Source organism: Corynebacterium sp. LaCa78 (assembly GCF_046717505.1).
In the GTDB taxonomy this organism is placed as follows: domain Bacteria; phylum Actinomycetota; class Actinomycetes; order Mycobacteriales; family Mycobacteriaceae; genus Corynebacterium.
Genome location: NZ_CP177112.1, coordinates 1,198,049 through 1,313,391, shown reverse-complemented (window position 1 = coordinate 1,313,391; position 115,343 = coordinate 1,198,049). Strand labels below are relative to the sequence as shown.

Sequence of the window (115,343 nt, the reverse complement as noted above, 5' to 3'; positions counted from 1 at the left end):
TGCGCAAGCCTGGCGGACCGTCCGCGATGCCAATCAGCTGGCAGGAATCAAGGTGACGTGGCGGAATACCATTTCCCGGGTGGTCATCCCAGTAATTTCGCGCCTCCTGATCCAAGGCACCGAGCGCGGCCACGCCCTTGCCGCCGTGGGCTTTGATGAAGAGGGAACTAGGACCCTTTTGCGGCCGGTACCGGATTCAGCAGTGTCCCGCGTGCTACGCTACATCGTTCCCATTGGAACCATAGGAGTCATGGTCTTTGTATGGATATAGACGATATTCAGCCGAGTAAGGGACGCATCATCCAAGTACTTGTTCCTTCGGATGCCATCGCCGAAAACGTGGCGCAAGAGCTGGGCGAAAAATTCTCATCATCCGCCATCATTGGTACTGACTCCTCCGCGCAGATCAGCTACCTGCGCGATACCTGCATCGAAGAAGTGGTCCTAGGATTAGAAAACCAGGGTGAGGACCCAGCCCGCATGCAGATACGCGGAGAGGAAATGCTCGCGGCGGTGGGCCTAAGCGATTACGCGGAGAAAAACCCCACCCAGCTTTCTGGCGGTCAGACGCGGAGGCTCGCTGCTGCGTGCGTTGCGATCCGCGAGCCCGAGGTGCTCATTATGTGCGAGCCGAGCGCGGGGCTTGACCCCACATCGTTGGCGATGATGGTGCAGCTATTGCATTCGCTGCGAAATACCTGCGTTCTTGCCGTGTCATCCATGCACTGGCCCGAATTGGGCGGGGAGGTCGTAGGAGAGATCCCACAACCTGCCCCAGTAAGCTTAGACGCGATTTCTTCTTATGGGTCCCGGGGATCTCTCGGTCCGCTTACTGCGCGCCGCGGACAAGAAAAGAAGCGGTGGTGGCAATCGGCGAAGCCTTCCGGCAATACCTTTAGCGTCGGACCGGTAACCATCCCCATTCGCGGCGGGGGCGTGACCTGGTTGCGCGGGGCAAACGGTACTGGAAAAACGTCGCTCCTGCGCGCCGCAGCCGGCCTCGACGGGGCACAGCGCCCAGCTGAGCCCCGGGGATTGGTCCTCCAATCTCCTTATGACCAGGTAATATATTCCACTTTGGGGGATTTTGTTCCCGATACCGCGTTACGGCAGCTGCTGGAACTTGATGCCGATGAGCACCCATTGGATCTGTCCGCTTCCCGGCTCAGGCTGGCTCAAACGGCACATGTGGTGGGGATGGGCCACGCAATCCTACTCATGGATGAGCCGGATAGCTTGCTGTCACTAACGGATCGAGCGCTGATGCATCAACTGATTCATAAGGCGCTGGACTCAGGAACGGCAATCGTCCTTACGTGCCATGATCCAGGGTTCGTTGCAGAGATCGCGCAGTATGTCAGCGTCCAGGAAGTAGAACTTTCCAATACCGGCGGCTTGGCAGAAGGTACCAACTAACCGAGTCTGCGTTCAGCTGGCGCCTTCGCCTCCGGCTCCGGCTAAAGATAAGAGAGACGAAGGCTGGTGCGTGGTTAGCGCTGTGGAGACCTAGAACTCCGAATGGATTGCTCCACCAGATCGAGGACACGCTCCAGGCCATCCGTATCCCCTAAGGCGAGCCTATTAATAAACCCATCCATGAAGGTTTCCAAATAGCTCACCAGGGTATCTATATCGACATCGTCTCGCAGGCGGCCTTGTTCCGCGTTGGAAGCGAGGCGGGCGCGGATAGCCTCGTCACGAATGGACTGGTGTTCTTTCCACCGAGCAGCAAACGATGGGTCCGTGCGCAAGAGGGAAGTGATCTCCAGACGCGTGGCAAGCCAATCGTGGCGTTCTGGGTGACGCAACATCTCCCGCATAACCTCGACGAGGCCGTTATTGGCCACCACTTCTGCCTGGCGTGCGGCATCTTCGCGGGCTAAAGAGAGGAATAAGGACTCCTTGTCCCCAAAGTGGTGGAATATGGCGCCGCGTGATTTCCCGGTGGCTTGTTCTAAGAGGCGGACAGTCGCGCCCTCATAGCCATGTTCGGCAAAGCACCGGCGAGCCCCGACGAGAATTTCGTGCCTGCGCCGATTTAACTCAGATTCACTCACGATTGGCATGGTGAGGTCGTCTCCTTTTAGGAATGATTAATGCTTCAAGTTAAGTATGTTCTGAAACGAACATAGAACGACAATGAAAAAACGCGGGGCCGCAGAGCCCTCTACGGGAGAGAGCGGTGCGACCCCGCGTCATCAAGCTCAGCGACGAGCACTAAGCCCAAAAAGCTTAGTACTTTTCCGTCGCATTAAGTGGCTTAGTTCTTCACCATCTGGCGCAGCACGTACTGCAGGATACCGCCGTGGCGGAAGTACTCTGCCTCACCCGGGGTGTCGATACGTACGTTAGCGTCGAACTCGACAGCGTCGTCGGAGTCCTGCTTGGTAGCGGTGACGTGAACGGTCTTCGGGATGGAGCCGTCGTTGAATCCGGTGATGCCTTCGATGTCGAAGGTCTCCGTGCCATCCAGGCCCAGGGACTCGTGGGACTCGCCCTCAGGGAACTGCAGCGGGATAACGCCCATACCGATGAGGTTCGAGCGGTGGATGCGCTCGAAGGACTCGGTGATGACTGCCTTAACACCCAGGAGGTTGGTGCCCTTTGCAGCCCAGTCACGGGAAGAACCGGTGCCGTATTCCTTACCAGCGATAACGACCAGTGGAATGCCGGCTTCCTTGTAGTTCTCGCATGCATCGTAGATGTATGCCTGCGGTGCGCCCTCTTGGGTGAAGTCGCGGGTGTAACCACCGGTCTCATCCACCAGCTGGTTAGCCAGGCGAATGTTGGCGAAGGTACCGCGCATCATGACCTCGTGGTTACCGCGGCGGGAACCCAAGGAGTTGTAATCAGAGCGGGACACGCCGTTCTCATCCAGGTACTGCGCGGCCGGGGTGCCCGGCTTGATGGCAGAAGCAGGGGAGATGTGGTCGGTGGTGACGGAATCGCCCAGCTTCGCAAGAACGCGAGCGCCCTTGATGTCCTCAACCAGGTCTGGTTCGGTCGGCATGCCCTCGAAGTACGGAGCCTTGCGGATGTAGGTGGAGTCCTCATCCCACTCGAAGGTCTCGCCCTCTGGAACATCCAGGTTGCGCCATGCATCGTCGCCCTTGAAGACGTCGGCGTAGTCGGCCTCGTACATCTCGCGGGAGATGGCGGACTGGATGGTGTCCTCGATCTCCTGCGGGGTAGGCCAGATGTCCTTCAGGAAGACATCGTTGCCGTCTTCGTCCTGACCCAGCGGCTGGTTGTCGAAGTCGAAGTCCATGGTGCCGGCAATAGCGTAGGCGATAACCATGATTGGGGATGCCAAGTAGTTCATCTTGACGTCCGGGGAGATACGACCCTCGAAGTTGCGGTTACCGGACAGAACTGCGGTAGCTGCCAAGTCGTTCTCGTTGATGGCTGCAGAAACTTCCTCTGGCAGCGGGCCGGAGTTACCAATGCAGGTGGTGCAGCCGAAGCCGGACAGGTAGAAGCCCATAGCCTCGAGGTCCTTCCAGAGGTCTGCACGCTGGAAGTAGCCATCGACAACCTGGGAACCAGGCGCACAAATGGTCTTGACCCATGGCTTGGAGCGCAGGCCCTTTTCGGCGGCCTTACGTGCAATCAGACCAGCACCCACCATCACGGATGGGTTAGAGGTGTTGGTGCACGAGGTGATGGAGGCAATGGCCACCATGCCGTGGTCAAGGGTGTACTCGCCGCCGTTGTCAGGTTCAACGGTGATCGGGTTGGAGTGACGTCCCTTAGCGCCAACCGCGGCGGATTCGCCGTGGCCCTCGCGAGACTTGTTCAAGCCACCGGTGACATCATCGTCGCCAGGCGCGCCGCCCTCACCGGACATGCGCTTAGCCTCAACGGAGGAGTCGTCGACGCATACTTCGTCGGTGGTGTAGTTGGACAGGTCCTTACGGAACTGCTCCTTGGCCTCCGAAAGAAGGATGCGGTCCTGCGGGCGCTTCGGGCCGGCGATGGACGGCTCAACGGTGGACAGGTCGAGTTCGATGTACTCGGAGTACTCCGGCTCCGGAGTGTCCTCTGCTAGCCACATGCCCTGGGCCTTGGCGTACTGCTCGACGCGGTCGATCTGCTCTTGCGGGCGACCGGTGAGCTCGAGGTACTTGGTGGTCTCTTCGTCGATGGGGAAGATGGCCGCGGTGGAACCGAACTCTGGCGACATGTTGCCGATGGTGGCGCGGTTAGCCAGCGGGACGGACTTGACGCCGTTGCCGTAGAACTCTACAAACTTCTGGACAACGCCGTGCTCACGCAGCATCTCCGTAATGGTCAAGACGACGTCGGTTGCGGTAACGCCGGTCGGGATTTCGCCGGTGAGCTTGAAGCCGACGACCTTCGGGATGAGCATCGATACCGGCTGGCCAAGCATGGCAGCCTCTGCCTCGATGCCGCCAACACCCCAGCCCAGGATGCCCAGGCCGTTTTCCATGGTGGTGTGGGAGTCGGTACCGATACAGGTATCCGGGTATGCCAAGCCCTCGTTGTCAAAGACAACGCGGGACAGGTACTCAATGTTGACCTGGTGGACAATACCGGTTCCCGGAGGAACAACGCGGAAGTTGGAGAAGTTCTCAGCACCCCAACGCAGGAACTGGTAGCGCTCTTCGTTGCGCTGGTACTCGATTTCAACGTTCTTCTCAAGAGCGTCGGTGGAGCCAAAGGCCTCAACGATGACGGAGTGGTCAATAACCATCTCGGCCGGGTTTAGCGGGTTAACCTGGTCTGGCGTACCGCCAAGAGCGGAAACGGCCTCACGCATGGTTGCGAGGTCGACGACACAGGGAACACCGGTGAAGTCCTGCATGAGGACGCGGGCTGGGGTGAACTGGATTTCAGTATCCGGTTCGGACTTTGGGTCCCAATTGGCGAGGGCCTTGATGTGGTCCTCGTTTACATTCTTGCCGTCCTCATTGCGCAGCAGGTTTTCTGCCAGCACCTTGAGGGAGTACGGCAACTTCTCCATGCCAGGAACCGTGTTGATGTCAAAGTAGTCGTAAGACTTACCGTTGACATCAAGGGTCTTCTTGGCGTCGAAGGAGTTCAAGCTTTCAGTCACAGGGAGCTCCATTCCTTGTTGATAAACAGTCTGTTCTGTTTTGTACTCGCCGCCTACTGGAGTTGCGGGATAAGCAAAAGGTGCGCGACCACATAGTGGTCGAGACGAAGCCATGGGGCCCGCAGTGCCAAAGACGGCAAAGAACGCGATGGTTCACCTATTTATTGTAGAGGCAAAAACCTTCCGTTGCGTCAATTGTAACGGGACAAGCGTTCTGTTTAAAGCTTTTAGTCGCACTCGGCGCGTTTACTGTGTAGGCGGCGGCGGTAACCATTATCTTTAATGAAGAACGACTGAGGAATATGCGCAGTGCATAACCCCCGATCTCGGGTGCACGAGTCTCCGTGATAGGGAAATAGAGGGAAGAGGATTGAATGGTTCCGGGTGATGTGGACGTCCCGCGGCTGGCTCAGCAGCTCAAGCAGGATGGCGTGGCTTATTCCGCACCCTCCCTGGAATCGGATACTCAGCTGAACGCACACGTCGCAGAGCAACTGCGTGAGGGTGACGGGGTTGCCGTGGTCGATGTCTTTGTCTCCAAGGCCGCCGACGCGCGCGACATTGCACAAGAGCTCTATGATGCTACCGATCTGCACACTGTCATCGTGCAGACCCCGCGCCATGTCTCCTCGGTTAGCGAGAACTATAGCCGTGCGGATATTGAATCTTCCCAGGCGCAATTAAAACCGGGACTTAACCAAGTCGATCTTGTGCAGCAGTACTATGCAGGGCTTGAGCAAAGTAGCTTTCCAATGGTCGCCGTCGTCGCAGTCGTCGCCATACTCGCCCTACTTTTCGGCGGTTTAAGTTATTGGCGCGCCTCCCTTCACCGCGAACTTCGGGGATAAGTAGCTGCCATTCAGGAGGGCGCGGGTCCGGGGAGAGTGGACGTATCAAGGCGTCCAAACGTATCCAACTTCTAGCTATGTTTGTTCGAAAAAGTAGAAGAAAAATTCCATTTTTTCAGCGCTCGGCGCGCCCCAGAACCATCCGCCGAATCGAGCTAAATTTTGCGGCCGCATGAGCGTCGTGGCGTACCACACCGAAGGGACTCGCGGTGCCCGCCCTGAGATTTATAGAAAATGATGTTCAGGAATTGGCGTGATTCATCGGCCTCCTTACGGGCACCCCTCGGGTGACTCCGGGTCGCTGCGGATGAAGAAAACTGTGGTTGCCTAAAAGGTCAGGGGAGCGGGGGAGGGGTCAAAGTAAAGGTTTAGTGGTTGACTTGAGTTGGGGGAGTGGTTCTAGAGCTGCGAAATGGCTCCGAATTGGTTACAGCTCGGGGCGCAAGACCCTCGAAATACGAAAACCAAAGTGATGAACATCACAATAACGGGATGGTAACAAAATTATTGCAGGTTAGGTACGACTGTTGCGTCATGTGGTTTAACTTGACTCCACGTAATTAAGTGGAATGTGTGCGAAAAGGGCGTGTCGTGACGTATGGTTCGAGTGTCGACCCAAGGGACATGAATATCTTCTTGAGTTCATGGGCTTAGCCTTGACGGTCAATTGAAGATTCGCACGGGTATGTGGGGAAGCACGCCTCGCGGGAATCGAGGAATTGGCGGTTCTTGGAAGTCAATGAACCACGGAGCGAACTCTCGAACGGGAGAGTAGAAAATCTTTCACTTGAGCGATGACAATGTTCGAAAAATAAACATCAACCCACCTTCCTTAAAAGTGGTGAGACGAGTTCGCTAGAGTTCCGTTGTGTGGGTATGCGGGTGTTGTTCTTTGTCGAGCCCTTCGATATTGGATTCCCGGAGAAGCGGAATCCAGGCACGAGGTTCGCGAGGAGCGCAGTCGGGTACGTGCAGAATGAGAGAATGAGGGAACCGGAATCACACTAGGGCCAGCATCGTGTGGCCTGTTCATGGTTTGTGGCCGCTTGCCCTCGCACGGAAGAGTACGCGAATAAAGCTGTACATCCACTGCGCCGCGGCGAGTTGCGCCAAGGATCATAGGGCAGTTCTCACTGTGCCAAGCGCAGCGTGCGAAGGGGCTTGGACTCTTCCAGCAACCCAAATTCACCGCACGCCACAACTGGAGCTCTATGAAGATGCGCCAATCCTAGATTGGAACTGCAATGGGTGAGTAGTAGATGCTCCCTGCAGTGCTAAAGCGCTCACGCTCACAGTAAACCGCGTAGGACACGTGGAGAAAGTGCACCATACATGTCGCTGGTATGGGGAAATAGTAGCGATTGTTGGGCATTGAGTCGTGAGGCTACTGAGCTCAAGCATCAGTGCATAGAGCTTTAATAGACGTGCGCAATCCCTAGGTGAAGTCTCTACTTTTCGGGCTCATGTGCCGCTTACCTCCTGGAGCTAAGGGCTGGCAGGGCGATAACGCATACCCATAAGCCTTTGGGTGTGCGGCTATCGGATTCGGAATATCGCAACGAAGACTCTGAGCTTGCTGCTGTGCGAAAATGCGCAAGCTTCAGTGTCTCGGGCATTCCTATGCCCAAGTGCGGTTCATGGTGTCCCAATCTTTAACAGGAAGGTGGTCCAAACAAGGAGAATTCCAGTGGCCACCATTCGTCTACCGCGCATCCGACATGTTCGCGCAACTATAGCTGCAGTCGCAGGTGCCGCAGCGCTATCGCCCCTGATGTCCATCGCTCCCGCGGGAGCAGATGAGCACCCCGATCCCGCCCAAGCCGGCGCGGTTGAAAAAATTCCAAGCGCCGGTGCAGATGACTCCATTGCCCGCGCTGTATCAAACGTTGATGCTCAGCAGCGGGACGTAGAACAGCTGCGGCGGCTCCTCGCCCAGGCGGAGGAGCAAGCGGCGGCCGCGACGGAGCGCATCGCCCAGCTTTCGGACGATCCTGAGCTTGCGGACGATGCGGCAGAGCTTGACCAAGCTTATGCCGATAAGCGCGCAGCCGAATCGGCAATGGTAGAGCACCGCCGTAACTTGGCCCAGCGGGAAGCTCAAATGAATGCCACCCGTAACTTCGCCGAGGCGTCTTTTGCTCACCAGCAGCAGGCGGTGGAGGTATCCCAACAAGGCGACCTTTCAAAGGTGCAAAATCAAGATAATAACCTTGATTTTAAGGTAGATGGGGATGTGTTTGCCGATGCTCCCGTCAAGTCAAAAGACTTGAATAAAGACAAGGCTCAAAACTTTACCGACGAAATCGTTTCCGACGAGACTCCGCTACCTGAGGCGACTAATAACGACGTCGGTTCGGACGAGCAGGCGGATCCGGCGACCCCGAAGGCGGAGTTCGGCACTGCGCTTAACCAGGGGGCAACCCCGTCCTTTAACACGGTGGACTATGGCACCGGATCCTCGGCATCGGACGTTATGGACGTCGCCGGGGAGCTCGCCGCATCCGTCGACCAAGACGATGTGCGAGCACTGATGGAGGGATCTGCAGACTTGTTGGGGATTGGCAGCCCGAATACGGCGCCATCGGCAAGCACTGATCCTTCCGCCACCGGTCAAGGGTCCGGAACGCCATCCAACCCTGCTTCGGGCAATAGCAGCCAGATTGAGGCAGTGATCGCTCGCGCAGAATCCGTCATCGGCACCCCATACGTGTGGGGCGGTGGCGACAACAATGGCCCAACTGGTGGCCTCCGGGACGGCGGCATCGCCGATAGCTTTGGCGACTACGGCCGGAGCGGGTTTGATTGCTCTGGATTGACTAAGTACGCGTTCGCCGCAGCGGGCCTGGACCTTCCGCACTACACCGGCGCGCAGTACCAGATGGGCAATAAGGTTTCGCGCGACAATTTGCAGCGCGGCGATCTCATCTTCTACGGCGCCGGCGGCAGCCAGCACGTTGCGATCTACTTGGGCAATGACCAAATGATTGAGGCCCCGCAGTCTGGGCAGAACGTACAGGTCTCCCCTGTGCGCTGGGCTGGTGCGACCCCGGATGTTGTGCGCCTTCTCTAATTCTTAGCCTTGTGGTTGCTACTATTTAGGGCATGATTGACGCACAGCATCCTGCCCAAAAATTCGACGCCCTCCTCGTTCTTTCTTTCGGTGGCCCGGAAGGAAACGAGGAGGTCGTTCCGTTTTTAGAGAACGTTACGCGGGGCCGCGGAATTCCGCGCGAGCGCTTAGAAGTAGTGGGCAAGCACTATTACCACTTTGATGGGGTAAGCCCGATCAACGGGTTGAATCGGGAAATTATCCATAACGTCGAAAGCGAGCTGAAAAAACGCGGACATAATCTACCGGTTTATTTTGGCAATCGAAACTGGCACCCCTTTGGTACGGCTACCGCAGAGAAAATGGCGGAAGAGGGGATCCGCTCGGTGGCCGTCTTCGCCACCTCCGCTTGGGGCGGCTACTCGGCGTGCAGGCAATACGATGAAGACATTGCTGCGATGCGGCAACACCTTGCAGATAAGGGTCTACCAGAAATCGAGTTCACCAAGATTCGACAATTTTATGATCACCCCAAGTTCATCGCGGAGATGGTCGATGCCGTCGCCGAGGCCTGGCGGCGTATCCCCGCAGAGAAAATGGACAGCGCGCGTATGCTGTTTACAGCCCACTCCGTGCCGAATGCACACGATAATGTCGGTGGCGCCGATGGGGACAAGAACCTCTACTCCCGGCAAGTAGCCGAAGCCTCCCGATTGGTTGCCGAGCGCGCCGGAATCTCGGATTATGACCTGGTCTGGCAATCGCGCTCCGGCAACCCGAAGACGCCGTGGCTGGAACCAGACATCGTGGACCACACCACCGCAATCCATGACCACGACGGCGTAGACGCCGTGGTGGTGTGCCCCATCGGTTTTATCTCCGATCACATGGAGGTCATCTGGGACTTGGATTCTGAGCTGCAAGCCGCTGCCGATGAGATGGGCGTACAGGTCGAACGCGCCCGTACCGCTGGCCCCTCCCAGCGGTTTGCGGGCATGGTCGTGGATCTGGTGGAAGAACTCGAACAGGGGAAACCGTGGGAGACCAGCGGGAATGTCACCGTTCAGGGGTGTACCACCAACGGCGCGCCTTGCGCTGCGGGCTGCTGCGATATCCGCGCTCACTAAGGGGCCGGCGAGCCTGCTCTAGCGGGCGAATTCCGCTGCCGAATAAGCCACTCCCGTCATCCGCGCCTGCCGGATATGGCGCCACAGCCGGAGAAGCTCCGGATCGAGGCTGTGATCGTTGATCCTATCCGTGACGGTTTCGATGATCGCGGCAACGCGGTCCGCGCGCGCAAAGAGCTTTGCAGCCCGTGGCGGGGTGGCCGGTGGCAGGCCGGGCGTGTCATAGAAATCGCTCAAGGTGCCCACCGTGAGCCGGGGATTAGAAAGGGCGGTGGACTGGTAGCCGGTGGCCGTAATGAGATCGGCGGATTCATCCGTTGCCTTAGTCAACAATGCGTCCGCCTCGCCGGGGCTTAGCCAGGCAGGCGAGGGCAGCGGCTGATCCTCGCAGATCACCTGCCATGCCGTGTGGGCTCGACGGGGATGGGGGATGAGAACGAGCGAGACTTCCGGATTATTGGTGCGCACCACAATGGAGCCCGCTGAACTTTGCGCGGCCGCACGGGCAGACTCTGAGCCCGCAGGAAGCGCCGGCGCTTCACCCGGCCCGGATAAAATGAGCCGGAGGAGAGGCTCCCCGCCCGCGCCTGGCTGAGAGGTGAGCTCTTGCGTTTCGGCGCGCAGCAGGGCGAGCAAATCGATGAAGGGGGATTCATCGAAGCATTCGGGGCGCCCGCCCAGTTCCGTCAATGCATCGAGCAGCTCATCTGTTGTCTCATGTCCCCACAACCACGCAGCGAGCCAGATGGCGGAGTTTTGGAGAGGGGACCACACTTCGGCGCGCATATCCATGGCGAGCAAGTGTAGTAGATAGACTATCGGGCCATGAGTTTAGATCCTTATGGCGGAGATATTTTTGCTGGGCACCGGCGCAGCAAGCCCACCCAGTATCCAGAAGTGCCGGCAGAGCCGGGCATGGTGGTAGAAGTGCGTGGTGATGATTTCGTGGGCGCCGTTTTAGGCGTGGACAAGACCGTCTTTGGCGAGGTCGTGCGGCTAGAGGACCGCCACGGTATCGAGCGAGTATTTAACCTCATTAAGGGCGGATTCTTAGTAGAAGGCCAGCCGGTGACGCTCACTCGGTATGTGCCCAAGCAAGCACCCCGCAAATCGAATTCGGGCTCTAGGCGGGTAGAAAACGTGGAGGCCAAGGTAGCAGCGCCATCGCGCATTTGGGTCGAGGGCGTCCACGATGCCGCCATTGTGGAAAAGGTGTGGGGTCATGACTTGCGTGTAGAAGGCGTGGTCGTGGAATACCTAGAAGGCTTGGACAACCTCGAAGAAAGGCTGGCCGAGTTTCAGCCTGGCCCCGGTCGCCGGGTCGGCGTGCTCGCGGACCACCTAGTCAAGGGGTCGAAAGAAACGCGAATGACTGAGTCAGTGGGAGAGCACGTTCTAGTCACCGGCCATCCCTTTGTGGATATTTGGGCGGCAGTAAAACCGCAACGGGTAGGCCTGCAAGCATGGCCGGAGGTACCGCGCGGTGAAGACTGGAAGACCGGAATCTGCCGCCGCGTGGGGTGGTCCGATCCCTCCGATGGGTGGCGCCACGTTTATAACGCGGTCCATTCTTTCTGGGATTTGGACTCGAGCCTTATCGGGGCGGTCGAGCGGCTGGTGGATTTTGTGACCACGCCGGAGCTGCGCAAATCAGACCTTGTCTAAGCCGCCGCGGGCCGAGCTTTCTGGCCCTAGGCTAGATTGGCCCGTTCAATGAGGTTGACCGCCAGTTGCCACCCGGCCATCTCGGCGCTCCAGCCCGCAGCCTGCAGCCTTTGGGACATCGCCTGTTTGGAAATGCCCAATTCTTCCGCGGCCTCATTTTGATTGAGCCCCGCCCGTACGAGCGAGGTCGCCTCGCGGCCCTCGATAGTGCGCTTATTCAGCACGTATCCAATGAGCGCGAAGGCGGCGGCGATATCGCTTGCCTCCGCGGAACGGCCGCGCTTATTGAGCTTGGTGTAGACCTGCCCCATGCGCGCGGAATTTTTCAGCGCCGCGGTGGCCACGTGGCGCGCGCTGTCCTCGTCTGCCTGGTTGCCGGGGCTGATGCCGATGCCGATGGCCCAGTCGCCATCGGCAAGCAATGCCATGACGACCTCACACACCGCGGTGGCGGAATCGACAACGGCGCAAATATCCTCCACGCCAAGGACGTGAAACTCGCCGACGCCCTCGAGGGTGGATAGCGCGGCGGCCGAGCGCTGCACGAGCTCAGCGCGGCGCACGGAACGTCCACGGTAGCGGGCATGGACAGCGAGCACGAGGATCCTCCTTTATCGCGAGCAGTTCGTTACAGTCTACCGCTTAACCTTGACTGGACGGGAGTCGGCAGGCGCGAATCGAGTACAAGCCCGCCGATGCCGGCGAGGGCAAAGACCATAAAGGCAGCGATGATCCCAGGGCTGGCTGTACCGGTAAGCGCATCGCCGAAAAAGACGCCGATGGCCGTGGTAGGAATTGAACCTACCAACGTAGCGACCGTAAAGTGCGAAACGCTGATGGGGGTAAGCGCGGCGACGTAGTTGAGGAGGCTAAAGGGTACCCCCGCCACCATGCGCAGGGAAGCGATGGCCAGCCAACCGCGCCGCTCCAGGTGGGCATTGATGGTATAAACCGCGGGGTGGGCAAGGTGTGGCCTGATCCATTCTCCGAGCAGGCTGCGCACAATCAGCAGCGATAATACGGCCGATATTGTGAGCGCGAATAGCGAGATGGCAAGACCCTGCCAGGGGCCGAAAAGGATGCCAGCCGCAACCGTCCAGATGGTCCGGGGCAGGGGAAATTGCGTAAATATGACATAACCTAGCGTGAAAGCGACCGGAAACCACGCACCAAGGTGTGCCGCGGCCGTCCGCATCTGGGAGAGATCGGGAATGTCGAGCCAGATAAAAAGCGCAACTCCAGCAAACGCGAGCGCGATGATGAGCGCCCAGCGTCGCGGTGACCACGCGCGGATTGAGCCCCACGCAGAGTGGGCGAGTTGAACGCAGAAGCTACCAAAGCTGCGTATCCAATCCCGGAAAGTGGTCATGCGTTCGTATCGTAGTCGGCGGGGCAGGGCTGATAGAAAAGAACTGTACTTATAGAAAAATCTCGAGGCACCGTAGGAACGATGTCTCGAGACTTCACAGAGTGCCCGGAGGGGGACTTGAACCCCCACGTCCGTTAATAGGACACTAGCACCTCAAGCTAGCGCGTCTGCCATTCCGCCACCCGGGCAGGGTGTTTGCAACCTCTCGGTTGGGCACCTCGAAACTTTATCGTGTTCGTCCATTGGAATACAAATCGCCAGGTATACGCTCATAAATCGGACGATTGCATGGTGGAGAAATACACTCTTGTAACTTGGGCGGCCGCAGCGCCTAGGTAGGAGCACGGTAAGAAGGCGTCCGCAGAGTGGTGGGGTGAGTGGGAGGGGCATCGACAAGCGCGTGTGATCTGCGGTACAAAGGTGTATATGACTTCTTATGCAGATGACACTCGATTCCCCGGACCTGACCCCTACGCCCCGCTGCGCGATCTCCCCAGCTTCGGGCTGTCTTCTACCGACTTGGTAGAAGGCGATGAGATCCCAGAAAGCACCGCGCGCCGGAAAGCGTATCCCCGCAGCTGGCATGGTCTGGGCTGCCGGAGGGAACCAAGTCTTTGGCGGTAACCTGCTTTGACCCGGATGCACCGACCGCCTCCGGTTTCTGGCACTGGGCCGCCTTTAATATCCCCACCGATGTCTCTGAGCTGCCCACCAACGCCGGCGCGGCAGAGGACCTTGGCATCGACGGTGTTATCAGCCTACGCAATGACTCCGGCAACCGCACCCACTTTGGTGCTAACCCGCCGGCCGGCCACGCGCCGCACCGCTACCTCTACGCAGTCCACGCGGTAGACGTAGAAACCCTCGATATCGATCCGGATTCTTCCCCCACCGTCCTTGGGTTCAACTTGCACTTCCATGCACTAGGCCGGGCAATCCTGTGGGGTTGGTACGAGGCCAAGTAATGGCGAGTTCTGCTCCTAAAAATCCAGTGACCCCACCCGCAGCGCTGCGGGTGGGCGGCGCGTTTTTGGTCGTCGCTTTCGTGCTGGTCCTCTTCGCCCTGGTCTCCGTCTTTAGCGATGGATGGGGCGCACCTTTTGTCTGGACATACAGTAACCTCGCGATCATTATCGCGGCGGTGATGGTGGGTGCCTTCAGCACGATGAGTAAAGAGCATGCCGGAAGCCGCGCGCAGATCATCGCCCTAGCGGTGGCGGTGGCCTTGATTATCGCTAGCCGCTTTCTGCCGCAGCACGATCTCCTGATTCAGCAGCAGTATTGGCTGCTCTTTTATGCTGGTATGTCCGCCATCTGCGCGTTGATCTTGCGGCGCAGCGTCATGGCGACCTCCTAAGCGGGCCTATAAATAAGCAATGCCACGTGTAGAACCACGTGGCATTTTGTTTATCTAATGAGCTGCTAGTTTATTTCCTTCCATGGCAGGTTAGAGCCTACGGCCTCAGAGATATTGCTTAGGCCATGGGCGCGAATCTGCTTGGCGATGCCCCTGTGAATGTCCCTAATCCAGTCCGGCCCGCCGTAAATGAGCCCGGTATAGCCCTGGAGGAGGCTGGCACCGGCGGCAATCCGCTCCCACGCTTGCTCCGGGGTGGTAATGCCGCCGACGGAAATGAGGACAAGCTGCGAGCCCACGCGTGCGTTCAGGCGGCGGAGTACCTCTAAGGAGCGCTCGGCCACGGGTGGGCCGGAAATTCCACCGGCGCCAAGGGCTTCTACCTCCGCGCGGGGAGTGTTAAGCCCCTCCCGGGAGATGGTGGTATTGGTTGCGACGATGCCGGCGAGGCCTAATTCTACGGCGAGATCGGCGACGGCGTCGACATCGGCATCCGAAAGGTCCGGCGCGATTTTGACCATGACGGGGACATCGGTGGATTCTTGCACGGCGCGCAGGATGGGGCGAAGCGATTCGACCGCCTGTAGGTCCCGCAACCCAGGGGTATTGGGGGAAGAGACATTGACCACTAGGTAGTCCGCCAGGCCGCCTAAGACGGAAGCGGAACGGCGGTAATCATCCACGGCGCGTTCGGCCGGGGTGACCTTGGTTTTGCCGATATTAATCCCGATGACGTCGTTGTACCGGCGCTTGCGCAGGTTCTCTGCCACGGCGGCCGCGCCCTCATTATTAAAACCCATCCGGTTTAAGATGGCGGCATCTTCTTTGAGGCGGAAGAGGCGGGGAGTCGGGTTGCCCGGCTGAGCCTGCGCCGTGACGGTGCCCAGTTCGGCATAGCCGAAACCAAGCGGAGACCAGGCATCGGCAGCCGCGGCATTTTTATCAAAACCGGCCGCAAGGCCGAGCGGGCGCGGGAACGTGATCCCGCACACGTCTTGTTTCAAGACCGGATCGTTGACCGGCAGGACGCGGCCGAGCGCGCGATTGGCGGGCCCTGCCAAGTGCAGGCCGTGCAGCCCAGAATTGATAATGCCGTGGATGCGCTCGGGGCTGAGGCGAAACATTCCGCGCAGCGCCAGCTGATAGGCGCCTTTGCGCAGCGAATCTAAGGTCGAAACCATGGATTAAGACTCCTTTGCCTTTGTCAGGTGTGGATCCGCCACGAACTGCAGCCCCTGGCCGGATGCGGAGGCAACCACGATGGTGCCATTGGAAAGGGCGGTCATATTTTGGGCATCGGCAAGCGTGGCAAAGTCGCCGCGGGATTCGGGAACGCCCTTGTCAATGGAATAGGCGTGCGCGATGTTGTTATCGGTGGTGGTAACCCACGCGAGCTCGCGCGAATCATCCCAGGCCACCGCCCAGGGGGTGCCATCGACCACGCCGTATTGGTGCAGGCGGACGACGTCATCGGAGGTGTAGACCGCAATCCGGCCGCCCTCGGTATCGGAGGCGAGCACGACGCCGTTATTACCCACCGCAATTTGGCCGACACCCTGGCCGGCGCGCAACCGGCCGCCGGCGCGGTCATTGGGCCAATCGATATTTTGGATGGTGGAATCCGAACGCTGAATGCGCACAATCCCGTCATCGCCGTCCGCATTGGGAACGGCGAGCATCTGGTCCGAGCCGGCCTCGACGGAGATTTCGCCGTCCCGCGTGCCATCCTTGTACCGGCCGACCACAGCGGAGTCGTCAGCGGTGACAAAGACCTCGCCGGTCGAAATCTGGGTAGCGGCGGTGACCTGGAAGTCCTCCTCCATCTTGATTTCTTCCGGTGATTCCGGCACAGAAGGATCGATGAGCAGGACCTCGTCCGGGCAGGCCAGGACGAATCCAGACTCAGAAGAGCTTAAATCGCCGCAGGTGGAATCGATATCGATGCTCTTGGCCTTCTTGGTGGCAAAGTCATCCTGGCCACCAATGCGCACTTGGTTCGCGGTGCGAACGGCAACCGTATCTTTCACCGCGGCCAGATCCGTGATGTCTTCATCGAAGTCGATGACCGTGCCGGCTGGATCGGTGTCGCTCGGAGAAGCGGCCGGGGTGGCATTGCCCTTCACTGCGGTTTCGGGATCACCGCCTACGCCCACGGTGGAATCGCAGGCGGCCAGCGCAGCAGTGGAGAGTGCTAGCAAGCTGGATAGTACGAGTGTGGAGCGGGATCGTGATTTCACGGATACTTATCCTAACAGCGCGCGTTGCGATTTCCCGAAGCCGTGCGCGGCGGTAGTGTATGGCGGGTGATTTCTGATACCGCGACCGAAGCAGTTTCTTGGGCACAAGTTATCGTCTTATCCATTGTGCAGGGGCTTACGGAGTTTCTCCCGGTAAGCTCCTCGGGGCACCTGCGGATTGTTTCCGAGCTCTTTTGGGGCAACGATGCCGGTGCTTCCTTTACGGCTGTCATCCAGCTCGGCACCGAGCTTGCCGTGCTGGTCTATTTCGCCCCAATGATTTGGCAAATTCTCTCCGGATGGCTCCGCGGGTGGACCAATCCCGCCTCGCGCGGGCAGGACTGGCGCATGGGCTGGATGGTCATCGCCGGTTCCATTCCCATCGGCGTTATTGGGTTGGTTTTTGAAGATGCCATCCGCGGGGCGCTGCGCAACCTGTGGATCACCGCTGCGATGCTGATCCTCTTCTCCTTCGTCTTCATCGCCGCAGAGCGCGTGGGTTCCAAAAAGCGCGGTTTTGAGGAGCTGACGATGAAAGATGCCATCATCATGGGCCTGTGCCAATGCTTGGCGCTGATCCCTGGCGTTTCGCGTTCGGGCGGCACCATTTCCGGTGGTCTTTTCTTGGGCCTCGACCGAGAGGTGGCCACGCGCTTTAGCTTCCTCTTGGCCATTCCGGCGGTGCTGGCGTCCGGGCTTTTTTCGCTTCCCGATGCCTTCGCGCCCGAGGCCGGCCAAGCCGCGTCCGGCATGCAGTTGCTCGTCGGCACCGGAATTGCCTTCGCCTTGGGCTACGCCTCGATTGCGTGGTTGTTGAACTTCGTGGGCAACCACTCCTTTGCATGGTTCGCGGCCTACCGCATCCCAGTGGGCATCCTCGTGATGATTCTGCTGGCCTTGGGAGTCCTACAGCCCATTTAAATCACCCCATAAGTTCGCGTTAGGATAGGTGCCATGCATTCTTGGCCAACACCTTCTTATAGTCGCGTCCCAGGTGATGCGGCGCAGCTCTATCTCTACGACTCCGCGAATCAAACCAAGGCCCCCGTGCAGGTAAATGGGGATACCGCCACCATGTACGTGTGCGGCATTACCCCGTATGATTCGACCCACTTGGGCCACGCAGCCACCTACCTCACCTTCGACCTGATTTACCGGCAGTTCCTGGACGCTGGCAAGAAGGTCCATTACGCGCAAAATATCACCGACGTCGATGACCCACTCTTTGAGCGCGCGGAGCGCGACGGCGTTGATTGGCGCGAACTCGGAACCTCCCAGATCGACCTTTTCCGCTCCGATATGGAGCTTTTATCGGTCATCCCGCCGCAGCACTTCATCGGCGCCATGGAAGCAGTCGATGAGATCGTGGACATGGTGCAAAAACTATTGGATAACGGCGCCGCTTACGTGGTCGATGACCCTGAGTACCCCGATGTGTATGCCTCCATCGATGCCACCGAGGAATTTGGCTACGAATCCAATTACTCGATGGAACAGATGCAGGAATTTTTTGCCGAGCGCGGCGGCGACCCCGACCGCCCGGGCAAGAAGCACCCCATGGATGCCCTGATTTGGCGCGCCCACCGCGAAGGCGAACCGGCGTGGGAGTCTCTCTTCGGTCCAGGCCGCCCCGGCTGGCACATCGAGTGCTCTGCCATCGCCACCAACTACTTGGGCAGCACCTTTGATATCCAAGGCGGCGGCAGCGATCTGAAGTTCCCGCACCACGAATTTTCCGCCGCGCATGCAGAGGCCGCCTTGGGCGTAGACCGCATGGCGCAGTTCTACGTCCACACCGGAATGATCGGCCTCGACGGCGTGAAAATGTCCAAGTCCCTGGGCAACCTGGTCTTCGTACACAAGCTCGTGGAACAGGGCGAAGATCCCTCCGCCATCCGCCTTGGCGTATTCTCCGGTCATTACCGCGCTGAGCGGGACTGGTCCGATGAGGTGCTCGACCAAGCCAAGACCCGCCTGGCCACGTGGCGCTCTGCCCTGGAAAGCCCTGGGTCCCTGTCGGCTGCAGAAGGTGCAGTAGCGGGGCTTCGCCAAGCGCTTGCCGATGACCTCGATACCCCCGCCGCGCTGCGCGCCATCGACGATTGGGCAGGCAGTAACCGGGGTGAAGACGAGGAAGGTGCTGCGGAGTTAGTGCGTACAGCACTTAATTCGCTGCTCGGCGTGCAGGCCTAGCCAACTTAGGGCAATATCGACAGCATGAGCATTCGCGCAGATTTCCAACCCACCGTTGATGAGTTCATTGCTGATCTGAAGTCCTTTGCCACCGGCGATTACCTCAAGGATGAGGAAAAAGAGTTCTGGGAGGCGCCGTTTAACGCCGCGGTTCTCCCAGAGCTCAAGGGCCACCTCGAGCAGATGCTGGACGGGCTAGACGGGCTGCCGGATGATCCTGATGGCGGCCAGCTCGCCGCGGTGCTGAATAAGACAGTTAAAAAACTCGCGACCTTCAATCGCAAGCAACACGATGCCGTGGTGGAGCCGGAGGAAAAGGAAGAAATCGCCGAGTTGATGTACAACGCCTCCGCGGCTGCCGGCGCCGATGATGAGGCGCTGTCACAGATCCCGGAGTTGGACTTCTAAGCCTCTTTACGGCGCCAGCCCACTGTGGGTAGATTCCTAAGGTGAAGTTGATCGATCACCGCGCAGCGCGAATTTCTCCCTCGCTGAGCTTTAGTTCTATGCCGGAAAAGCCGGTGGAGTGTGTATGACCACAGTGAGTAATTTCCAGCTTTTGTCCCGTCCAGCGGCGATTTTCTGGGACATGGACGGCACCTTAACCAACTCGGAGCCCCTGTGGGGCGAGGCAACGTACTATCTTTCAGAAGTGCTGGGAAAACGCCTTACCCCCAGCCAACGTCTGGAGACGGTGGGGGCTACTTTTACGACGACGTTGCGCATTTGCGCCGACAACGCTGGGGTTGTCTTGGGCCAAGGCGATGTCGAGGCCTACCGGCACAAGATGTTTGATTATATGAAGACTCTTTTTGCCGGCCGCCTCGAAATTTTTCCCGGCATCCCTGAGCTTTTAACCTCGCTGCATCAGGATGGGATGCCGATGATGGTTACGACGAATACGGACCGCGACGTTGCGGACGCCGCCATTGCGGTCATCGGCAGCGAGTATTTTGTAGACACTATTTGCGGCGATGAAGTTCCCACCGGCAAGCCTGCCCCAGACATGTACTTGGAAGCGGCTCGGCGCCTGCAGCTTGATCCAGCTCAGTGCCTTGTATTTGAGGATTCCCCAGCTGGTATGCGCGCTGCCGTGGCTGCGGGATGCACCGTTATCGGTTTGCCCGAGGATGAAGGCGTGGAAGTACCGGAAGGTGTAGTGGAGATTTCCCGGTTGCGCGATTCTCGCCACCTCGCAGGCGCACGCCATGTAGATGTCTACGAGTGGTTCCGAGCTATCCAGGAAATGAAATAAAACCCTTCGCATTGACTGCTTACCTGTGGAACAATGGGTAGCTGTGAAGGATTTTGAGACACTTTTTGCTGAGCTACTAAACAAAGCAGACCGGAAGCCAGAGGGCTCTGGGACCGTCCAGGCGCTGGAAGAAGGCGCCCATCATATTGGCAAAAAGATCATCGAAGAGGCGGGCGAAGTATGGATCGCCGCCGAATACCAGTCCGATGAGGAACTGGCGGAAGAAATGTCGCAGCTTATCTATTGGATGCAGGTCATGATGATCAAGCGCGGCCTGCGCCCTGAAGATATTTATAAATACCTATAACTTGTTGCCACCTTTGGTGGAGCAAAATTCCTGGAGGACAGCATGATCAAAATTGCAGTACCAAATAAAGGTTCCTTATCAGAAGCGGCTTTAGAAATACTTGGTGAGGCCGGTTATAAGGGCCGTGGCCACTCCAAAACCTTGAACGTGGTGGATCTGGATAACGGGGTGGAGTTCTTCTTCCTCCGCCCGAAGGACATCGCGATCTATGTTGCCCGCGGCGTGCTCGACCTAGGGATTACAGGGCGCGATTTAGCGCTCGATTCCAACGCGCAATTTAAAGAGGTCCTCTCACTTGGCTTCGGTGACTCAACATTTCGCTACGCCGCACCCCAAGGAAAGGGGTGGGATATCTCTCACCTGGAAGGCAAGCGTGTGGCAACGTCGTACCCGAATTTGGTCCGCCAGGACTTGGCGGAGAAGGGGATTTCCGCCGATGTGATCCGCCTAGACGGGGCGGTGGAAATATCCATCCACTTAGGCGTAGCCGATGTCATTGCTGATGTCGTGTCAACTGGTACTACGTTGCGACAGCAGGGCTTGGCACCCTTTGGCGAGCCCATCGTAACCTCGGAGGCCGTGGTTATTAAGCGCCACGATGCAGAGGTGACGCCGGAAGAGCAGGTTGTCTTGGGTCGCATTCAAGGAATTTTGCACGCACGCACCTACCTCATGATCGACTACAACATCGCGGAAGAAAATCTGGACAAAGCGGCTGGTGTTACTCCAGGCCTGACTGGACCAACGGTCTCACCGTTGGCGCGGCAAGACTGGGTGGCGGTGCGTGCGATGGTTCCGCAAAAAGAAGCCAACCAGATTATGGATCGACTTTCCCAACTCGGTGCGGAGGCCATTTTGGCTTCCGATCTCCGCATTGCCCGCTTTTAGGGGGAGTATTAAATTCTTGGTCGTCCCAACTGGGGCGAAACGTGGCTACCATTGGCGCTTGAGAACATTTACTCGGACATCATTCTCGACAGGCAAAGGAGCCGCGCCATCATGGCAAAGTCGTCTAAGAAAGAAGAAAAAGACACTAAGTCTGCTGCAAAGGAAGGGCAGGAAAAGCAGGAGGATAAGACCACTCATTCTGCACAGAAAAAGGTAGCTGAGCAGAAGCAGCCAAAGACGTCGAGCAAGAGCACTCGTACGGAGACCGACCTGATCGGTGACTTGGAAATTCCTGCTGATGCCTACTTTGGTGTCCACACCGTCCGCGCGATGGATAACTTCCAGATTTCCTACGTGACCATTAACACCATTCCGCACTTCATCCGCGGCATGGTGCAGGTCAAGAAGGCCGCTGCGATGGCCAACCGTCGCCTGCACGTGCTTCCAAAGAAGAAGGCAGAGGCCATCATCTGGGCTTGTGACCAGATTTTGGACGAGGGCCGCTGCATGGACCAGTTCCCGCTCGATGTATTCCAAGGCGGCGCCGGCACCTCGTTGAACATGAACACCAATGAGGTCGTTGCCAACCTCGCCCTTGAGCACTTGGGGGAGGAGAAGGGCTCCTACGACATCATCAACCCCAACGACGATGTCAACATGTCCCAGTCCACTAACGATGCTTACCCAACTGGCTTCCGTTTGGGCCTTTACGCTGCCATCGATGACCTCGTCGTGCGTATCGACAGCCTACGTTCCGCATTCCAGAACAAAGGCAATGAGTTCCAAGACATCCTGAAGATGGGCCGCACCCAGCTTCAGGATGCCGTCCCCATGACCTTGGGCGATGAATTCAAGGGCTTTGCCAATAACCTTAATGAGGAGCAGGCCGTTCTGCGCGATGCACAGAGCCGCTTGCTGCAGATCAACCTCGGCGCCACCGCCATCGGCACCGGCGTTAACACCCCAGCCGGCTACCGTCACCAGGTAACCGCCGCTTTGTCTGAAGTCACCGGCTTGGAGATGAAGACTGCAAGCGACCTAATCGAGGCCACCTCTGACTGCGGTGCCTACGTATTCTTGCACTCCGCCATCAAGCGCACCGCCATGAAGCTGTCCAAGATCTGTAACGACTTGCGCCTGCTGTCCTCTGGCCCACGCGCCGGCCTTGGCGAGATCAACCTGCCGGCCCGCCAGGCAGGTTCCTCCATCATGCCGGGTAAGGTCAACCCGGTTATCCCAGAGGTTGTCAACCAGACTTGCTTCAAGGTCTTCGGCAATGACCACGTCGTGACCATGGCCGCAGAGGCTGGCCAGCTGCAGCTCAACGTGATGGAGCCGGTCATCGGTGAGGCGCTGTTCCAGTCCATCCGCATCATGGGCAACGCGGTCGATGCGCTGCGCGAAAAGTGCGTCACCGGCATTACCGCTAACGCCGATGTATGCCGTCGGTACGTGGAGAACTCCATCGGTATCGTCACCTACCTGAACCCATTCATTGGCCACCACAACGGTGACGAGATTGCCAAGGAATCCCTCAAGACCGGCAAGGGCGTCAAGGAACTCGTCTTGGAGAAGGGCCTTCTGGATGAGGCAACGCTGAACAAGGTGCTGTCGGTAGAAAACCTCATGCACCCAGAATTCCGCGGCCAGCTTTTCTTGGACGAAAACTAAGTAAAGCTCGCGAGTCATAACGCAATATTCCGCACACACCGTGCTCACTCTTCCCGTGGAAAGCGGGAGGGGAGTCCTTCACGGTGTGTGCGGTCTCTTTCATCTATGCCCGAATTGGTGTTTCCCGTTTCCATAGCGCAGTGGCATGGAAATATACCGAACGGTTTATAACGCGAGATAGAACACATGTGGGAACCGACACAAACGGGCATATTGTGTCAATAAAACAACACATTCAGGGCAAAATAGAAGTGTAAGGGTGGTCCACGACCGGCAGGCTAAGGCGGGTCCACCACGTGTAGTTGAGAACGTGTGGAGTGTATCCATGGTTATTGTTCATATTGTCATCGTTCTCGCGGCCATTATCTTGGGTGCGAGAATTGGGTCCATAGGCATCGGCATGGCCGGTGGCCTGGGCGTTCTCCTTTTGGGTGTTGCGGGAGTTCCCGTAACTAGGGAAGACATTCCGTTCGACGTCATCGCCATCATCATGACGGTGATCGCGGCCATCGCCGCCATGCAAAAAGCTGGTGGCATGGACTATTTGGTTCACGTGGCCGAGAAATTCCTGCGCAAAAACCCTAAGAAAATTACGTACTACGCACCCATCGTGACCTGGCTGATGACGGTCTTGGCCGGTACCGGACACACCTCCTTTTCCACGCTGCCGGTGATCGTTGAGGTGGCCAAGGAGGGCAAGGTCCGCCCGTCGCGCCCGCTATCTATCGCGGTCGTCGCCGCGCAGCTGGGTATCTGTGCCTCGCCAATTTCGGCCGCGGTTGTCATCCTGGCTGGCCTGCTTGAGCCCATGGGCGTGGGGTACCTCCAGGTCCTCGGCGTGCTCATTCCAGCTACCTTCCTGTCCATCTTCCCCGCAGCGTGGCTGGCCAATAGGTTTGGCAAGGAACTGGAAGATGATCCAATCTACCAAGAGCGCAAGGCGCAGGGCCTGGTCAAAGAGCCGATTGGTGCTAGCAAATATGAGCCAAAGGAAGGCGCTAAGTCTTCCGTCGTTATCTTCCTTATCGCCATCGTTATCGTCATGGCGTGGGCGACCATTTCTTCAGAGCAGGTTGGCCTTATTACGGATCCCACGTTGCCGCGCAATGAGGCGATTATGACCGTGATGCTTTCGGCCGCGACGATCATCGTTCTGAAGACCAAGGTTCCGGCCGCTGACGTCCTGAATACCCCGGTATTTAAATCGGGTATGTCCGCCTGCATCTGTGTGCTGGGTGTCGCGTGGTTGGGAACCACCCTCATTAACCACTACTTGGACGATATTCAAGCCTTGGCTGGCGACGTCATTGAAGCTTCGCCATGGTTGCTGGCAGTGGTGCTCTTCTTCGCCGCAGCCCTGCTGTACTCGCAGGCCGCCACCACCAAGGCACTCATGCCCGCCGCCTTGGCGCTGGGAGTAAGCCCGGTTACCGCCGTGGCCGCATTCCCTGCAGTATCTGCCCTGTTTATCCTGCCTACGTACCCAACGTTGCTGGCGGCGGTGGAAATGGATGATACGGGCACGACCAAGATCGGCAAGGCAGTATTCAACCACCCATTCCTTATCCCTGGCGTGGTCAGCATTGTCGGTTCTGTGCTCCTGGGCTACGCACTCGGCGCGGTAATCATCTAGCGAGCCCTTCAATTCGCATTCCCAGTGGCGTCTTCTCCGCGGAGAGGGCGCCACTTTTATGTGACCGCCTCACCAGAAAAATGTTGTGTCTCACACTTGATACCCCATGCGACTTGGCTTATGCCAGAAATCGGTAGGGTAGGTGCTATGACTACGCAGCCATCCGATGTTGAAATCGCACAAGCCCATACCCTGCAGCCAATTGCGGAGATCGCAGCCAAAGCAGGTATCCCTGAAGATGCAGTAATTCCCTTTGGTTCCACGAAAGCCAAGGTGGATATCACCAAGGTAGACTACGCCAAAGACAAGCGCGGCAAGCTCGTGCTGGTGACAGGAGTCTCACCAACACCTGCCGGCGAAGGTAAATCCACGGTGCTTATCGGCTTGACCGATGCGCTGGACCAGATTGGGAAGAAGGCCATCGTAGCTCTGCGCGAGCCATCCCAGGGCCCAGTAATGGGCATCAAGGGCGGTGCCGCGGGCGGCGGCTACGCCCAGATTGTGCCGATGGAAGATATCAACCTGCACTTCACCGGTGACTTCCACGCCATTGCCGCGGCAACGAATACGCTCGCGGCCATCATCGACAATCACATTCACCAGGGCAATCAGCTGGGCATCGATCCGCGCCGCGTGACGTGGCAGCGCTGCGTCGACGTGAACGACCGCGCACTGCGCAATGTGGTCACCGGGCTCGGCGGCCCTGCGCACGGCGTGCCGGCAGAAACCGGCTTTACCATTACGGCCGCCTCTGAAATCATGGCCATTTTGTGCTTGGCGACGAGCCTCGATGACCTCAAGCAGCGCTTGGGCAATATCACCGTCGGCTTTACCTATGACCAGCGTCCAGTGACCGCGCGCGAGCTCGATGCGGAAGGCGCGCTGACCGCGCTGATGCGCGATGCCTTGAACCCGAACCTCGTGCAAACTCTCGGCGGGGTTCCCGCACTCGTCCACGGTGGCCCCTTCGCCAATATCGCGCACGGCTGCAATTCCTTGCTGGCGACCCAGACCGCGCTGCAGTTCGGCGATATCGTGCTGTCCGAAGCCGGCTTCGGTGCGGATCTTGGCGGCGAGAAGTTTATGGATATCAAGTCCCGCTTTGGTGACCTGGACGTGGCCGGCGCGGTGGTCGTGGCGACGATTCGCTCGCAGAAGTACAACGGGGGCGTTGCCAAGGACAAGCTCACCGAGGAAAACCTTGAGGCGCTCCAGAAGGGCATCGTCAACCTTGAGCGCCACGTAGAAAACCTGCGCAAGTTTGGAATTAAGCCCGTCGTCGCGCTGAACCTCTTCTGGTCTGATACGGAGGCAGAGCGCCAGCTCATGCGCGATTGGGCTAAGGACTTCGGCGTGGCCCTGGAAGAGGCCAACGTCTGGGCCGAAGGCGGCGCGGGAGCGACGAAGCTGGCCGAGACCCTGTTGGAGAACCTCGAGGGCGGCGCGCAGCAGCTCTACGATCCAGAAGAAGGCATCGAGGCCTCCATCGAGACCATCGCCCGCGAGATCTACCGCGCAGACCGCGTGGAATACGGCTCCAAGGCTGTGAAGGACTTGCAGTACATCAAGGACAATGGCTGGGATAAACTGCCCGTAGTCATTTCCAAGACGCAGTATTCCTTCTCCGATGAAGCAACGGCATTGGGTGCCCCGGAAGGACACACACTGCACGTGCGCGAGCTGCTGCCGCGCACCGGTTCCGGGTTCATCGTGGTGCTGACCGGCAACGTGATGACCATGCCGGGTCTGCCTAAGAAGCCGGCGGCCAATAATATCGACGTCGCCGCCGATGGCACGGTATCCGGACTGTTCTAAAAGGATTTAATCCGCCGCGGAGCCCGGCCACCCCGGGTACTCCGGTGGCGTGCCGCCAAATTCGGGGCAGATCGCCTGATGCGCGCACCAATCACAGAGCTTGGAGCGCTTCGGGCGAAAATCCCCGGCGCGCCCATCGGCCTCAATCTTGGCCCACAGCTGGCCTAGATCGCGCTCGAAGTATTCGAGTTCTTCCTGGGTGGGGGCTAAAAACATCGAGTCCAGCACCTTTAAATACATCAGCCGCAGCTGGTGGGGGATGGTGCCCAGCAGGCGCCAGTACACCAAGGCGTAAAAGCGCATCTGGAATTGGGCGCTCTGGGAAAACCGCGGTGCTGGCTTCTTTCCCGTCTTATAATCCACGACGCGCACCTCGCCGGTGGGGGCGCGGTCCACGCGGTCAATAAACCCGCGCACGGGCACGCCGTTGGGCAGGACCGTATTGACATACATCTCGGTTTCTTGGCAGTCGAAGCCCTGCGGGTTCTCCATCTGGAAATAGCCCTTGAGCAGCTCACGGGCGGCGACGAAGAAGTCATACGTTTCTTCTTCGGGCACGAGCTCGAGCAGTTCAGCGTCCTTTTCTGTCATCGCGGCCCAGCTTGGTTTAATCATCTTTACCGCTGCCGGGTAGGTGCGCTCTTCGCGCGGAAGCTTATGCGTTTCTTCTAAAACCGCGTGGACCAGGGTTCCCTTAACTTGGGCGATGGTCTTGGGCTCGGGAATCTTGTCGATGGCCCGGAAACGGTAGAGCAGCGGGCACTGCTGGTAGTCGGAGGCGCGCGAAGGCGACAGGGCAAGGGGACGGGGGCGGGAGTGAGGAGTAGATGGAGTAGCCATGGTGTATCTAGCCTATCGCCGATAGTTTCGTGGCAAGCTAGAAGGTATGAGTTATACCGATAAGTTCCTTGATTTCTTGGCGGCCTCGCCGTCGTCGTACCACGCCGCGCATGAGGTAGCGCGCCAGCTGCAAGAATCTGACTTCCAGGTTCAGGATGAGCGCGAGGACTGGTCGGCCGCACCGGGCGGGCACGTCATGGTGCGCGGCGGCGCGGTTGCCGCGTGGTACGTGCCGGAAGGTGCCGATAAGAACTCCGGTTTCCGCATCGTTGGCTCACATACTGATTCGCCGGGGCTGGCGCTCAAACCCACGCCCGATTTTTCCGCTGCGGGCTGGCAGCAGGTAGCGGTGGAAATCTACGGCGGCGCCTTGCTGCACACGTGGTTCGATCGCGAACTGACCGTCGCCGGCCAAGTGGTGACCACGGATGGGCGCCAGCACCTCGTGAATACGGGCCCGGTCCTGCGACTTCCTTCGCTGGCCATTCACTTGTACCGCAAGGATGAGTTTAAGCCGGACCGCCAAAAGCACATGCAGCCGGTGTTGACGGTTGGCGATGAAGAGGCGTCGATCCTGCAGGTGGTGGGGGAGCAGGCGGGCATCGCCAAGCAGGATATTGCTTCCTTCAACCTGATTACCGCCGATGCCGCCCGGGGTGCCGTCTTTGGTGCGGGCGAAAAGTTTATCGCGGCTGGCCGCATGGATAACCTATCTTCGGTGCACGCCTCGCTGGAGGCCATGCAGCGTGCGGCGCAGGACTATGACGGCTCCGATATTTTGGTCATGATGGCCTTTGACCATGAGGAAGTGGGCTCGAGCTCCCGCTATGGTGCCGCCGGGCCGATCCTGCAGGATGTGCTGACCCGCACCGCCCGCGCTCTGGGGGCCAATGAGGAAGAGCGTTTCCAGATGTTCGCGCGTTCTAGCTGCGTGTCTGCCGATGCCGCGCACTCGGTGCACCCCAATTACGCGGATAAGCACGATCCCACCCACCAGCCGATCATTGGGCAGGGCCCAGTGACCAAGATCAACGGTAACCAGCGCTACGCCTCCGATGCACAGACGATTGCGCTGTGGGAGACCGCGTGTGCCAAGGCTGGGGTTCCGGTGCAGCGTTTCGTGGGCAATAACGATGTGCCGTGCGGCTCGACCATCGGCCCGATTACCGCAACGCGGTTGGGCATCGACACCGTCGACGTGGGCGTGCCGATGCTTTCCATGCACTCCGCGCGCGAGATGGTGGGCGAGCAGGACCAAATATGGCTCTCGCGGGCTCTTGAGGCATACTTGAAGGGTTAGTACCCACAACCTCGAGGAGTTTTGCGGCATGGCTTATTCTGGCCCCTTTTCCTATGGCGACCGCGTGCAGCTGACGGACGCCAAGCGGCGCCACTACACGGTCATTTTGAAAGAAGGAGGCCAGTTCCATTCCCATAAAGGCATAATCAACCACGATGACATCGTGGGGATGGATGAAGGTTCCGTCATCGAGTCCACCTTGGGCTCGTCCTTCCTGCTCTTCCGCCACCTCATGGTGGATCACGTCCTCTCGATGCCGCGGGGCGCCGCCGTTATTTATCCCAAGGACGCCGCGCAAATCTTGGTCGAGGGCGATATTTTCATGGGCGCCCGCGTGCTGGAGGCTGGTGCGGGCTCCGGCGCCTTGTCGATGTCCCTCCTGCGCGCCGTGGGCCCCGAAGGCCACGTCTATTCCTACGAGATCCGCGACGATCACTTGGAGTACGCGGTCGATAACGTCGAGGAATACTTTGGCGCCCGCCCCGAGTGGTGGTCGCCGCGCCTGGGGGATCTTGGCGATGTCACCGCAGAGGACCTCGGCGGCCCTGTAGACCGCATCATCTTGGACATGCTGGAGCCATGGGAGAACCTGGAAACTGTGCGCGATCTGTTGATCCCCGGCGGGGTGTTTATGACCTATGTGGCTACCGTCCCGCAGTTGATGAAGGTCATGGAGGGAATCCGCGAGCTACAGTGCTTTACCGAGCCGAAGGCGTGGGAATCCCTGGTGCGCGAGTGGAAGGTAGAAGGCCTAGCCACCCGCCCGGAGCACCGCATGAATGCGCACACTGCCTTCCTCATTTGGACTAGGCGGCTTGCCGATGGCGTGACCCCGCCGCGCCCCCAGCGCCGGGCCCGTAAATAGCGCGGGCTGACTGCGCGCGCACCGCGGGTACGGCGTTTTTAAGTACACGGGTGTAATTAATTGCTAAAGTGGCCTCGCTCATACCTTTTCGCGCGTTAAAGTGGTGAGCATGGATGAAGCCACGGATAATAAGCGGCAACTCAGCCAGCTTGCTGCGCGCAACCAAAAGCTGGTGGAGCTATTACAGAAATCGCGCGCCGAGCTCGAGCAGTTATTTGCTGAGGTCAATGCGCTTGCAGAACCCGCCTCTACTTATGGGGTCTTTTTGGCCTACTCGCCGCACCAAAGCGAGGTGGGCACCACCGCGGAGGTCTATACCAACGGCCGCGTCATGCAGCTCAAGGTCTCTCCCAACGTGGAGCCGGGCAGCCTGCAGGTGGGCCAACAGGTCCGGCTGGGCGATGGCTTCGTGGTCGTCGAAGGCTGCGCTCCTACGAGGACTGGCGAGCTTGCCACCGTGGTCGAGCGCTTGGACCAGCGCCGCGCCGTCGTGGCTAATTCTGCGGGGGATAACCGCGTTGTTCTGCTCGCACAGGCGCTGCAAGAAAGCGTGCGCGCGGGCGAGGTAGTACTGCTGGATACAAAGGCTTCCGTGGCCGTGGAAAAGGTCGATCAAGCAGAGGTTTCCCAGCTTTCGCTGGAAGAGGTACCCGATGTGCGCTACGAGGACATCGGTGGCTTGGACGAGCAGATTTCCCAGATCCGCGATTCCGTCGAGTTGCCCTTTATCCATCCCGAGCTCTACCGGCAGTATGGCTTGCAGCCGCCCAAGGGTGTGTTGCTTTATGGCCCACCCGGCTGCGGAAAGACGCTCATTGCTAAGGCCGTGGCGAACTCCCTGTCTACCCAGATGGGGGGAGACGGATCCAGCTACTTCCTCAATGTTAAGGGCCCAGAGCTGCTGAATAAGTACGTCGGTGAGACCGAACGCCGCATTCGGCTGATCTTTGAACGCGCCCGCGAGCTTGCCCAGGCCAGCGCGGATCGCCCCGTGGTCATCTTCTTTGATGAGATGGAATCTATTTTCCGCACCCGTGGATCCGGGGTTTCCTCCGATATGGAAACCACCGTTGTTCCGCAGCTACTGACGGAGCTCGATGGCGTGGAGGGCCTCAGCAATGTGGTCATCATCGGCGCCACCAATAGGGAAGAGCTCATTGACCCCGCCATCATGCGCCCGGGCCGGCTGGATATGAAGGTGCGCATCAATCGGCCTACCAAGCGCGGCGCGCGCGAGATTTTCGCCCGCCACTTCGATCCATCCATTCCACACGAGGGCGATATCGACGAGCTTATCGGCGATGCCGTGGATGAGCTCTATAGCGATAGGCCTTTTGCGCAGCTGCACTTTAGCAATGGGCAGCGCCAGGTCCTGCACTACCGCGATTTCGTTTCCGGCGCGATGATCGCCAATATCCTGGCCCGGGCAAAGAAGCTGGCCATCAAGGAGGCGTTATCGCACCACGGTGCGCAGCGCGCCGCGGAGGAAGGCGATGGGGGCGTTAAAGGGGGCATCGGCAAGCAGCATCTGCGCACCGCCATCGCCGCCGAGCAGGAAGAATCGGAATACATGCCCACCTCGACCAACCCCGAGGAATGGAGCAAGATCGTTTCCGCGGATCACGGCGGATCGCGTGTGACCAGTGTGGAACTTTTGAGTGGAAGGAGCTGTACGTGGCCCGTGTGCTAGGAACAGAAACGGAATACGGTATTTCTACGCCGGACTCGCCGGAGCATTCCCCAATCATTACCTCGACCCATGCAGTGGTGGCCTATGCCGCGCTGTATACGGGGGCGCGTTCGCGCTGGGATTTTGCGGAAGAACACCCCTTGCGGGATTCGCGTGGTTTCGATCTCAAGCGCTACGATACGGTGCCCGTGGTAGACCCCAATGCGGTTGGTGTGGCCAATGTTGTCACCCCGAGCGGGGCGCGGTTCTATGTGGACCATGCCCATCCCGAGTATTCCGCTCCGGAGTGCACGAATGCGTGGGACGCGACGCTCTATGACGCCGCCGGCGATCACACGTTGCTGCAGGCCCGGGATGCTGTGGCGGAGCTGACGGCACAGGGAAACTCCGTCTTGGCGGACCGGCAGCCGTGCCCGCCGCTGCGGTTGTACAAGAATAACGTCGATGGCAAGGGCGCCAGCTACGGTTCGCATGAGAACTATCAGTATGCTCGCAGCACCGATTTTTCGGTCATGGCCCAGGCGCTGATTCCCTTCTTCGTGGCCCGGCAGGTCGTCATTGGTGCTGGGCGCATGGGGCGCGGGGAGTTTGGCGAGGAACCGGGGTTCCAGATTTCCCAGCGCGCGGATTATATTGAGCAGGAAATCTCCCTGGAAACCACCCTCAACCGCGGCATTATCAATACCCGCGACGAGCCCCATGCCATCCACGATGACTTCGGCCGCCTGCACGTCATCATCGGCGATGCGAATATGTCGCAGACCTCGACGCTGCTGAAATTGGGCATGACCTCGCTGGTGCTCGATGCCATTGAGGCCGGCACGGACTTTAGCGATCTGCGCCTTGCCGATGCCGTCGCGGAGGTCCCCCTGGTAAGCCGCGACCTCGAATTGCGCCACCGGCTCACGCTTGCCGATGGCCGCACGCTCACCGCCCTCGAGCTGCTCGCCGAATACCGTCGCCGCCTGCAGCCGGAGACTTCCGCCGACCACAAGGTGCTGGCGGCCTGGGACGAGGCAGTAGAGCTGCTTGCCGATGACCCCCTCAAGGCCGCCCACCTCCTAGATTGGGTGGCCAAGTACCGGTTGATCAAGAGCTACCTCGACCGCGGCATCGCCCCAGATGATCCCAAGCTGCGCCTGATCGACCTGCAATACGCGGAAATCGATCCCGAGAAGTCGCTGCACCATGCGCTGGTGCGCAAGGGGCAGATGCGCCAGCTCTTTACCGCTGAAGACCTACACCACGCTGCGGCCGAGCCGCCCGCCGACACCCGAGCATATTTCCGCGGGCGCATAACGCAGAAATTCGGCGAAGACATCATCGCCGCCAGTTGGCAAAGCCTCACCCTGCGCCGTGGTGCTACGGACGGGCGCTCCCGCAATGGCGTCTGGGCCACCGTGGCCATGGATGATACCCGCGGCCTTACCCGCGCGGACTGCGAAGGCATTATCGAGGGCGCCAGCAGCGTAGAGGAGTTACTTGAAGGGCTTGCTGCCATCGGCATCCAGCCCGAGTATCGTAAGTAATGATCACCTAATATGACGAAAGGATGACACCGTGTCCACTTCGAATCGCCAGGTTTCTAGCAATAATGGGGGAAATGGCCCCGAGTCAGAGGAAGAATTTACCGCTACCCAGCTCAATATCAACACCTCTGGCACCGATGATCTCTTGGATGAGATCGATGGCCTGCTAGAAAATAACGCGGAAGAATTCGTCCGCTCGTACGTCCAAAAGGGCGGACAGTAGGCGTGGAATCCACCCGTCCCGTTTTTGCCCGGCGGATCATGGGCATCGAAACCGAGTACGGCCTGTCCACCGCGACGCCGAAGAGACAGCGGGCATTAAGTCCGGATGAGGTTGCGCGCGTGCTCTTTCGGCCGATCGTGGAAAAGTACGCCTCGTCCAATATCTTTGCCACCAATGCCAGCCGCCTGTACCTCGACGTCGGCTCGCACCCTGAGGTAGCCACCGCCGAATGCGATAGCCTCAGCCAGCTCATCGCCCATGAATGCGCCGGTGACCGCGTGATGAACCGGCTGGCCCTGCAGGCAGAAGACGCTTTGGCCGAAGAAGGAAACGAGCGCGCGGTCTACCTTTTTAAGAACAACGTCGATTCCGCCGGGCACTCCTTTGGCTGCCACGAGAATTACCTCATTAGCCGGCACACGGTGCTCAAAGACCTGGGCGTGGCGCTCTTGCCGTTCTTGATTACCCGCCAACTTATCTGCGGGGCGGGAATGGTACAGCCTGCCAAGGGCGATCACACCGCGCAATTCCTCTTATCCCAGCGCGCCGATCAGGTATGGGAGGGCGTATCGTCCGCGACCACCCGTTCCCGGCCCATCATCAATACCCGCGATGAGCCGCATGGGGATTCCAAGCGCTTCCGCCGCATGCACATCATCGTCGGCGATTCCAATATGGCAGAGCCCACCATCGCACTAAAGGTCGGCTCCACCCTGCTCATGTTAGAGATGCTGGAGGCAGGCTTCGAGCTACCCGAGCTCGAGATCGCAGATCCAATCCACCACATTCGCTCCATTGCGCGCGATGTGACCGGCTCAACGCCGTTGCCGCTTGTTAGCGGGGGAACCATTACAGCCTTGGAGGTCCAGCAGCAGCTTTGCGCGCGGGCCCGCGATTGGCTTGCTCACCGCGAAGACGCCGGCACGCCCACGGCGGAATTGGAGCGCGTCGTTGACCTGTGGGAGCGCATCCTGCGCGCCATCGAGACCGGAGATTTTTCTGGCGTAAACCGCGAGATTGATTGGGTGATCAAGCTCGAGCTGCTCGAGCGCTACCGCTCCCGTTTGGGCGGTGACTGGGCGCACCCGAAGCTTACGCAAGTTGATATGACCTATCACGATATCCGGCCAAGGCGAGGACTGTACGACGTGCTGCTTCGCCGCGGAATGATTGAGCGTTGGATTGAAGATGAAGACATCGAGCGTGCGGTAACCAGCGCACCGCCGACTACGCGCGCGGCTTTGCGCGGAAAGTTCCTGGCTGCAGCAGAAGAATGCGGCGCGCACGTGACCGTGGATTGGACGCGGCTGAAGGTCAACCGCCCAGAACCGCGCACCGAGGAACTGCTCGATCCCTTCGCGTCCACAGATCCGCGCGTTGAGGCATTGCTAGACTATATGCACGATAATCACGCCTAGGGCGTGCACATTGAGCACTGGGGAGAGTAGACAACGTGGTGGCATCACGATCCACGCCGAGCCGGCAGGATGCGGCGGTAGAAAGGCTCACCAACCTATCCTTTGCGCTGCAGGGAGCGGCGAATTCGGGTGGTTCACCGGACCGCTCTGCAGCCTGGATCCGCAGCCACGTCGCAGGTTATAGCGATAAATCCGACGAGGCTTTTACCAAGGCCTTGGCTCGCGATATCGCCACCTTGCAACGCGCCGGAGTCCCCATCGTGCACACCGGTGGGGAAGACGGGGCCTCATACCGCCTCGACCAAAGCAATTACCAGCTCCCGCCGGTGGAATTTTCACCGGAAGAAGCGATGGTGCTTGGCATCGCAGGGGGAGTGGGAACCCCTGGTGGATTGAGCGATTTCTCCCTGTCCGGGTGGACCAAGATCGCCGCCTCGGGCGCTTCTCGCAACCTGGAGGGCGCGCCCGTCTATACCGCGGTCAATGACATCACCCGCCTCGCACCCGAGGTCATCACCTTCGTCCTGGCCGCCGTGCGTAATAAAGTCCGCATTACCTTTGCCTACCGCCCCCATCCGGCAGCAGAGACAGTGCGCCGCACCATGGATCCCTGGGGAGTGGTCAACCACCAAAGCCGCATCTATATCGTTGGCTTCGATGTTGACCGCGCCGCCCCGCGCGTCTTCCGAGCCTTAAGGCTTTCCGATATCAAGCGGTCCCACCAGCCGGCTGAGCATTCCGAGCCGACGGTGGACATCGACAAGCTCGTCAAAGAGGCGCTACAACGCGGCGAAAAGGTGGATGCGACCTTGTATATTCCTGAAGGTCAAGCCCAAGAGCTAGAAAGCGTGGGTAGGCGCACTGCCGAAGGCACCGTAGTGCTGACCGGGGTCCAAAAGGATTGGTTGGTGCGCACCGCCGCAGGCTATGCCCCAGAAGTAAAAGTGCTCGATCCCCCCGAGGTGCGCACTGACATCATTAACCTTTTGCGCGCAGCCGCCAACCACAACGGAGCTGAGTAAACCAATGGCCGATGGATCTCATAAACTGCAAGCGCTCGTCCGGTCGCTGAACCTCATCCCGTACTTCCAAAACCATCCGGATAAAACTCCGATGGAGGCAGCCGCGGATTTGGGGATGGACCCAGGGGAACTGAAAGATGCCGTGGACCGCCTATTTTGCTCTGGGACCGGCCGCAATACCGAAGAGCTCATCGATCTCTCTTTCAGCTACCGCGATGGGGTCACCATCTACAATGACCAAGGCTTGGGGCAAGCATTGCGGCTTACGCCGACTGAGGCGGGCGCGCTCTTACTTACCCTTGAATCCCTCGAGGCTATGCCCGGGCTATTAGATACGCGGGCGATTAAGTCTGCCGCCGCGAAATTGCGTTCCATTATGGATGAACGCACGCTGAGCATCTATGACACGTTATCCACGGTGGACCCGCAAGAATCCGACATCCAGGCAACCTTGAACCGCGGGCTTAATGAAAAACGGCGCATCCGGATGCGCTATTGGAGCGCTTCATCTAATAAGGAAACCGAGCGCCTGGTAGATCCGGCCCGGATTTTTATCGTGGATGCCGAGCCCTATCTCGCGGCGTGGGAAGAAGAAAAGCAGGGGCACAGGACCTTTCGTATTGACCGCATCAAGCATGCCGAGTTGACCGAGGAGACTGCTCATCCGCGCCTTAAAGAGCTGGATTTCGACGCTGCAGCACCCTTTAATTTAGGTACGGCGGATTCCGTGGAATTAATCATTCATGAAGAATTCACCTGGCTTGCAGAATACTACGATATGCAACTAGGCAAGCGATTAGAAAACGGCACCATAGCTGCAACGATGCAGGTGGGGTCCGTTGATTGGCTGGTTCGTTTTGCGCTCGGTCAGGCCGATAGGTTACGCGTTACAGCCCCTCAATCTATTGTGAATCTCATTGCGAAACGCGGAAATGCCGCGTTGAAGGGCTATACTTAAAATTCAGTTACTGCACGCACATGCGTCTTAAAATTGCCTCGCGAATTTTCCCGCGAAGTCAGGGAGCGCGGCGGCCATCTGGCGCAGGCAAAGAAGAACCGAAAGAGGATCTTATGACCTTAGGACCATTGGAAATCGGCCTGATTGTTCTCGTCATCATCTTGCTATTTGGCGCGAAGAAATTGCCGGATCTTGCTCGTTCCATGGGCCGCTCGATGCGCATTTTCAAATCTGAGGTCAATGAAATGCAATCGGAGGACACCAAGCGCTCTGAGACCCAAGCTCAACTGAGCCAGAAGCGCCAGCAGTCCGATGAGGAGTTCTGGAACCGCCCAGATATGCAGCCTGGCCACCAGCAGGGAAACTCTTCCTCCCAGAATTAACGCCTGCCAGCTAAAAAGGCGAACACGCTCTGCCTATGCACTCGTCGGCCGTGTCGGAGACCGGCCCTCAGAAATCGAGTGGGCAGGGTAGTGTTCGCTCTTGTGCGTTGAAAGAGCCAAATTGATGTCCTCACAGTCCAACCCTGCCGGTGAACACGGATCCCGCGTGCGCCGCAAGCGGCGAGGTTTTTCACGCAAGCCCAAGAACCCAACGGGCGAGATGACCTTAGTGCAGCACCTGCAAGAGCTGCGGCGAAGGATCATTATTTCCTTGCTTGCCTTGGTTATCGGCGCGATCATCGGTTTTATTTGGTACCAGCAGGCGCCCTTCCGGATTCCACCGCTGGGAGAAATCCTGCGCGAGCCTTATTGCTCATTGCCGGAAGATAAACGAGCCAACTTCAATAACGATGGCGAATGCCGCTTGCTTGCCACCAGCCCCTTCGAGATGCTCATTTTGCGCCTGAAGGTCGGTGCGTTGGCAGGTACGGTTATTTCGTCCCCAGTCTGGCTCTACCAGGTGTGGGCATTTATCGTGCCAGGCCTGCATAAGAATGAGCGCCGCTACACCTTGAGCTTCGTCGTTGTGGCCGTCTCCCTCTTCCTCGCGGGTGCCATCTTGGCCTACTTCATCTTGTCCGTGGGCTTGGAATTCCTCGTCGGCATTGGCGCTGAGTATCAAACCGCAGCATTAACTGGTGAGCGATACTTCTACTTCCTCTTGGCGCTGTTGCTCATCTTTGGCATCAGCTTCGAGATTCCGCTGTTAATCGTCTCGCTCAATCTCATCGGCGTCTTGGAATATAACCACGTTAAGGATAAGCGCCGCATCGTCATCGTCGTGGTGATGATCTTCGCCGCCTTCGTGACCCCAGGCCAAGATCCCTTCACGATGGTGGTATTGTCCGCCAGCCTGATGCTGCTTATTGAGATTGCCTTCCAGTTCTGCCGCATTCACGACAAGCGCCAGAACCGGCAGCGTCCTGACTGGATGGATCTTGATGATGAATCCGCGTCTGCGCTAGACGAAAGCCCCACTGGTGTGGGCGGGCCCGCGCCTGTCGATGCCCCGTCGGGCGTATATGCCTCGCCTAAGCCTGCGGCAGCTGGGGCGTCATTGCAGACCGTCCGCACGGAAAATCGGGCTTCGGATAGCACTTCCCAACGGGCTGAGGATCGCAAGGGTCCGCAGCGACCTACCGATGAAGGCGGCTTTTTCGACGATGTGCTTTAAGCACGGGTAGCCTTGTGAGATATGACTGAAACTCACCTGGATACCTTCGCCGCCGGCCTCCCATACCCCTTGGATGAGTTCCAGGTGCAGGGGTGTGAGGCGGTAGAAAATGGCCAAGGGGTGCTCGTTTGCGCCCCAACTGGTGCAGGTAAAACCGTCGTTGGCGAGTTCGCCGTTTCTTTGGCCTTAAGCCGCGGCACGAAGTGCTTTTATACCACCCCGATTAAGGCGCTGAGCAACCAGAAATACCACGACCTCGTCGCTGAGCACGGCGAGGATGCCGTCGGTCTGCTTACTGGCGATGTCTCCATTAACGCCGATGCCGAAATCGTCGTCATGACCACCGAGGTGCTGCGCAATATGATCTACGCGGATTCTCCCGCGCTGGATAGACTTACTCACGTGGTCATGGATGAAATCCACTTCCTTGCAGATGCCTCCCGCGGCGCGGTCTGGGAAGAAGTCATCTTGAACTTGGCGGACCACGTATCCATCATTGGGCTGTCTGCCACCGTGTCCAATTCCGAGGAATTCGGTGAATGGCTCGCCACGGTCCGCGGCGATACCTCTGTCATTGTGACCGAACACCGGCCGGTCCCACTTGATCAATGGATGATGCTGGGCCGCAAGATTTACCCGCTCTTTGAGCCGGAATCCGGCGGCCAGGTCAATTCCGAATTAGAGCGCCGCATTCAGCGCTTGGAGGCAGGCGATAGCGATGATGGGCACGCGGACTATAAATCCGGCAAGGGTTTTCGCGCGAGGGCGCGCCACAAGGGCGGCGGGCGCAGCGAATTTCATGGTAAAGCGGGCGGGCGTTCCGGTTCCTCCCGGCCGCAAGATCGCTACCGCCCCTTAGGACGCCCTGAGGTGCTGAAGGTGCTGCAATCGCAAGATATGCTGCCCGCGATTACCTTCATCTTTTCCCGCGCCGGTTGCGATGGCGCGCTCTATCAGTGCCTGCGCAGCAGGATGGTGCTGACGACGCAAGAGGAAGCAGAAGAGATCAAGACCATCGTCGATGCCGGCGTTGAGGGCATTCCGGAAGAAGACTTGCAGGTCTTGGATTTCCGGCGGTGGCGCGAAGCGCTCTCCCGTGGTTTTGCCGCCCACCACGCAGGGATGCTCCCGGCGTTTCGCCACATCGTAGAAGATCTCTTCGTCCGCGGTTTAGTACGCGCGGTATTTGCTACCGAGACTCTTGCCTTGGGCATTAATATGCCAGCCCGCACGGTGGTGCTCGAGAAGTTGATCAAGTTCAATGGCGAAGCACACGTGGATCTCACGCCAGGCCAATACACGCAGCTGACCGGGCGCGCCGGCCGGCGCGGAATCGATACCCTGGGCAACGCGGTCGTGCAGTGGGCACCGGCTATGGATCCGCGTTTTGTCGCCGGTTTAGCTTCAACGCGCACGTATCCGCTCATTTCTACGTTTGCGCCGGGCTATAACATGGCCATCAACCTGCTGGGCATGCTCGGCTTTGAGGACTCGCTGCGGCTACTGGAAAAGTCTTTCGCGCAGTTCCAGGCCGATGGTTCCGTGGTGGAAGAAACCCGCGATTTAGAGCGCGCGGAGCATCGCGTGCGCGAATTGCGTGAGCAGCTTGACGATGCCGTGGATGCCCTCGCACCACCAGCCAAGGACGGCGAGGATCCCGCCGAGGTGCTCATGGATTATATCCGGCTGCGCCGCGAGTTGACGGCGGAAGAAAAGCAATCCAAGGTCGATAAGGAACACCAGCGCACCCAGGAAGTGGTTGCGGTGCTAGCCCGCCTGCAATTGGGCGATGTCATCGCGCTTGCCGGAAAGAAGCGCCCCACTCTTGCCGCGGTGGTCACCCCGGCCAACCAGACTGAAGATCCTCGCCCGTGGGTGACCACGGAATCTGGGTGGTCAGGGCGCATCGATGCCACTGGTATTAGCAATCCGCCGATTCAACTGGGCCGTATTAAGATCCCGAAGCCGGTGCGGAAGAATCCGCGGCGCAATACCAAGTACATCCAGGATGTCTTCCACCGCGAAAAGTTTGACCGCCCAAAGCGAATGAAGTCGAAGCCACGTCTGCGACCAAATAAGCGGATAGGCGAGTTGCGCGATGCCATTCGCGAGCACCCTGCACACGACTGGCCCGCCACCGACAGGGAGCAACTGGCCGGCGTGGCGCAGAAGTTGGCGCGCCGCGAGCGCGACCTCGAAAAGCTGCAGGCCAAGGTGAATAAGGCGACCGATACATTGGGCCGAACCTTTGAACGCATCGTGGATCTGCTCGCGGAGATGGACTATGTCGAGTTCTCTGGTGCCGGCAATGATCGCACGCCGGTCATCACTGAGGAAGGCGAGCGCCTGGCAAAGATTCATAGCGAATCCGATCTGCTCGTTGCCCAATGCCTGAAGCGAGGCATTTGGGATGAGCTGGATCCGGCGGAATTGGCCGGCGTTGCATCTCTGTGCTGCTTTGAAAATAGGAAGGCCACTGGGGGCCAGCCGGAGGCGGCAACGGATCGCATGGCCGATGCCATGAATGCGACCTGGCGCATCTATACCGAGCTCGGCGCCGATGAACGCCGCCACCGCCTGCCCCCAACGCGCGAGCCTGAAGCCGGATTTGCGCTGGCCATTCACCAGTGGGCGGCGGGTGCGCCCTTGGGCTATTGCATGGCGGCGGCCAATGAAGCGGGCGCGGAGCTTACTCCCGGTGATTTCGTGCGGTGGTGCCGCCAAGTTGTGGACCTCCTGCAGCAAATCGCCAAGACTGGCTACGATGGCCAGATTCAGCGCAATGCGCGCCGCGCAATCGACGCCATTCAGCGCGGGGTTGTCGCGATCGGGGCTTAAGCTAGCCCGTCCTACTGGCTAGTAGACTGTGGGCCATGACTACTCAGGCTTTTTCTCCCGAAGTGTATTCGCGCCGGCTCTCGGCCGCGCAAGAAGCGGCCGCCCAGCAGGGCATTGACCTTTTGCTGATTGGCACCGGCCCTGATTTTGCCTACCTGACCGGTTCGTGGGTATCGTCCCACGAACGCCTGACGGTGTTAGCCGTTCCCCAAAGCGGTACGCCGTGGATTGTCTCGCCGAATACGGATATTACGGATATTAAATCGGCGCCCGTCGGCAAGCTGGATGTGGAGCTGCGCGGGTGGAATGACGGCGATAATCCCTACGAGCTCGCCCTCAAGGGTGCTGCGTCGATCAAGAAGGTCGCGCTGGGACAATCCCTGACGGCAGACCATATTCTGCAGTTCCAGGCGCGCGTGCCCGAGGCGGATTATGTCCTTGCCACCTATGCGCTCGCGGAGCTTTTCACCCGCAAGGATGAGGCGGAAATCGCGGAGCTGCGCAATGCCGGCCAGGCTATCGACGCCGTGCACGCCCGGGTTCCTGAGCTCCTGCAGCCCGGCCGCACCGAGGCCGAGGTGGCGCATGAACTGGAAAAGCTCATCCTCAAAGAGCATTCCATCATTGACTTTGTCATCGTAGGTTCTGGCCCGAATGGCGCCAATCCGCACCACAGCTTCTCTGACCGGAAGCTGGCTGCGGGCGAGCCCGTTGTCGTGGATCTCGGGGGTACCTTGCCCTCCGGCTATCACTCCGATTGCACCCGCACCTACGTCGTAGGCGGCGATCTCAGCCAGGCGCCGCAGGACTTCCAAGACGCATATGCCGTGCTTTACGATGCCCAAGCGGCCGCCCGCGCCGCCGCCAAGCCCGGCAGCACGGCTGAAGAAATCGACGGGATTGCTAGGAAGGCTATTGCCGATGCCGGCTGGGGCGATAAATTCGTCCACCGCACCGGCCACGGAATTGGTCTCTCGACCCACGAAGAGCCCTTCATCATGGAGGGAAATGACCTAGCGCTGGAAGAGGGCATGGCCTTTTCCATTGAGCCAGGCATTTACCTAGAAGGCCAGTGGGGCATGCGGCTGGAAGACATCGTGGTACTTACCAAGGATGGCTACGAGTCCCTCAACGTCGTTGAACGCGAAGTGCGTTAAGTGGCTGGCGTACTGATCCTGGGCGGGCGCAGCGATATCGGCGGCGAAATCGCCCGACGCGTGGCCCGCGGTAACGACATCGTCCTCGCCGCCCGCGGGACCCACGGGCTGGAGGAGATTACCGCCCAGCTTAAGGCCGCAGGTGCACGCAGCGTCCACCAGCTGTCCTTTGACGCGGAGGATTTCTCCCAACACCGCCAGATCTTTACCGAGGCCAAGGAACGCGTCGGCGCCATCGAGCTGACGGCGGTCGCCTTCGGCATCCTGGGGGATCAAGACAAGGCGGAATCCGACCCGTCCCACGCGGCACAGATCGCCACCATCGACTACACCGCCCAAGTCTCCGTGCTCACGGTAGCGGCGCAGTCGATGCCGCGCGGCCATATCGTGGCCTTTTCCTCCATCGCTGGGTGGCGAGCCCGTCGCGCCAATTATGTCTACGGTTCCACCAAGGCCGGACTGGATGCTTTTTGCCAGGGCCTCGCGGACAGGTTGCACGGCAGTGGGCTCGGGCTGATTACCGCGCGCCCCGGGTTCGTCATTGGGTCCATGACCCTGGGGATGAAACCGGCCCCGCTATCGGTGCGGCCAGGCGATGTCGCCGATGCCGTCGTTGCCTGCATAGACAACGACGACCGCCGCGGTCAGGCGCGCAGCCACACCCTGTGGATCCCGAAGGCCCTGCAAGCCTTGGCCTGGGTCATGCGGTTGGTGCCCCGGCCCGTGTGGCGGCATATGCCGCGTTAGCCGGCCTCGCCGTCCCGCAGCAGGGGCGAATTGATATCGAAGATGAAACCGCGCGGGGCGAGCACGCGGAGGACGACCTCGGCATCGCCCTCTGCGATGTCGTGAAAGACTAGGCCTCCCCACGGGGTGACCGTGATGTCCACTTCTAGCTGACCGATAAGCTGCGCGAACTGCGCCGGGATGGCGCCTTGGTAGACCCCCGCACCAAGGTCGACCACGCCTTCTGCCTGGTGCTCATCCAACCAGCCAATGGGGCCAGGCTCTGCGGCGAGTTCCACACCAGCTGCCCCAGTGCCTTTTGCTTCGGTATTCCTCGCCTCGGTGCGCAAGGCACCGAGGCGACGGAGGTGGGCTGCGGCATCGGCAAGCGAGAGGCCCGCGGTCGGGCTGTTGGTGGCGGGGGAATGGGTGATGTTTAAGGTGGCATCGTCAAGCAGCTGCATACTGACCTGCGCGGCAGAAACCGGCAGGTCGTCGGCGTCAGTGGTAATCGCGAGCGACTCCAAGCCCGGCTGCTCGGTATTCAGGTGCGCGGTCAGCTGGCGCGCTGCCTGCTGCGCCGCGGGAGCAAGGGGAGAGGCCAGCACGGGAATGTGGAAGCTTAGCAGCTCTAATTTATCCAGCTCCGCCGCGAGCTGGGCCTTGTCTGTAACTCCCCGCAACTCGATGGCGGAATTGGGGCGAATATAAACGCTGCCATCGGCCCAGTGCGCCGCGCAATAACCCAAATGGATCCAATCATTAGGGCTGGTAAAACCGCCCACAACGTGCAGGCGCAGGCAGGTGCCGGACTCGGGATGCTGGAAAAATTTGGGGTAATGCATAGCTTGCCAGTGTAGCCGGTGAGAAGCCCTGCGCCGGGATCGAGTGTTGCCAGCATATCGTCAGCTTTGCTCGTTAAACTGGAAGCTATGCCGTTTTTATATCTCGTCCTCTATATGCTGGCGGAAACCCTAGCGTTTTGGGCCGTCGCCGAGTGGATTGGCGTCTTTTGGGCGCTCATTGCCCTGTTCATCACCATGTTCTTTGGAATGTCCATCGCTGGCATCGAGGTGCGCCGGTTGATGGGAAAACAAGTAGAGCAGGCTGGTGACGGGACCTACTACGTCCGCGATAACGATATGGGCAAAACCGCCGGGAATGTGGGCCTCACCCTGGCCGGTGGCATGCTGCTGTCCCTGCCCGGATTTTTGACTAGTTTTATGGGGATCCTGCTCATCTTCGCCCCAACGCGGTCGCTCTTTCGAAAGTTTATGGCCGTATCCATCTACCGCAAGGTAGAGAAGATGGGTGTGCGCATCTACGAGGCATCGCCCATGGCACAGCAGCACGATAGCTATGGCAATTTTGGATCCTTTGGGCAGGCCTCGGGGCAATCTTTTGGACAGGCTTTTGGGCAATCGTCTGGTCAGAGCGACTCCCACGAGGTAATCGATGAGGAAGAGCTGCGCAACTGGTCCGAGAACCTAGATCCTGATGACTTCGGTCCCCGCGGAGGCGACGATAACTCACAGGGTGGAAAATAAGTGGCGGTATTTTTCGCCCGCCTCGTCATAGCGGGCATTTCTGGTGCGCTGACCTTTACCGCCGTTGAGCCGCGTGGCTGGTGGTGGGGCGCGATTATTGGCATCGCCCTGTTATATGTGAGCCTGATGCCGTGGCGTGGGCGACAGGTGCGCGGATCCGTAGGCGCGCTTTTGGCGGTGACGCACGGGTTGGTCTTGTACCTGCTGAGCCTGCCGTGGATTGGCGAGTTGGTTGGGACCGTGCCCTATGCGGCGCTTGCTATCTGGCTTTCGGTCTATGCCATCCTTTTAGGTATCTTCGGGGCCGCGGTGGCGCGATGGCGATATGGATTTCTGGTCTTTCCCCTCGTGTACCTCGCCGTCGAGGTCCTTCGTTCCACGGTGCCCTTTGGGGGATTTCCCTGGGTCAAGCTGGCGTGGGGGCAAATTGAAGGGCCCTTAGCCAATCTCGCGCCGTGGGGCGGGACCTCGCTGATTACGGTGACAACGGCATTGTGTGCTTGCGGCCTTGCCGGCTTATTGCTGCGCGGTGGGCGGGTAAAGATCGCGGCTGGCGCCGCCCTTATTCTCCCACTCATTGCGGGACTCGCGGCCGAGCGCGGCATCGATCCCGCAGATACCAAAGTGGGAGATACCAAGGTGGCGGCCATCCAAGGAAACGTGCCGCGCAGCGGTTTGGACTTCGCTGGGCAGCGTCGTGCGGTCCTGAATAACCACGTCCAGGAAACAGAGAAACTCGCGCGCCGCGAAGACGATATAGATCTGGTGATCTGGCCGGAAAATTCTTCCGATATCGATCCTTTCCGCGACGGCGAAGCAGCCCAGGCCATTAGCGGTGCCGTCGATGCCATCGACGCTCCCGTGTTGGTCGGTACCGCCACCCGCGATGAGGTGGGCGCGCGCAATACCATGCAAGTCTTTACCCCCGGCCACGGTGTGGGCGATCACCACCATAAGAAGTACCTGCAACCGTTCGGTGAGACCATGCCCATGCGGGACTTCTTCGCGCATTTCTCGGACTACGTCGACCTCGCCGGAGATTTCAAAGCAGGGGACGGGCCCGGTGTGGTCTCCATGAATTCCGTCGCGGTAGGTGTGGCGACCTGCTACGAGGTCTCCTTCGATAATGCCTTCCACGAATCCATCAAAAACGGCGCGCAGATTCTTACGACGCCAACCAATAACGCCACGTTCGGCTTTTCCGATATGACGTACCAGCAGCTGGCCATGAGCAGGCTGCGGGCGCTTGAAACCGACCGCGCCGTCGTGGTTGCAGCCACCTCTGGAGTCTCCGCACTCGTGCACCCAGATGGTAGCGTGAGCCAATCCACGGAGCTATTTGAGCCCGCGACACTGGTAGAAAGCCTGCCTCTAAAAACCGGTGAAACATTTTCGGTGCGCTACGGTTCGCTCATGCAGTGGCTGATGGTTATTATTGGTACCGTCTGCGCACTCGTTGCCGTGCGTACCAACCGATTGGGTCGTACACCTCGCGGTGTCGGCGCTAAAGAAAAGTAGGAGCATTAATTACTGTGAGCACTCTTGATTCTGCGACGCTGGTTATCATCCCAACGTATAACGAGATTGAAAACCTTCCCCTGATTACCGGCCGTGTCCGCGAGGCGCTGCCAGAGGTTCACATCCTCGTTGTGGATGATAATTCCCCCGACGGCACCGGCGAGAAAGCCGATGCTTTCGCAGCAGAAGATGACCACATTCACGTGCTGCACCGCGAGGGCAAGGGCGGTCTCTTGGGCGCTTATATCGCAGGCTTTGAATGGGGACTGGAGCGCGACTACCAGGTCCTTTGTGAAATGGATGCTGATGGCTCCCACGCCCCAGAACAGCTGCACCTGCTGCTGGAAGAGATTGACAAGGGCGCTGACCTCGTTATCGGTTCCCGCTACGTGCCGGGTGGCGAGACCGTCAACTGGCCGGCATCCCGCGAGTACCTGTCCCGCTTGGGCAACCTCTACATCTCTTTCGCGCTCGGTACCGACCTGTCCGATATGACCGCCGGCTACCGCGCCTTCCGCCGCGAACTCTTGGAAGACATCGACTTTGATGAGCTGTCTAAGGCCGGTTACATCTTCCAGGTGGACCTGGCCTTCCGCGCAGTCAAGGCTGGATACGATATCCGCGAGGTACCCATCACCTTCACCGAGCGCGAGTACGGCGAGTCCAAGCTGGATGGTTCCTTTGTCAAGGACTCTCTCTTCGAGGTAACCAAGTGGGGCGTGGCCCACCGCGCGGAGCAGGTGAAAGATTTTGCCGGCGAGATGTCCAAGCTGGCGGACCACGAGGTCAAACACGGCTCCGTTCACAATGCTGGCCAGAAGGCGCGCAACGGTGTGGGCTGGGCCACCAATTTGGCCAATGAGCTGGGATACTTGGTCAAGCACCAGGTGGGCCAGCTGACCAAGAAGAAATAACCTAGGCAGCTAAAAAGCCCGTACCCCGTGCCAATATGGCAGCCAGGGTACGGGCTTAAATTAATTCCGCTTGAGCCTTTAAGACTTCTTCTGCTGTTCTTGCTCCTTGAGGAGGCGAGCAGCGGTCCGACGGCGGGAGCGCAGGTGGTTAATGCGCTCTTCCAAAAGCTCATCGAGTTCCTCGATGGAACGGCGCTCCCGCAGCATATCCCAGTGGGTGCGAGGTGGCTTGATGGGCTTAGCTTCCACGCCTTCGCCCTCTACGAGGTGGCCCAGCTTGCCATTCTTGCACATCCATTCTTCAGGGATTTCTGCCTCATGTGCAAAGGGCACCTCATAAATTTCACCATCGTCCGTGCGGTATTTCACCATCTGGCGCGGTGCGAGGTCGTGGTCGCGGTCAGTTTCGTAGCTGACTGCACCCATACGGCTGCCACGGAGTACGCGATCTGCCATGCAACATCATCCTTTTCAAAGAGATCCCTGATTGACGGCGATAGTTTCGCCTAAGAGCTATTTATTATAACGAACACCCACGCGGTATTGTTCCCAGCCCGCCGTTTAATGGACTAAAGTGTATCTAGTGATCCGTACAGCTAGTCGTGAAAGCAATGTCGGTTCCTGCCAATGGTGTGGAAAGGATATTGACCAAGGCGGTAGGGGACGACCACGTAAGTTTTGCAGCGCCTCGTGCAAACAGCGTGCTTATGAACAAAGAAACAATGTTAGTGGCACGGATATTCCTGCCGATGCAGTAATCTTAAGCCCAGATAAAGTGCAAGGTTTGCGCGACGGCCTTTTTGAATTGCGGTGTTCCGCAGAAGACATTCAAACCGCCGCAGAAGAAGGCGCGAGCGCGGAAGAGCTTTCCAGTCTGTGTGAGGAGCTTATTTCGCTGGCTCGGCGTTTAGAAGGACTTCGATAGTAGATGAAAAAGCTTTTTTATAACCGGAAACTCGTCGTTTCCATCTTCGTGGTTTTAATCCTCGTGCTTACCGCCGTAGCTATCGGCCCGATTGTGTACTCGCTTTTCAAAAGCGGCGGCGTCAAGACGGAGCCCGTGACTGCCGATGGCGCCAAGGCAGCCTCGACTCCGCTCGACGGTTCCTGGTCCGTGGCCAAGGGCCGCGCCGATAACCACACTTCGGTGGGCTTTACCTTCGACGAGGTTCTACCGGCGGAAAGGACGTCCACCTCTGGATCGACCACAGAGGTTACTGGACAGGCGGAGATTTCCGATTCCACGCTGGAATCCGCCACCATTACGGTCAATATGGATGCCCTCACCACGGACAAGAAGGTCCGCGACCAAAACATGAAGTCCAAGCTCTTTAAGACTTCAGACTTCCCAGAGTCTTCCTTCACACTTACTAAGCCCGCCTCGCTTGCCGATGTCCCCGAAGACGGCACCATCGGCTCCGTTAAGCTCACTGGTGACCTCACGATCAAGGATAAAACGCAGGAAATCACCCACGAGTTCGATGTCCTGCGCGACGGTGACGATATCGTCATTGGCGGAGACGTTCCGATCAACCGCCTGGACTACAACGTGGAGACGCCAGACATGCTGGCGGCAAAGGTTGCCGAGGACGGCGAGATCAACCTGCGCATCTCCTTGAATAAGGACTAGACCGTGAATTCTCGACGTTTAATTTCCGTACTGTGGTTCCGCCTCGTAGTCGTCATAGCTTTCTCGATTTTCGTTGCGGTTCAACAGATGTGGCTAGTCACGGCGTTTGCAGCATTGCTAGCCGTATTAACCATCTGGCAGCTGTGGAGCGCCTACAAAAATCAATAGCGTTCCTCTTGTTTTAACGTCACGGTGACTAAATGACGGGGTATAAGTGCGCCAAGGTCCAGCGGCAGGAAAGGCCCGCCTGAAGCGAATCTGCGCCCAATCGGATGTCCGAGCCGTCCGAGGTCGTGGCGTGCCGCTTGCCAGACACCCCACACGAGCCTCGCCGAAGCGAATTCTCAAGCACGGCTCGCTTCAGCGAATCTAAGCTCTGGCAGCTTAGGGGTCGAGCCCACCTTGGCCACAGAACCTTCGAGTCTCTCAAGGTCTTAGCGCGCGCCAACAGGTGGGCCAGCCAAACCCCGGACCGAATCCACGAGCCTAAGGGATTATGCTCAAACCACCCTCAACTTAACCTCCATATCTCCATTATTGTCCGATAATGTACATTATGTCATTTTAGATCCATGAACGCCCCTCCCATCGTGCCAAGGCCTTTCATCCAAGAATGGCAAAGCCACTCCGGGCGCAGTTTGTTCCAAATTTACAAATAGTGCCCTTCGAAACGCCCAAATCGGCTCACTATTTGCAAAAACGCATCACGCCATGCCATCGCATCACGCCAGCAGGCCATGCCAGCAAGCCACGCCGGCACACGACACCAAACGTGCACCGCCGAAAGCCAACACATATGCTGGAACTCATGACTATTCAACGCGTTGTCACTAAGCCTTCCCGCGCCGCCCTGTTCCTGGTCTTGGACATTGCGGAAGGCGGCGAGCAAGCCACTCGGGACATGCTCTCCGCATTTGGCGATACTTTCAAGTCAGTCAATTTCCGCCACAATGAGGGCGAGCTGTATACAGTCGTTGGCATCGGTGCGTCCATGTGGCCACGCCTCACCAGCGCTCCCCGGCCGGACAAGCTCAAGGAGTTCGAGCCGCTCGAGGGCGCGTACAAGGCGCCTTCCACGCCCGGCGATATCCTGTTGCATTTCCGCGCGAATACTTATGACCTCTGCCACGAGATGGCGCGCCAGGTCTTGCGTCAGCTGGGCGATGCCGCCACCGTCATCGATGAGACCCAGGGCTTCAAGTACCTGGACCAGCGCGATCTCCTGGGCTTTGTGGACGGCACCGCTAATCCCCTCCCCGAGGAAGCCCTAGAGACAGTGCTGCTTGCCGATGACGCCGATTATCCCCGCGGCTCCTACGTCACTGTGCAAAAATACACGCATGACCTAGATAAGTGGAGCGGCATCAGCACCGAAGAGCAAGAACGCGTTATCGGGCGCACCAAGGCCGATGACGTGGAGCTCGATGAGGATACACAGCCATCAAATTCCCACGTCGCTCTCAATGACCTCGAGGAAGATATCTACCGCGAGAACATGGTCTTTGGTTCCTTTGCCGCAGGTGAGATGGGTACTTACTTCATCGGATATGCCAAGGACCCAGAAGATATCAACGAGCGTTTGCGCAATATGTTCATCGGCGATCCCGAAGGCAATTATGACCGAATCCTGGACTTCTCCACCGCCCTGACTGGAACGAACTTTTTCGTCCCGAGCGTCGATTTGCTAGACGAATTCGACGAGCTTCCGCACTAAAAGCACTAGAAAGCCTAACGGCGCCCGCCGCGATTGCGGTGGGTCAGGCCGAATTGGACGGAATCGATCATTCCGAGGGTCATGAGCGCCTCGCGAAGTGCGAATTGGAAGGTCCATAACCTGCGGAAAACCGGATCAAAGCCGGCAGCGGCGGCCTCGCGAAGGTGCCCATCAAAAAAGGATCGCTGCTGGCGCAGGGATTCAATATAGTGGCTGCCCACGTGCGTTTCGGACACGATGCGCAGGTGAGAGTTCTTATCTACGAGCCGGTGCACGTCCATAGTCAGCGGATAGTCGAGTCCTGGCCAGATATAGGCCCGCATGGCCTGCAAGGATGCTCGGGCAGCCTCCGACATGGACTCGGTGGCCACGATGGATTGAAAAGCCGCCCGACCGTTTGCGGTAAGGAATCGGTCGAGGACTCGGATATAGGCCTTGCGCTCTCGCTGGCTTAATTGCTCGAACTTTTCCACGCTGATGATCGCATCGTAGTGCCCGCGCCATTGCTTCGGGCTCGGAACAGAATCCGGAATCCGCTCTACGTGGATAGAGTCCTCCGTTCCGGCGAAGACAAGCGCCTCGCGCATCTGGGTGATTTGTTCAACATCGCTGGTCAGGACATCGACAGTGGCGCGGCGTTTGGTAGCGCGTATCGCGGCCTGCATTCCGGCCGCGGGATAGACCAGAAGGTGGGTGCCGGCGCCGGTGCGGGTGGCATCGAGAAGCCAATCCGCCGCCCTACGCTGCGCCTCGCCCAAGTCATCCCGGTCTACGTTGGTGGGTTCGCTCACCGTGGTGACATCGACAAAGTGGCTCTTCGGTTCCCTGCCGCCGGCCTTTGGACTAAAGCTTTCGACCGTTTCCCGGATCGTCGTCGGCACGCCGCTGGAGAAGATCCCGCCAACGTGGCTTAGACCATCGCCAGCATAGAGGCGCACTAGGTCGAGAGGCAGCTCCCCTGGCTCAGAATCGCGCACGCTTACCCCTTGCGGTTTGGGAAGATACCCCACCTGCAGGAGTTTGCCTAAAACTTTCACTAATTGGGTGGAGGATGAGACGGTCCACTCGCCTGCCATATAGCTTTCGGCGAAGCCTAACCATCCGGTGGCGGCGATTCGCTCGAATAATGCATCGTGGCCTATCTTCAAATCGGGGCCGCCAGCAGCATCGAGTTCCAGTTCCAAGCCGGCATTATCGCAGGCCTTGGCGAATTCTGCCTCGGCCCGGCGGGATTTTAGCGCCGCCCAGCGCTGCGATGGCACGGTCGCGATATTGGGCCATGCCTCCGCGTCGATGGAGCGTAGATGCTCGGGGGTGGAAAAACTCATGGTTTGGGGAGCGCTCCTGGGTGCAAGGGTCACGGTTGGGCTTATTTTAGCCAGATTCTGAGCGGTTTCGGTTAAGGCGCTCCGCATGAAAGGAAACCTGAAACGCATGTAAATGGGTATCAAGTATGCACGTTATGTAACGAGCGTTTACACTATACGGGTACTTAAATAAGCTTTCTCGAGGAAGGTCGCATTAATTCCATGACTGATACCCCTTATCGTCCAAACGGAAGCCGTCACCACGTCGTCGTGGTTGGCGGTGGATTCGGCGGTCTTAACACTGTGAAGAAGTTGAAGAACGCCGATGTTGAGATCACCCTCATCGATAAGAAGAACCACCACCTGTTCCAGCCAATGCTCTACCAGGTGGCTACCGGCATGATTTCCGCTGGTGAGGTTGCCCCCTCGACCCGCCAGCTGCTGCGCAACCAGGATAATGTGGACTTTGTCAACGGCAACGTGACCGACATTAACCTGGAGGACCAGACGGTTACCGCCGAGCTCGATGACTTTTCGCGCACCTACTCCTATGACTCCCTCGTGGTCGCTGCTGGCTCCAGCCAGTCGTACTTTGGCAATGACCACTTCGCGGAGTTTGCCCCTGGCATGAAGACCTTGGATGATGCCCTGGAGCTGCGTTCCCGCATCATTTCCGCCTTCGAAAAAGCTGAGCTTACCGATGACCCCGCTGAGCGCGAGCGCCTCCTCACCTTCATCATCGTCGGTGCCGGCCCAACCGGTGTGGAGCTCACCGGCCAGATCGCTGAGTTGGCTAACCGCACGCTTAGCGATGTCTACTCCACCTACGGCACCTCCGCCGCAAAGATTTACCTGCTCGACGGTGCGCCGCAAGTGCTCCCGCCGTTTGGCAAGCGCCTCGGCCGCCGTGCTCAGCGCACTTTGGAGAAGGAAGGCGTCAACGTTCGCCTGAACGCCATGGTGACCGATGTCAACGAAGACTCCGTAACCTACAAGAACATGAAGACCGAGGAAGAGGTCACCCTCGAGGGCGCGACCAAGATCTGGTCCGCTGGTGTTTCCGCTTCCCCACTGGGCAAGATGGTCGCTGACCAGGCCGGAGTCGAGGCTGACCGCGCGGGCCGCGTTTCCGTCAACGATGACATGACCGTTGGTGACTTCAACAACGTCTACATCATCGGTGACATGATGTCCCTGAACCGCCTGCCGGGCTTGGCACAGGTGGCAATTCAGGGTGGCGAGCACGTCGCCAAGCTCATCGAGACCAAGGTGGACGAGGAGTCCACGGCCGATGAAAAGGAACCTTTCGAGTACTTCGACAAGGGCTCGATGGCCATCGTGACCCGCTTCAATGCCGTTGTGAAGCTGGGCAAGACCGAATTCTCCGGCTTCCCAGGCTGGTTGGCATGGCTGGCCTTGCACCTGACCTACGTCGTTGGTCTACGCAGCCGCTTGGCCGTATTGGTCAACTGGGCGGCTAATATCCTCTCCCGCAACCGCGGCAACTTGGAGATTACTACCCAGCAGCGCATCGCCCGCAACCTCATCGATGAGGCAGAAGAAGAGAAGAAGAACTAAATTCTCCTCGGCACCAGCCGCTGTCCTACTACCCCGCTATGGGGCTGTGGGCGGCGGCTTTTGTGGTTTTCGTTCCTATTTTCCCATTTTTGTTAGGCTTGGGCATTACAACATGGGGTGCCACGCAGTGGCTGAGATACACCCATTGAACCTGCTCTCAGTTAGAACTAGCGAAGGGATTGTTGTGGATTGTTCATTTCTCTGTGCCCACGATGCGGTGCGCGATACCGCTCCACTTATTCAGTGCTTGACCAATAAGGTCGTCAGCAATATTTCTGCCAATGCGCTTTTGGCCATCGGCGCCAGCCCGGCAATGGTAGATACCCCAGATGAGTCGCAAGATTTTGCGAAGATCGCCAGCGGTGTGCTTATCAATTGCGGAACCCCGAATTCCGAGCAATACGCCGGCATGCGAGAGGCAATCGCCGGTGCGACCGCGGCTAGAAACCCGTGGGTCCTCGATCCCGTCGGCGCGGGTGGTCTGCAAAAGCGCACCGAGTTCATGCATGAAGTCTTGCCGCAGCGCCCGACGGCGATTCGCGGCAACGCCTCCGAAATCATCGCTTTGGCCGGAACCGGAGCCGGCGGGCGCGGCGTGGAATCTACCGATGGCGTGGAGGCGGCACTGGAACCAGCGCTCAAACTGTCCCGGGATACTGGAGCCGTAATTGCCGTGTCTGGCCCCACGGATCTCATCGTGCAGACAGGCGAAACGCCGCGTGCGGTAAGCCTCGAGTCTGGACACCCGATGCTGCAAAACGTCATCGGCACGGGTTGTTCGCTGGGCGCTATCTGCGCGGCTTACCTGGCAGCGTGGGAGGATCCATTCACAGCGATCATCGCAGCGCATGCGCATGTGGGGGCCGCAGGCAGCGTTGCCGCGGAGAAATCCACGGCGCCCGGCTCCTTTGCGGTTGCCTGGCTCGATGCGCTGTATGAGCTGTCCACCGGTGGGATCGAGGAGCGGATCTCTGCCTCCGAGGTCGCAGACGTTGCGGAGCTGTCATGAGCATCGATTGGACGCTGTATCTCATCACCGATCCTGAGCTCGCCGGCGGGCGGGACAAGGTCGTTCCCATCGTGCAAGAGGCGGTTCGCGGCGGGGCTACCGTCGTGCAATTGCGCGATAAGGAGGCCAGCGACGAGGAGGTCGAGGCTACCGCCCGCGAACTCATGAAGGTCTTAGGCGGCGTACCGCTTTTTATCAATGACCGTGTCGAGGTAGCGGCCAAGGTAGGCTGCCACCTGCACATTGGCCAAAACGATATGGATTTACACCAAGCACGGGAGCTGCTTGGCCCCGATAAGCTCATCGGGCTTTCTGTGGGCACGCGGGAAGAGCTGGACGCCATTGACCCGCAGGAGGCCCCCGATGTCATTGGCATCGGCCCGGTTCACTCGACGGCGACCAAGAAGAATGCGCCAGCGGGAATCGGTGCCGAGGCCGCCAGGCGGCTTGCCACCGCGGCGCGCGAACGCGGCATCGAGTCCGTCGCCATCGGCGGCATCAAGGCACACAATGCCCACGAACTTTCTGCAAGCGACTTCGCAGGGATCTGCGTGGTCAGCGACATTATGGCTGCCGATGACCCGGCAGCGGCAGCACACAACCTAAAGGAGGCCTACTGTGGCTAAAGGAACCTCCCCCCGTATTCTCTCGATTGCTGGAACCGATCCCACAGGCGGAGCCGGCATCCAGGCCGATTTGAAGTCCATCGCCGCCGCGGGCGGGTATGGAATGAGCGTGGTCACCGCGCTGGTGGCCCAAAATACCCAGGGCGTGCGCAGCGTCCACGTCCCGCCGCTGGATTTCCTCCAAGAGCAGCTGGATTCCGTCCGCGAAGACGTAAACATCGATGCCATCAAGATCGGCATGCTGGCCGATGCCCCCATCACCGACCTCGTATCCACGTTCCTCGACCAGATCGCCCCGTCCGTCCCCGTGGTCTTGGACCCGGTCATGGTGGCCACCAGTGGCGACCGCCTCTTGGACCCCGCGGCGGAAAAGGCGGTGCGCGAGCTGTGTTCCCGAGCTGATGTCATCACGCCCAACCTCAAGGAGCTGGCCGTCCTGACACAGACGGAGGAAGCCACGGATTTGGACCGTGCCATCGAGGTGGCTAAGACGTGGGCCGCTGAGGCGGATACGGCGGTCATCGTCAAGGGCGGGCACCTTGACTCGGCGATTGCCGATAACGCCGTGGTCACTGCCGATGGCAAGGTTCACCGCGTGGAATCGGCTCGAGTGCAGACCAAGAATACCCACGGCACGGGCTGCTCCCTCTCCTCTGCCCTAGCAACGCGGCTAGGTGCAGGCGATGATGCCGCCACCGCCCTAGAGTGGTCCACGGACTGGCTGCACGAGGCGATTGCCAACGCGGATGCGCTGGCCGTCGGCAAAGGCAGCGGGCCGGTAGACCACCTGCACCGCCCGCAGCGCTTGATGCGGGCTGCGTCCTCGGTACCGCTTCCTCACTTGTCCGGGCCATTGGAAGAGGTAGAAAATGCCGATCAGCCGCGAGTAGCGGCCGCTGGCCCGTACACGCAGCGCCTGTGGAATATCGCGGCGGAGCACTGGGAGCAGGTAAAGGCACTACCCTTTATTCAGAAGCTGGGGTCCGGGGCACTTGCCAACGATGTTTTCAGCTTCTACCTCGATCAGGATTCGCAATACCTGGCGTCCTACTCGAAGGCCTTGGCTCGCCTGGCCAGCCAAGCGCCCGATACCGCACAGCAATTGCACTGGGCGCAGGGCGCCTACGAATGCCTCGCGGAGGAGGCTGAACTGCACCGCGGATGGTTGAAGGATTCTGCTACTACGGCGCCATCGCGGGTCACCAGTGCCTATACGGATTTTCTCATCCGCAGCACGCACACGGATGATTATGCGGTTGGCATCGCGGCGGTACTTCCCTGCTACTGGCTGTATGCGGAGGTAGGCCTGCACTTGGCGGAATTCGACTCGCCCGATCACCCCTACCATGCTTGGTTGGAGGTGTACGGCGGGGAAGATTTCCTCGCCGGGGTGCGCGAGAGCATCAAGATTGTGGAGGAAACTTTAGAAAAGGCGGATGAGGCCACTCGGACCCGTGCCGAGCGCGCCTTTATCAGCGCCAGCATCCACGAGGTCGATTTCTTCGACCAAGCGGACCGGCGCTTTTAAGGCCTTAGGCCAAGAGGTCCGCACCCGGGCGGGATAGCACGGCGACCAAAAAGGTGGAATGCTCCGAAAATAGCTTCATGTCCCAGGAAGAAAACGTGAAGTCAACGCGGTAGCCCACCTTCTGCGCCATATCGAGGAAGTCCTGGAAGTCCCATCCGCGGCCTTCCCCAAAGCCGGTGACGAAGCGCCCGCCGGGGGTCAGCGAGTTAAAAATATTCCGCAGGGCTTCCTCGCGGCCATCCACGGCCAAAAAGCCCATGACGTTTCCTGCGGAAACAGCCAAGTCAAAGGGGCCTTCAGGAACCTCTTCCGTGCACAGGTCCCCGACGAACCACTCGCCGTCGGGGAAGTCATGTTCGGCGTGTTCGATCAAAATGGGATCCACGTCAATGCCCACCACGCTGTGTCCGCGGCGCAGCAATTCCCCGCCGACGCGGCCGGTTCCACAGCCGGCGTCGAGGATGGTGGAATTGCGTTCCACCATGGCATCGACAAGCCGGGCCTCCCCATGAATGTCTTTGCCCTGCGCCTCAAGCATCTTCCATTTGCGGGCGAAATTATGGGAGTGGGCGGGATTGGCTTCGGTAACTTCTTTCCACGTTGGCATAGATTCGATTATATTACCCACCGTCGGTGTAAGCTTTACCCGCTGCGTAAAACGTGGCCCGTTTTACTACTTGATTGCGTTACTATCCGCACTACCGTGCAAAGGAGGCTGAAACGATGCCGTCCGTACCCACGCCCTTTAGAGGCCGAAAGAAATCCACGCCTCCTAGCCAGCCCTCCTTCCCGCCGGTTCCCGCGGAGCGCGCCATTGAGCACTGCCGCGTCTTCGTCGATGGTGAGGCCCTGCCCGGCGAGTATTCCGCGCATTCCGCCTTGGAAACCGTGGCGGAATACGGCCGCGGGTTCGTCTGGGTGGGCCTGCATGAGCCCTATGAATCCCAGATGACGAAGATCGCTTCGCAATTTGGCATCCACGAGCTCATCGTGGAAGACGCCGTCATGGCCCACCAGCGCCCGAAGCTGGAGCGCTACGATGACCAGCTCTTTGTGGTGGCCCGCTCGGTGAATTACCGCGACCACGATGAGGTGAAAGATAAGCGCCAGATTATTTCCACGGGCGAAATCCAGATGATTATGGGCTCTAACTTCATCATTACCGTTCGCCACGGTGCGAAGCTGCCCAATCTGGCCTACACGGTCGAAGACGAGCAGGACCTGGTGGAGCTCGGCCCCGTCGCCATGGCCTGGAAGATCCTGGACATGATGGTGGACCGCTACTCCGAGGTCGCCCGCCTGATTAGCGATGAAGTCGATGAACTCGAAGAGGAAATCTTTACCCCGAACCTCAAATTCGACGTCGACCGCATTTATATGTTCAAGCGCGAAGTCTTGGAGATGAAGCACGCCATTTATCCGCTGTCTGCGGCGCTAAAGGCGATGGTCTCGGATCACAAGGATCTCATCTCTAAGCAGATCCGGTCCTACCTGCGCGATGTCTATGACCACGAGCTCGTGGTCAATGACTTGGTCGCCAGCTTCGATGAACGCCTGACCTCGCTTATTGATGCCTCGGTGGCCAAGGTCACCATGCAGCAAAACTCGGATATGCGCACGATCTCGGCCGTCGTCGGTATGTGGGCCGCGCCGACCCTCGTCGCCGGTATTTACGGCATGAACTTCGATATCATGCCGGAGCTTCACTGGGCCTTTGGCTATCCCATGGCAATCATCATCATGGTCGCTGTCGTGGGCGGCCTGTGGGCGTGGTTCCGGAAGAACCACTGGCTCTAGCTGCGCTCAGCCATAATCATGGTGCGCAGCGTGGTGCGTGCAACTAGGGTGTCTCCTTGGCACATTTCTACGCTCCACACGTGGGTCCGCGTGCCCAATTGAATGGGGGTGGCCACAGCTTCTAGCTCGCCCTCACCTGTCGCCTTGATGAAGTCCGTGGAGTTATTGACCCCCATCGCTGGGGCATCGGCAGCCGCGACGCTGGCAAGGGAGGCCACCGTTTCCGCGATGGTGCAATATAGCCCGCCATTCGCCACGCCCCACGGTTGGTGGTGCTGAGGGGTCACGGTGAGGTGTGCGCGGGCCTCGGTCGGGCCCACGCGGTCGAAGGTGAGCCCGATGAACTCAGCAAGCCCGCCGTTAACCGAATTTAGTTTCTCCAGTTCCTCCTCGTTGAGCAGGCGCGTATGCGCGGTATGGAGTAAGTCATTGAGTATCTGGGTATCTGACATAGCCTTCAAGCTTAGCCGCCAGCGCGGCGAAAGTGAGGCGGTGACGTAGGATAGGCACCATGACTGAAAAGAACGAACTTGCGCACATTGGTGTTGTCGGCCTAGCGGTAATGGGCTCCAACCTGGCCCGCAACTTTGCCCGCAATGGCAATACCGTCGCCGTCTATAATCGCAGCCCAGAAAAGACCCACGCCCTCATTGAGGCCCACGGCGACGAAGGAAACTTTATTCCTTCCGAGTCCATCGCGGATTTCGTGGCTTCCTTGGAGCGCCCCCGCAAGGCCATCATCATGGTGCAGGCGGGCAAGGCCACCGATGCGGTCATTGACCAGCTTGCCGATGCCATGGATGACGGCGATATCATCATCGATGGCGGCAATGCGCTGTTTACGGATACCATTCGCCGCGAAAAGGAAGTGGCCGAGCGCGGTAAGCACTTCGTGGGCGCTGGCATTTCCGGCGGCGAAGAAGGCGCCTTGAACGGCCCATCCATCATGCCTGGTGGTCCGGCTGAGTCCTGGGAGACCCTCGGCCCCATCCTGGAGTCCATCGCCGCGGAGGTCGATGGCACCCCGTGCGTGACCCACATCGGCCCGGATGGCGCCGGCCACTTCGTCAAAATGGTCCACAACGGCATCGAGTACGCCGATATGCAGGTCATCGGCGAGGCCTACCAGCTGCTGCGCTACGGCGCTGGCATGGAGCCTGCCGAGATTGCGGAGATTTTCAAGGAATGGAACTCCGGCGACCTGGACTCCTACCTCATTGAGATCACCGCCGAGGTACTGGCCCAGAAGGATCCGGACACGGGCGCCCCGCTTGTCGATGTCATCTTGGACGCCGCCGGCCAGAAAGGTACCGGCCGCTGGACTGCCATCAATGGCTTGGAATTGGGCGTGCCAATTACTGGTATCGCCGAGTCCGTCTTTGCCCGCGCACTGTCTTCTTCGAGCCAGCAGCGCGCCGCCGCGCAGGAGGGACAGCTTCCAGCAGGCACGAACGCGGACTTCGACATCGACAAGGATGCCTTCATCGAAGACGTTCGCCGTGCGTTGTATGCCGCCAAGCTCATCGCCTACTCCCAGGGCTTCGATGAGATCAAGGCTGGTTCCACCGAATTCGGTTGGGATGTCGATCCGCGCGACCTAGCAACCATCTGGCGCGGCGGCTGCATCATCCGCGCTAAGTTCTTGGACCGCATCCGCGAGGCATTTGATACCAATCCAGAGCTTCCCGCCCTCATCCTGGATCCCTACTTCAAGGGTGAGCTGGAAGACCTCATCGAACCGTGGCGCCGCGTCGTCGTCGCTGCAACCCAGATGGGCCTGCCGGCTCCGGTCTTTGCCTCCTCGCTGTCATACTACGACAGCCTGCGCGCCACCCGCCTGCCCGCCGCCCTTATCCAGGGCCAGCGCGACTTCTTTGGTGCGCACACCTTCAAGCGCACCGACAAGCCCGGCACCTTCCACGTCGAGTGGTCCGGTGATCGCAGCCTGACGCAGACGGATTAAGCGCTGCATATAAAAAGGGAGGACCTGCACCGTGCAGGCCCTCCCTTTTTAGTACCTGGTGTTAGACCAAGCCGAGCCACGCCCAATAGGTGGCAGAGAGCAGCAGGATGAGCAGGTATCCGACGATGGTCAGCGGGATACCAGAGCGAAGGAATTGCTTGGTGCTAAAGGCGCCGGTGCCATAGGCCAGCATATTTTGCGGCGCGGAGACGGGCAGCAAGAACCCGAAGCAGATGACGAACTGCTGGATGACCACGAAGCCGATGCCGCCGTTGGGCACATCCAGTGTGGCGGCCAAGGCGATAAAGACCGGGATGAGCGCGGAGGCCAGCGAGGTAGCAGAGGCAAAGCCCAAGTGGATCAGGATATTAAATAGCGATACCAATGCAATAGTTGCCAGAATCGGCAGCGAATCCAGCCCCATAAGCCCAAAGGTCTTTTCTGATAACCACGTGGCAGCGCCCGTATCCAGCAGGAACGAGCCGAGGGAAATGCCAATGGCAAAGACGATGAGGGTACCCCAGCTCACGGATATTTGCGCTTCTGGCCAGGTAAACACGCCGATCTTCGGTAACAGCATCAGGGCAACGGCCACCGCAGTAATGACGGCCGAGCTAATCGGGTGCAGCAGTCCCTCCGTGGCCCAGAAGAAGAGCAGGAGAAGGGAAAATCCGATGAGCCTTTTCTCTTCCGGTGAGGTGGGCCCGAGGTCCTCTAGCTGCTTGGCGATGAGCTCCTTTCCTCCCTCAATGCGTTCCGTTTCCGGTTTGATGACGGCGCGCATGATGAAATACAACGCAATGGACATCAGGATGGACCACGGCGCGGCCCAAATGAACCATTGGCCCCACGAGACCGACTGCCCCATTTGATCCTCGATAAATCCCACCGCCACGAGGTTTTGTGCGGCGGCGGTCTTGATGCCCACGTTCCAGATCGATACGGCCTGCGCTGCGGTAATGACGAGCAAGGCGCCCAGCTTCGACTCATAGGACAAGCCGAAGGCGGCTACCATACCGAGCAAGATGGGCACTACGGCGCCCGCACGCGCGGTGGCAGAGGGAACGAAGAAGGCCAAGATGATGGCAATCGCAATGGCGCCGATAACGATGTGGGAGGTCTTCTCCCCCGCGATCTTCAACACGTACAAGGCAATCCGCTTATGCAAGCCCGTAGCCTGCATCGCTCCGGCCAAGATCAGTGCCGCGGCCACGAGTGCTACCGCGGAGGAGGAAAATCCTGTCATCGCGACCTTGAGGGCATTGGAGGTGCCGTAGATGCCATCGGATTCTGGATCCGGCCCAAGCCCCAAAAGCAGCGAGATAAGGCCGACGATCAGCAGGGCACTTACCGGATAGCTCACGGCCTCGGTCACCCACATGATCACCGCGAAGGCCAGCATGCCCAGAGCCACTTTGGCAGGCCAGTCGAGTCCCGGGATCGGGATAACTAAGACGGCCGCTAAGGCCACGAAGGCCAGCGCGAACCACACGGCGTCAAGGTGATACCTCTCCTTCTTCGTGGGCTCAGTTGATTCCTGTGGCGAGGAGTGGGAAGAAGAACTGGCTGCGGTTGCTTGTGCTTGAGCCATGGAGACGACTCCTTAACAGTTCGTAATGGCCCTGGAAGGGGCCTGTGAGTGGAGGAATAAATCTTGCGTGCTTCCCAGCACCACCTTCCACGTTAGGTAATAACCAGTGAAATACCTAAAGTAGGGACCTATTTTTACTATGGGATTTCTCACTTGTACGGTGGTCCACCAATCGTGCGCTGCCCGATGCAGGATTTTGCGCACCCACCGGTTAGAATTGCCCAACGATGACTACTTTTGCCGAACTCGGCTTACCTCAGCGCGTGGTTCACGTTCTACACAACCAAGGAATCACGGAAGCATTTCCCATCCAAGCCGCAGCCATCCCGGATGTACTCGCAGGCAAAGACGTACTTGGCCGCGGGCCTACCGGTTCCGGAAAGACCTTTACCTTTGGGCTTCCCACATTGGCCCGATTGGCTGGCTCGGGCGCCTCTACCCCGGGCCAGCCCCGCGCGGTCGTGCTCGCCCCCACCCGCGAGTTAGCGACGCAGATCCAGCAACGCCTCGATGAACCCGCCGCCGCATTAGGGCTGCGCGTTCTCGCGGTGGTCGGCGGCGTCAATATCAACCACCACATCCGCTCTCTGGCGCGTCCAGTGGACCTCTTAGTCGCCACACCTGGTCGCGCTCAGGATCTCATCGCACAAGGCAAGTTGTCCTTTGACAAGGTACAGATCACTACCTTGGATGAGGCAGACCAGATGGCCGATATGGGGTTTCTTCCCCAGGTGCGCAAGCTTTTAAACTACACCCCACCCACCGGTCAGCGGCTGCTTTTTTCTGCGACCCTCGATGGGGATGTTAATAAGCTGGTCGAGCAATTCCTGCACGATCCCGTGATCCACTCCACTGCTCCAGTTGCCGCAGCGGTGGATTCGATGTCGCACCACCTGTTTTTCGTGGGTGATCGCCCCGCTCGCAACGAGGTGGTTATGCGCATCGCCGCGCGCGCAGGCAAGACCATCATGTTCATGCGTACCAAGCACGGCGTGGATAGGCAGGTGAAAAAGCTTCGGCGTGCCGGCATTAACGCTTATCCACTGCACGGGGATAAGGGCCAGGGCGCGCGCACCCGCGCCATTTCTGGCTTTGCCGATGGCTCCATTCCAGTCCTGGTTGCCACCGATATCGCGGCGCGCGGCATCGATATTGCAGACGTTTCACTCGTCGTCCACGTGGATCCGCCTGCAGAACACAAGGCCTACCTCCACCGCGCAGGGCGTACTGCGCGCGGCGGTGCAACAGGCACGGTGGTTACCTTGGTCACCGATGAACAGCGCTCAGAGGTAGCTACCCTCATCAAGAAGGCCGGTGTGAGCGCTACCGAACACGATATTTCCCACCGCGAAAATCCGGCCGGTGCTCCTGAGCTGCGCACGGTCACCGGTGCCCGCAAGCCGCACGGCCCGGCCCTTCCACCGCCGGGCCAAGACGGGTCTAACGGCGCGAGCCAGCAACAAAAGAATCAACCCCCACGCCAACAAAAGCGGCAGGTTGGTGGAGCCAGGAGGGGTAAGGGGCGGCGTCGCTAAGCGCTAGCACAATAGAAAGGAGGATTCGCGCGTGCAGGTTTTATCTACCGCTGACTGGACAACCCGCATGAATGAGCACGAGCGTAGGGCGGCGGACCGCCTGGAGAGGTTTCGCCATCCGGGCAGCTATCATCCCGTATTTGATTTCCTCTTTGAGTACTACCCTGTCCGCCCATCGCACCTAAAGCGCTGGCACCCGGGCATCGACACGGCGCTCAAGGGTAACGCGCCGCAGGCTAGCTGGCGCGATTACCACGAGACTGCGGACGGCATCACCGTGGACGTGGAATCCTATATGCAACGGCGCGGAAGTTCGATTGACTATATCTTGGATCTGCTGCGGCGCTCTGCCACCAACCCGGTGCACTTTGATTGCTTTGGTCTGCATGAATGGGCGATGGTTTACCACACCGATTCCCCACGCCATGATCTCCCGCTGCGCTTAGGCGCAGAAGGAACCAACCGCGTCGTTGATACTCATTCCCTAAAGTGCTCGCATTATGATGCGTTCCGTTTCTTTACTCTGCCGGCGCGCCCGCTCAATCTGACGGTGCTCCACCGTGAGGATCAACCTGCCAATGACCAAGCAGGCTGCGTGCACGTGACCATGGACCTTTATAAATGGGCGTGGAAGCTCGGCCCCCTGGTCCCAGGTGATCTCTTCCTCGATTGCCTGGATCTGGCTATCGATGCCCGCATCCTTGACATGGAGGCCTCCCCGTACGATTGCCGTAATTGGGGCCTTGGGGTAGTTCCTATTGAAACACCAGAGGGCAAGGCGACGTATGTCAACCGTCAACGGGGCCTCGCGCAGCGAGCGCAACCGCTGCGCGAGCGGCTTGTCGCAGTAATGGAAAGGGCTTATTGCCAGTTACACTAGATTAAACGCATCATGCGCTGGCTCGGGAGTTTTGGAGAAAGGCACTACATGGCACGGCACTCAAACGGGGAAAACAGATTCGCACTAGCTGGCTGGGTTATCGCGGTTATCATCATCGCAATCCTTGCCGTCATCGCACCGTTGATTTTCCTGTTGCGCGCTGGGGATGACTCTGGAGAGCCTACGGCCGCAGAAACCGCGTCCCAATCCCCTGTGGAAAGCAGCCCAGGAGTCTCCTCCTCCGCTCCGAGTACGCCGGACGACGGCGAAGAGGCTTCGGGCTCGGCTTCCTCTTCCACCGTGGAGATGGCCCCCAATACTCTCCTGCTCGTTGATACTTCTGCGAATATGACCGCGATGTTTGATGCAACGCAACAGGCGCTATCTGGCACCGCGGAAAAATTGAGTGACAACAATAGCCAGGTAGCCTTGTGGAACTATTCGTCCCCCATTTCGGAGGCCGCGTCGGTGGGTTACCGCGATAACCTCGGATTCGGCAATGGCGCTGCGGTTCCGGATACGCTCGCGGCATTCGGCACCGGTGGGGTGCCGCAATCGCGCAGCGCCACAATTGCCGCGCTGAACACCGCTGCGGATCAGGCCGCCGGTACCAACCGGAAGGCACGGGTGCTCCTCGTGACAACGGGCACCGAGCTCGATATGGACGATGCCCAGTTTGCCGCCGCTCTTGACGGCGCGAAGTCAGACAACGTAGAGCTATCCGTCGTCCACGTGGGCCCAGGGGCTATCGATGAACAGCTAAAGAACGCCGCTGACAACTTCACTAGCGTCGATGCGGGTACGCAGGAGGACCTCAACGCCGCGATGGATAAGGCCGCTGGGGTTTAAACAAAAAAGTTCTCCCTCCACCCCCGTGAGCTGGGGTCTGGAGGGAGAACTTATTAAGAAGACTTAGGAACTCTTGCGGTTGCGGCGAGCGGCGAGCTCATCCAAGCCAACCACGTTGTCATCGGGCAATTCCTCGATGCGCTCTGCGGGGAAGGACGTAATCGTGCCGGACAGTTCCTTCAAGATTCCCGGCACTGCGATGCCGAAGACACCCTGCCCGCCGGCGAGAAGGTCAATGACCTCATCATTGGAGCGGCACTCGTACACGGTAGTGCCATCAGAGACGAGGGTGAGCTCAGCCAAATCGTTAACGCCGCGGTCATGCAACGATTCCACGGCCAAACGGATATTCTGCAGGGAAATGCCGGTGTCGAGCAGGCGCTTGACAATCTTGAGGACCAAGACGTCCTTGAAAGAATAAAGGCGCTGTGAACCCGAGCCGCGGGCGGTGCGAATGGAGGGGTTGACCAAGTTGGTGCGTGCCCAGTAGTCCAACTGGCGATAGGTGATGCCAGCAACCTGGCAGGCGATGGGCACGCGGTACCCCACTTCTTCGTCCGGTCCCACATCAAAGAGGGATTCTTGGACGTACTGGGACTCGGACTGAGTGTCCTCGGTGATGCTCACGTAATTACTCCAATGGGGTTTGTTGGAAGCTCTAAAGATCAATTAAATGCCAAGCGCACACCCCCGTCAAGCGGTGCTTGCTTAACCTTCGAGTACAACTTTAGACTTTAAAAACCACATTGTCACCATTAGTCACACGCGTGTCATTAATTTTTTTCGTCTTCTTCCCCCGTGTGGAAATCGGATTCATCCATGCCAAGGCTGCGCATCATCTCTTCGAAATCGGCATCGGCCTGCGCGTTTCCGGATGCAGAGGTGCTTTCCTCGGCGGAGGAGGCATCGCTGTCTTCCCAGTCCTGTGTGGGGGTAGGAAGCTCGAGGTCGAAGTATTCCTTGATGTCCTCCTCGCTGGCGAAGACGGATACCTGCGCCAAGAGCGCAGATTCGGCAACGATGGGCACCTTAAAGTACTCGGCTACCGCCAAGGCATCGCTTACACGCGCATCAAAAACTTCACCTTGCGCGGTCTGAATATCCACCATGAAGGTGCCTTGATGGTGGTTGACAATCTCGATGGCCTCGACGCCACCTGCAGCCTCCAAGACCTCGCACAGAAGATCGTGGGTCGTGGGGCGGTTCGGGCGCTGGTCAGCAAAAACGGTAGCCAATTGGATTCCGTCTACGGCCGAAAGCCAGACGGGAATGAGGCGATTGTCTTCGGGCCAACGCAGCAGTGCGCAGACATCATCTTCTGGCCCAAGCTGGTGAATGCCGTGAAATTCAAGGGTTACATCACTCATAGCTACCACTCTCCCACATGGGAGGCAGCCATGGTGAGTTAGCCGTTAAATTCGTGGCGCAAATCCGTCTTTACCAAGGTGGCATGCAAAGAAACCACTAGCGCCGTCATCTGCTGGGACAGTTCTTCTGCCTGCTGGTGAGCGGTATCGGAATTCGAGTGCGCTACGGGGGCCGCGACTTGGGAGATTAAATCCGCCTGGCGGCGGGCGCTATTTCGCAGGGACTTCAGCTGGCTAGAGCTAAAGCCAAAAGCCTGCAGTGCAACTGCGGCAGAAGCAATGGCCACATCATCGGTATTGAAAAATCCCGCGGCATCCGGCTTAATGAGCTTGTCCTTGATAAAGGTGGCAATATCCGCCTCGGATGCTCCGGCTTGCTCTGCTACCTCGGCATCGGTCAAGCGCGTTACCGCGGGTGCTTTGAACTGTTGCGGGGACAGTAAGGTCTCCGCATTGCCAGCAGAAACAATGGCGGTGACCTGGCCGGAATCCATTGCTTCCAGCTGCTCGCGGATAACCTTAAGCGGGGTGTAATTATCCCGCTGGGTGGTCAAGATATAGCGCAACCTATCCACGTCTTCCTGCGTGAACCGGCGGTAGCCGGAGGCAGTGCGCTGGGGAGAAATTAGCCCCTCTGACTCGAGGAAGCGGATTTTAGACACAGTGACATCAGGAAATTGCTGATTCAGCGTTTCTAAGACCACGCCAATGGACATGGTCTTAGCCTTCTTCGTGTTCGGGCTCTTGCGGCGAGCTGATGCCGCCGCGGATTCTGCTGCGCTCACTGTGTCTATCTCTTTACAGGTGTCTCAGTAGTCGTTAAATATAAAAAGGAGACTAAACCGCTTTAACCGAGTCCGGCAAAACGGTTTGTCTGCTGCAGTTTTAGTCCTGCTTGGTGATGAATACGAGGCGGAATTTACCGATTTGAATCTCATCTCCAACCTCGAGCGCCTGCGAATTGCGCGGCTCGCGGTTGACGTAGGTGCCGTTCAAGGATCCCACGTCTACTACCTCGAATTGGCCGTCATCGTTCTTGCGGAATTCGGCGTGGCGGCGGGAAACGGTGACATCATCCAGGAAGATATCTGCCTCTGGGTGGCGCCCTGCCGTGGTGGTGTCCTGATCCAGCAGGAAGCGGGCACCGGCATTGGAGCCGCGCTTGACGACGAGCAACGCCTGGCCATCTTCCAGGTTTTCCGTACCTACCGCAGAGGTATCGGTTCCCTTGGTGCCATTTTCCATTTCCTTGAGCAGGTCAGCGCGGAATACAGAGGTGGTCTCCACCTGTGGTTCCGGGGTTCCGGTGTTCTCGCTCATTGTTACCTCCGGGGATTAGTTTTGAGTTACTTATACCAATAATAGCGACTCTTCCGAGTCTGTGATCTCTCAGTGGGCAATTATTTCACCGGAAAATGTTTCCGATGCCGCTCAACACGGAATTTCCCTGCCCCGCAAGGGGGTTATCAGAGACCATATAGGTCCACGTTGCGCTTGGACGGTTCAACCCAGAGTCTGCAAGGTGTGCCCCCTCAGAGTCAATAGGCACCTGCCTGAAGGTCTCTACTGACTGATCCACCGCCCGCTGCGCCAAGTCCTTAAACTCGCGCACCGCAATGCGGTGATACTCATCGATCGGGGTCTCGCGCGCGATGGCGCGCAGGTGGATGGATTCGCGCACATCATCGAGCAGTTCGAGGTGGTCTGCCCAGCCCATGTCCAGGTGATACAGCATGATTTCGCGCGCTGCCTGGATGCGCACTACCTCCGGGATATCCGCAAGCTCGCTGGCCCGCTCTGGTGCGCGGTCGGCTAGTTCCTGCCATGCCTGGTCCGTATCCAATAGCGTTGCACGGCGCTTATCGATGATGATGCGCTGATCCGCCAAGAGCTGGTTATACTTCCAGGTCTGGGCGTGAATTTCTAGCAACTGGCCCTCTGTCACCCGCTGGCAATGGGCGACAAAGTCCTGCACCCGCTTGGATTCGATGAGCCCGCCAGGGCCAGGTTGCGCGCTGACCTTTTCCCCAGCGCCGCCTTGTTGCACCACATCATCTTCCAGGGAGACAAAAAACAGCGCCAGGCCAGGATCTCCTTGGCGCCCTGCACGCCCGCGCAGCTGGTTATCGAGCCGCGCCGTGCGGTGCCAGGAGGTGCCGATCACGGCAAGGCCGCCGCGTTCGGCCACCTCATCGTGGTCGGCCTCATCGGCACCACCGAGCTTGATGTCGGTACCGCGGCCGGCCATTTGTGTGGAGACGGTTACCCGCCCAATATCGCCGGCTTCGGCGACAATCTGTGCCTCTTCGCGGTCATTTTTGGCGTTGAGCACGTTGACTTCGATATCGCGATCGCGCAAGGCCTCCGCCAAATTTTCTGATTCCGCAACGTCTTGGGTTCCCACAAGCACTGGTTGACCGGCTTCGTGCAGGTGGGCAATTTCTTCGACGATGGCCGCTGACTTCTCCCCTATGGTGGCAAAAATGCGATCTTGTTCATCGAAGCGCTGCAGTGGCTTATTCCGATCGATCACGGAAACGTGCAGGTCATAAAATTGCCGCAGCTGGTCGGTGGCCTCTACCGCAGTACCCGTCATTCCACAGACCAGCGGGTACCGTCGCATGAGTTCTTGCAGGGTAATCGTATCGAGGATGCGCCCGCCCTCAGAGACTTCCAAGCCCTCTTTGGCCTCTACCGCTGCCTGCAGCCCGTCGGGCCAGCGTTGCAGATCGGCGACGCGACCACGGGAGGCATCGATAAGCTGCAGCTTGCCGTCCACCACGATGTAGTGAATATCGCGTATCAACAGCGCCTTTGCGTGCAGCGCCAAGTTGACCTTGACGAGGACGGTGCCGATATTGTCCTCGGAATAAAGGGAATCGATGCCGAGCTCTCGCTCTACGCGGGCTGCGCCGACATCGGTAAGCTGCACCGTGCGCCCGTCATCTGAGATGACGTACTCGTGGTTCTCTCGGAGGCGGGAGACCACATTGGTAATTTGCCCCGTGGGAGCTTCACCGGGGCGATTTCCTGCCAGAACCAGGGGCACGAGGGCCTCATCCACTAGGACGGAATCGGCCTCGTCCACCAAGGCGACATCGCCAGGCACCTGCACCGTCTGTGCGCGTTCGGTGATCTGGTTATCGCGCAATAGGTCAAATCCCAATTCATTGACCGGGGAATAAATAATATTCTGCGCATAGGCTGCGCGGCGCTCATCCGCGCTCATGCCCTCCGTGACGGAGGCTACCTGCAGCCCAAAAAATTCCACGACAGGCCGCATCCATTCGGCATCGCGGCTGGCCAGATAGTCATTGACCGTCACGACGTGGACGCGCTTTCCAGTCAGCGCGAAACCCGTTGCGGCCATCGCGCCAACGAGAGTCTTGCCCTCACCGGTAGCCATTTGAATGACATCGCCGGTAAGCAGTCGCAGTACCGCCTGCGATTGCACGGTGAATGGGTGCAGGCCCAGGGTGCGTTCACACGCGACGGCAAGGGCACCCAGGAATTGGGCCTTGTCTGCGACCTCGCCGCCGCGCACCGCATCGCGGGCGGCTTGGGCCACGGCAGCATCGTCGCTCTGCGCGAATTTCTCCGCGGCGGAGCGAGCTTCATCCACGATGGCCTTGGATTTCTTATCGTTTCGCTCGCTTTGCGAGCCCATCGCTTTCCAGAACCAATCGAATGCTCCCACGACAATTCCTCCTTTAGGGGCTGGCTGCCTACGACTCTAGTCAACCTCATCTGGCTTGGAACCTATGGGGCCGTTATTGTAGGTGCCATGCAATCCGTCAATGTTAAGCTGCCGTCCAGCCGAGGAACCGAGATGGCAGGAACCATCGACTTTCCTGATGCTCCCCCTCTCGCCTTCGCCGTCTTCGCGCATTGCTTTGCCGGCTCGCGCCATACCCCTGGTGCGGCCCGCACTTCGAAGCAATTAACGGAATTCGGCATCGCCACCCTGCGCTTTGATTTCCCCGGTCTGGGGCAATCAGAAGGCGAGTTTGCGGACACCACCTTTAACCAAAATGTCGACGATATCCGCGCCGCAGCGGACTGGCTAGAAGAACACTATTCCGCACCACAGATGCTCATTGGCCACTCCTTGGGCGGCGCGGCGGTGCTCAAGGCCGCCACTGCAATGAAAAAGATTCGGGCCGTGGCCACCATTGGCGCCCCCTTTGATCCCGCACACTCCGTGTTGCACTACGCGGATAAGATTGGCGAGGTAGACGCTAATGGTGAGGTCGAGGTTGTCTTGGGCGGCAGGGCCCTGACCATTTCGCGCAAATTCCTGGAGGATTTGGCAGAAACCAACCCGGAAGAATACCTACCGCGGTTGCGCAAGCCCCTATTGTCCCTCCATTCCCCCATCGATCAGACGGTGGGCATCGATAATGCGCAGAATATCTTCCGCATGACCCGCTACCCCAAATCCCTCGTCTCGTTGGATAAGGCCGATCACCTGCTCACCAAGCAGGGGACGGCTGCCCGCGCCGCCGATCTGATCGGGGCTTGGTCCAGGCAATTTATCGTTCCCGACTATGAACCCGAAGAAGTGGGCACGGATGCCGCCATTGCCCACCCTGCTACTGGCACCAAATTCGGCGTCGTGGTGCGCCACAATGATCACTCCGTGACCGCGGACCGCACCAAAAAGGAAGGCGGCAAGGGCAAGGGCTTTACCGCAACCGGCCTGCTCATGTCGGCCTTGGCAGCTGCCTCCACCCAGGCCATCAAGGAGGCCGGCAAGAAGCTTGCGCTTGACGATGTCCACGTATCCATCACCCAGACCGGTACCACCTCCTTCGAGCGCCGCATCGAACTAAAAGGCTCCTTGAGCGATTCCGATATCGATGCACTGCGCGCAGCCGCGCGTGATACCGATGTCGAGCGCATGGCCGCCGGCGCCACCATCACCGATATCGTGGACTCCAACTAATGGTGGCCCTCAATCCCATCGCCGATTCCCGCCGCTGCCCCTGCACGAGCGGGCTGAGCTTTGGCGAATGCTGCGGCAAGTACCATGCCGGTGCCAAAGCTCCCACAGCCGAGGCCTTGATGCGGTCACGCTTTAGCGCCTTCGTCAGCGGCGATGAGGACTACCTCCTGCGCACCTGGGATCCGGTGACTCGGCCGAGCTCATTGGACTTGGCTGACTCCCCCATCCGGTTCTACCGCCTCGATATCCTCGATACCGAAGGCGGTGGTCTTGTAGACGATGAAGGCATCGTGGAATTTGAGGCCTTCTACAAGGGCGAGGCAGTGGGCTCCCAGCGGGAGCGATCGTCTTTCCGGCGCCTTAATGGCGCATGGGTCTATTCCACCGGCGAGCTTTAATGCAGGTCACGGCCTAGATTTCACTGTGGAATTATCCTGATGTAATCTAGGGCAGTCGCAACAAATAATGCGACGCCGGGCTATGGCGCAGTTTGGTAGCGCACTACACTGGGGGTGTAGGGGTCGCAGGTTCAAATCCTGTTAGCCCGACAAATTATCCCGACGGTTTTGCGAATCTAGCTTGAATCATTTGCGAAACTGTCTCCGACAGATAAACCCACCGCTTTACCGCGGTGGGTTTAGTCGTTTTCCGCTCTGATCCAGTCGTTGACTAATAAGAAACACAACATGGTTCGTCCCCTCTAAAACGACTTCTAGCCCGGAACCCCATGTGGTTTTCCGAGCTAGAAACAAAGTTGTATTCAGTTGGTCTTAAGCAGCCTCGCGCGCAGGCGGCGCGTTCGGGCTTGCCTTCTCGCGCGCCGGATCGCGCGGCGGCTGCGGATCTCGCGTGCCAGGTGGCGGGGTCTTTTCGTCCCTTTCCACCCGGCCAAGAAAGCGCCGAATCATGGATACATTGGCCGCAACCACACCAAGGGCCGTATAGAAAAAGGCCGCAGCAAAACCACGAACGGGCCTGCGGGTGTGATCGCCAATAGCGGCACCACCACGATTGTTCTTTACATAGTCATTGCGGGTTTCAATCACGTTGCGCCAGGTGCCATACACCTTCTTCCATTCCGGTGTCTTAAAAGCAGGGCCAGTTTGGCGGTAGCGCATTCCCTCCTTATTCGGGATAGTTACCGAGACCTTATTGGTACAGCACTTTCCTTTTGCCTTGCGCGCAGTAGATAGATTTGGCCCGGAGATGGAGGGTAGTCCTCTGTCTCTCGCGTCCTGGCGCTGACTCTTTTCCACCAAGGGACATGCCAGTGTCTTTCCTTTACCTCGACCTGGACACATAAACATCTGACTCTCACCGGAGAGCTTCTTGCCTTTTCTCCGCATGGCAAAGGCGCGGCGCTCGTTGATCCGCTGGTTGTAGGTGGCCTCATCAATACGCCCGGCATAGAAGTCTTCAGTGGCTTCCACCAGAGGTTTCGGCATGGCCGGGCAGTACCAGTGGCCTTCAACTAACCCCATGGTTTCATAGGATCCGCGCTTTCCCAGCTGGTTGGTTTTGTAGTCTCCCACCAGCGTGTATCCCTTTTTACGCAGTGGTTCATGGAAGTGTTTGGTCTTAGCCACCGCGAAGTACGCACGATCGCCCACCACTATGCTCTTAGGTGTCTCGGGGTCGTCAGTTAAATGCCGCATGGCTTCCAGCCCACGGATCGCAGGGTTGTGGCTGGGCCGGTCGAATCCGATGCCCATAATCAGGTGTGGCTGTGCATATGGGCCTTGGTCTTGAATGACACCGGCAACAAGTGTGGCCTCCCAACCCCACACATGCTTGGCGTTTCGCTTTCGCTTTGATTCGCCATGTGTTTCCTGCCGCTCGTCTCGCGAGTACCAGCCTGCTTCCGGTTCAGAAGACATGAGATCGTCTGGTTGGTTCGTCCATCGGTTGTTGCCACGGCGCACTCCTGGAATCAGGGTGCCGTCTAAGGTGAGGTCTCCCTGCCAATTGGCTCGGTATTCTTCGGGCATGTCCTGAGTGCTAGCCATAACCAGCTCATTGAACACGTAGGTGGCGCGCTGCCATTTTTCTTCGCGGCGCTCAGAGTCTTGTTCGCCCATCAGACGGTTGAACTCGCTGCGGGTAAGCCTGGCGCGGTGCGGGATGTTGTCGAATGGGTCAACGACATTAAGGAATCTGTGCAACGCGCGCCACAGGCGGTAGTACCACAGGTCGTGCTGAACAAAGTAGTTATCTCCTACCCGTCGTGCCCTATCGCGGCTGGGCAGGTTAAGGAGTTCTAAAGCCTTGTCTGTCGTGTCAGGCGAGGCCAAAAGTGTCGTCATGGTGGTCAAGTGCATGGGTTGACCAGAGCGCGCCAGAATCAGGTAGAGCGCGAGGATGGTGCGGTCGTTAACGGATTTAGGCCTGCCTCCTTTGGCGGGGTCGTAGCCGTCTACGCACCGCCAGGTGTCAAGATGGTGGCAGATGTCGGTGCGGTCGATGATGGTCAATGCCCAGGAAACGCTGGCTCCATCCAGGCGAAGCAGCGGGGTGGGTGTGGTGTTGAAGTGGGCCACCTAGAATTCGCCTCCTGCTCTCGGTTCGACGACTCGAAGCGGCGGGTAATCTGGTTCGTCCCTGTTGCCGCTTATCCACTCACGGTATTCGGTCTCGGTGAGCGCGCCAGATTCAACGATCATGTGGTGAAACGTGTCCTGGAAGGGCTGAATGTTTCCGGTGGCATAGAGCAGCTGGTTAAAGTCCACGCGCTCGGCGGCGTGGTCGGCGATCCAGGTATAGCGCAGCCTAGGAAGTGTCGGGGCAAGGCCGGTACTCGATGGGTTTGGGCTCGTCCTTTGAATGAAGTCAGATATGAGGTGTGGGCCTGTGGCATCATTGCGGCGGCGCGCTGAGTTGGGTTTCACAAGTGGTTCGTCCCTGCGATCCTCGCCCACACCATGCAGCACCTGGCGCATGAGATCGTCAAAAGGTGCCGTCAGCGGAACAGTACGCGGCGTAATACCACGACCACCGCGAGCACGAACTGCTAGTACCGTGCCAAAGTCGGTGAAGTCGCCATAGCGGCAGTGATAGATTTCCTCGGTGGACATGCCAGCACCCAGGGCCAGTGACACGATGATGCAGGCCACGCCCCGCGACTCGCGTCGCGGGCGGGAGTGAACCCAATCATCAATGCGGATAAGTTCGCTGGCGTTGTAGGCTCGGCGCGGAGCTTTTTGCTGCTGGGTAAAAGACCTCCGGCAATTCTTCTGCCCATTCCAGCGCGCCTTTCAGGCCAATGACATGGCTTGCGCAGCGGTTCAAGGTGCGGCGGGTGGCATTGAGGCTGGGCTTGGATAAATCTGCTGTACGGGCTTGCAGGTAGGTGCGAATTTTTCCGCCATCGCGCAGCAGGTAGATGCAGCCATCCACGTCGATGTCGTCGTACCAGCGATCGCGCATGTAGCAAAAATATGTCGCGAGTACGCGCTTGCGGTTGCGCTGAACGGTGGGAGTAGTAGGCGGGAGTAATCCGCGTGTAGTCAGTGTGTCGATCACAGCGTAGACCTCACTGTATTTAGACTGAGGTGGTTCGTCTTTTTCATCTGGTTCAAAGGAAGTGGTCTCGTGGCTTCCGACCTTCCCGCCGAAGCTCCGGTCAGGCGTTACGCCAACTGGCCTCATGCCCATATCGAGGCCCACGATCCGGTCATGCGGAAATTGCAGTACTTTTCCCGCAACGTCCAGCAGCTCACCCTGAACGGGAGCTACCCCAGTGCCAAGCATTTGGCTGATGCTTGTGGTATCCCCGCCTCCACCATCACCCGAATCATCCGCGGCGAGATGATCCCGACGGGACGTGTCATTGCCAATATCGAGGTCACTACAGGCGAGGCCTTGTGGCCGAACCATCGCAGCCACCGATACGGCAGTCAATGACCCCAGTGTTGGAAACTGCATGTTTCCAACACTGGTGAGTCGGGCGTGAGTTACATGGGTGTCGTTCATGGCTCACGAGGTGAGCACACCTACACCACGAACTAGGTGGCGGTGCCTTCTTACCTCATTCCATGATTAAACCCGCAGTTCACAGGGTAGTTCGTCCCTGGTGCGTTCTGTGCACCATGAGACCAGTTTTGCGTATCCGCAATTCGACTTTGCAGATATGCAATCGCTAGGGCTAGCTCAGGAAGTCTCCGTGAGCCGAGCTACAGCACGTACAGGCCTCCACCTGGGGTGCCATGGGTAGAGCCTCCAGCCAAAAGAATCCGGTAGGCATGGCGGCGGTTAGCTCCGGCCTCGACCACGTAGTCCTCGAACTGGTGCAAAGACTTTAGCCCTGCCGCAGCACACAGCACATCAGTGGGAACACCTTCCGCAATGCGGCCAATGATCCAGGTGTTGGGGCCCGAACCCCGGAAAGTGGACACGGGGATTTAATCAAGATGCGATAGTAAGTGTAGCTGATCCGGCGGCTTCGAAGGCGTTCGGCGAGCGATAGCCGCACCACGAGTGCAAGCGCTTGGTGTTGTAGTGCGTGCACCACCGGAACACGTCCCGACGACATACGATCTGACTTGGGAAAACGGACTCGTCCTGGAGGACTTCCCGTTTCAGCGTGGCGTTGAACGACTCCGCCAACGAGTTGTCCGCGCTCGTCCCGATTGCTCCCATCGACTGGGTGACACCGAATCGTTCACACAGCTTCCGGTATTGCCCAGAGGTATAGACGCTGCCATGATCGGAGTGAAAAATCGCCCCGTCAAGGTTGCCTCGGACCCCGTGGGCCATCGTGAGAGCTTCTTCGACCAACTCCGTGCGCATGTGGTCGGCGATCGCGAAACCGGTCAACTGCCGCGAATAGCAGTCGATGACGGTGGCCAGGTACATATTCGACCCGTCCGCGATCGGCAGGTACGTGATATCGCCGACGTAGATGGTGTTCGGTTTCTCCGCGGTGAACCGGCGTTTCAGCAGGTCGGGCAACTTCGGAGCCCGTTTCGCAGACACGGTGGTCTTCACCCGGCGTTTTTTGGTGTAGCCGAACAGGCCCATCTGGCGCATCAACCTGGCGGTGCGCTTGTGATTGAAAAGGTCGTCGTTGGCTGGATCGGAATTGATGGCCGCCGTCACGCGTTTCGCCCCGTAACAACCGTTCTCGGCCGTGAACACGGCCTTGATCCTCGCTCCCAGCACCGCGTCGTCAAGGACGCGTCGCCGGCGGGCAGGAGCAGCTGATTTCCATTTGTAATACGAGGACCGGTTGATCTTCAAAACCTCACATAACCGCTTGACCTCGTAGAGGCCTCGGTTGTCATCAACGAACCGGAAGCGGTTCACCAGTTCGTCTCTTCCGCGAAATATTTGGCCGCCTTGCGGAGAATCTCTCGTTCCTCCCGGAGCTTGGCGTTTTCGCGTTCCAGCACGCGGATGCGTTCGGCGTCGGAGAGTCCTTCAGCAGGCGTGCGTGCGCTGTTGGCTGCGGCAATGGGGCTGGCGACTTTTTCACCGTTGGCGTTGGTTTTGGTGCCGGTGCCGAAGGCGTCGAGCCAGGTGCGCAGGGAGTTGCGGTTGACCCCGAGATCGGAGGCGATCGCGTTGAGCGTTGCTCCGGGGGTCGACTCGTACAACGAGACTGCGTCGCGCTTGAACTGCTCGGTGTAGGTCTTGCGTGGCATGGTGGAAAGGTACCTCACTTCCCCAGCGAGATGCTGGTTTCAAGGTGTCCACCATCTGGGGGTCAGGTCCGTTGCGCAACCTGCGGGTATCCGGCACCATGTCCGGCGATATACTAGGTATTACCCGGCGCAGGTAGGCAGAGAGCTGGCTAACGTTCTCGTTGTCCCGGCCCGGCCTAAACAGGTAGTCCTCCGGGCCGGTAGCCATAATGACCGGCTGTATTAGCTCGGTATGAGACTTCAAAAGTGGCACCTCGCGCGGGCCAGCCCCGCGGTAACCGTGCGGAAACAGCAGTACTCCGTCGCCGTCAACGCGCACGTCTTTGCCGCGCAGCGTGCAGATTTCTCCCGCGCGCAGCCCCGCCCCCAGGGTAAGAGCTAGCACCGTGGTGAAGTTGCGGCGGCGGGCAGCGGTGGGTTGCGACTCGGCCCAGTCCCACAGCCTGTCGCAGGCATAAGTGTCGTAGGGTTCAAGGGTTGGCTCATAACTAATCGGGTGCTGGTAGTCAGGGTTCCAGTCGTCGTTGATCGCTTCTGCAACACGGCACAGCAGCGAGCGCTGGGTTCCAGCGGTGGACGGACTGAGCTTTGCGCCATCTCCGGCAAGGAAGTAGTTGCCGATGATGTCGGGGTGGAAGACGGTCTCGACAGTCACCACGCCGTAGCTCACCCAGACCCAGGCGGCGAGCTTGGACACGCAGTTGAGTGTGTTGCGCAGTGCGTCGCGGCTGGTGTTATCCGGGGTGATGTTAAGTGCGCGCACGCACTCGCGGGTGAAGTCGGCGACGTGGCTCCACGGCTCGGAGCGCACGGCGTGTGGTGTGCAGTTGGCGATGATCGCCTCATAGTCGGCGGTGGTGTAGTTACTGGACATGGGCCTTTCCTTCGTCGGCACGATCGCAGTGGAATGGGGCGGTGTAGTGGATGCTACGTGGCTAGGCCACGCAGTGCACTCCGCTACACATAGTCTTGTTTGCCGATATGCAATATGGCTAGCAGGTGACCTCACCCCGCCAACTTCGCAGGAATTCCTTATATGACCTGCGTGTTTGCGGTTCCGCAAAAATCTACCGGACGAACCACCACACTATATTGGGCTATTGCGTATGGGGACATGCCATATTTAGTACCCCCGCGCGAGCTTCGGACGTGGCCCTAACTCTACCCACCAAGTCCGTCAAGGCCCCGCTTTGTGGCCCACAGCTATGTCCACCACAACATGTAGATCCACTGCCCCCGGTTGTGGCTAGCCGTTTCACCCGCGACCTGGGCGGAGATTGGCGCGCGGCTCACACCGGCTAGCGTGACCACCGTCGGGCGCGATTGCGTATCCGCAATTCCATCTCGTTCCGCGTGGCCCATTGCCATACCTCGCACATCGGAAGACCACCGCGCGGGCGGTTTGCATATTCGCAAATTTCTACCCGTTGCCGTGCCCGGCACTTTACATTTCCACTGCTCACACCCTCAAAGGAAAGGGACGAACCATGTCCACACTCGACATGAGCACACCACTGTACTGCCAGTACTTCACCACCGAAATCACAGCAAGCGACCTGCCACTTATCACCGCCACCCTGCGAGCAGGGCACCAGGTAGCTGACACCATGCTGTCGATGGCTACCGCCGCGCTCTACAACTACACCCTGACTTTTACCGGCGAGTCCGGTAGGTTCACCGACCACGACGACCGCGTGCTCACTGCCTTCTCCTCGCTGGCTGGGCCTGACCCCCGAAAAGTGGACACATCGGGGGCTAGCTATGCTGCTGTGGTCAGTATAGCCGAAGACTTGGTTTCAAAGACATCAGGCGCTACGAGATTGCACCAGGAGTGCCGCCGGCGCGTGTTATAGCGCATGCACCACCGGAAGACCTCTTGGCGACAGGTAATTGGGTTGTCAAAGACTTTCCGATCACGCAAGACTTCTCGCTTTAAGGTGGCGTTAAACGATTCTGCTAGGGCATTATCGGCACTAGTTCCCACCGCTCCCATGGACTGGCGGACACCTAACGACGAGCAGTAGTTCCTAAAGGTTTGTGAGGTGTACACACTGCCGTGATCAGAATGGAAAATAGCCCCGTCAAGACTGCCACGCACACCATGTGCGTGGGCTAGGGCATCGATGACCAGTGAGACCCGCATGTGGTCTGCGAGTGCATAACCTGCAAGTTTACGTGAATACGTGTCACTGACTGTGGCCAAATACATGTTCTTGCCGCCCTTACACGGCAGGTAGGTAATGTCGCCGACATACACACGATTCGGCTCGTCAGCGGTGAATGTACGGCCTAGTAAATCTGGCATGACACGGTGACCAGGCTTGCGCCTGGTGGTGATGCATCGACGCCGTTTGCTAAAGCCTTTTAGTCCCATGGATTTCATGATGCGTGCAACCTTCTTGTGATTGACCGGGGTATACGCCAGGTCTTCCTTGAGGCTTGCGGCGATGCGTTTAGCTCCGTAAAGCCCGTGCTCATCATCGAAGATGGTTGTGATTCTTGCACCAATAAGACCGTCAGAATATATTTTTAACCTGCGCTTTTTGCGGGTGCTCACCCACTTGTAAAACGAGGAACGATTCAGCTTTAAAACGTGGCACATCCGCATAAGCCAAGTATTCGGTTCGGTGGTCATCGACAAACTGGAAGCGGATCACCAGTGAGTTGCTTTAAGCAAAATATTTCGCGGCCTTACGCAGGATATCGCGTTCTTCGCGCAGCTTAGAGACTTCCTTTTCTAGCTGTCGGATTCGCGCAGAATCATTCGCCGCTTGGGCTTGATCGTGCACTGCTTTTATGCGGGCACGTTTGCCGGTGCCGTACTTTTTGACCCAAGAATGTAGCGAGGCTCGATTGATACCGAGCTCTGCTGATGCTTTGTTCAGCGAGAGGTCCTCATTGTTCTCATAGAGGGCTACGGCATCGCGTTTGAACTGTTCTCAGTACCTGGACATGGTGGTAGATTACCTTTCTTCCCAGCTCGACTGGGCTGGATATCAGGTGTCCACCAAACAGGGGTCAGGTCCGCTGTACCCACCGCTGCCGTACGCGTCACCTTTGTCACCCTGGCCGACACCTACGGCAACCGCGCGGGACTCACCCGAATCCAGGGCGGTGACGCTGCCCGCGGCCCCATCCCACTTACCAGGTCTATCAACGAGGCCACGGTTGCCGACATGTCCTACTCCACCCCAGGACTCACCCTCAACCTGCCCAATACTGTGCATGACGACCTGATCATTCGCTGCACGACCCACGACCCAGACGGCTGTGTTCCCGAAGCAAAGGACGAGTTTCCCGGCGTGGACTACTGCCCTAGTCTGCACCACCTGCTGAGGGACGAACCAGAACCAGGTATCGACATCACCCACGACATTATCCGCGCGCTACTTCCCTACCGCGGGATCCACATGGAGGTAGAGCCGCGCGTGTTGGATGGAGATGTAGACATCGAGCGGATGTAGCTGGCGGGACGAGTAAGGAGGTCGTGCTGGCCTAAAGCACCGCCACGTTATTTCTGGTGGTCAGGGACTAAAATTTTAGGTTCCTGACCACCGATTTTTATGAGGTAGCAACATGCCCAGCGGGGCGCGTATCAACACCCGACACTGTAGCGGTGGCCTTTGTATTACTTGTCGTTGTCCAACGGGTAGACTTGGTGTTCGGGGTCGTACCACAACACCCTAAACAAATCGTCTGACCTAAACCCCCACAACCGGGTCTCATTAGATAGCCGAAATCGAAATATTCGTTCCTCGGCTTCTGGCAGCTGCCTGATACGCGCTTGGGCATCTTTGCCGAGGGTAGATACATCATGATCATGATTTCGGGCGCGTTTTTTCTTCCCAGACATGACCGTCTCGGTTAGGCATTCTTTCCAAGTTTTCTTAGAAACGGTGTCTAGAAAGGTAAGCAGTTCTTTTGTCTCCTTTGAACTTAGCTCCCAACGACACCCTTCAATTCCTGAATTGTCATCTAGCTCGCTCACTGTCCACCGAACAAGCTTCTCCCGATATGACTCCTCGCCAGTTGCGGTAGAAGGAACAGCTTTGCCGTTAGCAATCGGACTGAACGGTGGGACGTGTTTGCCACCGGCGTTGTTTTGCTGACGCGCAAGCTTCTTCTTCTTGCGCTTCTTACTACCCACCGCTAGACAGTAGAAGCCGACTGCATGGCGCTGTAGAAATCTTGCATGACTTCTTGACTAACTTCGTTAGTAGAAGAAGCCCCATCTGCCACATCCTTACGTGCCTCACGCCAAGGACGCTCGCTATGGGACAAGTCGCTCAACTGTTGCCCGCTTAGGTGGCCGTACGCACCAAGAACCGTGTCAATAGTTTCTTTTTCGTCGGCAGTGAGACGGTCGGAATCACCGGGAAACATGTTAACGTTCGCGGTGAACTCGCCACGGTGTTTACCGTAAAGCTCCCGCGTCACCGGACCATTAGCCCACGCTTCAATTCGGGCGTTGAAAAGCGGCTTTTCATCCCAAACCAAGTTCCATGCTTGCGAGTAGTACACGAGCTTCTGAAGCTTCATGGTGCTCACGTGACCGCCTTGACGCTCCAAAATGTACCTCGCTACATCGTTCACACGTGCCATGACTTGCTCCTTTCACTCATGTAGTGGGTGTGCCGATAACTTCTAACCACCCCAATTATCCATGTATTTCGAGGAAGTTGCTAGCCCGACACGTCCACCTCCCCCGGTAAACATCTTGCATAAGCCGAACTAGCAGCAAGAGTGCGAGTGAATTACCTGGTAGTTGAAGATTTCTCCCCAAGGCACCCCGTGGGGGTACAGAGTGTGACTTTCCGCTTCGATGGTTAGCTACCTAGGACTGGGGACGGGTCACTAAAACAGAGGCACCGCGACCCCAAAACCTGCCCCTGCTGGATAAACTGGATCCGTTCTATCCTCGGTACACAAAAGGAGTGCGCAGCCTATGACGAAGCAGCGTCTAGAGCTAACGTGGTACAACAAAGACCAGGCCCTTATCCCCACTGAGCAGGGTAAATATGGCTACACGTGGGTTGACCCGACCGACCCGCGCTACTGCCAGACTCACTTTTTAGAGTATGGCGATACGGTGCGCGGCGAACAGCAACCCAAGGAGGAGGGACGAACCTACTCTGAGCGCGCCGATTTTACGCCCACCGACGACAACCTGCTGATTCTGGGAGAGTCCGGCGACGTACTCGAAACACTCACCCGTGTACCGGAACTAACTGATAAGTACGTCGTCCAGGTCAAGTGCATCTACATCGACCCGCCTTTTAACACCGCGCAGACCTTTGCCAACTATGAGGACAACCTAGAGCACTCCGTGTGGTTGACCATGGTGCGTGACCGGCTGCTGCATCTGAAGAAACTGCTGAGCAATGACGGATCCATCTGGGTACACCTGGACGACGTGGAAAACCACCGTATGCGCCTGCTCATGGACGAGGTGTTCGGCGCGGAGAACTTTGTGGCTGAGGTGGTGTGGCAGAAAGCGGACTCCGCGAGGAACGACGTGTCTGGGTTTTCTGCCGACCACGACGTTATTTTGGTGTACGGAAAGTCGTCCGCTTTGACACTGAACCGCATGGAGCGTACCGCCGAGGATAACGCCCGGTTTACCAACCCGGACGGGGACGAACGTGGTATCTGGTTCTCTGACAACCGAAGTGCACCGGGAAACATGAGCGGAAAAATGCAGCACCCCGCTGTGTTTGCCATTCAACACCCACTCACAGGCGAAATGATGTATCCCGCGAGCGGCCGTCACTGGTGTTTTGGGCAAGAGCGACTTTTCGATTCACTGTCCCAGTACGGAGTCTTGAAGTGGGAGGCCCCAGATTTGGAGCTGCGCGCCAAGGAGACGGGACTGTCCAAGGACGTTCTGCGTGGGGACGTTGGCGACCTAATCATTAATCCTCAGTACGCAGATGATGCTGCACAGCGCACACGTGAGCGCATGGAGCAGGGTAACTGGCCCGAGTTCTTTGTCACGGAGACTTCCTTTGGCCGTAAGTCCTACCCGCCGAAGGAGGGCCAGCCACCGCGCACTTGGTGGACGAACGAGGACGTGGGCCACAATCGCGCGGCGAAGTCTGAACTGAAAGCCCTGTTCCCCGGCACCACAGCTTTCGCCACCCCCAAACCAGAGCGACTGCTAGAGCGCATTATCCACATTGCTACCAACCCCGGCGACATCGTGTTGGACGTGTTTGCAGGCTCGGGCACCACGGCTGCGGTAGCACACAAGATGGGCAGGCGTTGGGTGACGTGCGAGCTGGTGGAGGATACGTTTAACCGCTTTACCCGGCCACGGTTGGAAAGGTGGTACGCGGCGAGGATATGGGAGGTATTACCGTCACCAAGGGCGAGCGTGTGGACGCAAGCGCCGACGGCTTACCGGAGGGCTTGTCGGCTGAGGACGCGCAGAAGCTGACCTCCTTACTGAATAAGGCAGTCAAGGACGAACCAGAGCTGAAAAAGTCCGCTGATCTTCGCACGGTAAAGAAGCTGGTCAAGACCAAGAAATCACCGGACACGATCAACTGGCGCGGCGGTGGAGGTTTCACCACCGCACGGCTGTCCAAACCCTGCTTCGACGTGGACGATGACACCGGCCTTGTCGTCCTTACCGAGGACGCGACCGCGCGCAACCTGTCCGCAGCAGTCGCCGCGCACCTGCGGTTTCGTATGACCCCGGACAACCCGGTATTCCCGGCCAAGCGGGAGAAGATGAACCTGTTTGTCACCCGCCAGCCGCTTACCCAAGAGTTCATCGACGAGCTGGTGTACTACGTACCTGATGGTGAAGCGGTGACCGTTGCAGCCACCTCCGCTGATTCTGACTTAGGCCGCTATCTGCATAAGGCCTGCCCTGGTTCAAGAATTATCCACCTGCCTGATGGACTGTTCACCCGCACCCTCTCTCACGCTAAGGAGGCCTAGACCATGACCTTGCAACTAAATTATGACCCGGCACTCGTGGACGAACTCTCCGCGAGCTTTGGACTGCGCACAGCCAATACCCGAGCACTTGATACTCTCGCGCGCCGAATGGATAGCGGCGTAGACGGCGCACACGCGCTGGTCATGGACGTGGCTACGGGCGCGGGCAAGACCTATGTCATGGCCGCGTTCATCGAATACCTGCGCCGTGGTGGCGTGCGCAACGTCGTGGTGGTAACACCCGGCTTGGTGGTGCAGACCAAGACCGTGGCTAACTTCACGCGCGGTTCCGGCAAGTTCATCGAGGGTGCCGCACTGGATCCTGTGGTTATTACCCCAGATAACTACAAGTCCATGGCAGCAGGGCGTACCGAGGCAGAGCAACAGTCGGCCTCTAGCGTGTTCGTCTTTAACATTCAGCAGCTTATCGCCCCGAAGAAGATGGAGGGAGAAACCAAGGGGGGCGGCAAACAAGCCACCGCGCGCGGCATCCGCAAGTTCTCCGAGTACGCCGGAGTCCTCTACGACGACCTGGCCTCCCGCGACGATCTGGTAGTCATTGCCGACGAGCACCACCTGTATTCCGCGTCTGCGGCCTCCTTCCACGCCGCGATTGCTGACCTCAACCCAGCCATGCTGGTAGGGCTTACCGCCTCTGCCGACGAGGACGACGATGTGGTTTTCCGCTACACCCTGCGCGAAGCCATAGGCGACAAATCAGTGAAAACGCCGGTCATTGTCTACCGCCGCGACGGCTACGGCGAGCGCGAGCAATACCAGCAGCTTAAAGACGCGGCCACCTTGCGCGCCTACAAGCAGAAGTTCTACGACGAGTACGCCGCGCGACACGCCGACGATGGCACGTCCCCGATTAATCCGGTGATGATGGTGGTGTGCGAAAACATCGCGCACGCCACCGAGGTGGAAGAGCTTTTGGCAGGCCCGGAGTTCTTCAACAACCCGTATGCGGTACTGCGTGTGGATTCAGACTCCATGACCGAGGAAAAGACCGCACTGCTCAATGGCCTGGACAACCCGGACTCCCCGGTGCGCGCGGTCGTGAGCGTTAACAAGCTCAAAGAGGGCTGGGATACCCGCTCGATCGCGGTGATGGTCACTCTGCGCGCCATGGACTCCGACATATTGACCCAGCAAACACTTGGTCGAGGCCTCCGACTGCCGTTTAAGCGCTACACCGACGTGGAGGCTATCGACACCTTGGAGATCGTGGCTCACGATTCGTTTAGGCGACTGCTTAAAAGCGAGAAAGTACTGCATTCCTTCGGTGTAGACACCCGGCCGCAGACCCCGGAGCCGGATTCTGATACCGAAACTGACACCGCGCCACCGAAGCCGGATACCGATACCAGCGGCGGTAGCGATCTACCGCAGCCTGACACAGACACCCACCCTGGCACCGGCCCGGCGCTGACCGTGGCATCAGATCCAGCAACCGACACCAACACCACCGACCCGGATACTTCCGACCAAGGGGACACGGAATTAGCAGGTCAAACAGCACTTCCACGCCCAGTGGGTAAGCTACGTGAGCTAGGAGGTGGTGGCCGCGACCTTGACAACTGGCATGATGATGCCACCACACCAGCGGTAGTGGAATTGGTGAAGCGATTTGAGGGTGTTTCCTTCTGGTTCCCGCACACGACCTGTATGCGCGAAGACGAGTTTTTCCCGCTACACAAGCTCACTAATGCCGAGATTGTTGCAGCCGCGGGCAAGGTGACAGATGAAGCTACCAGCGAGATGGAGCGCTATAAGCTCACGTTCAAAGCCCACACCATCACCCCACGCCGCCTGGAACAGATGCAGGTGCAGTCGGTAGCCATTGACACGGATACTGCCCGACGTGAGATTAAAGCAATCATCTTGAAGAATCATCTGGTTGACCGCAACAGGGAAAACCTCAGCCAGCTAGATAACCGCATTGTCCCAGCCTTTATGAACGCTGTCTCTGTTACCGAGTGGACGGTGGACGCACTAGCCACAGCCAGTGAGGCATTGCGGACGATGGTCTCGCAGGCAGTTAAACAGTTCACTGCGTCGTTGGAGCCGACTGTGCGACTCGTGCCCCTGCTTTTGCCCCATGAGCAGCGGCGTAGCTATCAGCTTCCCAAGGGACGTGACATCATTCCGCGCCCGGAGGATAAGTCGAAGTTTGTTCGCCGCCAGTACTACTCCGGCTGGGAGAAAGGACTTTACAACGCTGCTGCCTTTGACTCCTACTCAGGCGAAGCGAAACTGGCTAGTGACCTGGACGTATCCCCGGATGTTGAGTGGTGGACACGGCTATACCCGGAGGATCAAGCCAGCATCGGCTACGCCCCGCGGCGGTCGTACTACCCGGACTTCATCGTTCGCGATAAGGAGGGCAGAACCTGGATTGTTGAGGGCAAGGATGCCGGTGGACGCGCGAACGACGAGGTGCAGAAGAAACGAGCTGCTGCTGAGGAAGCCATCAATTTGATGGCTAGCCACCCGGATATGGCGGGCGTGAAGGTGGGTTACGTGATTGCCTACGAGGACACGATTTCCTCGGCGGGTTCCTGGCGCAGGCTGCTCAGCGTTTCCGATCCGATTGTGTCGCCTAATTAGGTGGGTTATGTCTCCGGTCGTGGCGTTATCCTGCCCTTCTCGCGGATACGGGCTAGGACTGGGGACGAACCTCCTGATGTGACCCCACCTCCGACACCGCCGCGGCCACCAGCCGACGGAACCGGGAACGGAAACCGGCGGAAACCACCGCTGTGGTTAGTGCCGGTGCAGGTGGGTGGGTAGTTTCGCAAAAGACTCATCCCACGGCTATGGAGTAGCTCCTCGGCCGTGGGATTTTCTGTATGCCTCGTCTACACCGCAAAAAGGATGGCAAGGCCTAATAGGATAAGCACCGTGGGAAATAACACGCTCTCCCACTTCTCTAGCGCTTCTGCTACGGCTGGCCGTGTGGCCACGAACTTCGCTACCGCTACAAGGCCGGCGACCAAAACGAGGAATACGATGCAGTACACCGCGATGTCTGAGGGCGAAGACGTGGTAAATACCGGCAGGTACACTCCGATATTATCGCCGCCATTGGCAAAGGTGACCCCGGCTACCGCAGCAACGCTGAGCTTCTTTCCGGAAACGTCATCGTCCTCTTCCCCGCGAAAGGCCTCCCAGGCTGCCCAAAGGCCAATGGCCAAGGGAATAAGCCCGAAAAAGCGTATCCAGTCTTCCGGAAGAATAGCGCTAAGTCCCAGGCCAAGTGCTACAGAGACCGCGAGGATCCCTAAAAAATCCCAGATATTGCCCCAAAAGAATGGCTTTGGTCGTGCCCTTCCTGCCCGCGCCACGGGCAAAGAATAGCGAGAGAACAACGATATCGTCGATATTGGTGACGATGAATAAGGCGATTGCGGATGCGAGATTAGTAAGCGCCCAGCTAGCTTAACGTATGCACCGATGACAATTGTCATGGAAACCTCGTGACACAGTTCCTGCTATTACGAACGCAAGCCTGGTTAAGTGCAAGACATGAAAACGACACGCACTGAAGCGTCCTGGGTTTAGTTCCTACCTCAGCTAAGGAAGGATTGAACTATGCCTAGAAAGTATTCCGTCGAGTTCAAGGAGAAGGCGGTCCATCAGATCATCGAAATGGTCCGCCTGGAGTCTTGCTCACTGCAACGCGCCTACACGGAGGTCGGTGAGCTGCTTGGAGTATCTCACCACACGTTGCGGGCTTGGTACCGTGACAGCGCTTCAGTACGCGATAATTCTGACGCTTCAGGCGGCGAAACAATGGAAGAAGAACTCAGGCGTCTGCGCCGAGAAAACCGCGAACTGAAACGAGCAAACGGGATTCTTAAGACTGCTTCGGCTTTTTTCGCAGCGGAACTCGACCGACCCACGACCAAATGATCTCTTACATCGACGCGTATAAAGATCAGTTTGGGGCCCGGGTCCATCTGCAGAGTCCTTAAACAAGCAGATCGTGGATTCATTACTTCACGCGGCTACCGCAAAGCCACCACACGTGTTCCCAGCGCAAGAGCCTTAAGCGATAGCCTGCTCATCCCAGAGATACAGCGTGTGCATGCGGAGAATTTCTCGGTCTACGGCATCCGCAAAATGTGGCACGCGATGAACCGCGAAGGCTTTCATATTGGTCGCGACAAGACCGCACGTCTGATGAAACTTGCAGGTGTTTCTGGCCGCAGACGTGGGCGAACCCCAATAACAACGGTAAGCCCGAAGGCACCGGATCATCGCCCAGACCTAGTGCGCCGAAACTTCCGTGCGCAGGCACCAGGCAGGCTTTGGGTTGCCGACATTACCTACGTTCGCACCCTGTCAGGATTCGCCTACACCGCGTTTGTCGTGGATGTCTTCAGCCGAAAAATTGTTGGTGTTGCTACACGCTCGACAATGCGCACCGATGCGCTGCCCATGGAGGCATTGGAACATGCGTTAACGACTGCAGGACGAATCCATGGAAACCAACTAATTCACCACAGCGATCGGGGCAGCCAGTACGTGTCACTGAAGTATTCCACCGCGCTAGCTGAGTCAGGAATCCGCCCGAGTGTGGGAACAATCGGCGATTCTTACGACAATGCACTAGCCGAAACAGTCAACGGTCTCTACAAGGCTGAACTGATTCATGCCCAGGGCCCGTGGACGTCGGTCGGAGAAGTCGAACTGGCCACCTTGCGGTGGGTGCATTGGTGGAACACTAAGCGGCTTCATGAAGCTTTGGACTACGCCACCCCACAGGAAGTAGAAACCGAGTACTATCTCACCCAGCCCATCAACACAGGGCCGTAAAAGAAGCGGAACTAAACCCAGGACGCTTCACACCCCAAGCTCAATTTCCTCACCAGCGATTGAGGTACGCGACGTAGAAAAAGTCTTCGCTGCGAACTCCTCGCATTCAGTACAAGCACTTAATCATGTATCAATGTCCATCGCCCCCGGAGAAATCGTAGCGCTGCTAGGTACTAACGGCGCTGGAAAGTCCACACTTATTGACCTCATCTTAGGGCTTACCGGACCATCTTCCGGCACTGTCAGAGTCCTAGGCAAAAGCCCCCGGGAAGCGATCAATAACGCACAGCTAGCAGCGGTGCTCCAATCCGGAGGTCTTCTCCCCGAGCTCACCGTAAGCGATACCTTAAAGATGATTTCCGCTACCTTTGCCCAGCCGCTAGACATTGGCGAGGTTGCACATGGACCTGACCCCCAGATGGTGGACACCTTGAAACCAGCATCTCGCTGGGGAAGTGAGGTACCTTTCCACCATGCCACGCAAGACCTACACTGAGCAGTTCAAGCGCGACGCAGTCTCGTTGTACGAGTCGACCCCCGGAGCAACGCTCAACGCGATCGCCTCCGATCTCGGGGTCAACCGCAACTCCCTGCGCACCTGGCTCGACGCCTTCGGCACCGGCACCAAAACCAACGCCAACGGTGAAAAAGTCGCCAGCCCCATTGCCGCAGCCAACAGCGCACGCACGCCTGCTGAAGGACTCTCCGACGCCGAACGCATCCGCGTGCTGGAACGCGAAAACGCCAAGCTCCGGGAGGAACGAGAGATTCTCCGCAAGGCGGCCAAATATTTCGCGGAAGAGACGAACTGGTGAACCGCTTCCGGTTCGTTGATGACAACCGAGGCCTCTACGAGGTCAAGCGGTTATGTGAGGTTTTGAAGATCAACCGGTCCTCGTATTACAAATGGAAATCAGCTGCTCCTGCCCGCCGGCGACGCGTCCTTGACGACGCGGTGCTGGGAGCGAGGATCAAGGCCGTGTTCACGGCCGAGAACGGTTGTTACGGGGCGAAACGCGTGACGGCGGCCATCAATTCCGATCCAGCCAACGACGACCTTTTCAATCACAAGCGCACCGCCAGGTTGATGCGCCAGATGGGCCTGTTCGGCTACACCAAAAAACGCCGGGTGAAGACCACCGTGTCTGCGAAACGGGCTCCGAAGTTGCCCGACCTGCTGAAACGCCGGTTCACCGCGGAGAAACCGAACACCATCTACGTCGGCGATATCACGTACCTGCCGATCGCGGACGGGTCGAATATGTACCTGGCCACCGTCATCGACTGCTATTCGCGGCAGTTGACCGGTTTCGCGATCGCCGACCACATGCGCACGGAGTTGGTCGAAGAAGCTCTCACGATGGCCCACGGGGTCCGAGGCAACCTTGACGGGGCGATTTTTCACTCCGATCATGGCAGCGTCTATACCTCTGGGCAATACCGGAAGCTGTGTGAACGATTCGGTGTCACCCAGTCGATGGGAGCAATCGGGACGAGCGCGGACAACTCGTTGGCGGAGTCGTTCAACGCCACGCTGAAACGGGAAGTCCTCCAGGACGAGTCCGTTTTCCCAAGTCAGATCGTATGTCGTCGGGACGTGTTCCGGTGGTGCACGCACTACAACACCAAGCGCTTGCACTCGTGGTGCGGCTATCGCTCGCCGAACGCCTTCGAAGCCGCCGGATCAGCTACACTTACTATCGCATCTTGATTAAATCCCCGTGTCCACTTTCCGGGGTTCGGGCCCCATCACACCAACTTAGAACCGATATTGTCTCGACGAGTGGGTAAGTGCTCCGGCGGCGAGCAACAACGTCTTCGTTTCGCGCTTGCGCTCCTGGGTGACCCGCAGATTCTCATCCTTGACGAGCCGACTGCCGGTATGGATCCAGGCGCTCGCCGGGATTTTTGGGCGTCCATGCAGCACCAGGCTGAGCTCGGGCGCACCATCTTCTTCGCGACACACTATCTCGAAGAAGCAGACAGTTTTGCTGAAAGGATAGTGCTTTTGCACAAAGGGGAAGTTGTGGCCGATGACAAGGTAATTGATATACGTAACCGCGGCGAGGCTCGAAGAATTACGGCCCAGTTTGACGGCAGTATTCCTCCAGTCAGTTCGCTACCGGACGTTACTGAAGTCACCCACACTGGAGGTCACGTCCATATGACTACCTCAGATTCGGATTCACTGGCCCGCCATCTTCTTAACCATACAGGCGCTTATGACCTCACCATTAGCGCCCATAGTCTGGAAAACACTTTCCTCGCGCTTACCGATGAGCACAGCTAACCCATTTCTCCTCCCGCCAGCCCCCAAACGAAAGATTCCAACCATGTCTAATAGTTCCACCGCGCCTGCGTTTAGTAACACAATGCGTTTTGCTGGGTACAATTTCCTCCGGCTGCGCCGCAACCTCGCCCCGCTATTTTTCACCACCATTTTGCCGGTATTTTTCTATCTACTTTTCGGCACACTAATGGACGTTGGCAGCCTTCCCATTCACACCGGTAAATTTGCAGCTCTCCAAATGATCAGCATGGCCCTGTACGGCGGCGTCGCCGGTGCAGTGGGAGCTGCCGCTTCTTCAGTCACTGATGCTCGATCCGGTTGGAGACGCCAACTAGCGCTTACTCCGCTGCGCCCTCACCAGATCTTCTGGGCGAATATCACCTCCATAGCATTGCAAGCTCTGCTCCCCATTGCAGCAGTGTTTCTCACTGGTGCATTAACTAAAGCTGACATGGAGGCCCACCAGTGGGCTTTGTCCTTTCTTGCTTGCGCTATTGTCTCTATTCCCTTTGGCTTATATGGAATGATATGGGCACTTGCTTTACCGACGGATAACTCCGTGGCCATTGCTTCTTCCTCTATTGTCCTCCTGCTGTTCGCCGCCAATGTCTTTATCCCCCTATCTTCCTCACTTATGGCGTTTGGCCGCTTTACACCCCTTTTTGGCCCAGTCGTGTTGGCTCAATGGCCATTGGCAGAAGGGATGCAACTGCTAAATGATGCCGATGGCACGGTTAACCATTCCCTGTGGAGCGCGGGACTAAACTTCGCCGTATGGACCGCAATTTTCGTCGGAGCCTGCGCAGCGCTGCTCCACCGCGACAAATCACGAATGTAATGAATTCATTCCACTCGCCCTTTACGGGATTCGCTACAAATAATGCGGTGTTTGCCAGCGTTTGGCTTATATTTCTGCTCTTCGGCTTAATTCTCAATTTCGCTCAGCCTGGTGTGGACGCTACGCAGCGCCTAGGTTCCACTGCCTGTGTTATCGCTTTCAGCGCCCTATATTTCTTCAGCTTTGGTTCGGTGACTTACTACCCGCGGGGCTGGAACTTACGTTATCGCTTGGCCGCTCGGTGGTCTGCCTTAGCGCTCATAGCGCTTATCGCCATACCCTTCTTTGGAGTTTATGCCACCACATTTGTGCCCTATCTAGCTGCATTCCTCGGGTTTCAATTACCACTGCGCCGGGCATTATTATGGGTACTTCTTACCGGACTCGTAGTCACAGGTGCCTTATGGAGCGTCGATTCGCAAGACCTCTTAGGGACATTCATTGTGATATTCGGCTGGCCAATCTTGCTGGTGATGCTAGGCACAATGTCTCAAAGGGAAGACTCCCGCACGGATTTAGAGCATCAACTCGATCTCGCTCGCCAACGCGAAGACATTGCCACCGACGTTCACGATTTGCTCGGTCACTCGCTTACCGTCATCAATTTAAAATCTGAGTTGGCACAGCGGTTAGTAGACGTAGATCCAACTCGAGCTCGAAACGAGCTTCAAGAAATACGTGACCTTTCCCGTAAGAGTTTGGCAGAAGTCCGCTCCACAGTTACCCGGATGCGCATGCCGACCTTGGCGGGAGAAGTTCAGGCAGCACGACGAGCATTCGATACTACAGGGATTCAAGCGCATCTTCCTGCCAACGTCCAAGCCGTAGGACTTTATGACGCCGCCTTTTCCTGGGCATTACGTGAGCTCACCACTAACGTTATTCGCCACTCAGGAGCACAGCACTGCTGGGTTAGCATAACCCAAAATAAGCTCCAAGTCGTAGACGATGGTTGCGGCTTCGATCCGAAAATGCAGTACCAAAGTGGCGGGCTACACGGGCTTCACAAGCGAATAGAGGACAGCGGCGGAAAGTTGATTATTATGAGGAAGGACGACCGCACCGTAGCGCTGATTACTATGAATGGTGATACTGAGTTACTACCCTTGGACAGTGAAATTGGTTCCGATGGCTGATACATCTCCACCCATCCGTATCCTTATCGCAGAGGATCAATCATTGGTTCGCGGCGCCCTTGTCGCTCTCCTAGCTACCGAACCAGATATTGACGTAGTTGCTCAATGCGCGACTGGCAACGAGGTTGCGGGGCTCGTTGCCAAGCACAACGTGGAGGTAGCTCTACTCGATATTGAGATGCCTGGAAAGAGCGGTCTAGACGTAGCTGAAGAGCTCTCCGACAGTCCATGCAAATGCCTCATCGTTACTACTTTTGGCCGCGGCGGCTATGTAAAACGTGCTATTGATGCTGACATCGCTGGATTCATAGTCAAAGACACTCCCCCAGAACAACTCGCGGAGGCAATTCGCCGAGTAAAGGCTGGGCTGCGGGTGATCGATCCTGCCTTAGCACGAGAAAGTCTTTTTACCCCGGACAACCCGCTCACACCCCGGGAACGAGAAATCGCGCGGCTTTTATTATCTGGGGTGACTTCCTCAGAACTGGCGCGCAAAGTGCATCTTAGTCCAGGCAGTGTACGCAACGTCGTCTCCAGTATCATGACAAAAACCGATGCAAATAATCGCTACGAGGCTGCGACGAAAGCCCAAACTCAGGGCTGGATTTAAAGAACACATTTTTCTCCAGCCCAATTGGACCGCGTTTTCCAGAAAAATCGGCCATAGACCTAGGCTTAAGCCCCGCTCCTGTCTGGAACGGGGCTTAAGCGTTATTTAATTAGAAATTAGGGCGAGAACTACTTGTTCTCGTCGTCACCGTCGTCATTGGTGCCGAGCTTGTCATCAATGGCATCGCGGGCCTTGTCCACCTGGTCTGCCTTGTCCTCGCCCAGCTTGTCCTTGGCAAAGTCCTCGGCCTTGTCCAGGCCTTCCTTGGTAACTTCCTCGCCCTTTTCGGAGTTCAGTGCTTCCTTTGCCTTGTCAAAGATACCCATTGCTAATCCTTTCGTTGTTTACTTCATCTAACCATTGCCGCATCCGGCAACACTGCCCACGATAACGACACTGCCGGTGCTTCGCCACCAAAGCTAGTCAGAGGTCCTAAAGTGATAGCGTTAATGAGACCATTGACCAGCTCGCACGGAAAAGGCAACAAATGACCCACACTAGCCCTAGTGCAGATGGCAACGCCGGAGAATTCTTTGGGCTGGTATGGCCTGGCAAGCAAGCCGCGCGCGCGGCGGCGGAGGCTCCCCTATCTTCCGAGTTCGAGCTCGATGCTGCGTTAAGCACCTCTCCTACCTCGCCCAATAGCATCCACTTGTCCGATAACCTGCCGGTTCTACAGCACTGGGCTTCCACGGGCGAGACTTTCGATGTCATCTACATCGACCCGCCGTATAACACCGGCCGGGACTTTGTCTACCGCGATAATTACCGCGCGCGGCGCGAGGTAAATTCCGGCAGCTATGCCCAGTGGCACGCCGAGTGGCTTTCCATGATGCTCCCGCGGCTCATCTTGGCGCGGCGCGTTTTGGCGGAGAACGGCTTTATATTCGTCTCCATTGGAGAGGACGAGGCTGCTAATACCCGCAAGGTTTTAGACGAGGTTTTTGGCGAGGGCTGCTATGCCGGGCAATTCATTTGGAAAAAGGCCGGCACTGGGAAAAACGATTCCAAGTATGCGGTGGTAGAACACGAATACATCCTCTGCTATGCCAAGAACCCGGATAACCCCGGATTCAATGTAGATGCTGAGGGCTATACGAGCACCAAATATAACCACGAGGATGAACGTGGCAAATACTCCTTGGTGCGCTTAGATTCTAAGACTCTGGGGTATCTGCCATCGCTTGATTTTCCCATTTCCTCTCCCGATGGCACGCAACACTGGCCTGACCAACCGGCTGGCCACAGCCAGATAGCGCGTTGGCGCTGGGGCAAGGATATGGTGGCAAAGCGCTACGATGAGCTGGTCTTTCGGCGCGGTTTTGTCTACACCAAGAACTATCAAAAAGCAGGGGCGCGGCCGCGTTCCATCCTCGATGGGCAAAGGTTTGGCGTAACGCGCACCGGACGCCGCGACGCAGAGGACGTCATGGGCGTGGAGGGAATCTTTGATTTCCCCAAGCCAGTACGCCTTATCAAGCATCTCATCGCCATTGGCGGCGGCGCCCATGCCCGGGTGCTCGACTTTTTCGCAGGCTCTGGCACCACGGCGCAGGCGGTCATCGAACTTAACCGAGAGGATAAGGGCGAGCGCAGCTTTCACCTAGTGCAAATTCCAGAGCCCACTGCCCCGGACAGTGCAGCGCACCGGGCAGGCTTTCTCAGCGTCGCGGATATTTGCGTCGAGCGCGTGCGATCCGTGCCTGGGTCCTCTTTCCGGGCCTACCGCGCGATCTAGGTTTCGCGGGTGCCGTCGGGTCTGCCCGGAATGCCGAAGAAGTCCAGGACGCGGTCAGTGGCGAAGAACTTTCCTACTTCATTATTTTTGTCTCCAATACCACCCGGCCACACGTGGGAGCCGCCACCGATGCGGATATGCTCCAGCGGTGCGGTGCAGCCCCGCCAATGCATGTCGAGGGCATTATTGACCAAACGGTTGGTATCTACCTTCTCCGAGCATTTATTGCGCTTGCGGTCCTGCTCTAAGACAGATTCAACGGAGAAATACTTGGTCTTGTGCCGGGTTCCGCCGTAATAGCCCACGACGGGGTCATCGGTGCCGTGCATATCGAGGCGCCCTACGGGTTCATGAGCGCAATCTTTCAGGATATCTTCATAATATGCTGCGGAAATGGTGGCGACCGAATGGAAGGTGCCGGGCATCTGACAAGCCAGGTAGGCAGCAAAACCGCCGCCGTTGGACATGCCGGTGGCAAAAAGCCTCGCATCATCAACGTTATAGGTCGCGCGCAGGGAGTCGAGGATATCGAGCACGAATTTCTTATCCTCGCTCCCGCTGGTTTCCGCGTATGGCGCCGGGCTCCACGCTTTTTCCTTCCCTGCAGGAAATACGGTAATAGCTTGTGCCGCATCGAGGCGGGAATAGTCTCGCAAGTTTTCCGCGGACTGCCCCCACCCGTGAAAAGCCATCACGACAGGCCACTCTTTTTGGGCCGTATAATTTTCCGGCACGCTGAGAATAAATGAACGACCGGACGGCAGGTTAATCGTCGTATAGGAGCCGGGTTCTGGGCCACTGAGCGGCGCAGAGGTAGGAATCCCGAGCTGCGAGGCAGCCGAACCGTGCGATCGCGTGCTTTCGCTGCGTACTGCCGAATCCGATTCTTCCTCGTTATTTGCGCATGACACGCCCAGCGCCGCCACGCAGCACAAGACTGCGGTGCTCAACGTCGCGCGCACCGGCCTCCGCCTCATGATTTTCGTCCCTTCTGCCAAGCGGCCCATAACTGTTTATAACGGCCCCCATAATTTAGCAGCTCTGCATGGCTACCCTGTTCTACTACCCGGCCATTATCCATGACCACGATGGCATCGGCACGCGAGGCCTGATCCAGGCGGTGCGCAACCACCAAGGCGGTGCGTCCCTCCATCACAGTCTCTGCGGCGTCCTCTAAGGATTCAGCGCCCACCGAGCCTGCTTCTGCCGTGGCTTCATCCAAGATGATAATGCGCGGATCCAACAGCACGATTCGGGCAAGCGCCAATTGCTGCGCAGCCACCGGGTCCAACGGCATGCCCTGCGCACCGACGATGGTATCGAGGCCCGCTTCCAGATCGAAAAACCAGTCAGCCTGAACTTGGCGCAGCGCCTGGGCCATTTCCGCATCGGTGGCCTGTGGCGCCGCAAGTGCAAGATCCTCGCGCAAACTCCCAGAAAATACGTGCACCTCTTGGGAGACGAGGGCAAGGCGTTGGATACGCTCGGCATCGGAAAGCAGGGCAACCTCGACGCCATCGACAAGTACGGTGCCTTGATCCGGGACGCGCAAGCCCGCGAGCAACGCAGCCACGGTGGATTTTCCTGCCCCAGACGCCCCGACGAGGGCAACCGTTTCACCAGGCGTGATCGCAAGGTTGAGCCCCTCGACGGCCCAGGAGTTATCGTCATAGCGGAAGGAAATATCCCGCATATCCACGCTGCCATCGCCCCTCGGCGCACCGCTATCCGGCACTGGCTCGGGCGGATCGATGACCACGCCCACGATGCGCGCCAACGAGGCATACCCTGATTGCACCGTATCGAGCACGCGCATCAGCCCCATCAGTGGACCGCGCAGGCGAATGAGCAATAACATCGCCGCGGTGACCGCGCCAACAGTAAGCGCATTGGCCTGGACCCCCCAAAAGCTCACCGCTAAACCGGTGCCCAATAATACCAGCTCAATGCCGGTGAGGTGGGCCTGGAGTACCATCATCGTCCGGCGCGCGTTATAGCCTTTTTCCACCACACGCGTTGAAGCCGCCCCGATCCGATCGTGCATCGTCTTTTCCATGCGGAATGCACGGACCGTATCCCTGCCGTGGATCGCTTCCAAAAGCTTGCGGGCGCGGTCCGCCATGGCGGCGCGCTCAGCGGCATACCGGTCAGGGGCGCGCCGCAGGTAATACCGGCTGGCAAAGAAATACAGCGGGGTCACGGCAACAATAACCACGAGGTATTGCCAATCCACCGTAAGCAGCGCTACTGCCGTTGAGGCAATGGCAAAAATGGACTTTGCCAGCATGGGGACCGTCTCAGTAACCGCGGAGGAAAGCTCCGCCACGTCATCGGTAGAGCGCGATACCAAGTCTCCGGTTCCGGCGTCCTCGACGCGGTGTGTGGGAAGGCCGAGTGCTGTAGAGACCATATCCTCGCGCAGGGACGCGATGACGCGCTCGGTCAGCTGGGACAGAACATAGAATCCCGTTGCCGATAAAGCGGCAGACGCGCCCGCGACCCCGATGAGCAGGACTCCGAGGAGGGCGATGCTGGCGCCCGTTGTCACGGCATCGACAATTTTGCCGAGCAGAATCGCAATGCTGACATTGGCCGCTGCCCCGGCGATCAAGAACACCACGGCAATAACGGCGCGCCGGCGCGCGTGCGGGATGGCCGAGAGCTGCTGCGCCACAACCTTTCTTACCTGTGGCCAGGTAGCGGTGGGAAAACGCATTAGGACTCCACCCCCACTGCATGCCAGGCGGGCGCCGACGTATAGACGATGGTGGTTTTATCCTTCCGATAGTCCGCAACGCGGTGGGCTACCTCTTGCTCGGTCACGGAATCGACCGCCGTGGTGGGATCAGAAAGAATCAGCACCTCTGGATCCGCTGCAATAGCGCGGGCAAGGGCGACTCGTTGCTGCTGGCCGCCGGACAGGTTGTTTCCGCGCTCACCCACGGCGCGGTCAAGCCCACCGGGAATATCCGCGCCCGCAGCCACCTCTAGGGCCCGTGCGGCCGTATCCGCATCCGGATGAATATTGTCTTGCACGGTCCCGTCAAACAGCATGACCTCGTGCGGCACGACGATGAATTTCTCCCGGGGCAGCTCCCGCAATTCCTCCGGAGCATGCCCATCGATGGCAGTGACTCCTGACTGCAGCGCAGGAATATTCGGTGCAGCGTCTCCGGGCAGCCCTAGAGCTCCCAGCAGGCCTACTATTCGCTGCGCACTCGCCTGCGCCGCGGCCCACCGGGAAGCGATATTTCGGCCAAGCATGGTCATCGGGGTAATGATGAATTGGGTAAGGCCAATGATCATAATAAGCTCACCAATGCTCATCTGCCCGTCCAGCGCCAGGTAGCCGGCGGCAACGGCGACGGCGATGACATAAATCGAGCCCAGCGCCTCCGTAGAAGCATTCAATCCTGCCTGCGCCGCATTGGCTTCAACGGTTCGCTCGTAGGCGGCATCGGAATCACCCGCATAACGCTTACGCACGGTACCTATCGCACCGATCCCTTTAATAATGCGCAGGCCATGGACAATATCTGTCGCCGTCGCACTGGCGCGGCCCAATGCCGCTTGCCGGATACCAGAACGCTTGCGCAACGGACCAGCCGAGCGCAGCGATCCCCACACCACAAGGGGACCGCCGCATAAAATGGCCACTCCAAGCGGCACATTCACCCGGCTGGTCATCACCGCGACATAAATGATGGACGTAATCTCCGCCACTGGGAATACCGTCATCATCACGGCATTTTGTACGCGGGTCGCATCAGTAGAGGCAATGGCCAATAACTCTCCTGGCGTGCGTTTCGGACCGCCCATCCCCTTGGGATCCAGAATCCGATCCGTAATGGCCATGCGCACGTCGTGGCCGATAACCAGCATGCTGCGCGCATTGAGCCCGCGGCCAAACCACCCGGTGACGGCATTAACCGCGAAGGCCAGGACCAGGAGTGCAAGCCACCACCACAGTCGCTCGATCGATCCTTCCACCACCGCTTCATCGATGGCATAGCCCACGATGACCGGTGTGGTGCCGTTGAGCACGAAGGAGATAGCCATGCACACAGCGGCGGGGATTGTCATCCCAGGCCTAGAGAAGACAGTCTTCAGCAACCACCGCGGATCTGATGGTTCTGGAAGTGTTGCCATAACAAGCCATTCTACTTCCCGGTAGGTTAGATAGCCTATGTCGACTCGCCACCCCAGCCCCCAACACTTCCCCAGCTACCGCAATCCCTCTGCGAAGCAGAAACCTACCTTTGGCACCGATCCCCAGCGCACCCAGGCAGCGCGCGCCTTTCACCACGGTGCGCACACCTATCAGGACGTCCGCCCCCATTACCCGGCCGAGGTTGCTGAACTCATCGCCGGTGCCCACCGCGTGGCCGATATCGGCGCCGGCACCGGCAAACTCACTGAGTCTCTCACCAACCCCAACGTGCTTGCGGTCGAGCCATCGGCAGATATGGCCCGCGTGCTCCAACACCGCTTGGACATTCCCATCATCCGCGCCACGGCCGAGCACACCGCGCTTGCCGATGCCTCCCTCAACGCCGCCTGCCTCGCCCAAACCTGGCACTGGGTCGACGTTGTCGCCGCTTCCGCCGAGCTGGACCGCATCCTCGCGCCGGGCGGGCGCGTGCTTTTAGTGTGGAATACCCTCGATGTACACGCGGATCCGTGGATCCTCCGGCTAAGCCGCATCATGCACTCTGGCGACGTGCATAAGCCCGGCTTCTATCCGGAGTACAAGGCGCCTTGGACCTTAGACCGCGAGCTCCGGCTGAGCTGGACCCACGAACTCACCCCAGAACAGCTCCACCAACTCATGCGCACCCGCTCATACTGGCTCAGAAATAACGAGGACATCCACGAGCGCATGACCCACAATCTGAACTGGTACCTCTACGAGCACATGGGCTTTTCTGCCGGGCAAAAACTACACATCCCGTACCGCACGGATGCTTTCGTGCTGGCACGGGAGGCGAAGTCTCGCGACTGATTACAGGAGAACCTGGGCCAAGAGGGAGCCGACCAGACAAGAGGTGAATACGGAGATCGCTCCGGGGATAAGGAACGAGTGGTTTATGACGTATTTGCCAATTCGCGTCGTCCCCGTGCGATCGAAGCCGATGCAGGCCAAGTCTGAAGGATACGTGGGCAAGATGAAGTAACCATAAGCCGCACCGTAGAACCCGACGATGACAGCCGGGTCAATGCCCAATTGCAAACCAATGGGTGCAATCGCTACCAAGGCAGCAGCCTGCGAATTTACCAACTTGGACACAACTACCAGCACAACGGCGTACGTCCATGGGGCCGCCTCGACGACGGAACCCAAGTTCGTCTCCAGTGCATCGATGTGGGATTGGAAAAACGTATCTGCCATCCACGCAACACCAAAGACAGAAAATACAGCTGTCATGCCGGCCTTGAATACAGGAGTAGACGCAATCTTTTTAGTATCCACCTTGCAGCTAAGAAGGATGATGGCACCAGCGACGAGCATGACCATTTGGATCACTAGGTTCATTGATACCGGGCTAAGCTCGCCGTCATCACCAGGGACCAGTGGGCGCAGGAACTCGAAGGCGCCGAGGAGTACCACGCAGGCAATAGCGATAAGGAAGACGACTACCGAGCGCTTAGCCTCGCGGGAAAATTCCTTACCGATGAGCGAGTCGGCGCTCTCGTTGATGCTGGCAGCAAACTCTGGGTCTTTCATCCGCTCCTGGAAAACCGGATCCTTGTCCAGGTCTTTGCCGCGACGCAGCGACCAAAACGCGGCGAGAAGAACACCGCACAAGGACGCGGGTAGCGCCACCGTAAGAATCTGCGGAATCGAATAAGCCTTGTCGATAGCTCCAGCATTTTCCGCAAGGATCGACGCAAGAGAAACGGTAGCCACAGACACCGGTGAAGCGGTAATACCCATCTGCGCCGAGGTCGAGGCCACTGCCATCGGACGCTCAGGACGGATTCCCTTTTTGAGCGCGATGTCTTCAATGATCGGAAACATGGTGTAGACCACGTGGCCAGTGCCGCACAGTACGGTGAGGAACCAAGTAGTCAGTGGTGCCAAAATTGTGATGCGCTCTGGATGAGCACGCAAGAACTTCTCCGCATGCTGCATCATCACTTCCAAACCTTGTGCTTGTTGCAGTGTGGCTGCACAGCCGATAACGGCAATGATCGTCAGCATGACCGACACAGGGGGCTCGCCCGGTGCCAATCCAAACACGAAGACCATCAGCATCAAGCCGATGCCAGAAATTAATCCGAGGCCGATCCCGCCATAGCGGGTGCCCAAAAGCAAAGCACTTAAAATGATTATGACTTGAAGCACGATAGCCAGGACTGAATCCGGGGCAATCACATTCGCTAACATGTCATGCCTTTCAAACAGAAAGTAAATGGTTGACAAGTTTTATCCTATCGGCGCCATAGTGCTCTCACCGAAGTAAAAAGGAGAGCGAAGTGTCACACCATTGTTGGTGACACTTTTGCTCTCCTAAGTGGTAAAATACCGGGTTAACCGGCGAAATTATGTAGTTTTGAGGCGTCCTGATGCCTCTTCAATGAGCTCCGGCTTTGCTGGCGAGACAAGCTCAACTACACCTCACGTGCCAACCCCGAAAGCTGTTGCGCACTATTAGTTGTCGATTCCTCAGGCCTTGTCCTTCTCAGACTTCAGGTCAATCTTATAGTGCAAGTGATTTTTCACTGCGGGCCACTCATGCCGCAGCACGCTATACACGCAGGTATCTCTGACTATCCCGTTATCTAGTATCTGGTGGCCGCGAAGGATTCCATCAAGATGTGCCCCTAGGGATTCCAACGCGCGGCGGCTTTCACGGTTAAAGGAGTTGGTAGTGAAGAACACGGATAAGCAATCAAGCTGCTCAAATGCGTGGCCCATGAGGGCCAGTTTGCAATCAGCATTAACCGCAGTATTCTGCGCGGATTGCCTGTACCAAGTGTATCCGATTTGTGCGCGCCTGTTATCTGGTTCTAAGGCCTGATAACCAGTCATTCCTACCGTATTGCCAGCAGAATCGAACACCGTAAAAAGCTGCGACCCGTGGGAGTCATACCAAGAAATGCGTTCTTCCACGGCTTTTTCCATCTCACTCGGTGATGGAACCTTGGTGTACCACCGCTTCCATAATTCCCCGTCCTGTACGGCCTCAGCCAGTCCAGAGGTATGGTCTACGCTCAACGCCTTGAGAGTGATATGTTGCCCGCGCAAGATCTCGATTTTCTGTGACACCGTATTTACCTTCTTGCTATCTGGGCCTAATCCAATGATCTAATGTCTTTCAAGCTTAGCTGCCAATGACACCGAGCGTAATGAGGTAGATAAAAACAAGCGAAGCCCCACGGTTGTGAAAGCTTCGCTCGTATTCGCAGTGAACTCTTATTTCCGCTTTTTGCCTCGGCGTTCGCGCACTCGCACGGCGATGCGGATGGGAGTGCCGTGGAAACCAAAACGCTCGCGGAATTTGCGCTCAAGGTAGCGCCGGTAGGATGCGTCGAGGAACCCAGTGGTAAATAAAACAATCGTCGGTGGCTGGGTCGATGCCTGCGTAGCAAAGAGCACGCGCGGCAAACGATTATTCTTCATCGGCGGCGGGTTGGCAGCGATGGCCTCCCGCATCCAGTTGTTGAGCTGACCGGTAGACACGCGTTGATCCCAGCTTTCTAGGGCCTCAATCATGGCAGGCTCCAGCTTTTGCAGGGCGCGACCGGTCTCAGCAGAAATATTGACGCGGGTGACCCACGGCAAGTGTCGCAGCTGCTCGTCAATCTCACGATCGAGGTAATAGCGGCGGTCCTCATCCATCAGATCCCACTTATTGAACGCGATGACCAAGGCCTTGCCGGATTCCAGCACCATATTGAGCACGCGCTGGTCCTGCTCGGAGATCTCCCCGGAGGCATCGATAAGCATGATGCATACCTCGGCAGCATCGATCACGCCGCGGGTGCGCAAGGAAGCATAGTACTCGTGACCCTGCGCGTTCTTGACCTTCTTGCGCAGGCCCGCGGTATCAATGAACTTCCACAACTGCTCATCCAGCTGCACCAGCGAGTCCACGGGGTCTACCGTGGTGCCGGCGACATTATCTACCACCGAGCGCTCCTCGCTGGTGAGCTTATTGAGCAGCGAGGACTTGCCCACATTCGGCCTGCCGACGAGCGCGACGCGGCGAGGTCCCGACGTAATCGAGGTCTCGCGCGGTTCTTCGGGGAAGCTGCGCAGGATCTCATCCAGCACGTCCGCGCCACCGCGCCCGTGCTGCGCGGAAACCGGCCACGGATCCCCGAGGCCCAAGGCGTAAAACTGCGCCATATCCGCATACTGGTTATCGGAATCGAATTTATTCGATACCACGATCACCGGAACCGGGGATTTTTGCAGGCGGCGCGCCATGACCTCATCGGTTTCCGTAATGCCTACCTTGGTGTCTACCACCATCACGATGACATCGGCGGTATCCATCGCCATTTCTGCTTGGCGGGCGATATCGGCGTGCATGCCTTTGACGTTGGGATCCCAGCCGCCGGTATCCTGCACGATAAAGCGCTGTCCATTCCAGTCCGCCACATAGGAGACGCGGTCACGGGTCACGCCAGGGTGATCTTCTACAACGGCCTCGCGGCGGCCGAGGAAGCGATTAACCAACGATGACTTGCCCACATTCGGCCGGCCCACAATAGCGACGGTGCACAGGGCTTCTTCGGTGGCATCGGCAAATCCGAGCGATTGCGAGAGCTGCTCCCACTCGTCCTCACTGAGAGGCTGCTCTAGGTCTTCCTCATCCCCGTAATCGGCCTCGCCGAACTCTGACTCATCAAAGTCGTAATCAAATTCTTCAGCATCGAAATCGTCCGTAGCCCACCCCGGCGAGGTCTCTACCGTTTCCTCGTCGAACTTACCCGCAGGGTAATGGAACTGCGTGACTTCTTCCTCTGGGGACTCAAAATCTTTATTGCTCATCAGCGGGACTCCTTAACCACGTTGATAAGAGCCTGCACGACGTCCTCCGGGCTCATGTCAGAGGTATCGACGATAGTCGCATCGTCGGCTGGGCGAAGCGGTGAGGTTGCGCGGGAAGAATCCGCGGCATCGCGGCGCTGCACATCCGCCAGTACAGATTCAAAATCGGAGGCAATGCCGGCCTTTTCGTTTTGATCGTGTCGGCGCTGAGCACGGACTTCCGCAGAAGCCGTCATAAAGGCCTTCGCTGGTGCATCGGCCAGCACGACGGTGCCGATATCGCGGCCCTCTACGATGGCGCGGTGGGCGCGCTGCGCCAGCGTGCGCTGCAATGACACCAAGTTCTCCCGCACCTCCGGGATGGCAGATACTGCGGAGACGTTCTGGGTGACCTCATCTTCCCGGATGACGCGGGAGACATCGGCGCCATCGAAAAGCACCTGCGTGGAATCCGGATCATCGGAGACCTCCAAGGGGAGGTTAGCCGTCGCGGAAATCACCGCTTCCTTGTCCGCGGGATCCACGCCTTGGCGCAATACCGCCAAGGTTGCCACGCGGTACATGGCGCCGGTATCGATGTATTTTGCATCCAATTGCTTGGCTAGGGCCCGGCATGTCGTGGACTTTCCCGTTCCGGAGGGGCCATCGACCGCAAGAATCAGGCCTTCATCAGGCATATTCGAAATCATTACATTCCCACCGCCTTGTACAAGCTCGTCAACTCGTTGGAATTTAGCGCGCGCAGTCCGCCGGGCTTCATATCGCCCAATTGGACCGTGTGCAGCTTGGTGCGCACCAAGCGCTGCACGGGATAGCCGGCTTCCTTCAGCAAGCGGCGCACGATGTGCTTGCGCCCTTCGTGCAGCTCTACTCGGACCAGAGAGAACCCCTGGTTTTTGTCCACTACCTGCACGAAATCGGCCTTTGCCAGGCCATCTTCTAGCTCGATGCCCTCTTTGAGCTGGCGCACAAGCTTATTATCGGCCTCACCCAATACCGTGGCCAAGTAGGTTTTCTTCACCTCATACTTGGGGTGCATCAGGCGGTTCGCCAATTCCCCATCGTTGGTGAGGATGAGCAGGCCTTCCGTATCCGCATCCAAGCGGCCTACGTGGAATAGGCGCTGGCCCGAGGCAACCTTTTCAGACACCACGTCACCCACGCAGGGGCGGCCGAGGTCATCTGACATCGTTGACTGCATTCCGCGGGGTTTATTGAGGATGAAATATTCTTGGTCTTCGTTGACGTTAACGCGAACACCGTCGACGCGGATGACGTCCACGGCGGGATTGACCTTAACGCCCTGCTTGAGAATGACATTGCCATTTACTTCGACACGGCCGGCATCAATGAGGATCTCCGCGTGGCGCCGCGATGCGACGCCCGCCTTGGCCAAGACCTTCTGCAGGCGCTCGCCCTTGGGCTTATCGTCATCGACCAGCCAGTCAGCGCCCAAATCGCGCGCCACCGATTCTGCAGTGGCCTTCTGCTTTTTCTTGGAAACGTGTTGATTACGAGCCGGCTTGGCATTAGAGACAACGATATCGCTGTCTCGCTGCTTCTTATCCGGTGTGCCGTCACGGCGAGCGGGAGGAGTCACTTAAGTGTCCTTTTCTCTCGAAGATATGAAATTACCTGCGTGAGTCTACCCCACCTCAGTACTCTTCGTCGATTGCATCGACATCTGGGAGAAGCGGTGCCAAATCAGGAAGGCGTTCCAACGAGTCTATGCCTAAGAGTTCGAGGAAAAGTTCCGTGGTTTCATACCGGTGCGACGCTCCTTCGAACTCGTCCTGCGGGAGCTCGCGGATGAGCCCTCGCAGGTTAAGGGTGCGCATTACGCCGTCCACGTTGACACCGCGCACCGCAGAGACCTGCTGGCGTGTGACCGGTTGGCGATAGGCCACGACGGCTAGCGTTTCCAAGGCCGCGCGCGAGAGCTTCGTTTGCGCCCCATCCAATAAAAACTCCTCCACCGCGCTGGCGTTTTCCTGGCGGGTATAAAACCGCCAACCCTCAGGGGTTTCGCGCAGGTCAATTCCAGAGCCGCGGCTATCGAATTCGCGTTGGATTGCCCGCAAGCAGTCACTAATGACCGCTGGTTCAACGCTAAGCGCCCGCGCCAGGGACTCTACGGATGCCGGCGAATCGAGCACCAGCAAGATCGATTCAAGCCGGGATCGCAATTGCGAAATGAGCGGAAGATCCATGCCCCTTAGAGTACAACCACGGAAGGCGGTGCTAGCACTAGTCCCAATTTGCTGCTGCAACGACCGCAGGATCTACGTCCAAGCCGGTCCAGGAAAGGTCCAGCTGGCCCAGCGGTTCCTCCTGCTGGGCATCAACCGCCTTGGCCTTAAATAGTTCCAAAAGCGCCAAGAACCTGCCGACGATATGCATGGTTGTGGTGCAATCCCGGGTAAGGGAGGAAAAACTTGTCCACTGCCCGGCACCCATGAGTTTGAGCGTTTCGAGGATCTTTCCAGCCTGCTCGGGCACGGAGACGGCGACGCCATGAATATGGCCCGTTGCCACTTCTTCCGGCGGCTTGGGGCGAAAGACGCCCGCCGCCATTTCCGCAAAGCTCGCTGGAGTATGGCCCAGGGTTACGGGAGGTAAAAGCTCTGCAAATTGCTCCTCGATGCTGACCGCACGCGGATAACTGCGCTGCGCCTCTCGCTGCCAGCGGGCAAATTGGTCCGCCGCATGTTTATAGGCCTTGTACTGCAAAAGCCGGGCAAAGAGCAGGTCACGCGACTCCAGCAACTCTAGGTCCTCTAGATCATCGACCTCACCCCGTGGCAATAGCCGTGCGGCCTTTAAGTCCAATAGCGTCGCCGCCACGACCAAGAAATCAGTCGTCTCATCCAAATCCGCGTTCTCGCCCAATTGGCGCGTGTAGCCCACAAATTCATCGGTCACCTCAGACAAGGCCACATCCGTGATATCCATCTTCTTGGCCTGGATGAGCTGCAAAAGCAGATCAAATGGCCCCTCGAAATTCCGCAGGGCAATGCGGAATCCCGTAATCTCTGGTTGCGTCACGGTAGCTTAGACGGTCGAGCGCTCGATGACTTCCTTCGCCAGATCGCGGTATTGCTGCGCGGCCTGTGAATTGGGCGCCCACGAGGTGATGGGCTCGCCGGCCACGGAGGTTTCTGGGAAGCGCACGGTACGGGTAATGACGGTATCGAATACTTGATCCCCAAAGTATTCCACCACGCGGGACATTACCTCGCGGGCATGCTTGGTGCGCCGATCAAACATGGTGACCAGAATGCCCATGACTTCCAGATCGAAGTTGATGCGGTCAGAGACCTTTTCCACCGTGTCCGTGAGCAAGGCAAGCCCGCGTAGCGAGAAGAACTCGCATTCCATGGGGATGATGACGCCCTGGGAACAAGCTAGGGCGTTGACCGTAAGCAGACCCAAGGAAGGCTGGCAGTCAATGATGATGAAGTCATAATCCCGGCGCACCGGACGCAGGGCGCGCGCCAAGGTATGCTCGCGGCCTACTTCATTGACCATCTGAATCTCTGCTGCGGAAAGGTCAATATTCGCCGGAACCAGATCCATGCCGGACACGCTGGTGTGGTGAATGGCGGAGTGGATAGAGGTATGGCTATCCAGCATTACGTCATAAATCGAGTCCTCGATGTCGTCATGGTTTAATCCCAGCCCAGCCGAAAGGGCGCCTTGCGGGTCCAAATCAACCAGTAGGACCTTGCGTCCATACTCTGCGAGGCAGGCCCCCATATTGATGGTGGACGTGGTCTTGCCCACGCCGCCCTTTTGGTTACACATCGAGATGATGGTGGCGGGCCCATGTTTTTCCAAGGGGGCGGGTTCCGGCAGCTCGCGGACAGGGCGGCCAGTTAGCCCCGTCTCTACATCAGAGGCTGAAAAGAGACCCTCTTCGCTCACAGTCAAACCTTCTTCCTTGACGCCAAGTCATGGACCATGACATTTGGCATAGGGTTGCTTACAACGTTGTAACTATAGCGTACCCGCTCCCCTTTATGACTACCGAGACTTTGCAAATATCAAGCCTCTAACTTTGACTTAAGTACCTGCCGGACGAGTGGAAGCTACGCCCGAGGATGCGCTGTCCGCCACACCTCCCGCAAGGAATCAGCAGTGACGTGCGTATAGATCTGCGTCGTAGTTACTGAGGAATGCCCTAAAAGCTCCTGCACGGTGCGCACATCGGCACCGCCTTCGAGCAAATGTGTAGCGAAGGAATGGCGCAGCGTGTGCGGGGAAATGGATTTATCCAACTGGCTGCGCTGCGCCGCGGTTTTAATAACGGACCACGCGCTTTGCCGCGAGAGCGCCCCGCCGCGGGTATTCAAAAACAGCGCGGCGGTCTTGCCCTTTCCCAGCACGGGCCGAGCGCGCACTAGGTAGGCGTCGATAGCCTGCCCGGCATGCGAGCCCAGGGGTACAAGCCGCTCCTTATCGCCCTTGCCATGCAGGACTAGGACGTCATCGGCAGTAGCTACGTCATCGACGTTCAGCGAAATGACCTCAGAAATGCGCGCGCCAGTGCCATAAAGCACTTCTAGAAGCGCTCTATCGCGAAGGTCAACCGGCGTTTCCGTAGGCGTCGATTCGATGAGCCGTGACACCTCATCCACGCTCAAGGTTTCCGGCAAGTGTTGCCCCGTGGAAGGTGGGCTTACCTCGACGGCAACATCGCTATCGACCTCGCCTTCCGCAACGGCGAATTTATGCAACCCGCGCGCAACAATGAGGGCACGGTTGGCAGAAGATACCGCCATATTTTCACGCAGATCCTTTAAATAGGCCTCCACCATAGGTCGAGTTACCTGCCGTAGATCCTGGACCCCATTTACTGCCAGCCAATCCACATACCTGCGAATATCCCGCCGGTAATTGCTCAGGGTATTTGCTGAAACGCCGCGTTCGACGGCGAGGTGATTCAACCAGGTCTGAGCGATGTCCTCTGCAGCAGTCACTGCTTTTTCAGATCCGGTCCGCTGCGTCGAGCAGCCATATGGGTTGGGCGCAAATCGAACGGCGCATCCACCGAACGCGTCGGCTTTCCACCAATGACCGTGGCATATGCGGATAAAATACCCGCGCACGCAACGGAATTAACTATCTCACCGCCCAGCACCTTGTCAACTGCCTTATCTAAATCAACCCAGGCAAAATCCATATCGGCTTCTTCATCGCCGGTATCGTGCAGCGCCGGTACCTCGCTAAGGTCGCGAGCAAGGAAAATCCGCACGGCTTCCTCACAAAACCCCGGTGAGGTCACCATATCCGTGAGAACTTCCCAATCCTTCGCGGCAAGGCCCGCTTCCTCCTGCAACTCGCGCTGCGCGCCGGAAAGCTCATCCTCGCCCTTTACATCAAGCAATCCTGCCGGCAGTTCCCACAGCCGCTTGCCGACGCTATGCCGGTACTGATGCACCATCGCGATGCGCCGATCCTCATCCAAGGCCACTACCGCGACGGCGCCCAAGTGCTCGATGATCTCCCTATCCGCGGTGTTCCCTCCCGGCATGGACAAGGTATCGCGGCGTACGGCCACGATAGGGGCATCGAAAATTAACTCTGAATCCAAGACCTGAAAATCGTGGGCCACTGTTATTTCTCCTCTTCAGGTAGGGCGGAATCCGCGCTTTCTGCTGAACCGTAGTCTCCCCTGCCCCCATTAAGCTGTTCTTCGGCAGCGGAAATCACGGCAATGCGCTCTACCGCACGCTCAATACCATCTACGGTAGAAAGATTCACGTCCTTGGTGCGCAACTGCTCTATTGTCTTATCATCTTGGGTCTGCTTGCTCCGTGCGCTAAGCACCACGCTGCCATTGACCTCATCCAAAGCGGTGGCTAACTCAGCCAAGGTGTCCGAATAGTATCCGCGCACCCCACTGCCGGAAACAATGATGATGGACTGGGCGGGAAGGATGGTCCCGTCCTTATAATCAATAAAATCCTCATCACGCAGGGCACGCAGCAGCTCAGATCGTTCCTTTACGCTTGCGATTGGCTCCGTGCTTTCTGGATCCATGGATAAGGCCGCCCCCAAAACCTCGCCGCCGTAGCTTCCCACGGTTTTATCGAGTCCCTTAAGATCTGCCTTTTTCGGGGCCTTATCTTTAAGGATTTTTACGATATCGTCTTTGCTTTCCCCCCGCAGGAAGTCTTTACTTAGCTTGATTTCTCCTGCAGTGGTGGCCCCGGAGGCTTCTAAGAGTTTCGTGATTTCAGAAAGTTCATTGCTACTTGCATCATCGGTGGAAATAACCAGCACTGGCCGCTGCGATAATGTACCGGAGACCAAATCTGGGGCTACATCACTGACGATGTCATCACTCGCCTCGTTTTGATTCTGCAAGATCTTATTTTCTTGCACCACCTTGCGGTGTTCTGCACGGATCGGGTCATCGTCGGCCACGCTGGTGGTCAGGTTGGGCGCGATCACCAAGGCACCAAGGGCCACTCCAACCGCCGCCCCAAGTCCGAGGCCCGTAATTAGTTGCGCTTTCGCCATATTTTTACCCCCGCTTAGAATAGGCTCGACCACGTCTGGCTTAAATTACTCAAGAAATCCTGGCTCCCGCCGAAGCCCACGATCAAGATGATCGCTGCAATCGCCACCAAAATGCTCAAAAGGGCCCATAGCCAACCAAGGTGCGAGGACGGAGCGGAATACAGGTTGATTACTGCCTCAGCATCGACCACCTTGGTTCCGGCCTTCAGCCGAGACAGTACAGCAGACGGAGCCACGCGGTTGGCAAAAACATCATCGAGGTCAAAACCACCACCTGCCTGCACGATAAGGCCCGCACCGTGGTAATCCGCAAAGAGCAGCGCTAAATCCGTGGCCGATTCCGAAGCCGCCGGAAACGTCATGGCTCCGATGCCCAATTCTTGGATGCGGTCAATGCTCTCCACGCTGCCTTCTGGATCCGCGGGCACCACAATGCGCGCACCGCAACGCAGCGACTCATCGCTTACCTTGGCAGGATCGCCAATGATAAAGTCAGGCTTATATCCCTGCTCCAGCAAAGAATCCGCGGCTTCATCAACCGCAATGAGCAGCGGCTCATACTCCCGAATGAAATTCCGCAATTCTTTTAGCTGGGAGCGGTGGTCTTCGGTAGGAGATAAAACGATGACCTTCCGGCCAGCAATCTCGGCACCGGATGCGGGGACCCCGAGGCCATCGATAAGCAAGGGGCCCTCAGAGTTAATGAAGTCGATGGAGCTCGCGAAATAGGACTCCATGTGGTCAATGAGTGCGCTTTGTGCCGCCTTGAAGTTCTTGTCTGCGCGCTCCCTGGAAACCTTCTGCCCCGTCCCGATTACTTTATCCGCGACGTAGACCTTTCCATCGTCCCCAATATGTGCCTTCTTGCCATCCTTAAACTCGGAGATAAATTCCTCGCCGAGGCCTTCGAGGAGGTCAATATCGGCATCGAGAAGCATGTGCGGGCCGCAATTAGGAATGGAGCCAGTAGAAAACCTGGCGACGTTGACCACCGCGGAGGGCTGTAATTCCACAAGCGTTTGTGCCTCGGGGCGAGAAATATTCGCCGCATCAATAACGGCGATGTCACCTGCAGAAAACTTCTTAAGACCTTTCGCTCCCGGGGTGCAATCGCGCAATGCAGCATGCTCACCAGGATGATCGGGGGTACGGGAAAACAGAGCCATGGGCTCCATTGTTCCTTGCTTAGTCCGCCAGCTGGGTAAGGCGCGCGGAAGCTTCTTTTTGTGCGCGATCAAAAAGCTCTTGGGCATGCGCGCGCCCCGTCTCCGTGTCATCCAAACCAGCCAGCATGCGCGCCAATTCCTCCACGCGCTCCTGCTCCGTTAGCTCGGCTACCCCCGAGGTAAATTTGTCCTTCGAGACATGCAAATGCGCATCCGCATACGCAGCTACCTGCGGCAGGTGCGTCACGACGATAACCTGATTATGCGCAGCTAGCCGCGCTAGCCGACGCCCAATTTCTACCGCCGCACGCCCGCCCACGCCGGCATCGACCTCATCGAAGACCAATGTCGCACCGTCCTCGCTGGCGAGCACGACCTCAAGGGCAAGCATGACGCGAGACAACTCGCCACCGGAGGCCGCGGTGGCCAACGGCTTCCCATTGAGCTGCAACTCCGCGGCATCGGCGCCCGTCTTGGAATACTTAGCCGCGGACAGTTCAACCGACAATGTGGAATTGGGCATGGCCAATCCATGCAGCTCTTCAGTCACCAGTTTGCCCAGCGTCTCCGCTGCTTTTCGGCGGCCCTTCGTAAGCTCCGCCGCCTTCTGCATCATCTCCTGCTCGGCCTCTTTGACCTGCGCCTTCAGCTCCTCGAGGACTTCCGTCGAGGTATCCATCGACTGCAATTTGGACTCCGCCTCATCGCGCCATGCCAAAACGCCGTCGATATCGCTGGCGTATTTGCGGGTCAAGGCTCGGAGATCCTGTTGGCGTTGCAGTGACTTCTCCAGCAGATTCGGATCTGCCGGCAGCCCCGCGAGGTATCCACCGAGCTCGGCCGAAATATCGCCTAGCTGCGAGGTGATTTCAGATATGCGCTCGCCCAAATCCGCCAGCTCTTTATCCGAGGATCCCACCAACGCTGATCCCGCGCGCCCTAGCAGCGAAGAAGCAGCCTCATCAAGCTCTTCCGTTCCATCGATCGCCGCCAAGGCAGTGTGTGCGGATTCGCGCAGCCCGTCGACGTCTTGCAAGCGCTGCACCAACTGCACTAGCTCCGCGTCTTCCCCTGGCTCGGGTGCCACACCGTTGATTTCCTCTAGCGCATATTGCAGGCGGTCAGCTTCCTGGGCAAGCTCCCTACGAGACTCGGTGCGCCGACGATAGTCCTTGGCCAGGCTGCGCCACTTTTTAAAGGCCTCAGCATAGTCTTCCCGAACGCCAGCCAGTTGCGGGTCTGCACGGTCCACGGCCGCGAGTTGCTCCTCTGGGGCCAAGAGGCGCAATTGGTCATTCTGACCATGCACGGTAATTATCTCCCGCGCGAAATCTCCCAACGTGGCGGCCGGTACGGCTCGCCCTCCCAAATACGCCCGCGATCGCCCCGCAGCCGAAACCGTGCGCGAGACAATAAATTCACCATTTTCATCTGGCTCACCGCCCACCGAGTCCACCAGCTGGCTGATGCTCTCCTTCGCGGAACTAAAATGGCCCTCCACGGCCGCTTTTTTAGCGCCATCGCGCACCCGAGAGGCATCGGCACGCCCGCCGGCCAACAATCGAAGCCCCGTAACCACCATGGTTTTGCCAGCGCCGGTCTCACCGGTCAATACGGTCAGGCCCTCCGATAATTCCGCAGAGCTATGGCGAATGACTCCTAAATCATTGATAGAAATATCGACAAGCACTATTTCTCCTTCGGTCCACGCCAGCCTTCCACAGGCAGCCGCAGCTTAGAGACCAATCGATCCGTAAAGGGCTGATCATCCAACCGCACCCAGCGTACGGGGCGCTTACCGCGCACCACCTCAACGCGGGCGCCCGGCGGCATAATAAGTTCCCTGCACCCATCCAAAATAACCACGGCCGGTGTGGTTTGCATGGTTGATTCCACCGCCACCAAAGAGTTGGGAGAAACTACTAAAGGTTTAGTAAAGAGTGCATGGGCATTATTCGGCACGACCAAGATTGCATCTAGCGATGGCCACAGCACTGGGCCGCCGGCAGAAAATGCATACGCCGTAGATCCCGTAGGAGTCGAAATCAGCACGCCGTCACAACCGAACGACGAGACCGGGCGCCGGTCGATCTCCAAAATCGCATCCAACACGCCCGACCTGTTCTGGTTTTCTACCGAGGCCTCATTCAAAGCCCAACTGCTAGCCAGATGGTGACCGTTAGCATCCGAAATAGAGACATCCACCGTCAGCCTGTCCTCCACCCGGTAGCTCTTCTCTATTACGCGAGCCACGGCACGGTCTAATGACTCCACTTCCCATTCCGCGAGGAAGCCTACGTGCCCTAGATTCACTCCGAGGACCGGAATATCAACCGCGCGTGCCATATCAGCCGCGCGCAGGAAGGTGCCGTCACCGCCGAGAACAAGAACCAATTCACATCCTTCCGCCGCAGCATCAGAATGCGGCACGTGCTGTAGCCCTGGCAGGACGGTTTCGTCCGCACAAACGCGAACCGTTATCCCTGCCTCCTGCAATAACTCGGCTGCACGGGAGGTAGCCTGCAGGTTCTCTGCGCGATTGGCATGTGGAACCAACAATATCTCTCGCATTACTGCGGACCTTCTTCAACAGCAGTATCAATCATCTGTTTCATTGTAGCCACGTCCGTGGACATACCGTCCTTTTTCAGCCACAGGAAATATTCCACATTTCCACTCGGACCCGGCAACGGTGAAGCCACAACACCGTGCAGACTAAGGCCTAAAGACACGGCAAATTCAGCAACGTCCTGCGTGACCTCTTTGCGCATCTCCGGAGAACGAACCACCCCGCCGCTGCCGATGCGCTCTTTGCCCACCTCAAACTGCGGCTTGACCATCGGCAGCAGCCACGCTCCGTCCTTCATGCACTCCACAATTGCTGGCAGCACCAGTTTTAGGGAAATGAAAGATAAATCCCCGACCATGCCATCGCACAGGCCATTGATCATCTCCGGATTAATAGTGCGGATATTGGTCCTATCCAAAACCGTCACGCGGTCGTCATTTTGCAGGCGCCACATTAATTGCCCATACCCGACGTCAACGGATAGCACCTCACGCGCACCAGACGCCAAGCACACATCTGTAAATCCTCCTGTCGATGCCCCTGCATCTAAGATGCGGCCAGCCATGTCGACGTCGAATGTGGCTAGTGCGCCCAAAAGCTTATGCGCGCCGCGAGACGCCCACCTGTCTTCCTCAGACTCCTCGACCTTGATGGAGACTTCAGGATCCACAACTGTTGCTGGCTTTTCTGCTTTAAACCCGCCGACGATCACACGGCCAGACTTGATCATCTCGCGGGCTTGCTCACGAGATCGCGCAATCTTTCGGCGCACAAGTTCTGCATCCAGCCTGCGGCGTTGTGGTGGCATTAGTTCTCCTGCAAAGCATTCCGCAATACGGAATGCGCCCTGTCCAGTTGGTCGACTTCTTCTGCGAGTGTTGGCGCATCTTCGCCAAGAATTGTCGAAATCTCCGAATCTACTTCTTCAGGCTCTTTCACGGCCCGAAAATCGTGTGGCTTTACCGCCATTTCGACACAACCTTTTCCGCAAATTCGCTACGCGGCTGAATATACCGAGGTGGTGCCGGCATCGACCACGCCACTTCCAAGACTGTCCGCAGCGCTTGCACCGAGGTAGAGGATTCATTTCCCC

General features: G+C 58.2%; 103 protein-coding genes, 2 tRNA genes, 7 pseudogenes and 1 riboswitch (2 of these 113 running past the window's edge). Of the genes and pseudogenes, 61 read left to right on the top strand and 51 right to left on the bottom strand.

The window, feature by feature from the left end:
• On the top strand, window positions 1-271 hold the 3' portion of the coding sequence (locus tag ACLI1O_RS06340; RefSeq protein ID WP_239268156.1) for an energy-coupling factor transporter transmembrane component T family protein. The gene continues 422 nt to the left of window position 1, outside the view; the window shows 271 of its 693 coding nt (coding positions 423-693); its start codon lies off the left edge, out of view; its stop codon occupies window positions 269-271.
• The gene (locus ACLI1O_RS06335; RefSeq protein ID WP_239268154.1) at window positions 262-1,416 is read left to right on the top strand and encodes an ATP-binding cassette domain-containing protein; all 1,155 of its coding nucleotides are present in this window, start codon (window positions 262-264) and stop codon (window positions 1,414-1,416) included. Before ACLI1O_RS06340 ends, ACLI1O_RS06335 begins: the two co-directional genes overlap by 10 nt.
• Before the next feature lie 74 nt (window positions 1,417-1,490).
• Here the strand turns inward: ACLI1O_RS06335 and ACLI1O_RS06330 are convergent, their stop codons facing one another.
• A complete protein-coding gene (locus ACLI1O_RS06330; RefSeq protein WP_239268152.1) occupies window positions 1,491-2,066 on the bottom strand; it encodes a TetR/AcrR family transcriptional regulator in 576 nt (191 codons plus the stop codon).
• Window positions 2,067-2,260: 194 nt separating this feature from the next.
• Window positions 2,261-5,077 carry an aconitate hydratase gene (can, locus tag ACLI1O_RS06325; protein WP_239268150.1) on the bottom strand — a complete coding sequence of 939 codons (2,817 nt, stop codon included), beginning with the start codon at window positions 5,075-5,077 and terminating at the stop codon, window positions 2,261-2,263.
• 374 nt (window positions 5,078-5,451) lie between these two features.
• Between can and ACLI1O_RS06320 the strand changes: the two genes are divergently transcribed.
• The 3 genes from ACLI1O_RS06320 to ACLI1O_RS06310 all read left to right on the top strand — a co-directional run bounded on the left by ACLI1O_RS06320 (window position 5,452) and on the right by ACLI1O_RS06310 (window position 10,101).
• The gene (locus ACLI1O_RS06320) at window positions 5,452-5,925 is read left to right on the top strand and encodes a DUF6676 family protein (RefSeq protein WP_239268148.1); all 474 of its coding nucleotides are present in this window, start codon (window positions 5,452-5,454) and stop codon (window positions 5,923-5,925) included.
• A gap of 1,687 nt (window positions 5,926-7,612) precedes the next feature.
• A complete protein-coding gene (locus tag ACLI1O_RS06315) occupies window positions 7,613-8,995 on the top strand; it encodes an NlpC/P60 family protein (protein WP_284771900.1) in 1,383 nt (460 codons plus the stop codon).
• 32 nt (window positions 8,996-9,027) lie between these two features.
• Window positions 9,028-10,101 (top strand): ferrochelatase, encoded by a 1,074-nt coding sequence (locus ACLI1O_RS06310; protein ID WP_284771899.1) that lies wholly within the window; start codon window positions 9,028-9,030, stop codon window positions 10,099-10,101.
• An 18-nt stretch (window positions 10,102-10,119) separates the two neighbouring features.
• Here ACLI1O_RS06310 and ACLI1O_RS06305 read toward each other — a convergent pair whose 3' ends face one another.
• Entirely contained in the window at window positions 10,120-10,893 is a 774-nt protein-coding gene (locus tag ACLI1O_RS06305; RefSeq protein WP_284771898.1) for a hypothetical protein, read from the bottom strand.
• Window positions 10,894-10,926: 33 nt separating this feature from the next.
• On the opposite strand from ACLI1O_RS06305, the gene ACLI1O_RS06300 reads away from it, so the two are divergent.
• Entirely contained in the window at window positions 10,927-11,766 is an 840-nt protein-coding gene (locus tag ACLI1O_RS06300; RefSeq protein ID WP_284771897.1) for a DUF3097 domain-containing protein, read from the top strand.
• A 26-nt stretch (window positions 11,767-11,792) separates the two neighbouring features.
• On the opposite strand, the gene ACLI1O_RS06295 is transcribed toward ACLI1O_RS06300, so the two are convergent.
• From ACLI1O_RS06295 to ACLI1O_RS06285, 3 genes are all read right to left on the bottom strand, one after another.
• The gene (locus ACLI1O_RS06295) at window positions 11,793-12,365 is read right to left on the bottom strand and encodes a hypothetical protein (protein WP_005282991.1); all 573 of its coding nucleotides are present in this window, start codon (window positions 12,363-12,365) and stop codon (window positions 11,793-11,795) included.
• 29 nt (window positions 12,366-12,394) lie between these two features.
• Entirely contained in the window at window positions 12,395-13,135 is a 741-nt protein-coding gene (locus ACLI1O_RS06290) for a TVP38/TMEM64 family protein (protein ID WP_411706774.1), read from the bottom strand.
• A 102-nt stretch (window positions 13,136-13,237) separates the two neighbouring features.
• A tRNA-Leu gene (locus ACLI1O_RS06285) sits at window positions 13,238-13,323 on the bottom strand.
• Between the two features lie 238 nt (window positions 13,324-13,561).
• Here ACLI1O_RS06285 and ACLI1O_RS06280 point away from each other — a divergent pair.
• Both ACLI1O_RS06280 and ACLI1O_RS06275 read left to right on the top strand, forming a co-directional pair.
• Window positions 13,562-14,100: pseudogene (locus ACLI1O_RS06280) on the top strand (YbhB/YbcL family Raf kinase inhibitor-like protein).
• The gene (locus tag ACLI1O_RS06275) at window positions 14,100-14,492 is read left to right on the top strand and encodes a hypothetical protein (protein WP_284849621.1); all 393 of its coding nucleotides are present in this window, start codon (window positions 14,100-14,102) and stop codon (window positions 14,490-14,492) included. Before ACLI1O_RS06280 ends, ACLI1O_RS06275 begins: the two are co-directional and overlap by 1 nt.
• 65 nt (window positions 14,493-14,557) lie before the next feature.
• Here ACLI1O_RS06275 and ACLI1O_RS06270 read toward each other — a convergent pair whose 3' ends face one another.
• Window positions 14,558-15,673 carry a quinone-dependent dihydroorotate dehydrogenase gene (locus tag ACLI1O_RS06270; protein WP_284849620.1) on the bottom strand — a complete coding sequence of 372 codons (1,116 nt, stop codon included), beginning with the start codon at window positions 15,671-15,673 and terminating at the stop codon, window positions 14,558-14,560.
• A gap of 3 nt (window positions 15,674-15,676) precedes the next feature.
• A complete protein-coding gene (locus ACLI1O_RS06265) occupies window positions 15,677-16,729 on the bottom strand; it encodes a hypothetical protein (RefSeq protein ID WP_284849619.1) in 1,053 nt (350 codons plus the stop codon).
• A 66-nt stretch (window positions 16,730-16,795) separates the two neighbouring features.
• Between ACLI1O_RS06265 and ACLI1O_RS06260 the strand changes: the two genes are divergently transcribed.
• From ACLI1O_RS06260 to ACLI1O_RS06220, 9 genes are all read left to right on the top strand, one after another.
• Window positions 16,796-17,650: an undecaprenyl-diphosphate phosphatase gene (locus tag ACLI1O_RS06260; protein WP_284849618.1), complete on the top strand. Its 855-nt coding sequence runs from the start codon at window positions 16,796-16,798 to the stop codon at window positions 17,648-17,650.
• Between the two features lie 33 nt (window positions 17,651-17,683).
• Window positions 17,684-18,922 (top strand): cysteine--1-D-myo-inosityl 2-amino-2-deoxy-alpha-D-glucopyranoside ligase, encoded by a 1,239-nt coding sequence (mshC, locus tag ACLI1O_RS06255; RefSeq protein WP_411706773.1) that lies wholly within the window; start codon window positions 17,684-17,686, stop codon window positions 18,920-18,922.
• A 24-nt stretch (window positions 18,923-18,946) separates the two neighbouring features.
• Window positions 18,947-19,330 (top strand): hypothetical protein, encoded by a 384-nt coding sequence (locus ACLI1O_RS06250; RefSeq protein WP_411706772.1) that lies wholly within the window; start codon window positions 18,947-18,949, stop codon window positions 19,328-19,330.
• Window positions 19,331-19,454: 124 nt separating this feature from the next.
• A complete protein-coding gene (locus ACLI1O_RS06245; RefSeq protein ID WP_284849616.1) occupies window positions 19,455-20,177 on the top strand; it encodes an HAD family hydrolase in 723 nt (240 codons plus the stop codon).
• 43 nt (window positions 20,178-20,220) lie between these two features.
• Window positions 20,221-20,484 (top strand): phosphoribosyl-ATP diphosphatase, encoded by a 264-nt coding sequence (locus ACLI1O_RS06240; RefSeq protein WP_284849615.1) that lies wholly within the window; start codon window positions 20,221-20,223, stop codon window positions 20,482-20,484.
• A 42-nt stretch (window positions 20,485-20,526) separates the two neighbouring features.
• Window positions 20,527-21,372, top strand: a complete 846-nt coding sequence (gene hisG / locus ACLI1O_RS06235) for an ATP phosphoribosyltransferase (RefSeq protein ID WP_284849614.1) — start codon at window positions 20,527-20,529, stop codon at window positions 21,370-21,372.
• Window positions 21,373-21,483: 111 nt separating this feature from the next.
• Window positions 21,484-23,043 (top strand): aspartate ammonia-lyase, encoded by a 1,560-nt coding sequence (aspA, locus tag ACLI1O_RS06230; protein ID WP_284849613.1) that lies wholly within the window; start codon window positions 21,484-21,486, stop codon window positions 23,041-23,043.
• Window positions 23,044-23,368: 325 nt separating this feature from the next.
• Window positions 23,369-24,676: an anaerobic C4-dicarboxylate transporter gene (locus ACLI1O_RS06225; RefSeq protein ID WP_284849612.1), complete on the top strand. Its 1,308-nt coding sequence runs from the start codon at window positions 23,369-23,371 to the stop codon at window positions 24,674-24,676.
• A 147-nt stretch (window positions 24,677-24,823) separates the two neighbouring features.
• Window positions 24,824-26,491, top strand: coding sequence for a formate--tetrahydrofolate ligase (locus ACLI1O_RS06220; protein WP_284849611.1), 1,668 nt, complete (start codon window positions 24,824-24,826; stop codon window positions 26,489-26,491).
• A 6-nt stretch (window positions 26,492-26,497) separates the two neighbouring features.
• Here ACLI1O_RS06220 and ACLI1O_RS06215 read toward each other — a convergent pair whose 3' ends face one another.
• Window positions 26,498-27,331 carry a RecB family exonuclease gene (locus ACLI1O_RS06215; protein ID WP_284849610.1) on the bottom strand — a complete coding sequence of 278 codons (834 nt, stop codon included), beginning with the start codon at window positions 27,329-27,331 and terminating at the stop codon, window positions 26,498-26,500.
• 46 nt (window positions 27,332-27,377) lie between these two features.
• On the opposite strand from ACLI1O_RS06215, the gene ACLI1O_RS06210 reads away from it, so the two are divergent.
• From ACLI1O_RS06210 to ACLI1O_RS06150, 13 genes are all read left to right on the top strand, one after another.
• Window positions 27,378-28,631, top strand: a complete 1,254-nt coding sequence (locus ACLI1O_RS06210) for a M18 family aminopeptidase (protein WP_284849609.1) — start codon at window positions 27,378-27,380, stop codon at window positions 28,629-28,631.
• A 28-nt stretch (window positions 28,632-28,659) separates the two neighbouring features.
• Entirely contained in the window at window positions 28,660-29,496 is an 837-nt protein-coding gene (locus tag ACLI1O_RS06205; RefSeq protein ID WP_005279195.1) for a tRNA (adenine-N1)-methyltransferase, read from the top strand.
• Between the two features lie 109 nt (window positions 29,497-29,605).
• Window positions 29,606-31,186 (top strand): proteasome ATPase, encoded by a 1,581-nt coding sequence (gene arc, locus ACLI1O_RS06200; RefSeq protein WP_237791911.1) that lies wholly within the window; start codon window positions 29,606-29,608, stop codon window positions 31,184-31,186.
• Complete coding sequence (gene dop, locus ACLI1O_RS06195; RefSeq protein ID WP_005279199.1) at window positions 31,171-32,715, top strand: depupylase/deamidase Dop; 1,545 nt, start codon at window positions 31,171-31,173, stop codon at window positions 32,713-32,715. The genes arc and dop overlap by 16 nt, the downstream gene beginning before the upstream one ends.
• 31 nt (window positions 32,716-32,746) lie before the next feature.
• Entirely contained in the window at window positions 32,747-32,938 is a 192-nt protein-coding gene (locus tag ACLI1O_RS06190; protein WP_005279201.1) for a ubiquitin-like protein Pup, read from the top strand.
• Window positions 32,939-32,976: 38 nt separating this feature from the next.
• On the top strand, window positions 32,977-34,356 hold the full coding sequence (gene pafA / locus ACLI1O_RS06185) for a Pup--protein ligase (RefSeq protein WP_349838797.1): 1,380 nt from the start codon (window positions 32,977-32,979) through the stop codon (window positions 34,354-34,356).
• 35 nt (window positions 34,357-34,391) lie between these two features.
• Window positions 34,392-35,378 carry a helix-turn-helix transcriptional regulator gene (locus tag ACLI1O_RS06180; RefSeq protein ID WP_349838777.1) on the top strand — a complete coding sequence of 329 codons (987 nt, stop codon included), beginning with the start codon at window positions 34,392-34,394 and terminating at the stop codon, window positions 35,376-35,378.
• Window positions 35,379-35,382: 4 nt separating this feature from the next.
• A complete protein-coding gene (locus tag ACLI1O_RS06175) occupies window positions 35,383-36,336 on the top strand; it encodes a helix-turn-helix transcriptional regulator (RefSeq protein ID WP_284852405.1) in 954 nt (317 codons plus the stop codon).
• Between the two features lie 113 nt (window positions 36,337-36,449).
• Window positions 36,450-36,719: a Sec-independent protein translocase subunit TatA gene (tatA, locus tag ACLI1O_RS06170; protein ID WP_284770669.1), complete on the top strand. Its 270-nt coding sequence runs from the start codon at window positions 36,450-36,452 to the stop codon at window positions 36,717-36,719.
• A 124-nt stretch (window positions 36,720-36,843) separates the two neighbouring features.
• Window positions 36,844-37,953, top strand: coding sequence for a twin-arginine translocase subunit TatC (gene tatC / locus ACLI1O_RS06165; protein WP_349838779.1), 1,110 nt, complete (start codon window positions 36,844-36,846; stop codon window positions 37,951-37,953).
• Window positions 37,954-37,974: 21 nt separating this feature from the next.
• The gene (locus ACLI1O_RS06160; protein WP_411706771.1) at window positions 37,975-40,791 is read left to right on the top strand and encodes a DEAD/DEAH box helicase; all 2,817 of its coding nucleotides are present in this window, start codon (window positions 37,975-37,977) and stop codon (window positions 40,789-40,791) included.
• A gap of 35 nt (window positions 40,792-40,826) precedes the next feature.
• Window positions 40,827-41,948, top strand: a complete 1,122-nt coding sequence (locus tag ACLI1O_RS06155; RefSeq protein ID WP_411706770.1) for a M24 family metallopeptidase — start codon at window positions 40,827-40,829, stop codon at window positions 41,946-41,948.
• A complete protein-coding gene (locus tag ACLI1O_RS06150) occupies window positions 41,949-42,695 on the top strand; it encodes an SDR family oxidoreductase (protein WP_284782810.1) in 747 nt (248 codons plus the stop codon).
• Here the strand turns inward: ACLI1O_RS06150 and ACLI1O_RS06145 are convergent.
• Window positions 42,692-43,519 (bottom strand): precorrin-3B synthase, encoded by an 828-nt coding sequence (locus ACLI1O_RS06145; protein WP_284782815.1) that lies wholly within the window; start codon window positions 43,517-43,519, stop codon window positions 42,692-42,694. The genes ACLI1O_RS06150 and ACLI1O_RS06145 overlap by 4 nt on opposite strands.
• Before the next feature lie 87 nt (window positions 43,520-43,606).
• Between ACLI1O_RS06145 and ACLI1O_RS06140 the strand changes: the two genes are divergently transcribed.
• From ACLI1O_RS06140 to ACLI1O_RS06130, 3 genes are read left to right on the top strand one after another with little or no spacing between them, the layout of a single operon-like run.
• The gene (locus ACLI1O_RS06140; protein ID WP_284782816.1) at window positions 43,607-44,221 is read left to right on the top strand and encodes an FxsA family protein; all 615 of its coding nucleotides are present in this window, start codon (window positions 43,607-43,609) and stop codon (window positions 44,219-44,221) included.
• Window positions 44,222-45,739 carry an apolipoprotein N-acyltransferase gene (lnt, locus tag ACLI1O_RS06135; protein ID WP_284782818.1) on the top strand — a complete coding sequence of 506 codons (1,518 nt, stop codon included), beginning with the start codon at window positions 44,222-44,224 and terminating at the stop codon, window positions 45,737-45,739. It begins immediately after the preceding gene.
• Window positions 45,740-45,753: 14 nt separating this feature from the next.
• On the top strand, window positions 45,754-46,653 hold the full coding sequence (locus ACLI1O_RS06130) for a polyprenol monophosphomannose synthase (protein WP_284770677.1): 900 nt from the start codon (window positions 45,754-45,756) through the stop codon (window positions 46,651-46,653).
• 78 nt (window positions 46,654-46,731) lie between these two features.
• Here the strand turns inward: ACLI1O_RS06130 and ACLI1O_RS06125 are convergent, their stop codons facing one another.
• A complete protein-coding gene (locus tag ACLI1O_RS06125) occupies window positions 46,732-47,109 on the bottom strand; it encodes an RNA polymerase-binding protein RbpA (RefSeq protein ID WP_005279221.1) in 378 nt (125 codons plus the stop codon).
• 127 nt (window positions 47,110-47,236) lie between these two features.
• On the opposite strand from ACLI1O_RS06125, the gene ACLI1O_RS06120 reads away from it, so the two are divergent.
• The 3 genes from ACLI1O_RS06120 to ACLI1O_RS06110 all read left to right on the top strand — a co-directional run bounded on the left by ACLI1O_RS06120 (window position 47,237) and on the right by ACLI1O_RS06110 (window position 49,997).
• Window positions 47,237-47,578, top strand: coding sequence for a hypothetical protein (locus tag ACLI1O_RS06120; RefSeq protein WP_042403724.1), 342 nt, complete (start codon window positions 47,237-47,239; stop codon window positions 47,576-47,578).
• Between the two features lie 3 nt (window positions 47,579-47,581).
• Window positions 47,582-48,283 (top strand): YceI family protein, encoded by a 702-nt coding sequence (locus ACLI1O_RS06115; RefSeq protein ID WP_239268093.1) that lies wholly within the window; start codon window positions 47,582-47,584, stop codon window positions 48,281-48,283.
• A gap of 808 nt (window positions 48,284-49,091) precedes the next feature.
• On the top strand, window positions 49,092-49,997 hold the full coding sequence (locus ACLI1O_RS06110; RefSeq protein ID WP_411706769.1) for a Dyp-type peroxidase: 906 nt from the start codon (window positions 49,092-49,094) through the stop codon (window positions 49,995-49,997).
• A gap of 14 nt (window positions 49,998-50,011) precedes the next feature.
• On the opposite strand, the gene ACLI1O_RS06105 is transcribed toward ACLI1O_RS06110, so the two are convergent.
• Entirely contained in the window at window positions 50,012-51,325 is a 1,314-nt protein-coding gene (locus ACLI1O_RS06105; RefSeq protein ID WP_349838782.1) for a class I SAM-dependent methyltransferase, read from the bottom strand.
• A gap of 201 nt (window positions 51,326-51,526) precedes the next feature.
• Between ACLI1O_RS06105 and ACLI1O_RS06100 the strand changes: the two genes are divergently transcribed.
• The 4 genes from ACLI1O_RS06100 to ACLI1O_RS06085 all read left to right on the top strand — a co-directional run bounded on the left by ACLI1O_RS06100 (window position 51,527) and on the right by ACLI1O_RS06085 (window position 56,045).
• Window positions 51,527-52,882, top strand: a complete 1,356-nt coding sequence (locus ACLI1O_RS06100; RefSeq protein WP_284796138.1) for an NAD(P)/FAD-dependent oxidoreductase — start codon at window positions 51,527-51,529, stop codon at window positions 52,880-52,882.
• A gap of 103 nt (window positions 52,883-52,985) precedes the next feature.
• Window positions 52,986-53,079, top strand: a riboswitch (TPP riboswitch).
• Window positions 53,067-53,891 (top strand): hydroxyethylthiazole kinase, encoded by an 825-nt coding sequence (thiM, locus tag ACLI1O_RS06095; protein WP_349838783.1) that lies wholly within the window; start codon window positions 53,067-53,069, stop codon window positions 53,889-53,891. Its footprint overlaps the riboswitch before it by 13 nt.
• Window positions 53,888-54,517 carry a thiamine phosphate synthase gene (thiE, locus tag ACLI1O_RS06090; RefSeq protein WP_284796141.1) on the top strand — a complete coding sequence of 210 codons (630 nt, stop codon included), beginning with the start codon at window positions 53,888-53,890 and terminating at the stop codon, window positions 54,515-54,517. Before thiM ends, thiE begins: the two co-directional genes overlap by 4 nt.
• Window positions 54,510-56,045: a bifunctional hydroxymethylpyrimidine kinase/phosphomethylpyrimidine kinase gene (locus ACLI1O_RS06085; protein ID WP_411706768.1), complete on the top strand. Its 1,536-nt coding sequence runs from the start codon at window positions 54,510-54,512 to the stop codon at window positions 56,043-56,045. The genes thiE and ACLI1O_RS06085 overlap by 8 nt, the downstream gene beginning before the upstream one ends.
• Before the next feature lie 4 nt (window positions 56,046-56,049).
• Here the strand turns inward: ACLI1O_RS06085 and ACLI1O_RS06080 are convergent, their stop codons facing one another.
• Complete coding sequence (locus tag ACLI1O_RS06080; protein ID WP_023017516.1) at window positions 56,050-56,652, bottom strand: class I SAM-dependent methyltransferase; 603 nt, start codon at window positions 56,650-56,652, stop codon at window positions 56,050-56,052.
• A gap of 116 nt (window positions 56,653-56,768) precedes the next feature.
• On the opposite strand from ACLI1O_RS06080, the gene corA reads away from it, so the two are divergent.
• Window positions 56,769-57,842, top strand: a complete 1,074-nt coding sequence (corA, locus tag ACLI1O_RS06075) for a magnesium/cobalt transporter CorA (protein WP_005279244.1) — start codon at window positions 56,769-56,771, stop codon at window positions 57,840-57,842.
• Here corA and ACLI1O_RS06070 read toward each other — a convergent pair.
• On the bottom strand, window positions 57,839-58,294 hold the full coding sequence (locus tag ACLI1O_RS06070) for a PaaI family thioesterase (protein ID WP_284796144.1): 456 nt from the start codon (window positions 58,292-58,294) through the stop codon (window positions 57,839-57,841). The genes corA and ACLI1O_RS06070 overlap by 4 nt on opposite strands.
• 59 nt (window positions 58,295-58,353) lie before the next feature.
• Here ACLI1O_RS06070 and gndA point away from each other — a divergent pair, with 59 nt between their 5' ends.
• A complete protein-coding gene (gndA, locus tag ACLI1O_RS06065; protein WP_284796146.1) occupies window positions 58,354-59,805 on the top strand; it encodes an NADP-dependent phosphogluconate dehydrogenase in 1,452 nt (483 codons plus the stop codon).
• Window positions 59,806-59,866: 61 nt separating this feature from the next.
• Here the strand turns inward: gndA and ACLI1O_RS06060 are convergent, their stop codons facing one another.
• Window positions 59,867-61,396 (bottom strand): SLC13 family permease, encoded by a 1,530-nt coding sequence (locus ACLI1O_RS06060; RefSeq protein ID WP_284770688.1) that lies wholly within the window; start codon window positions 61,394-61,396, stop codon window positions 59,867-59,869.
• A 227-nt stretch (window positions 61,397-61,623) separates the two neighbouring features.
• On the opposite strand from ACLI1O_RS06060, the gene ACLI1O_RS06055 reads away from it, so the two are divergent.
• The 3 genes from ACLI1O_RS06055 to ACLI1O_RS06045 all read left to right on the top strand — a co-directional run bounded on the left by ACLI1O_RS06055 (window position 61,624) and on the right by ACLI1O_RS06045 (window position 64,660).
• Window positions 61,624-62,931: a DEAD/DEAH box helicase gene (locus ACLI1O_RS06055; RefSeq protein WP_284869699.1), complete on the top strand. Its 1,308-nt coding sequence runs from the start codon at window positions 61,624-61,626 to the stop codon at window positions 62,929-62,931.
• A gap of 67 nt (window positions 62,932-62,998) precedes the next feature.
• Window positions 62,999-63,811, top strand: a complete 813-nt coding sequence (locus ACLI1O_RS06050; protein WP_410756183.1) for a 3-methyladenine DNA glycosylase — start codon at window positions 62,999-63,001, stop codon at window positions 63,809-63,811.
• 48 nt (window positions 63,812-63,859) lie between these two features.
• Window positions 63,860-64,660: a vWA domain-containing protein gene (locus ACLI1O_RS06045; protein WP_284771856.1), complete on the top strand. Its 801-nt coding sequence runs from the start codon at window positions 63,860-63,862 to the stop codon at window positions 64,658-64,660.
• A 63-nt stretch (window positions 64,661-64,723) separates the two neighbouring features.
• On the opposite strand, the gene ACLI1O_RS06040 is transcribed toward ACLI1O_RS06045, so the two are convergent.
• From ACLI1O_RS06040 to secA2, 5 genes are all read right to left on the bottom strand, one after another.
• The gene (locus ACLI1O_RS06040) at window positions 64,724-65,287 is read right to left on the bottom strand and encodes a MerR family transcriptional regulator (protein WP_005282882.1); all 564 of its coding nucleotides are present in this window, start codon (window positions 65,285-65,287) and stop codon (window positions 64,724-64,726) included.
• 146 nt (window positions 65,288-65,433) lie between these two features.
• Entirely contained in the window at window positions 65,434-66,027 is a 594-nt protein-coding gene (locus ACLI1O_RS06035; RefSeq protein WP_284771855.1) for a bifunctional nuclease family protein, read from the bottom strand.
• A 38-nt stretch (window positions 66,028-66,065) separates the two neighbouring features.
• Window positions 66,066-66,812 carry a MerR family transcriptional regulator gene (locus tag ACLI1O_RS06030; protein WP_284782844.1) on the bottom strand — a complete coding sequence of 249 codons (747 nt, stop codon included), beginning with the start codon at window positions 66,810-66,812 and terminating at the stop codon, window positions 66,066-66,068.
• A gap of 100 nt (window positions 66,813-66,912) precedes the next feature.
• Window positions 66,913-67,347, bottom strand: coding sequence for an oxoglutarate dehydrogenase inhibitor Odhl (gene odhI / locus ACLI1O_RS06025; RefSeq protein WP_005279257.1), 435 nt, complete (start codon window positions 67,345-67,347; stop codon window positions 66,913-66,915).
• An 85-nt stretch (window positions 67,348-67,432) separates the two neighbouring features.
• Window positions 67,433-69,724 (bottom strand): accessory Sec system translocase SecA2, encoded by a 2,292-nt coding sequence (gene secA2, locus ACLI1O_RS06020; RefSeq protein ID WP_411706767.1) that lies wholly within the window; start codon window positions 69,722-69,724, stop codon window positions 67,433-67,435.
• 87 nt (window positions 69,725-69,811) lie between these two features.
• On the opposite strand from secA2, the gene ACLI1O_RS06015 reads away from it, so the two are divergent.
• The 3 genes from ACLI1O_RS06015 to ACLI1O_RS06005 all read left to right on the top strand — a co-directional run bounded on the left by ACLI1O_RS06015 (window position 69,812) and on the right by ACLI1O_RS06005 (window position 71,520).
• Window positions 69,812-70,972 (top strand): alpha/beta fold hydrolase, encoded by a 1,161-nt coding sequence (locus ACLI1O_RS06015; protein ID WP_349838787.1) that lies wholly within the window; start codon window positions 69,812-69,814, stop codon window positions 70,970-70,972.
• Entirely contained in the window at window positions 70,972-71,370 is a 399-nt protein-coding gene (locus ACLI1O_RS06010) for a YchJ family protein (RefSeq protein ID WP_284770696.1), read from the top strand. The genes ACLI1O_RS06015 and ACLI1O_RS06010 overlap by 1 nt, the downstream gene beginning before the upstream one ends.
• A gap of 76 nt (window positions 71,371-71,446) precedes the next feature.
• Window positions 71,447-71,520, top strand: a tRNA-Pro gene (locus tag ACLI1O_RS06005).
• A 222-nt stretch (window positions 71,521-71,742) separates the two neighbouring features.
• Here ACLI1O_RS06005 and ACLI1O_RS06000 read toward each other — a convergent pair.
• From ACLI1O_RS06000 to ACLI1O_RS05990, 3 genes are all read right to left on the bottom strand, one after another.
• Window positions 71,743-73,443 carry a hypothetical protein gene (locus ACLI1O_RS06000; protein WP_349838788.1) on the bottom strand — a complete coding sequence of 567 codons (1,701 nt, stop codon included), beginning with the start codon at window positions 73,441-73,443 and terminating at the stop codon, window positions 71,743-71,745.
• A 66-nt stretch (window positions 73,444-73,509) separates the two neighbouring features.
• The gene (locus ACLI1O_RS05995; protein WP_411706766.1) at window positions 73,510-74,082 is read right to left on the bottom strand and encodes a hypothetical protein; all 573 of its coding nucleotides are present in this window, start codon (window positions 74,080-74,082) and stop codon (window positions 73,510-73,512) included.
• A gap of 40 nt (window positions 74,083-74,122) precedes the next feature.
• The gene (locus ACLI1O_RS05990) at window positions 74,123-74,395 is read right to left on the bottom strand and encodes a hypothetical protein (protein ID WP_349838790.1); all 273 of its coding nucleotides are present in this window, start codon (window positions 74,393-74,395) and stop codon (window positions 74,123-74,125) included.
• Between the two features lie 165 nt (window positions 74,396-74,560).
• Here ACLI1O_RS05990 and ACLI1O_RS05985 point away from each other — a divergent pair, with 165 nt between their 5' ends.
• The gene (locus ACLI1O_RS05985; RefSeq protein ID WP_349838791.1) at window positions 74,561-74,872 is read left to right on the top strand and encodes a helix-turn-helix transcriptional regulator; all 312 of its coding nucleotides are present in this window, start codon (window positions 74,561-74,563) and stop codon (window positions 74,870-74,872) included.
• A gap of 269 nt (window positions 74,873-75,141) precedes the next feature.
• On the opposite strand, the gene ACLI1O_RS05980 is transcribed toward ACLI1O_RS05985, so the two are convergent.
• From ACLI1O_RS05980 to ACLI1O_RS05965, 4 genes and pseudogenes are all read right to left on the bottom strand, one after another.
• Window positions 75,142-75,363, bottom strand: a complete 222-nt coding sequence (locus ACLI1O_RS05980; protein WP_411706765.1) for a hypothetical protein — start codon at window positions 75,361-75,363, stop codon at window positions 75,142-75,144.
• Window positions 75,364-75,373: 10 nt separating this feature from the next.
• A protein-coding gene (locus ACLI1O_RS05975; protein WP_411701846.1) for an IS3 family transposase occupies window positions 75,374-76,611 on the bottom strand; the annotation gives its coding sequence in 2 pieces (ribosomal slippage) (window positions 75,374-76,284 and window positions 76,284-76,611; 1,239 coding nt in all).
• 232 nt (window positions 76,612-76,843) lie between these two features.
• Window positions 76,844-77,485 (bottom strand): annotated as a pseudogene (locus ACLI1O_RS05970) (site-specific integrase); the annotation flags it as partial.
• An 885-nt stretch (window positions 77,486-78,370) separates the two neighbouring features.
• Window positions 78,371-79,550: pseudogene (locus ACLI1O_RS05965) on the bottom strand (IS3 family transposase); the annotation flags it as partial.
• A gap of 237 nt (window positions 79,551-79,787) precedes the next feature.
• Here ACLI1O_RS05965 and ACLI1O_RS05960 point away from each other — a divergent pair.
• Window positions 79,788-80,075, top strand: coding sequence for a hypothetical protein (locus tag ACLI1O_RS05960; RefSeq protein ID WP_349839401.1), 288 nt, complete (start codon window positions 79,788-79,790; stop codon window positions 80,073-80,075).
• Between the two features lie 164 nt (window positions 80,076-80,239).
• On the opposite strand, the gene ACLI1O_RS05955 is transcribed toward ACLI1O_RS05960, so the two are convergent.
• Both ACLI1O_RS05955 and ACLI1O_RS05950 read right to left on the bottom strand, forming a co-directional pair.
• Window positions 80,240-80,758 carry a hypothetical protein gene (locus tag ACLI1O_RS05955; protein WP_349839403.1) on the bottom strand — a complete coding sequence of 173 codons (519 nt, stop codon included), beginning with the start codon at window positions 80,756-80,758 and terminating at the stop codon, window positions 80,240-80,242.
• A gap of 2 nt (window positions 80,759-80,760) precedes the next feature.
• The gene (locus tag ACLI1O_RS05950; RefSeq protein ID WP_349839404.1) at window positions 80,761-81,213 is read right to left on the bottom strand and encodes a Panacea domain-containing protein; all 453 of its coding nucleotides are present in this window, start codon (window positions 81,211-81,213) and stop codon (window positions 80,761-80,763) included.
• Between the two features lie 343 nt (window positions 81,214-81,556).
• Here ACLI1O_RS05950 and ACLI1O_RS05945 point away from each other — a divergent pair.
• Both ACLI1O_RS05945 and ACLI1O_RS05940 read left to right on the top strand, forming a co-directional pair.
• Window positions 81,557-83,556: pseudogene (locus ACLI1O_RS05945) on the top strand (site-specific DNA-methyltransferase).
• Window positions 83,557-83,559: 3 nt separating this feature from the next.
• On the top strand, window positions 83,560-86,166 hold the full coding sequence (locus ACLI1O_RS05940; protein ID WP_349839407.1) for a DEAD/DEAH box helicase family protein: 2,607 nt from the start codon (window positions 83,560-83,562) through the stop codon (window positions 86,164-86,166).
• A gap of 251 nt (window positions 86,167-86,417) precedes the next feature.
• On the opposite strand, the pseudogene ACLI1O_RS05935 reads toward ACLI1O_RS05940, so the two are convergent.
• Window positions 86,418-86,964, bottom strand: a pseudogene (locus ACLI1O_RS05935) (cadmium resistance transporter).
• A 186-nt stretch (window positions 86,965-87,150) separates the two neighbouring features.
• Here ACLI1O_RS05935 and ACLI1O_RS05930 point away from each other — a divergent pair.
• From ACLI1O_RS05930 to ACLI1O_RS05900, 7 genes and pseudogenes are all read left to right on the top strand, one after another.
• Window positions 87,151-88,377 (top strand): annotated as a pseudogene (locus tag ACLI1O_RS05930) (IS3 family transposase).
• Window positions 88,346-88,873, top strand: a complete 528-nt coding sequence (locus ACLI1O_RS05925) for an ATP-binding cassette domain-containing protein (protein ID WP_411707042.1) — start codon at window positions 88,346-88,348, stop codon at window positions 88,871-88,873. The pseudogene ACLI1O_RS05930 and the gene ACLI1O_RS05925 overlap by 32 nt, the downstream one beginning before the upstream one ends.
• A protein-coding gene (locus tag ACLI1O_RS05920; protein WP_411701846.1) for an IS3 family transposase occupies window positions 88,851-90,088 on the top strand; the annotation gives its coding sequence in 2 pieces (ribosomal slippage) (window positions 88,851-89,178 and window positions 89,178-90,088; 1,239 coding nt in all). The genes ACLI1O_RS05925 and ACLI1O_RS05920 overlap by 23 nt, the downstream gene beginning before the upstream one ends.
• Window positions 90,089-90,133: 45 nt before the next feature.
• Window positions 90,134-90,667, top strand: a pseudogene (locus tag ACLI1O_RS05915) (ATP-binding cassette domain-containing protein); the annotation flags it as partial.
• Between the two features lie 82 nt (window positions 90,668-90,749).
• On the top strand, window positions 90,750-91,505 hold the full coding sequence (locus tag ACLI1O_RS05910) for an ABC transporter permease (RefSeq protein WP_349839430.1): 756 nt from the start codon (window positions 90,750-90,752) through the stop codon (window positions 91,503-91,505).
• On the top strand, window positions 91,505-92,641 hold the full coding sequence (locus ACLI1O_RS05905) for a sensor histidine kinase (RefSeq protein WP_411707041.1): 1,137 nt from the start codon (window positions 91,505-91,507) through the stop codon (window positions 92,639-92,641). The genes ACLI1O_RS05910 and ACLI1O_RS05905 overlap by 1 nt, the downstream gene beginning before the upstream one ends.
• Window positions 92,634-93,251, top strand: coding sequence for a response regulator transcription factor (locus ACLI1O_RS05900; protein ID WP_349839410.1), 618 nt, complete (start codon window positions 92,634-92,636; stop codon window positions 93,249-93,251). The genes ACLI1O_RS05905 and ACLI1O_RS05900 overlap by 8 nt, the downstream gene beginning before the upstream one ends.
• A gap of 128 nt (window positions 93,252-93,379) precedes the next feature.
• Here ACLI1O_RS05900 and ACLI1O_RS05895 read toward each other — a convergent pair whose 3' ends face one another.
• Window positions 93,380-93,577 (bottom strand): antitoxin, encoded by a 198-nt coding sequence (locus tag ACLI1O_RS05895; protein WP_023028787.1) that lies wholly within the window; start codon window positions 93,575-93,577, stop codon window positions 93,380-93,382.
• A 161-nt stretch (window positions 93,578-93,738) separates the two neighbouring features.
• Between ACLI1O_RS05895 and ACLI1O_RS05890 the strand changes: the two genes are divergently transcribed.
• Window positions 93,739-94,989: a site-specific DNA-methyltransferase gene (locus ACLI1O_RS05890; RefSeq protein WP_349839411.1), complete on the top strand. Its 1,251-nt coding sequence runs from the start codon at window positions 93,739-93,741 to the stop codon at window positions 94,987-94,989.
• On the opposite strand, the gene ACLI1O_RS05885 is transcribed toward ACLI1O_RS05890, so the two are convergent.
• The 3 genes from ACLI1O_RS05885 to ACLI1O_RS05875 are packed head-to-tail and all read right to left on the bottom strand — an operon-like array spanning window position 94,986 to window position 99,138.
• Complete coding sequence (locus tag ACLI1O_RS05885; protein ID WP_349839413.1) at window positions 94,986-95,966, bottom strand: alpha/beta hydrolase family esterase; 981 nt, start codon at window positions 95,964-95,966, stop codon at window positions 94,986-94,988. The two genes, ACLI1O_RS05890 and ACLI1O_RS05885, sit on opposite strands and share 4 nt — an antisense overlap.
• Window positions 95,963-97,705: an ABC transporter ATP-binding protein gene (locus ACLI1O_RS05880; protein WP_411707034.1), complete on the bottom strand. Its 1,743-nt coding sequence runs from the start codon at window positions 97,703-97,705 to the stop codon at window positions 95,963-95,965. The genes ACLI1O_RS05885 and ACLI1O_RS05880 overlap by 4 nt, the downstream gene beginning before the upstream one ends.
• Window positions 97,705-99,138, bottom strand: a complete 1,434-nt coding sequence (locus ACLI1O_RS05875; protein ID WP_349839416.1) for an ABC transporter ATP-binding protein — start codon at window positions 99,136-99,138, stop codon at window positions 97,705-97,707. Before ACLI1O_RS05875 ends, ACLI1O_RS05880 begins: the two co-directional genes overlap by 1 nt.
• Before the next feature lie 37 nt (window positions 99,139-99,175).
• Here ACLI1O_RS05875 and ACLI1O_RS05870 point away from each other — a divergent pair, with 37 nt between their 5' ends.
• Window positions 99,176-99,991, top strand: coding sequence for a class I SAM-dependent methyltransferase (locus ACLI1O_RS05870; RefSeq protein ID WP_349839417.1), 816 nt, complete (start codon window positions 99,176-99,178; stop codon window positions 99,989-99,991).
• Here the strand turns inward: ACLI1O_RS05870 and ACLI1O_RS05865 are convergent, their stop codons facing one another.
• From ACLI1O_RS05865 to ACLI1O_RS05785, 17 genes are all read right to left on the bottom strand, one after another.
• Window positions 99,992-101,377 carry an anaerobic C4-dicarboxylate transporter gene (locus ACLI1O_RS05865; protein ID WP_349839418.1) on the bottom strand — a complete coding sequence of 462 codons (1,386 nt, stop codon included), beginning with the start codon at window positions 101,375-101,377 and terminating at the stop codon, window positions 99,992-99,994.
• A 279-nt stretch (window positions 101,378-101,656) separates the two neighbouring features.
• Window positions 101,657-102,259 carry a GNAT family protein gene (locus ACLI1O_RS05860; protein WP_349839420.1) on the bottom strand — a complete coding sequence of 201 codons (603 nt, stop codon included), beginning with the start codon at window positions 102,257-102,259 and terminating at the stop codon, window positions 101,657-101,659.
• A gap of 147 nt (window positions 102,260-102,406) precedes the next feature.
• The gene (gene der / locus ACLI1O_RS05855; RefSeq protein WP_411707033.1) at window positions 102,407-103,990 is read right to left on the bottom strand and encodes a ribosome biogenesis GTPase Der; all 1,584 of its coding nucleotides are present in this window, start codon (window positions 103,988-103,990) and stop codon (window positions 102,407-102,409) included.
• Window positions 103,990-104,679, bottom strand: coding sequence for a (d)CMP kinase (gene cmk / locus ACLI1O_RS05850; protein WP_349839423.1), 690 nt, complete (start codon window positions 104,677-104,679; stop codon window positions 103,990-103,992). The genes der and cmk overlap by 1 nt, the downstream gene beginning before the upstream one ends.
• Window positions 104,679-105,590: a pseudouridine synthase gene (locus ACLI1O_RS05845; RefSeq protein ID WP_005279286.1), complete on the bottom strand. Its 912-nt coding sequence runs from the start codon at window positions 105,588-105,590 to the stop codon at window positions 104,679-104,681. The genes cmk and ACLI1O_RS05845 overlap by 1 nt, the downstream gene beginning before the upstream one ends.
• 55 nt (window positions 105,591-105,645) lie before the next feature.
• Complete coding sequence (gene scpB / locus ACLI1O_RS05840; RefSeq protein ID WP_349839425.1) at window positions 105,646-106,200, bottom strand: SMC-Scp complex subunit ScpB; 555 nt, start codon at window positions 106,198-106,200, stop codon at window positions 105,646-105,648.
• Between the two features lie 37 nt (window positions 106,201-106,237).
• Window positions 106,238-107,035 carry a segregation and condensation protein A gene (locus tag ACLI1O_RS05835; RefSeq protein WP_411707032.1) on the bottom strand — a complete coding sequence of 266 codons (798 nt, stop codon included), beginning with the start codon at window positions 107,033-107,035 and terminating at the stop codon, window positions 106,238-106,240.
• Window positions 107,036-107,041: 6 nt separating this feature from the next.
• On the bottom strand, window positions 107,042-107,914 hold the full coding sequence (locus tag ACLI1O_RS05830) for a ParA family protein (RefSeq protein WP_023022236.1): 873 nt from the start codon (window positions 107,912-107,914) through the stop codon (window positions 107,042-107,044).
• 164 nt (window positions 107,915-108,078) lie between these two features.
• The gene (gene xerD / locus ACLI1O_RS05825; RefSeq protein WP_411707031.1) at window positions 108,079-108,969 is read right to left on the bottom strand and encodes a site-specific tyrosine recombinase XerD; all 891 of its coding nucleotides are present in this window, start codon (window positions 108,967-108,969) and stop codon (window positions 108,079-108,081) included.
• A complete protein-coding gene (locus ACLI1O_RS05820; RefSeq protein ID WP_284772281.1) occupies window positions 108,966-109,604 on the bottom strand; it encodes an NUDIX domain-containing protein in 639 nt (212 codons plus the stop codon). The genes xerD and ACLI1O_RS05820 overlap by 4 nt, the downstream gene beginning before the upstream one ends.
• Before the next feature lie 2 nt (window positions 109,605-109,606).
• Entirely contained in the window at window positions 109,607-110,515 is a 909-nt protein-coding gene (locus tag ACLI1O_RS05815; protein ID WP_284772280.1) for a copper transporter, read from the bottom strand.
• Window positions 110,516-110,529: 14 nt separating this feature from the next.
• The gene (gene steA / locus ACLI1O_RS05810) at window positions 110,530-111,690 is read right to left on the bottom strand and encodes a putative cytokinetic ring protein SteA (protein WP_349839428.1); all 1,161 of its coding nucleotides are present in this window, start codon (window positions 111,688-111,690) and stop codon (window positions 110,530-110,532) included.
• A gap of 10 nt (window positions 111,691-111,700) precedes the next feature.
• Entirely contained in the window at window positions 111,701-113,371 is a 1,671-nt protein-coding gene (gene recN / locus ACLI1O_RS05805) for a DNA repair protein RecN (RefSeq protein WP_284772278.1), read from the bottom strand.
• Window positions 113,371-114,252: an NAD kinase gene (locus ACLI1O_RS05800; protein WP_284772277.1), complete on the bottom strand. Its 882-nt coding sequence runs from the start codon at window positions 114,250-114,252 to the stop codon at window positions 113,371-113,373. Before ACLI1O_RS05800 ends, recN begins: the two co-directional genes overlap by 1 nt.
• Entirely contained in the window at window positions 114,252-115,058 is an 807-nt protein-coding gene (locus tag ACLI1O_RS05795; protein WP_411707030.1) for a TlyA family RNA methyltransferase, read from the bottom strand. Before ACLI1O_RS05795 ends, ACLI1O_RS05800 begins: the two co-directional genes overlap by 1 nt.
• Complete coding sequence (locus ACLI1O_RS05790; RefSeq protein ID WP_005282788.1) at window positions 115,058-115,219, bottom strand: hypothetical protein; 162 nt, start codon at window positions 115,217-115,219, stop codon at window positions 115,058-115,060. Before ACLI1O_RS05790 ends, ACLI1O_RS05795 begins: the two co-directional genes overlap by 1 nt.
• Window positions 115,210-115,343: the 3' portion of an HAD-IIA family hydrolase gene (locus ACLI1O_RS05785; RefSeq protein ID WP_411707029.1), read on the bottom strand. 850 nt of this gene lie beyond the right edge of the window; 134 of the gene's 984 nt are visible here — the last part of the coding sequence; its start codon lies beyond the right edge, outside the window; it ends in the stop codon at window positions 115,210-115,212. Before ACLI1O_RS05785 ends, ACLI1O_RS05790 begins: the two co-directional genes overlap by 10 nt.

Excerpts from the sequence above, each read along its gene's own strand:
- ACLI1O_RS06335 (WP_239268154.1), top strand. The coding sequence starts at position 262 with ATGGATATAGACGATATTCAGCCGAGTAAGGGACGCATCATCCAAGTA.
- ACLI1O_RS06330 (WP_239268152.1), bottom strand. The coding sequence starts at position 2,066 with ATGCCAATCGTGAGTGAATCTGAGTTAAATCGGCGCAGGCACGAAATT.
- ACLI1O_RS06320 (WP_239268148.1), top strand. The coding sequence starts at position 5,452 with ATGGTTCCGGGTGATGTGGACGTCCCGCGGCTGGCTCAGCAGCTCAAG.
- ACLI1O_RS06310 (WP_284771899.1), top strand. The coding sequence starts at position 9,028 with ATGATTGACGCACAGCATCCTGCCCAAAAATTCGACGCCCTCCTCGTT.
- ACLI1O_RS06305 (WP_284771898.1), bottom strand. The coding sequence starts at position 10,893 with ATGGATATGCGCGCCGAAGTGTGGTCCCCTCTCCAAAACTCCGCCATC.
- ACLI1O_RS06300 (WP_284771897.1), top strand. The coding sequence starts at position 10,927 with ATGAGTTTAGATCCTTATGGCGGAGATATTTTTGCTGGGCACCGGCGC.
- ACLI1O_RS06290 (WP_411706774.1), bottom strand. The coding sequence starts at position 13,135 with ATGACCACTTTCCGGGATTGGATACGCAGCTTTGGTAGCTTCTGCGTT.
- ACLI1O_RS06275 (WP_284849621.1), top strand. The coding sequence starts at position 14,100 with ATGGCGAGTTCTGCTCCTAAAAATCCAGTGACCCCACCCGCAGCGCTG.
- ACLI1O_RS06270 (WP_284849620.1), bottom strand. The coding sequence starts at position 15,673 with ATGGTTTCGACCTTAGATTCGCTGCGCAAAGGCGCCTATCAGCTGGCG.
- mshC (WP_411706773.1), top strand. The coding sequence starts at position 17,684 with ATGCATTCTTGGCCAACACCTTCTTATAGTCGCGTCCCAGGTGATGCG.
- ACLI1O_RS06250 (WP_411706772.1), top strand. The coding sequence starts at position 18,947 with ATGAGCATTCGCGCAGATTTCCAACCCACCGTTGATGAGTTCATTGCT.
- ACLI1O_RS06245 (WP_284849616.1), top strand. The coding sequence starts at position 19,455 with ATGACCACAGTGAGTAATTTCCAGCTTTTGTCCCGTCCAGCGGCGATT.
- hisG (WP_284849614.1), top strand. The coding sequence starts at position 20,527 with ATGATCAAAATTGCAGTACCAAATAAAGGTTCCTTATCAGAAGCGGCT.
- aspA (WP_284849613.1), top strand. The coding sequence starts at position 21,484 with ATGGCAAAGTCGTCTAAGAAAGAAGAAAAAGACACTAAGTCTGCTGCA.
- ACLI1O_RS06225 (WP_284849612.1), top strand. The coding sequence starts at position 23,369 with ATGGTTATTGTTCATATTGTCATCGTTCTCGCGGCCATTATCTTGGGT.
- ACLI1O_RS06220 (WP_284849611.1), top strand. The coding sequence starts at position 24,824 with ATGACTACGCAGCCATCCGATGTTGAAATCGCACAAGCCCATACCCTG.
- ACLI1O_RS06215 (WP_284849610.1), bottom strand. The coding sequence starts at position 27,331 with ATGGCTACTCCATCTACTCCTCACTCCCGCCCCCGTCCCCTTGCCCTG.
- ACLI1O_RS06210 (WP_284849609.1), top strand. The coding sequence starts at position 27,378 with ATGAGTTATACCGATAAGTTCCTTGATTTCTTGGCGGCCTCGCCGTCG.
- ACLI1O_RS06205 (WP_005279195.1), top strand. The coding sequence starts at position 28,660 with ATGGCTTATTCTGGCCCCTTTTCCTATGGCGACCGCGTGCAGCTGACG.
- arc (WP_237791911.1), top strand. The coding sequence starts at position 29,606 with ATGGATGAAGCCACGGATAATAAGCGGCAACTCAGCCAGCTTGCTGCG.
- pafA (WP_349838797.1), top strand. The coding sequence starts at position 32,977 with ATGGGCATCGAAACCGAGTACGGCCTGTCCACCGCGACGCCGAAGAGA.
- ACLI1O_RS06175 (WP_284852405.1), top strand. The coding sequence starts at position 35,383 with ATGGCCGATGGATCTCATAAACTGCAAGCGCTCGTCCGGTCGCTGAAC.
- tatA (WP_284770669.1), top strand. The coding sequence starts at position 36,450 with ATGACCTTAGGACCATTGGAAATCGGCCTGATTGTTCTCGTCATCATC.
- tatC (WP_349838779.1), top strand. The coding sequence starts at position 36,844 with ATGTCCTCACAGTCCAACCCTGCCGGTGAACACGGATCCCGCGTGCGC.
- ACLI1O_RS06160 (WP_411706771.1), top strand. The coding sequence starts at position 37,975 with ATGACTGAAACTCACCTGGATACCTTCGCCGCCGGCCTCCCATACCCC.
- ACLI1O_RS06155 (WP_411706770.1), top strand. The coding sequence starts at position 40,827 with ATGACTACTCAGGCTTTTTCTCCCGAAGTGTATTCGCGCCGGCTCTCG.
- ACLI1O_RS06145 (WP_284782815.1), bottom strand. The coding sequence starts at position 43,519 with ATGCATTACCCCAAATTTTTCCAGCATCCCGAGTCCGGCACCTGCCTG.
- ACLI1O_RS06140 (WP_284782816.1), top strand. The coding sequence starts at position 43,607 with ATGCCGTTTTTATATCTCGTCCTCTATATGCTGGCGGAAACCCTAGCG.
- ACLI1O_RS06125 (WP_005279221.1), bottom strand. The coding sequence starts at position 47,109 with ATGGCAGATCGCGTACTCCGTGGCAGCCGTATGGGTGCAGTCAGCTAC.
- ACLI1O_RS06115 (WP_239268093.1), top strand. The coding sequence starts at position 47,582 with ATGAAAAAGCTTTTTTATAACCGGAAACTCGTCGTTTCCATCTTCGTG.
- ACLI1O_RS06110 (WP_411706769.1), top strand. The coding sequence starts at position 49,092 with ATGACTATTCAACGCGTTGTCACTAAGCCTTCCCGCGCCGCCCTGTTC.
- ACLI1O_RS06105 (WP_349838782.1), bottom strand. The coding sequence starts at position 51,325 with ATGAGTTTTTCCACCCCCGAGCATCTACGCTCCATCGACGCGGAGGCA.
- ACLI1O_RS06100 (WP_284796138.1), top strand. The coding sequence starts at position 51,527 with ATGACTGATACCCCTTATCGTCCAAACGGAAGCCGTCACCACGTCGTC.
- thiE (WP_284796141.1), top strand. The coding sequence starts at position 53,888 with ATGAGCATCGATTGGACGCTGTATCTCATCACCGATCCTGAGCTCGCC.
- ACLI1O_RS06080 (WP_023017516.1), bottom strand. The coding sequence starts at position 56,652 with ATGCCAACGTGGAAAGAAGTTACCGAAGCCAATCCCGCCCACTCCCAT.
- corA (WP_005279244.1), top strand. The coding sequence starts at position 56,769 with ATGCCGTCCGTACCCACGCCCTTTAGAGGCCGAAAGAAATCCACGCCT.
- ACLI1O_RS06070 (WP_284796144.1), bottom strand. The coding sequence starts at position 58,294 with ATGTCAGATACCCAGATACTCAATGACTTACTCCATACCGCGCATACG.
- gndA (WP_284796146.1), top strand. The coding sequence starts at position 58,354 with ATGACTGAAAAGAACGAACTTGCGCACATTGGTGTTGTCGGCCTAGCG.
- ACLI1O_RS06060 (WP_284770688.1), bottom strand. The coding sequence starts at position 61,396 with ATGGCTCAAGCACAAGCAACCGCAGCCAGTTCTTCTTCCCACTCCTCG.
- ACLI1O_RS06055 (WP_284869699.1), top strand. The coding sequence starts at position 61,624 with ATGACTACTTTTGCCGAACTCGGCTTACCTCAGCGCGTGGTTCACGTT.
- ACLI1O_RS06050 (WP_410756183.1), top strand. The coding sequence starts at position 62,999 with ATGAATGAGCACGAGCGTAGGGCGGCGGACCGCCTGGAGAGGTTTCGC.
- ACLI1O_RS06045 (WP_284771856.1), top strand. The coding sequence starts at position 63,860 with ATGGCACGGCACTCAAACGGGGAAAACAGATTCGCACTAGCTGGCTGG.
- ACLI1O_RS06035 (WP_284771855.1), bottom strand. The coding sequence starts at position 66,027 with ATGAGTGATGTAACCCTTGAATTTCACGGCATTCACCAGCTTGGGCCA.
- odhI (WP_005279257.1), bottom strand. The coding sequence starts at position 67,347 with ATGAGCGAGAACACCGGAACCCCGGAACCACAGGTGGAGACCACCTCT.
- ACLI1O_RS06015 (WP_349838787.1), top strand. The coding sequence starts at position 69,812 with ATGCAATCCGTCAATGTTAAGCTGCCGTCCAGCCGAGGAACCGAGATG.
- ACLI1O_RS06010 (WP_284770696.1), top strand. The coding sequence starts at position 70,972 with ATGGTGGCCCTCAATCCCATCGCCGATTCCCGCCGCTGCCCCTGCACG.
- ACLI1O_RS05990 (WP_349838790.1), bottom strand. The coding sequence starts at position 74,395 with ATGCGCGATCGCTGGTACGACGACATCGACGTGGATGGCTGCATCTAC.
- ACLI1O_RS05960 (WP_349839401.1), top strand. The coding sequence starts at position 79,788 with ATGTCCTACTCCACCCCAGGACTCACCCTCAACCTGCCCAATACTGTG.
- ACLI1O_RS05950 (WP_349839404.1), bottom strand. The coding sequence starts at position 81,213 with ATGGCACGTGTGAACGATGTAGCGAGGTACATTTTGGAGCGTCAAGGC.
- ACLI1O_RS05940 (WP_349839407.1), top strand. The coding sequence starts at position 83,560 with ATGACCTTGCAACTAAATTATGACCCGGCACTCGTGGACGAACTCTCC.
- ACLI1O_RS05910 (WP_349839430.1), top strand. The coding sequence starts at position 90,750 with ATGCGTTTTGCTGGGTACAATTTCCTCCGGCTGCGCCGCAACCTCGCC.
- ACLI1O_RS05905 (WP_411707041.1), top strand. The coding sequence starts at position 91,505 with ATGAATTCATTCCACTCGCCCTTTACGGGATTCGCTACAAATAATGCG.
- ACLI1O_RS05900 (WP_349839410.1), top strand. The coding sequence starts at position 92,634 with ATGGCTGATACATCTCCACCCATCCGTATCCTTATCGCAGAGGATCAA.
- ACLI1O_RS05895 (WP_023028787.1), bottom strand. The coding sequence starts at position 93,577 with ATGGGTATCTTTGACAAGGCAAAGGAAGCACTGAACTCCGAAAAGGGC.
- ACLI1O_RS05890 (WP_349839411.1), top strand. The coding sequence starts at position 93,739 with ATGACCCACACTAGCCCTAGTGCAGATGGCAACGCCGGAGAATTCTTT.
- ACLI1O_RS05885 (WP_349839413.1), bottom strand. The coding sequence starts at position 95,966 with ATGAGGCGGAGGCCGGTGCGCGCGACGTTGAGCACCGCAGTCTTGTGC.
- ACLI1O_RS05880 (WP_411707034.1), bottom strand. The coding sequence starts at position 97,705 with ATGCGTTTTCCCACCGCTACCTGGCCACAGGTAAGAAAGGTTGTGGCG.
- ACLI1O_RS05875 (WP_349839416.1), bottom strand. The coding sequence starts at position 99,138 with ATGGCAACACTTCCAGAACCATCAGATCCGCGGTGGTTGCTGAAGACT.
- ACLI1O_RS05870 (WP_349839417.1), top strand. The coding sequence starts at position 99,176 with ATGTCGACTCGCCACCCCAGCCCCCAACACTTCCCCAGCTACCGCAAT.
- ACLI1O_RS05865 (WP_349839418.1), bottom strand. The coding sequence starts at position 101,377 with ATGTTAGCGAATGTGATTGCCCCGGATTCAGTCCTGGCTATCGTGCTT.
- der (WP_411707033.1), bottom strand. The coding sequence starts at position 103,990 with ATGAGCAATAAAGATTTTGAGTCCCCAGAGGAAGAAGTCACGCAGTTC.
- cmk (WP_349839423.1), bottom strand. The coding sequence starts at position 104,679 with ATGATTTCGAATATGCCTGATGAAGGCCTGATTCTTGCGGTCGATGGC.
- scpB (WP_349839425.1), bottom strand. The coding sequence starts at position 106,200 with ATGGATCTTCCGCTCATTTCGCAATTGCGATCCCGGCTTGAATCGATC.
- ACLI1O_RS05815 (WP_284772280.1), bottom strand. The coding sequence starts at position 110,515 with ATGGCGAAAGCGCAACTAATTACGGGCCTCGGACTTGGGGCGGCGGTT.
- steA (WP_349839428.1), bottom strand. The coding sequence starts at position 111,690 with ATGGAGCCCATGGCTCTGTTTTCCCGTACCCCCGATCATCCTGGTGAG.
- ACLI1O_RS05800 (WP_284772277.1), bottom strand. The coding sequence starts at position 114,252 with ATGCGAGAGATATTGTTGGTTCCACATGCCAATCGCGCAGAGAACCTG.
- ACLI1O_RS05795 (WP_411707030.1), bottom strand. The coding sequence starts at position 115,058 with ATGCCACCACAACGCCGCAGGCTGGATGCAGAACTTGTGCGCCGAAAG.
- ACLI1O_RS05790 (WP_005282788.1), bottom strand. The coding sequence starts at position 115,219 with ATGGCGGTAAAGCCACACGATTTTCGGGCCGTGAAAGAGCCTGAAGAA.